This window comes from Burkholderia sp. Bp9004, from assembly GCF_003858025.1.
GTDB lineage: Bacteria > Pseudomonadota > Gammaproteobacteria > Burkholderiales > Burkholderiaceae > Burkholderia > Burkholderia diffusa.
Window position 1 is genome coordinate 1 of sequence record NZ_QTQD01000017.1, and the last position, 112,164, is coordinate 112,164.

At 66.3% G+C, this 112,164-nt stretch carries 108 protein-coding genes, 1 tRNA gene and 1 pseudogene (1 of these 110 only partly in view); 55 read left to right on the forward strand and 55 right to left on the reverse strand.

The window, feature by feature from the left end; translation table 11 throughout:
- The 5 genes from DIE08_RS19090 to DIE08_RS19110 form a co-directional block, all read left to right on the forward strand.
- Positions 1-75: DUF1993 family protein (locus DIE08_RS19090; protein ID WP_124629667.1), on the forward strand; the 75-nt coding region annotated here is incomplete at its 5' end.
- Between the two features lie 187 nt (positions 76-262).
- On the forward strand, positions 263-1,405 hold the full coding sequence (gene ribBA / locus DIE08_RS19095; RefSeq protein ID WP_059605371.1) for a bifunctional 3,4-dihydroxy-2-butanone-4-phosphate synthase/GTP cyclohydrolase II: 1,143 nt from the start codon (positions 263-265) through the stop codon (positions 1,403-1,405).
- A gap of 53 nt (positions 1,406-1,458) precedes the next feature.
- Positions 1,459-1,974, forward strand: a complete 516-nt coding sequence (gene ribH, locus DIE08_RS19100) for a 6,7-dimethyl-8-ribityllumazine synthase (protein ID WP_059680803.1) — start codon at positions 1,459-1,461, stop codon at positions 1,972-1,974.
- On the forward strand, positions 1,971-2,408 hold the full coding sequence (gene nusB, locus DIE08_RS19105) for a transcription antitermination factor NusB (protein WP_059605377.1): 438 nt from the start codon (positions 1,971-1,973) through the stop codon (positions 2,406-2,408). Before ribH ends, nusB begins: the two co-directional genes overlap by 4 nt.
- 67 nt (positions 2,409-2,475) lie before the next feature.
- A complete protein-coding gene (locus DIE08_RS19110; RefSeq protein WP_124902995.1) occupies positions 2,476-3,672 on the forward strand; it encodes a pyridoxal phosphate-dependent aminotransferase in 1,197 nt (398 codons plus the stop codon).
- 119 nt (positions 3,673-3,791) lie between these two features.
- Here DIE08_RS19110 and DIE08_RS19115 read toward each other — a convergent pair whose 3' ends face one another.
- Positions 3,792-4,919, reverse strand: a complete 1,128-nt coding sequence (locus tag DIE08_RS19115) for a lytic transglycosylase domain-containing protein (RefSeq protein ID WP_124629665.1) — start codon at positions 4,917-4,919, stop codon at positions 3,792-3,794.
- Positions 4,920-5,516: 597 nt separating this feature from the next.
- Between DIE08_RS19115 and DIE08_RS19120 the strand changes: the two genes are divergently transcribed.
- Together DIE08_RS19120 and DIE08_RS19125 are read left to right on the forward strand one after the other, a co-directional pair.
- Positions 5,517-7,073, forward strand: a complete 1,557-nt coding sequence (locus tag DIE08_RS19120) for a UbiD family decarboxylase (protein ID WP_124902997.1) — start codon at positions 5,517-5,519, stop codon at positions 7,071-7,073.
- Positions 7,074-7,107: 34 nt separating this feature from the next.
- Positions 7,108-7,779: a LysE family translocator gene (locus tag DIE08_RS19125; protein ID WP_124902999.1), complete on the forward strand. Its 672-nt coding sequence runs from the start codon at positions 7,108-7,110 to the stop codon at positions 7,777-7,779.
- A 103-nt stretch (positions 7,780-7,882) separates the two neighbouring features.
- On the opposite strand, the gene DIE08_RS19130 is transcribed toward DIE08_RS19125, so the two are convergent.
- Positions 7,883-8,179 (reverse strand): hypothetical protein, encoded by a 297-nt coding sequence (locus tag DIE08_RS19130; RefSeq protein WP_124629662.1) that lies wholly within the window; start codon positions 8,177-8,179, stop codon positions 7,883-7,885.
- Between the two features lie 512 nt (positions 8,180-8,691).
- Between DIE08_RS19130 and DIE08_RS19140 the strand changes: the two genes are divergently transcribed.
- Both DIE08_RS19140 and DIE08_RS19145 read left to right on the forward strand, forming a co-directional pair.
- On the forward strand, positions 8,692-9,621 hold the full coding sequence (locus DIE08_RS19140) for a Rossmann-like and DUF2520 domain-containing protein (protein WP_124903003.1): 930 nt from the start codon (positions 8,692-8,694) through the stop codon (positions 9,619-9,621).
- A 76-nt stretch (positions 9,622-9,697) separates the two neighbouring features.
- On the forward strand, positions 9,698-10,261 hold the full coding sequence (locus tag DIE08_RS19145; protein ID WP_059530230.1) for a YggT family protein: 564 nt from the start codon (positions 9,698-9,700) through the stop codon (positions 10,259-10,261).
- A gap of 9 nt (positions 10,262-10,270) precedes the next feature.
- Here the strand turns inward: DIE08_RS19145 and DIE08_RS19150 are convergent, their stop codons facing one another.
- Together DIE08_RS19150 and crcB are read right to left on the reverse strand one after the other, a co-directional pair.
- A complete protein-coding gene (locus DIE08_RS19150; RefSeq protein ID WP_059605399.1) occupies positions 10,271-10,621 on the reverse strand; it encodes a DUF190 domain-containing protein in 351 nt (116 codons plus the stop codon).
- Between the two features lie 24 nt (positions 10,622-10,645).
- Positions 10,646-11,032, reverse strand: a complete 387-nt coding sequence (crcB, locus tag DIE08_RS19155; RefSeq protein WP_059530237.1) for a fluoride efflux transporter CrcB — start codon at positions 11,030-11,032, stop codon at positions 10,646-10,648.
- 402 nt (positions 11,033-11,434) lie between these two features.
- Here crcB and DIE08_RS19160 point away from each other — a divergent pair, with 402 nt between their 5' ends.
- Positions 11,435-12,646: a S53 family peptidase gene (locus DIE08_RS19160; RefSeq protein ID WP_124903005.1), complete on the forward strand. Its 1,212-nt coding sequence runs from the start codon at positions 11,435-11,437 to the stop codon at positions 12,644-12,646.
- A 37-nt stretch (positions 12,647-12,683) separates the two neighbouring features.
- Here the strand turns inward: DIE08_RS19160 and DIE08_RS19165 are convergent, their stop codons facing one another.
- Positions 12,684-13,559, reverse strand: a complete 876-nt coding sequence (locus tag DIE08_RS19165) for a Sir2 family NAD-dependent protein deacetylase (protein WP_124903007.1) — start codon at positions 13,557-13,559, stop codon at positions 12,684-12,686.
- A 79-nt stretch (positions 13,560-13,638) separates the two neighbouring features.
- Entirely contained in the window at positions 13,639-14,244 is a 606-nt protein-coding gene (locus tag DIE08_RS19170; protein WP_124903009.1) for an NUDIX domain-containing protein, read from the reverse strand.
- 81 nt (positions 14,245-14,325) lie between these two features.
- Here DIE08_RS19170 and DIE08_RS19175 point away from each other — a divergent pair, with 81 nt between their 5' ends.
- The 3 genes from DIE08_RS19175 to DIE08_RS19185 all read left to right on the forward strand — a co-directional run bounded on the left by DIE08_RS19175 (position 14,326) and on the right by DIE08_RS19185 (position 16,357).
- Positions 14,326-15,081 (forward strand): DeoR/GlpR family DNA-binding transcription regulator, encoded by a 756-nt coding sequence (locus tag DIE08_RS19175; RefSeq protein ID WP_059605408.1) that lies wholly within the window; start codon positions 14,326-14,328, stop codon positions 15,079-15,081.
- Positions 15,082-15,212: 131 nt separating this feature from the next.
- Positions 15,213-15,824 carry a chromate transporter gene (locus tag DIE08_RS19180; protein WP_124903011.1) on the forward strand — a complete coding sequence of 204 codons (612 nt, stop codon included), beginning with the start codon at positions 15,213-15,215 and terminating at the stop codon, positions 15,822-15,824.
- Positions 15,821-16,357 carry a chromate transporter gene (locus tag DIE08_RS19185; RefSeq protein ID WP_059605415.1) on the forward strand — a complete coding sequence of 179 codons (537 nt, stop codon included), beginning with the start codon at positions 15,821-15,823 and terminating at the stop codon, positions 16,355-16,357. The genes DIE08_RS19180 and DIE08_RS19185 overlap by 4 nt, the downstream gene beginning before the upstream one ends.
- A 147-nt stretch (positions 16,358-16,504) precedes the next feature.
- On the opposite strand, the gene DIE08_RS19195 is transcribed toward DIE08_RS19185, so the two are convergent.
- Positions 16,505-17,665 (reverse strand): enolase C-terminal domain-like protein, encoded by a 1,161-nt coding sequence (locus tag DIE08_RS19195; RefSeq protein ID WP_124903013.1) that lies wholly within the window; start codon positions 17,663-17,665, stop codon positions 16,505-16,507.
- A gap of 491 nt (positions 17,666-18,156) precedes the next feature.
- Between DIE08_RS19195 and DIE08_RS19200 the strand changes: the two genes are divergently transcribed.
- The 5 genes and pseudogenes from DIE08_RS19200 to DIE08_RS19220 all read left to right on the forward strand — a co-directional run bounded on the left by DIE08_RS19200 (position 18,157) and on the right by DIE08_RS19220 (position 19,662).
- A complete protein-coding gene (locus DIE08_RS19200; protein WP_124629652.1) occupies positions 18,157-18,441 on the forward strand; it encodes a hypothetical protein in 285 nt (94 codons plus the stop codon).
- Between the two features lie 47 nt (positions 18,442-18,488).
- On the forward strand, positions 18,489-18,698 hold the full coding sequence (locus DIE08_RS19205) for a hypothetical protein (RefSeq protein WP_059605427.1): 210 nt from the start codon (positions 18,489-18,491) through the stop codon (positions 18,696-18,698).
- Positions 18,699-18,732: 34 nt separating this feature from the next.
- A pseudogene (rpsU, locus tag DIE08_RS19210) lies at positions 18,733-18,945 on the forward strand (30S ribosomal protein S21).
- A gap of 9 nt (positions 18,946-18,954) precedes the next feature.
- The gene (locus DIE08_RS19215) at positions 18,955-19,161 is read left to right on the forward strand and encodes a hypothetical protein (RefSeq protein ID WP_059605430.1); all 207 of its coding nucleotides are present in this window, start codon (positions 18,955-18,957) and stop codon (positions 19,159-19,161) included.
- A 243-nt stretch (positions 19,162-19,404) separates the two neighbouring features.
- Positions 19,405-19,662 (forward strand): helix-turn-helix domain-containing protein, encoded by a 258-nt coding sequence (locus tag DIE08_RS19220; protein ID WP_239007106.1) that lies wholly within the window; start codon positions 19,405-19,407, stop codon positions 19,660-19,662.
- An 86-nt stretch (positions 19,663-19,748) separates the two neighbouring features.
- Here the strand turns inward: DIE08_RS19220 and DIE08_RS19225 are convergent, their stop codons facing one another.
- A complete protein-coding gene (locus tag DIE08_RS19225; RefSeq protein ID WP_124903015.1) occupies positions 19,749-20,093 on the reverse strand; it encodes a cupin domain-containing protein in 345 nt (114 codons plus the stop codon).
- A 294-nt stretch (positions 20,094-20,387) separates the two neighbouring features.
- Between DIE08_RS19225 and DIE08_RS19230 the strand changes: the two genes are divergently transcribed.
- Positions 20,388-20,462: transfer RNA gene (locus DIE08_RS19230), tRNA-Gly, on the forward strand.
- 133 nt (positions 20,463-20,595) lie between these two features.
- The gene (gene trmB, locus DIE08_RS19235; protein WP_059605632.1) at positions 20,596-21,363 is read left to right on the forward strand and encodes a tRNA (guanosine(46)-N7)-methyltransferase TrmB; all 768 of its coding nucleotides are present in this window, start codon (positions 20,596-20,598) and stop codon (positions 21,361-21,363) included.
- Between the two features lie 119 nt (positions 21,364-21,482).
- Here trmB and DIE08_RS19240 read toward each other — a convergent pair whose 3' ends face one another.
- From DIE08_RS19240 to DIE08_RS19250, 3 genes are all read right to left on the reverse strand, one after another.
- Complete coding sequence (locus DIE08_RS19240; protein WP_059605630.1) at positions 21,483-22,313, reverse strand: undecaprenyl-diphosphate phosphatase; 831 nt, start codon at positions 22,311-22,313, stop codon at positions 21,483-21,485.
- Between the two features lie 78 nt (positions 22,314-22,391).
- Positions 22,392-22,973: a DUF1439 domain-containing protein gene (locus tag DIE08_RS19245; protein WP_059605627.1), complete on the reverse strand. Its 582-nt coding sequence runs from the start codon at positions 22,971-22,973 to the stop codon at positions 22,392-22,394.
- Positions 22,974-23,114: 141 nt separating this feature from the next.
- On the reverse strand, positions 23,115-23,432 hold the full coding sequence (locus tag DIE08_RS19250) for a YkgJ family cysteine cluster protein (protein ID WP_124903017.1): 318 nt from the start codon (positions 23,430-23,432) through the stop codon (positions 23,115-23,117).
- A gap of 170 nt (positions 23,433-23,602) precedes the next feature.
- Between DIE08_RS19250 and hemN the strand changes: the two genes are divergently transcribed.
- The 16 genes from hemN to ureG all read left to right on the forward strand — a co-directional run bounded on the left by hemN (position 23,603) and on the right by ureG (position 38,341).
- Positions 23,603-24,994: an oxygen-independent coproporphyrinogen III oxidase gene (hemN, locus tag DIE08_RS19255; protein WP_124629651.1), complete on the forward strand. Its 1,392-nt coding sequence runs from the start codon at positions 23,603-23,605 to the stop codon at positions 24,992-24,994.
- Between the two features lie 72 nt (positions 24,995-25,066).
- The gene (locus DIE08_RS19260) at positions 25,067-25,324 is read left to right on the forward strand and encodes a hypothetical protein (RefSeq protein WP_059448113.1); all 258 of its coding nucleotides are present in this window, start codon (positions 25,067-25,069) and stop codon (positions 25,322-25,324) included.
- Between the two features lie 104 nt (positions 25,325-25,428).
- Positions 25,429-26,085, forward strand: coding sequence for a protein-L-isoaspartate O-methyltransferase (locus DIE08_RS19265; RefSeq protein WP_059605621.1), 657 nt, complete (start codon positions 25,429-25,431; stop codon positions 26,083-26,085).
- A 14-nt stretch (positions 26,086-26,099) separates the two neighbouring features.
- A complete protein-coding gene (locus DIE08_RS19270; protein ID WP_059605618.1) occupies positions 26,100-26,423 on the forward strand; it encodes a rhodanese-like domain-containing protein in 324 nt (107 codons plus the stop codon).
- A 560-nt stretch (positions 26,424-26,983) separates the two neighbouring features.
- A complete protein-coding gene (gene urtA / locus DIE08_RS19275; RefSeq protein ID WP_059605640.1) occupies positions 26,984-28,291 on the forward strand; it encodes an urea ABC transporter substrate-binding protein in 1,308 nt (435 codons plus the stop codon).
- 141 nt (positions 28,292-28,432) lie between these two features.
- A complete protein-coding gene (gene urtB, locus DIE08_RS19280) occupies positions 28,433-30,052 on the forward strand; it encodes an urea ABC transporter permease subunit UrtB (RefSeq protein WP_124903019.1) in 1,620 nt (539 codons plus the stop codon).
- Position 30,053: 1 nt separating this feature from the next.
- Positions 30,054-31,241 carry an urea ABC transporter permease subunit UrtC gene (gene urtC, locus DIE08_RS19285; RefSeq protein ID WP_059605612.1) on the forward strand — a complete coding sequence of 396 codons (1,188 nt, stop codon included), beginning with the start codon at positions 30,054-30,056 and terminating at the stop codon, positions 31,239-31,241.
- Positions 31,238-32,095, forward strand: coding sequence for an urea ABC transporter ATP-binding protein UrtD (gene urtD, locus DIE08_RS19290; protein ID WP_059509652.1), 858 nt, complete (start codon positions 31,238-31,240; stop codon positions 32,093-32,095). Before urtC ends, urtD begins: the two co-directional genes overlap by 4 nt.
- 4 nt (positions 32,096-32,099) lie before the next feature.
- Positions 32,100-32,792 (forward strand): urea ABC transporter ATP-binding subunit UrtE, encoded by a 693-nt coding sequence (gene urtE, locus DIE08_RS19295; protein ID WP_059605608.1) that lies wholly within the window; start codon positions 32,100-32,102, stop codon positions 32,790-32,792.
- Between the two features lie 142 nt (positions 32,793-32,934).
- Positions 32,935-33,810, forward strand: a complete 876-nt coding sequence (locus tag DIE08_RS19300; RefSeq protein ID WP_124903021.1) for an urease accessory protein UreD — start codon at positions 32,935-32,937, stop codon at positions 33,808-33,810.
- 236 nt (positions 33,811-34,046) lie between these two features.
- A complete protein-coding gene (gene ureA / locus DIE08_RS19305; RefSeq protein ID WP_006406310.1) occupies positions 34,047-34,349 on the forward strand; it encodes an urease subunit gamma in 303 nt (100 codons plus the stop codon).
- A 14-nt stretch (positions 34,350-34,363) separates the two neighbouring features.
- A complete protein-coding gene (locus DIE08_RS19310; protein WP_059455900.1) occupies positions 34,364-34,669 on the forward strand; it encodes an urease subunit beta in 306 nt (101 codons plus the stop codon).
- Positions 34,670-34,697: 28 nt separating this feature from the next.
- Positions 34,698-36,404, forward strand: a complete 1,707-nt coding sequence (gene ureC, locus DIE08_RS19315) for an urease subunit alpha (protein ID WP_124903023.1) — start codon at positions 34,698-34,700, stop codon at positions 36,402-36,404.
- A gap of 17 nt (positions 36,405-36,421) precedes the next feature.
- Positions 36,422-37,012, forward strand: a complete 591-nt coding sequence (ureE, locus tag DIE08_RS19320; protein WP_124903025.1) for an urease accessory protein UreE — start codon at positions 36,422-36,424, stop codon at positions 37,010-37,012.
- Positions 36,999-37,679, forward strand: coding sequence for an urease accessory protein UreF (locus DIE08_RS19325; RefSeq protein ID WP_124903027.1), 681 nt, complete (start codon positions 36,999-37,001; stop codon positions 37,677-37,679). The genes ureE and DIE08_RS19325 overlap by 14 nt, the downstream gene beginning before the upstream one ends.
- A gap of 14 nt (positions 37,680-37,693) precedes the next feature.
- On the forward strand, positions 37,694-38,341 hold the full coding sequence (gene ureG, locus DIE08_RS19330; RefSeq protein ID WP_124903029.1) for an urease accessory protein UreG: 648 nt from the start codon (positions 37,694-37,696) through the stop codon (positions 38,339-38,341).
- A 59-nt stretch (positions 38,342-38,400) separates the two neighbouring features.
- Here the strand turns inward: ureG and waaA are convergent, their stop codons facing one another.
- The 4 genes from waaA to DIE08_RS19350 all read right to left on the reverse strand — a co-directional run bounded on the left by waaA (position 38,401) and on the right by DIE08_RS19350 (position 43,298).
- Entirely contained in the window at positions 38,401-39,768 is a 1,368-nt protein-coding gene (gene waaA, locus DIE08_RS19335; RefSeq protein ID WP_124903031.1) for a lipid IV(A) 3-deoxy-D-manno-octulosonic acid transferase, read from the reverse strand.
- A gap of 37 nt (positions 39,769-39,805) precedes the next feature.
- Positions 39,806-40,690 carry a Kdo hydroxylase family protein gene (locus DIE08_RS19340; protein ID WP_059605588.1) on the reverse strand — a complete coding sequence of 295 codons (885 nt, stop codon included), beginning with the start codon at positions 40,688-40,690 and terminating at the stop codon, positions 39,806-39,808.
- A gap of 43 nt (positions 40,691-40,733) precedes the next feature.
- Positions 40,734-41,729, reverse strand: coding sequence for a lipopolysaccharide heptosyltransferase I (gene waaC, locus DIE08_RS19345; RefSeq protein WP_059605585.1), 996 nt, complete (start codon positions 41,727-41,729; stop codon positions 40,734-40,736).
- A gap of 174 nt (positions 41,730-41,903) precedes the next feature.
- Positions 41,904-43,298: a phosphomannomutase/phosphoglucomutase gene (locus DIE08_RS19350; RefSeq protein ID WP_124903033.1), complete on the reverse strand. Its 1,395-nt coding sequence runs from the start codon at positions 43,296-43,298 to the stop codon at positions 41,904-41,906.
- 242 nt (positions 43,299-43,540) lie between these two features.
- Between DIE08_RS19350 and DIE08_RS19355 the strand changes: the two genes are divergently transcribed.
- Genes DIE08_RS19355 through DIE08_RS19375 form a run of 5 tightly spaced genes read left to right on the forward strand, consistent with a single transcriptional unit; the run spans position 43,541 to position 48,969 of the window.
- Positions 43,541-44,797 (forward strand): lipopolysaccharide biosynthesis protein, encoded by a 1,257-nt coding sequence (locus DIE08_RS19355; RefSeq protein ID WP_124903035.1) that lies wholly within the window; start codon positions 43,541-43,543, stop codon positions 44,795-44,797.
- On the forward strand, positions 44,794-45,618 hold the full coding sequence (locus DIE08_RS19360) for a glycosyltransferase (protein ID WP_124903037.1): 825 nt from the start codon (positions 44,794-44,796) through the stop codon (positions 45,616-45,618). The genes DIE08_RS19355 and DIE08_RS19360 overlap by 4 nt, the downstream gene beginning before the upstream one ends.
- A 43-nt stretch (positions 45,619-45,661) precedes the next feature.
- Positions 45,662-46,798 carry a glycosyltransferase family 4 protein gene (locus tag DIE08_RS19365; protein ID WP_124903039.1) on the forward strand — a complete coding sequence of 379 codons (1,137 nt, stop codon included), beginning with the start codon at positions 45,662-45,664 and terminating at the stop codon, positions 46,796-46,798.
- A gap of 14 nt (positions 46,799-46,812) precedes the next feature.
- Positions 46,813-47,835, forward strand: a complete 1,023-nt coding sequence (gene galE / locus DIE08_RS19370) for a UDP-glucose 4-epimerase GalE (protein WP_124629599.1) — start codon at positions 46,813-46,815, stop codon at positions 47,833-47,835.
- Between the two features lie 27 nt (positions 47,836-47,862).
- Complete coding sequence (locus DIE08_RS19375) at positions 47,863-48,969, forward strand: glycosyltransferase (RefSeq protein WP_124903041.1); 1,107 nt, start codon at positions 47,863-47,865, stop codon at positions 48,967-48,969.
- 44 nt (positions 48,970-49,013) lie between these two features.
- On the opposite strand, the gene DIE08_RS19380 is transcribed toward DIE08_RS19375, so the two are convergent.
- The 18 genes from DIE08_RS19380 to rfbB all read right to left on the reverse strand — a co-directional run bounded on the left by DIE08_RS19380 (position 49,014) and on the right by rfbB (position 73,916).
- Complete coding sequence (locus DIE08_RS19380; protein ID WP_124903043.1) at positions 49,014-51,386, reverse strand: protease pro-enzyme activation domain-containing protein; 2,373 nt, start codon at positions 51,384-51,386, stop codon at positions 49,014-49,016.
- Between the two features lie 356 nt (positions 51,387-51,742).
- Positions 51,743-53,623, reverse strand: coding sequence for a nucleoside-diphosphate sugar epimerase/dehydratase (locus tag DIE08_RS19385; RefSeq protein ID WP_124903045.1), 1,881 nt, complete (start codon positions 53,621-53,623; stop codon positions 51,743-51,745).
- Between the two features lie 12 nt (positions 53,624-53,635).
- Positions 53,636-54,652 carry a glycosyltransferase family 4 protein gene (locus DIE08_RS19390; RefSeq protein ID WP_124903047.1) on the reverse strand — a complete coding sequence of 339 codons (1,017 nt, stop codon included), beginning with the start codon at positions 54,650-54,652 and terminating at the stop codon, positions 53,636-53,638.
- Positions 54,653-54,656: 4 nt separating this feature from the next.
- Positions 54,657-55,625, reverse strand: a complete 969-nt coding sequence (locus DIE08_RS19395; RefSeq protein WP_124903148.1) for an SDR family oxidoreductase — start codon at positions 55,623-55,625, stop codon at positions 54,657-54,659.
- Positions 55,626-55,912: 287 nt separating this feature from the next.
- Positions 55,913-57,055, reverse strand: a complete 1,143-nt coding sequence (locus tag DIE08_RS19400; protein ID WP_124903048.1) for an acyltransferase — start codon at positions 57,053-57,055, stop codon at positions 55,913-55,915.
- A gap of 278 nt (positions 57,056-57,333) precedes the next feature.
- A complete protein-coding gene (locus DIE08_RS19405) occupies positions 57,334-58,539 on the reverse strand; it encodes a glycosyltransferase (RefSeq protein WP_124903050.1) in 1,206 nt (401 codons plus the stop codon).
- A complete protein-coding gene (locus tag DIE08_RS19410) occupies positions 58,536-59,612 on the reverse strand; it encodes a glycosyltransferase family 1 protein (RefSeq protein WP_124903052.1) in 1,077 nt (358 codons plus the stop codon). The genes DIE08_RS19405 and DIE08_RS19410 overlap by 4 nt, the downstream gene beginning before the upstream one ends.
- 43 nt (positions 59,613-59,655) lie before the next feature.
- Positions 59,656-60,573, reverse strand: a complete 918-nt coding sequence (locus DIE08_RS19415; RefSeq protein WP_124903054.1) for an NAD-dependent epimerase/dehydratase family protein — start codon at positions 60,571-60,573, stop codon at positions 59,656-59,658.
- The gene (gene gmd, locus DIE08_RS19420) at positions 60,551-61,591 is read right to left on the reverse strand and encodes a GDP-mannose 4,6-dehydratase (protein ID WP_124903056.1); all 1,041 of its coding nucleotides are present in this window, start codon (positions 61,589-61,591) and stop codon (positions 60,551-60,553) included. The genes DIE08_RS19415 and gmd overlap by 23 nt, the downstream gene beginning before the upstream one ends.
- Before the next feature lie 12 nt (positions 61,592-61,603).
- The gene (locus DIE08_RS19425) at positions 61,604-65,329 is read right to left on the reverse strand and encodes a glycosyltransferase (protein ID WP_124903058.1); all 3,726 of its coding nucleotides are present in this window, start codon (positions 65,327-65,329) and stop codon (positions 61,604-61,606) included.
- Complete coding sequence (locus DIE08_RS19430) at positions 65,329-66,654, reverse strand: class I SAM-dependent methyltransferase (protein ID WP_124903060.1); 1,326 nt, start codon at positions 66,652-66,654, stop codon at positions 65,329-65,331. The genes DIE08_RS19425 and DIE08_RS19430 overlap by 1 nt, the downstream gene beginning before the upstream one ends.
- Positions 66,654-67,874, reverse strand: a complete 1,221-nt coding sequence (locus DIE08_RS19435) for an ABC transporter ATP-binding protein (protein WP_124903062.1) — start codon at positions 67,872-67,874, stop codon at positions 66,654-66,656. Before DIE08_RS19435 ends, DIE08_RS19430 begins: the two co-directional genes overlap by 1 nt.
- Positions 67,874-68,668 (reverse strand): ABC transporter permease, encoded by a 795-nt coding sequence (locus DIE08_RS19440; RefSeq protein ID WP_124903064.1) that lies wholly within the window; start codon positions 68,666-68,668, stop codon positions 67,874-67,876. Before DIE08_RS19440 ends, DIE08_RS19435 begins: the two co-directional genes overlap by 1 nt.
- Complete coding sequence (locus DIE08_RS19445; RefSeq protein WP_124903150.1) at positions 68,668-70,116, reverse strand: mannose-1-phosphate guanylyltransferase/mannose-6-phosphate isomerase; 1,449 nt, start codon at positions 70,114-70,116, stop codon at positions 68,668-68,670. The genes DIE08_RS19440 and DIE08_RS19445 overlap by 1 nt, the downstream gene beginning before the upstream one ends.
- Positions 70,117-70,521: 405 nt before the next feature.
- The gene (gene rfbD, locus DIE08_RS19450) at positions 70,522-71,421 is read right to left on the reverse strand and encodes a dTDP-4-dehydrorhamnose reductase (RefSeq protein ID WP_124903066.1); all 900 of its coding nucleotides are present in this window, start codon (positions 71,419-71,421) and stop codon (positions 70,522-70,524) included.
- Positions 71,414-71,965 carry a dTDP-4-dehydrorhamnose 3,5-epimerase gene (rfbC, locus tag DIE08_RS19455; protein ID WP_124903068.1) on the reverse strand — a complete coding sequence of 184 codons (552 nt, stop codon included), beginning with the start codon at positions 71,963-71,965 and terminating at the stop codon, positions 71,414-71,416. Before rfbC ends, rfbD begins: the two co-directional genes overlap by 8 nt.
- Positions 71,950-72,843: a glucose-1-phosphate thymidylyltransferase RfbA gene (gene rfbA, locus DIE08_RS19460; protein WP_124903070.1), complete on the reverse strand. Its 894-nt coding sequence runs from the start codon at positions 72,841-72,843 to the stop codon at positions 71,950-71,952. Before rfbA ends, rfbC begins: the two co-directional genes overlap by 16 nt.
- An 11-nt stretch (positions 72,844-72,854) precedes the next feature.
- The gene (gene rfbB, locus DIE08_RS19465; protein WP_124903072.1) at positions 72,855-73,916 is read right to left on the reverse strand and encodes a dTDP-glucose 4,6-dehydratase; all 1,062 of its coding nucleotides are present in this window, start codon (positions 73,914-73,916) and stop codon (positions 72,855-72,857) included.
- A 344-nt stretch (positions 73,917-74,260) separates the two neighbouring features.
- On the opposite strand from rfbB, the gene DIE08_RS19470 reads away from it, so the two are divergent.
- On the forward strand, positions 74,261-75,100 hold the full coding sequence (locus DIE08_RS19470; protein WP_124903074.1) for a symmetrical bis(5'-nucleosyl)-tetraphosphatase: 840 nt from the start codon (positions 74,261-74,263) through the stop codon (positions 75,098-75,100).
- A 33-nt stretch (positions 75,101-75,133) separates the two neighbouring features.
- On the opposite strand, the gene DIE08_RS19475 is transcribed toward DIE08_RS19470, so the two are convergent.
- The 8 genes from DIE08_RS19475 to DIE08_RS19510 form a co-directional block, all read right to left on the reverse strand.
- Positions 75,134-75,991, reverse strand: coding sequence for a 1-acyl-sn-glycerol-3-phosphate acyltransferase (locus DIE08_RS19475; protein ID WP_124903076.1), 858 nt, complete (start codon positions 75,989-75,991; stop codon positions 75,134-75,136).
- 19 nt (positions 75,992-76,010) lie between these two features.
- Positions 76,011-77,297: a dihydroorotase gene (locus DIE08_RS19480; RefSeq protein WP_124629578.1), complete on the reverse strand. Its 1,287-nt coding sequence runs from the start codon at positions 77,295-77,297 to the stop codon at positions 76,011-76,013.
- Positions 77,298-77,358: 61 nt separating this feature from the next.
- The gene (locus DIE08_RS19485; protein ID WP_044846292.1) at positions 77,359-78,390 is read right to left on the reverse strand and encodes an aspartate carbamoyltransferase catalytic subunit; all 1,032 of its coding nucleotides are present in this window, start codon (positions 78,388-78,390) and stop codon (positions 77,359-77,361) included.
- A 74-nt stretch (positions 78,391-78,464) separates the two neighbouring features.
- Positions 78,465-78,980, reverse strand: coding sequence for a bifunctional pyr operon transcriptional regulator/uracil phosphoribosyltransferase PyrR (pyrR, locus tag DIE08_RS19490; RefSeq protein ID WP_059681461.1), 516 nt, complete (start codon positions 78,978-78,980; stop codon positions 78,465-78,467).
- Positions 78,967-79,416, reverse strand: a complete 450-nt coding sequence (gene ruvX / locus DIE08_RS19495; RefSeq protein ID WP_059530402.1) for a Holliday junction resolvase RuvX — start codon at positions 79,414-79,416, stop codon at positions 78,967-78,969. The genes pyrR and ruvX overlap by 14 nt, the downstream gene beginning before the upstream one ends.
- A complete protein-coding gene (locus DIE08_RS19500; protein WP_006751106.1) occupies positions 79,413-79,991 on the reverse strand; it encodes a YqgE/AlgH family protein in 579 nt (192 codons plus the stop codon). Before DIE08_RS19500 ends, ruvX begins: the two co-directional genes overlap by 4 nt.
- A gap of 182 nt (positions 79,992-80,173) precedes the next feature.
- Positions 80,174-81,478 (reverse strand): hypothetical protein, encoded by a 1,305-nt coding sequence (locus DIE08_RS19505; protein WP_124903078.1) that lies wholly within the window; start codon positions 81,476-81,478, stop codon positions 80,174-80,176.
- Between the two features lie 104 nt (positions 81,479-81,582).
- Positions 81,583-81,753, reverse strand: a complete 171-nt coding sequence (locus DIE08_RS19510; protein ID WP_004186709.1) for a rubredoxin — start codon at positions 81,751-81,753, stop codon at positions 81,583-81,585.
- A gap of 254 nt (positions 81,754-82,007) precedes the next feature.
- Between DIE08_RS19510 and DIE08_RS19515 the strand changes: the two genes are divergently transcribed.
- From DIE08_RS19515 to DIE08_RS19535, 5 genes are all read left to right on the forward strand, one after another.
- Entirely contained in the window at positions 82,008-82,874 is an 867-nt protein-coding gene (locus DIE08_RS19515; protein WP_124903080.1) for a hydroxymethylpyrimidine/phosphomethylpyrimidine kinase, read from the forward strand.
- A 472-nt stretch (positions 82,875-83,346) separates the two neighbouring features.
- A complete protein-coding gene (locus DIE08_RS19520) occupies positions 83,347-84,360 on the forward strand; it encodes a glycosyltransferase family 2 protein (protein ID WP_260436544.1) in 1,014 nt (337 codons plus the stop codon).
- Positions 84,357-85,004, forward strand: a complete 648-nt coding sequence (locus tag DIE08_RS19525) for a bifunctional 2-polyprenyl-6-hydroxyphenol methylase/3-demethylubiquinol 3-O-methyltransferase UbiG (protein ID WP_124903082.1) — start codon at positions 84,357-84,359, stop codon at positions 85,002-85,004. Before DIE08_RS19520 ends, DIE08_RS19525 begins: the two co-directional genes overlap by 4 nt.
- Complete coding sequence (locus DIE08_RS19530) at positions 85,001-85,879, forward strand: hypothetical protein (protein ID WP_124903084.1); 879 nt, start codon at positions 85,001-85,003, stop codon at positions 85,877-85,879. Before DIE08_RS19525 ends, DIE08_RS19530 begins: the two co-directional genes overlap by 4 nt.
- Positions 85,880-85,886: 7 nt before the next feature.
- Positions 85,887-87,743: a hypothetical protein gene (locus DIE08_RS19535; protein ID WP_124903086.1), complete on the forward strand. Its 1,857-nt coding sequence runs from the start codon at positions 85,887-85,889 to the stop codon at positions 87,741-87,743.
- 151 nt (positions 87,744-87,894) lie between these two features.
- Here the strand turns inward: DIE08_RS19535 and groL are convergent, their stop codons facing one another.
- The 11 genes from groL to DIE08_RS19595 all read right to left on the reverse strand — a co-directional run bounded on the left by groL (position 87,895) and on the right by DIE08_RS19595 (position 98,179).
- Complete coding sequence (gene groL, locus DIE08_RS19540; protein ID WP_059611329.1) at positions 87,895-89,535, reverse strand: chaperonin GroEL; 1,641 nt, start codon at positions 89,533-89,535, stop codon at positions 87,895-87,897.
- 46 nt (positions 89,536-89,581) lie between these two features.
- Positions 89,582-89,875 carry a co-chaperone GroES gene (locus DIE08_RS19545; protein ID WP_011544732.1) on the reverse strand — a complete coding sequence of 98 codons (294 nt, stop codon included), beginning with the start codon at positions 89,873-89,875 and terminating at the stop codon, positions 89,582-89,584.
- 373 nt (positions 89,876-90,248) lie between these two features.
- Positions 90,249-90,758: an SRPBCC family protein gene (locus tag DIE08_RS19550; protein WP_059608129.1), complete on the reverse strand. Its 510-nt coding sequence runs from the start codon at positions 90,756-90,758 to the stop codon at positions 90,249-90,251.
- Between the two features lie 41 nt (positions 90,759-90,799).
- Positions 90,800-91,432 carry a hypothetical protein gene (locus tag DIE08_RS19555; RefSeq protein ID WP_059608128.1) on the reverse strand — a complete coding sequence of 211 codons (633 nt, stop codon included), beginning with the start codon at positions 91,430-91,432 and terminating at the stop codon, positions 90,800-90,802.
- Entirely contained in the window at positions 91,429-91,842 is a 414-nt protein-coding gene (locus tag DIE08_RS19560; RefSeq protein ID WP_059608127.1) for a hypothetical protein, read from the reverse strand. Before DIE08_RS19560 ends, DIE08_RS19555 begins: the two co-directional genes overlap by 4 nt.
- A gap of 27 nt (positions 91,843-91,869) precedes the next feature.
- On the reverse strand, positions 91,870-92,658 hold the full coding sequence (locus DIE08_RS19565; protein WP_124903088.1) for an anti-sigma factor: 789 nt from the start codon (positions 92,656-92,658) through the stop codon (positions 91,870-91,872).
- Positions 92,658-93,173 (reverse strand): sigma-70 family RNA polymerase sigma factor, encoded by a 516-nt coding sequence (locus DIE08_RS19570; protein WP_059608125.1) that lies wholly within the window; start codon positions 93,171-93,173, stop codon positions 92,658-92,660. The genes DIE08_RS19565 and DIE08_RS19570 overlap by 1 nt, the downstream gene beginning before the upstream one ends.
- A gap of 55 nt (positions 93,174-93,228) precedes the next feature.
- On the reverse strand, positions 93,229-93,588 hold the full coding sequence (locus DIE08_RS19575) for a hypothetical protein (protein WP_124629572.1): 360 nt from the start codon (positions 93,586-93,588) through the stop codon (positions 93,229-93,231).
- Between the two features lie 276 nt (positions 93,589-93,864).
- Entirely contained in the window at positions 93,865-95,607 is a 1,743-nt protein-coding gene (locus DIE08_RS19580; RefSeq protein ID WP_124903090.1) for a hypothetical protein, read from the reverse strand.
- Positions 95,608-96,087: 480 nt separating this feature from the next.
- Positions 96,088-97,332, reverse strand: coding sequence for an FAD-binding oxidoreductase (locus DIE08_RS19590; RefSeq protein WP_124903092.1), 1,245 nt, complete (start codon positions 97,330-97,332; stop codon positions 96,088-96,090).
- 67 nt (positions 97,333-97,399) lie between these two features.
- Entirely contained in the window at positions 97,400-98,179 is a 780-nt protein-coding gene (locus DIE08_RS19595) for an ABC transporter substrate-binding protein (protein ID WP_059604546.1), read from the reverse strand.
- Between the two features lie 331 nt (positions 98,180-98,510).
- On the opposite strand from DIE08_RS19595, the gene DIE08_RS19600 reads away from it, so the two are divergent.
- From DIE08_RS19600 to DIE08_RS19625, 5 genes are all read left to right on the forward strand, one after another.
- On the forward strand, positions 98,511-99,485 hold the full coding sequence (locus tag DIE08_RS19600; RefSeq protein ID WP_124903094.1) for an ornithine cyclodeaminase family protein: 975 nt from the start codon (positions 98,511-98,513) through the stop codon (positions 99,483-99,485).
- A complete protein-coding gene (locus DIE08_RS19605; protein ID WP_059604541.1) occupies positions 99,482-100,276 on the forward strand; it encodes a transcriptional regulator in 795 nt (264 codons plus the stop codon). The genes DIE08_RS19600 and DIE08_RS19605 overlap by 4 nt, the downstream gene beginning before the upstream one ends.
- 235 nt (positions 100,277-100,511) lie before the next feature.
- On the forward strand, positions 100,512-101,243 hold the full coding sequence (locus tag DIE08_RS19615; RefSeq protein ID WP_124903154.1) for a DsbA family oxidoreductase: 732 nt from the start codon (positions 100,512-100,514) through the stop codon (positions 101,241-101,243).
- Between the two features lie 128 nt (positions 101,244-101,371).
- Positions 101,372-102,811 (forward strand): DHA2 family efflux MFS transporter permease subunit, encoded by a 1,440-nt coding sequence (locus DIE08_RS19620; RefSeq protein WP_124903096.1) that lies wholly within the window; start codon positions 101,372-101,374, stop codon positions 102,809-102,811.
- A 306-nt stretch (positions 102,812-103,117) separates the two neighbouring features.
- Entirely contained in the window at positions 103,118-103,906 is a 789-nt protein-coding gene (locus DIE08_RS19625) for a sulfite exporter TauE/SafE family protein (RefSeq protein WP_124629565.1), read from the forward strand.
- A 157-nt stretch (positions 103,907-104,063) separates the two neighbouring features.
- On the opposite strand, the gene DIE08_RS19630 is transcribed toward DIE08_RS19625, so the two are convergent.
- The 3 genes from DIE08_RS19630 to DIE08_RS19645 all read right to left on the reverse strand — a co-directional run bounded on the left by DIE08_RS19630 (position 104,064) and on the right by DIE08_RS19645 (position 109,204).
- Entirely contained in the window at positions 104,064-105,899 is a 1,836-nt protein-coding gene (locus DIE08_RS19630) for a S10 family peptidase (RefSeq protein ID WP_124903098.1), read from the reverse strand.
- Between the two features lie 610 nt (positions 105,900-106,509).
- Complete coding sequence (locus DIE08_RS19640; RefSeq protein ID WP_124903100.1) at positions 106,510-108,600, reverse strand: D-(-)-3-hydroxybutyrate oligomer hydrolase; 2,091 nt, start codon at positions 108,598-108,600, stop codon at positions 106,510-106,512.
- A 238-nt stretch (positions 108,601-108,838) separates the two neighbouring features.
- The gene (locus DIE08_RS19645; protein WP_124629562.1) at positions 108,839-109,204 is read right to left on the reverse strand and encodes a BON domain-containing protein; all 366 of its coding nucleotides are present in this window, start codon (positions 109,202-109,204) and stop codon (positions 108,839-108,841) included.
- A 454-nt stretch (positions 109,205-109,658) separates the two neighbouring features.
- Between DIE08_RS19645 and DIE08_RS19650 the strand changes: the two genes are divergently transcribed.
- The 3 genes from DIE08_RS19650 to DIE08_RS19660 form a co-directional block, all read left to right on the forward strand.
- The gene (locus tag DIE08_RS19650; RefSeq protein WP_124903102.1) at positions 109,659-111,113 is read left to right on the forward strand and encodes a TAXI family TRAP transporter solute-binding subunit; all 1,455 of its coding nucleotides are present in this window, start codon (positions 109,659-109,661) and stop codon (positions 111,111-111,113) included.
- 107 nt (positions 111,114-111,220) lie between these two features.
- Complete coding sequence (locus DIE08_RS19655) at positions 111,221-111,859, forward strand: 2-hydroxychromene-2-carboxylate isomerase (RefSeq protein WP_059604522.1); 639 nt, start codon at positions 111,221-111,223, stop codon at positions 111,857-111,859.
- A gap of 69 nt (positions 111,860-111,928) precedes the next feature.
- A protein-coding gene (locus tag DIE08_RS19660; protein ID WP_059604519.1) for a LysR family transcriptional regulator crosses the window boundary here: on the forward strand, positions 111,929-112,164 show its beginning. 712 nt of this gene lie beyond the right edge of the window; the window shows 236 of its 948 coding nt (coding positions 1-236); the start codon lies at positions 111,929-111,931; the stop codon falls past the right edge of the window.

Sequence of the window (112,164 nt, forward strand, 5' to 3'; positions counted from 1 at the left end):
TACGACATCCTGCGCCACAGCGGTGTCGAACTTGGCAAGCTCGATTACCTCGGCGGCCGTAACGAACAAGCGTGACGCACGGCCGGGGCTCGGCCGGCCTGCGGTGGCCCGTCTTCGGGCGGGCCGCGACGGCCCGGGCAGGCCCGGCCCGACGGCCGGTCGCACCACTTTCCGGCGCGCTCGCCGGCCGCGCGCAGCCGGTGCCAGCCGAAACGTCGCCCGGCTGGCGTAAAATACGCTCTTTCCTCTTTCTCGCCCCCTTATGACGCTCGCCTCCACGCTCGACATCATCGCGGAGTTGAAAGCCGGCCGGATGGTGATCCTGGTCGACGAAGAAGACCGCGAAAACGAAGGCGACCTCGTGATCGCCGCCGAATTCGTCACGCCGGAAGCGATCAACTTCATGGCCAAGTACGGCCGCGGCCTGGTTTGTCTGACGTTGACGCAGGAACGCTGCAAGCAGCTGCACCTGCCGCTGATGACCTACCGCAACGGCACGCAGTACGGCACCGCGTTCACGGTCAGCATCGAAGCGGCCGAGGGCGTGACGACCGGCATCTCGGCCGCCGACCGCGCGCACACGATCGCCACGGCGGTCGCGCACGACGTCCGCCCCGAGCACATCGTGCAGCCGGGGCACGTATTCCCGATCATGGCGCAGCCGGGCGGCGTGCTCGTGCGCGCCGGCCACACCGAGGCCGGCTGCGACTTCACCGCGCTCGCGGGCCTCACGCCGGCCGCGGTGATCTGCGAGATCATCAAGGACGACGGCACGATGGCGCGCCTGCCCGACCTGATCGAATTCGCGAAGGAACACGGTCTGAAGATCGGCACGATCGCCGACCTGATCCACTATCGCAGCCGCACCGAATCGATCATCGAGCGGATCGCCGAGCGCACGATGCAGACCGCGCACGGCACGTTCCGCGCGGTGCTGTACCGCGACCAGCCGAGCGGCTCGCCGCACATCGCGCTGGTGCGCGGCACGCCGTCGCCCGACGTCGATACGCCCGTGCGCGTGCACGAGCCGCTGTCGGTCCTCGATCTGCTCGAGACGAGCATCTCGACGCACTCGTGGACGCTCGACGCGGCGATGCGCGAGATCGCGGAACGCGACCTCGGCGTGATCGTGCTGCTCAACTGCGGCGACACGAAGGAACATCTGATCGACGTCTTCAAGGCGTTCGACGAGGAAGAAAAGGCCGCTGCGCTGAAGCGCCGGCCGGTCGATTTCAAGACGTTCGGCATCGGCGCGCAGATCCTGCGCGATGTCGGCGTCAGCAAGATGCAGGTGCTGTCGAATCCGCGCAAGCTGGGCAGCATGTCCGGCTACGGCCTCGAAGTCACGGGCTTCATTCCGATGCCCGGCGGCGAAGCCAAGTCCTGCCCGGCGTCCCACGCGTAACCCGCCACGACGCTTTCGCCCTATAACCGTTCATCCACACCACGGACCAGATCATGGAAATCGGACAATACCAACCGAATCTCGAAGGCGACGGCCTGCGTATCGGCATCGTGCAATCCCGCTTCAACGAACCCGTCTGCAACGGCCTCGCCGATGCGTGCGTCGAGGAACTCGAGCGCCTCGGCGTCTCCGGTGAAGATGTGCTGCTCGTGTCGGTGCCCGGCGCGCTGGAAATCCCGCTCGCGCTGCAGAAACTCGCGGAAAGCGGCCAGTTCGACGCGCTGATCGCGCTCGGCGCGGTGATCCGTGGCGAGACGTACCACTTCGAACTCGTGTCGAACGAAAGCGGCGCGGGCATCACCCGCATCGGCCTCGACTTCAACCTGCCGATCGCCAACGCGGTCCTGACGACCGAAAACGACGAGCAGGCCGTCGCGCGCATGACCGAAAAGGGTCGTGACGCCGCGCGCGTCGCGGTCGAGATGGCCAACCTGACGATGGCACTCGACCAGCTCGGCGACGACGACGAGGACGACGAAGAGGAAGAAGACGAAGAGGAGCGCGCATGAAGAAGAGCGCCCGCCGACAATCGCGCGAGCTGGCGACGCAGGGCCTGTATCAGTGGCTGCTGTCGAACGCGGCCTCCGGCGAGATCGACGCGCAGCTGCGCGGCGCGCTCGGTTACGACAAGGCTGACAAGGAACTGCTCGAAGCCATCCTGCACGGCGTGATCCGCGAGCACGCGACGCTCGTCGAAGCGCTGACGCCGTCGCTGGACCGCCCGATCGACCAGTTGTCGCCGGTCGAACGTGCGGTGCTGCTGATCGCGACGTTCGAGCTCACGCACCATGTCGAAACGCCGTACCGCGTGATCATCAACGAAGCGGTCGAACTCGCGAAGACGTTCGGCGGCTCCGACGGCTACAAGTACGTCAACGGCGTGCTCGACAAGCTCGCCGCGAAACTGCGCCCCGCCGAAACGCAGGCGCGCCGCAACGGCTGATACCGTTTGTTTGTCCACGGGCGCGCAAGCGCCCGTTTTTCATTCTCTCCCCCGCCCCGCCCGACCGATGAATACCACCGCCGATTCGCTCGTCACGCTCGCCGCACGCGTCGACGCGATCCAGCCCTTCTACGTGATGGAACTGATGAAGGAGGCACAGCGGCTCGAGTCCTCCGGGCGCGATGTTATCCACATGGGCATCGGCGAACCGGATTTCACCGCGCCGGAGCCCGTCGTCGAGGCGGCCGCGGCCGCGTTGCGCCGCGGCGTCACGCAGTACACGAGCGCGCTCGGCATCGCGCCGCTGCGTGAAGCGATCGCCGCGCACTATGTGCGCGCCTACGGCCTCACGATCAGCCCCGAGCGGATCGTCGTGACGGCCGGCGCCTCCGCCGCGCTGCTGCTCGCGTGTCTCGCGCTCGTCGGCCGTGACGACGAGGTGCTGATGCCCGACCCGTCGTATCCGTGCAACCGGCATTTCGTCGCGGCGGCCGAAGGTCGGCCGGTGCTCGTGCCGAGCGGCCCGGAAGCACGCTTCCAGCTCACCGCGGACGACGTCCGCACGCGCTGGGGCAGCCACACGCGCGGCGTGCTGCTCGCGTCACCGTCGAACCCGACCGGCACGTCGCTCGAGCCGGACGAACTGAAGCGGATCGTCGAAGCCGTGCGCGCACGCGGCGGCTTCACGATCGTCGACGAAATCTACCAGGGGCTCAGCTACGACGCGGCGCCCGTGTCGGCGCTGTCGTTCGGCGACGATGTCGTCACCGTGAACAGCTTCTCGAAGTACTTCAGCATGACCGGCTGGCGGCTCGGCTGGCTCGTCGTACCGCCCGCGCTCGTCGGCACCTTCGAAAAGCTGTCGCAGAACCTGTTCATCTGTCCGTCCGCGCTCGCGCAGCACGCGGCGCTCGCATGCTTCGAACCGGCAACACTCGACATCTACGAGGCGCGCCGCCTCGAATTCAAGCGTCGCCGCGATTTCATCGCGCCAGCGCTCGAGAAGCTCGGCTTCACGGTGCCCGTGATGCCGGACGGCGCGTTCTACGTATATGCGCACTGCGGTGGCGTCGCCCATCCCGCGGCCGGCGACAGCGCGGCGCTCACGCACGCGATGCTGCACGATGCGGGCGTCGTGCTGGTGCCAGGCATGGATTTCGGCGTGCATGCGCCGCGCGACTATATCCGGCTGTCCTATGCGACCGCCTACTCGCGCCTCGAAGAGGCCGTCGAGCGGCTCGCGGCACTGTTCGGCCAGCACTGACCGCCGATCCGCCGATCCGCTTTCCCGGCCGGCACACCGGCCGTTGCCCCGCGCAAAAAAAGAAAAAGGCACCCGAATCGGGTGCCTTTTTGCTGGAGTCTGGCCGGAACCGCGGGACGTTACGCGCCGAGCTCCGAGTGGTCGCCGTGCGACTGCTTCGCGGTGTCGACGCTTGCGTCGTCCTGCTGCGGTGCGCCCTTCGGCGCGGCAGCCGCTTTCGCGGTGATCGGCTGCGCGCCGTCGAGCGTCGCATGCACGCGCTTGGCGCCGCCGGCTGCTGCCGTCACGGCCGCGGTCACGATTGGCTTCGACGGCTGGGCCGGCGCCTGCGGCGCATTGACCGGCACGCTGCGGCCATGCGCGACATCGCGCAGGCGGCCGCGCTCGGCCATGACCTTGGAGCCGTAGGCGGTGTCGTCCGGGTTGGTCGAGCCGTTGTACAGACGCAGCCCGTTCGCGAGCGAGCCGCCGCGGGCGATGCAGTCCTTCAGCACGAGCGCGCCGACCTGCAGGTTCGCGAGCGGTTGCAGCGCGGTGTCCGTGCCGCCGAAATACTCGAACTTGTCGGAATGAACCTTCGACATGACCTGCATCAGGCCTTGCGCGCCGACACCGCTTTCCGCGTACGGGTTGAAGCCCGATTCGATCGCCATCACGGACAGCAGCAGCAGCGGATCGAGGCCGACGTCGCGGCCGGTCTGGAACGCAGCCTTGACGAGCTGGCCGAGCGGCTCCTGCGCGACCCTGTAACGGCGCGACAGGTAGGTGGCGACGAGCGCCTGTTCGCGGTTCGACGCGAGCGCACGATCGTCGCGCGCATCGGCCGGGACCCGCTGGGTCGGGATCAGTTTCGCCAGCGCGACGGGCGACGGGCCGCTACGGGACGGATCGGACGCATCGTTCTGCGCCGCGGTTTCCGGCGTGACGTCGAGACCGACGGCGAGCGCATCCGTTTCCGGGGCGTCTTCCTGCTGCGGCTGCGCGCCAGCGGGCGCGAAGTTCGGCAGCGGATGGCCGGTCAGCAGACGGGCCGGACCGGCCTGCACGGCCGCGGATACGACCGGCATCAGCTTCGCGGCGAGATTCCCGCGCACGGTCGGCAGCAACCACAGGGCAAGTGCGACCGCGACAGCGAGACAGCCGACAACGCTGAATAGATGGTGACTGACACGCGTCCCGCGACGCAGCATGTTGCGCACGATTTGTGCATGCTGCTCACTGGGACGCCACGATAACCAAGCGTTCATTCAGATCATCTCCCATGAACATGACTCGTGCGGCTCGCTCAGCTCGATGGCGAGACGGAAAACGCGCCGCGGAATCACGACGCCGCACGCCTTGGTTGGGACGCGCAAGCATCGGGGAAACGGTATAAGTACCGTTCGAGGCCACGGTGTAAGAGGGCCGGCACCTTCGCACATTGGGCGAGGCGGGCATACGCGGTGGCACCCACGCAAAAAAACCAGCGTCTCGTGGCGCTGGCTGGGACTACGACAAAGGCCGTCGAATACGCCGTGCAGGTTTCGGCGGACGGTGACGCGCTGCGTCAAAGATCGGTGATTGGCGGCTCGAAGCCTTTTACCCTGCAACCAATGTGAGCGGATTCTAGCAGGGTTTTATAGATCGTCAACACTATAAAACCGCAAAATCATAACAAAAAGTAATTTTGAACCGCCCTTCAGATCGCAAGCCCGCTGCCGTAGGGGCTCTGCGCGCCGTCGACTTTTTTCTCCGCCGGGCGTGCGAGCGGCCGCCCGGGTAAAATCGTCGGTCGATTCGGGGCCGCAGCCGGCCGCTGCGCCCGCCCATCGCTGCCCGCCTTGCGGGTGGCTCGGACCTTCTTCATGAAATACAAAGACTTACGCGATTTCATCCAGCGCCTCGAGGCGCTCGGCGAGCTGCGGCGCGTCACGCAGCCCGTGTCGCCCGTGCTCGAAATGACCGAACTGTGCGACCGCGTCCTGCGCGCCGGCGGCCCGGCGCTGCTGTTCGCAGCGCCGCCCGGCAATGCGTTCCCGGTGCTCGGCAACCTGTTCGGCACGCCGCGCCGCGTGGCGCTCGGGATGGGTGTCGATGCGGGCGACGACGCCGCGCTCGGCTCGCTGCGCGACCTCGGGCGGCTGCTGTCCGCGCTGAAGGAGCCGGATCCGCCGAAGAGCCTGAAGGACGCCGGCAAGCTGCTGTCGCTCGCGAAGGCCGTATGGGACATGGCGCCGAAATCGGTGTCGTCGCCGCCGTGCCAGGAGATCGTCTGGGAAGGTGCCGACGTCGACCTGAACAAGCTGCCGATCCAGACCTGCTGGCCCGGCGACGCAGGGCCGCTCGTCACGTGGGGCCTCACGGTCACGCGCGGGCCGAACAAGCCACGCCAGAACCTCGGCATCTACCGCCAGCAACTGATCGGCCGCAACAAGCTGATCATGCGCTGGCTCGCGCATCGCGGCGGTGCGCTGGACTTCCGCGAATTCGCGCTGAAGAACCCCGGCAAGCCGTATCCGGTCGCGGTCGTGCTCGGCGCCGATCCGGCCACGACACTCGGCGCGGTGACGCCCGTGCCCGATTCACTGTCCGAGTATCAGTTCGCCGGCCTGCTGCGCGGCAGCCGCACCGAGCTCGCGAAGTGCCTGACGCCCGGCGTCGATACGCTGCAGGTGCCCGCCCGCGCGGAGATCGTGCTCGAAGGCTTCATCCATCCGCAGGAAGGCGCACCCGCCCCTGCCCCGGCCGGCGCACCGCCGCGGCCGGCCGGCAACGCGGCCGCCGCATACGAACACGCGCTCGAAGGCCCGTACGGCGACCACACCGGCTACTACAACGAGCAGGAGTGGTTTCCGGTGTTCACCGTCGAGCGGATCACGATGCGCCGCGACGCGATCTATCACTCGACCTATACGGGCAAGCCGCCCGACGAGCCGGCCGTGCTCGGCGTCGCGCTCAACGAGGTGTTCGTGCCGCTGCTGCAGAAGCAGTTCACCGAGATCACCGACTTCTACCTGCCGCCGGAAGGCTGCAGCTACCGGATGGCCATCGTCCAGATGAAGAAGAGCTACGCCGGCCATGCGAAGCGCGTGATGTTCGGCGTGTGGAGTTTCCTGCGGCAGTTCATGTATACGAAGTTCATCGTGGTCGTCGACGAGGACGTCAACATCCGCGACTGGAACGAGGTGATCTGGGCGATCACGACGCGCGTCGACCCCGTGCGCGACACCGTGATGGTCGACAGGACGCCGATCGACTATCTCGATTTCGCGTCGCCCGTCGCGGGCCTCGGCTCGAAGATGGGGCTCGACGCGACCAACAAGTGGCCGGGCGAGACGAACCGCGAATGGGGTCGCCCGATCGAGATGGATGCGGCCGTGAAGGCGCGTGTCGACCGTCTCTGGCAGGAAATCGGACTGTAAGTCCGCGCCTTGAACGCACCCGACAAGAACGACGATGAGCTTTCCCCCCACCTCGATGCTGTCCGACGGGTTCTTCCTGTCGCTGTCGCTGTGTCTCGACATCGGCCTCGTCAACGTCGCGATGCTGTCGCTGACGCTGTCGCACGGCTTCCGGCCGGGCTTCTGGCTCGGCGTCGGCTCGTGCGTCGGCGATCTCGTCTACGCGGCGCTCGCGCTCGCGGGCATGGCCGTGCTACTGCAGTTCGAGGCCGTGCGCTGGATCGTCTGGATCGGCGGCGGTGCGGTGCTGCTGTTCCTCACGTGGAAGATGGTGCGTGAAGCGCTCGCGCCGGCCGGCAGCGGCCACGACGGCACGGCGGACGACACGCCGCAGCCGCGTGCCAGCGCGCGGCGCAGCTTCGTGCGTGGAATGCTGCTGGCGATGTCGTCGCCGAGTGCGATTCTGTGGTTCGCGGCGGTCGGCGGCGCGCTGATCGCGAAAGCCGGCGCGACCACACCGGCGACGGCGTCGGTGTTCCTGTCCGGCTTCTTCCTCGGCGGCCTCGCGTGGACGCTCTTCATGTGCACGCTCGCGAGCCAGGGCCGCAAGCGCGCGGGCGCCGGGATGATGCGCGCGTGCCACGTCGCGTCGGCGCTGCTGTTCGCGTATTTCTCGTACAGCGTGATCGTCGGCGGCTACCGCGACCTGATTGCCCACGCGGCGTAACCGCCGCACGCACAGCCGCGCCCCAAATGAAAAACGGCGCAACGCCCCGCGAGGGACGTTGCGCCGTTTTGCCGCGCGCGGTCAGGCCGCCGCGCGGAATTCGTCAACGACGCCAGCCGTGGTGACCCCAGCCGCCGTAGCCGTGACGCCAGTACGGACGGCCGTAGTAGCCGCCGTAGCCGCCGACGACCACGGCGGGCGGTGCATAGTAGGCCGGCGCCGGCGCGTAATACACCGGCGGGGGCGGTGCGTAATAAACGGGCGGAGGCGGTGCATACACGGGATACGCAGGTGCGATCGGGACCCCGATGCCGACCCCGATCGACACGTGAGCCTGAGCGGCGCTTGCGGCCCCCAGGGCCAGCGCGGCGGCGGCGATGAACGGAATGAGCTTTTTCACTTCGATTCTCCTGCTGGAGCGGTAATTTGTACGCTCCTGTCGGCAACGGCGGGCATGCACGTCGCATGGATGCAATGTAGCGAAAACCCACCGCTCGCGTATGGCGCATTTGTTGCAAATTGCAATTCCACGCGGCGGCGGCCACCGTGCAGCAGGGCGCCGAGGCCCGGCAATCCCCGCCGCGAGTCCCGCGATTCCGTCCGAGCAGCCAAACCGCGACGCGCCGACCGGTCAGTCTTACCGGATCCGGTAAGCGCGGCCGGCACGCTTCCGTAATGAACGATTACAAATTTGAAACAGGACGCCGACAATCCAGGCGGGACACAGCCCCCGCGCGATTTGGGGCCGGATTAGGCCATCTTCGACGGAGGCGAAATCGCCGCGCGAATTTACCTTGTCCGCACCGAACGCTGCCGTCCAGGCCGTCCCCGTTCGGCATCGCCGCCGATCCGCGACCGCCCCGTCATTCCTGCGATACTGACGTCTGCTCCGTTTTCGCTGCGTGACCCGCCATGCCCCTCCCCGCTCTCCCCCGCCTCGGCTTCATCGGCGCTGGCCGCCTGGCCCGCTGCCTCGCCCTGCGCTTCGCGGCGGCCGGCTTTCCGGTCATCGCGATCGCGAGTCGCACGACGGAATCGGCCGCGGCACTTGCCGCGCGCATCGACGGCTGCCGGGCGGTCGACACGCCGCAGCAGGTTGTCGACGCCGCCGACCTGATCTTCCTGACCGTGCCCGACGACCATCTCGCATCGACCGCCGCCGCGCTGCGGTTCGACGCGGCGCGCGCGGCAGGCCAGGCGCTCGTCCACTGCAGCGGCGCGTCGGCGGTCGAGTTGCTCGATCCGGCAAAGCGCCAAGGCGCGGCCACGGGCGGCTTCCACCCGCTCTACCTGTTCGGCGGCACGGACGCCGATCTCTCCCGCATCGACGGCTGCTCGGTCACGCTCGAAGCCGACGGCGCGCTGCACGCGACGCTGCTGCGACTTGCTGCCGCACTCGGTTGCCATCCGCTGTCGATTCCGGCCGGCGGCCGAATGCTGTATCACGCGGCCGCACATTACGCGGCGAGCTTCGCGCTGTGCGGGCTGTCGGAAGCGGTCGAGCTGTGGCGCGGCCTCGGCTTCGACGAGGAAGCGGCGTTGCGCGCGCTGCTGCCGATGCTCGCCGGCACGATCGCCACCGCGCGCGACAAAGGCCTCGCGAACGCACTGGCAGGCCCGGTATCGCGCGGCGACACCGGCATCGTCGAGCGTCAGCTCGCGCTGCTCGAAGCGCGCGGCGGCGACCACGCGACCCTGTATGCGCTGATGACCCGCCGCGCGGTCGCGCTCGCGGCGAAGCGCGCGGCGCCGCCGGCCGCGCTGCCGGCGCTTGCGCAGGCCGTCGAAACGTCGCTCGAGCGCACGACCGGGCACCCCTCCCCGCCGCGAGACGAGGCGTGATAAGGTGTCGGCCGATGCGCCGCCATCCGGCGTTGGCGGCCGCACGCTACCCGACTGTATAAAAAGGATGCCAACGATGTTCGGCGAGATCGCCCGTTTTCTGCTCAATACCGTCTTCACACTGTTCGGCGCGGCGCTGATTCTGCGCGTCTGGATGCAGGCCGTCCGCGTGCCGCCGTACAACCCCGTCACGCAGGCCGTGCTGCAGGCGACCAACTGGCTCGTGCTGCCGTTGCGCCGCGTGATCGCGGGCGTGCGCGGCATCGACTGGGCAAGCGTCGTCGCCGCCCTCCTCACCGCGCTCGTCTATGTGGTGCTGATGGTCGTGATGGCCGGCCTGGATCCGGCCTCGGTGATCGCGACGCTCGTCGTGGTCGCGCTGCTCACCGTCGTGAAGTGGGCGCTCAATCTCGTGATCTGGATGACGATCCTGATGGCGCTGCTGTCGTGGCTCAATCCGCGCTCGCCGGCGATGCCGATCCTCTACCAGCTCACCGCGCCGTTCCTGAACCCGCTGCGCCGCGTGATCCCGAACCTGGGCGGCATCGACCTGTCGCCGATCCTGCTGTTCGTGATCGTGCAGGTGCTGCTGATGATCGTCACGCGCGCCGCCGTGTCGCTGACGATGTTCGGCATCTGACGCGTTGCGCTATGCTGCCGGCCCCTGCGCCGGCGGCACCTCGAGCGTGTCGATCACCCCGAAGCGCGCGGGAATCATCGCGTAGCACACGCGCACCTTCTCGTGCGCGAGCCGCTCGAGCAGTTGCTGCGCCTCGTCCTCGGTGACGATGAACTCGACCTCGATCGCGAGCGAGCCCTGCAGCTCGAAAAAGCGGTCCTCGTGCAGCACCCGATGCCGGCCGAAGCCGGCCATCGCCCGAAACGCGGAACCGCCCGCGACGCCCATCCGGTTTCCTTCCTCCAGCAACCACTCCCACAGCGGCTTCCAGTGCAGCCGGTGCTGCTCGTGCACGTAGAAGCGCAAGAAAACCCTGTCCATCGCGTCCTCCCGATGCCGGCGCGCTCAGGCTGCCGCGAACCACGCGCGCGCGGTCCACATGCCGAGCGCCGTCAGCGTGAACGATCCAGTCAAGTGTAGGGCAGCCACCGCGAACGCCCATCCCAATTCGCCCTGCACCGCGTGCGTCATCACTTCGACCGAATAGGTCGAGAACGTCGTGAGGCCGCCGAGGAAGCCCGTGATCACGAACAGCCGCCACTCGGGCGGCAGCCCGACGCGGGTGGTAAACGCGACGGCCGCGATGCCGATCACGTAGCCGCCGATCAGGTTTGCGGCGAGCGTACCGAGCGGCACGGCGGGAAAGAACGCGTTGAGCGCAAGGCTCAGGAACCAGCGCAGCAATGCGCCGAGCCCGGCGCCGACGAAGATCGCGACGATCGAATAGAACAAGGGAGCTCCTCGCTGACGAAGCCGCATCGCGGGCGCGGCCTACGCCGAACTGTATGCGGAATCGCGCCGCGACGGCAATGCCGGCCGGCCCCCGGCGCGCACCGGATGGTGTCGCGCCGGAATCACGCATTTCGTTATTTCCATGCACCGCCGAGCTCGATATTTTCCAATGCATTACGCAGGTCATTACAAATCGCCGGAAACGAATCGATTATTCATCAGATTTTCCAGAATTCGAAAAGTCAGCCCCGCGCCAGCCATGTAAGCCTTTCTTCATGGGCATTTCGCGTGTTTTCCCTAATCCAGACATTCCCGAATCGGGTCGATATTCAATGCAATTCGCTCTGCTGATTTCGTAAAATCATTTCGCTCCCCCACTCCATCGACATGGAAGCTCGAAAAATGAACAATTACCGCCTGTCATCCATGTTGATTCCGGCACTGTGCGCGTCGCTGCTCGCGTCGAGCGTCGCGCTCGCCGAGGACAACGGCCCCCCGTCCTACGTCGAAGGCAACCGCGCGCCGAAAGGCTATGCGCGCCCGCCTTTCCACACGAAACAGCGCGCCAGCACGGCCACGGTGGCCGGCCTCACACCCGTGCTCGTACGCCATGCGTACGGGTTCGATTCGATCGCCAACCAGGGCGACGGGATGGTCGTCGCGATCGTCGACGCGTACGACGATCCGAAGATCGAAGCCGATCTCGGCGTGTTCAGCAACGCGTTCTCGCTGCCGGCCTGCACTTCGTCGAACGGTTGTTTCACCAAGGTCTACGCGCGCGGCACGCGACCCAGGACGGACGCGGGCTGGTCGCTCGAGATGTCGCTCGACGTCGAATGGGTGCATGCGATCGCACCGAAGGCGAAGATCGTGCTCGTCGAGGCCGCGTCGGCCAGCTTCAGTGACCTGATGGCCGCGGTCGACGTAGCGGTCAAGCGCGGCGCATCGGTCGTGTCGATGAGCTTCGGCGGCAACGAGTTCGGCAGCGAGACCGGCTTCGACAGCCATTTCAACGCATCGGGCGTCACGTTCGTCGCGTCGTCCGGCGACAGCGGCACCGGCACCGAGTACCCGGCGGCGTCGCCGTACGTGGTGGCGGTGGGCGGCACGACGTTGTCCACCGACGCATCCGGCACGTATGTCAGCGAGGCCGCGTGGGGCGGCAGCGGCGGCGGCGTCAGCTCGATCGAGGCCGAGCCGGCCGGGCAGACCGGCTGGCCGGTGCCGGTGGCCGGCAAGCGCGGCGTGCCCGACGTCAGCTACGACGCGAATCCGTCAAGCGGCTTCGCGGTGTACGACTCCGTCACCTATCAGGGGCAGGCCGGCTGGTTCCAGGTCGGCGGCACGAGCGCGGGCGCGCCGCAATGGTCGGCGCTCGTCGCCATCGCGAATTCGCTGCGCACGGCGGCCGGCAAACACGCGCTGAGCGGCGCCTACGACACGCTCTATACGGTCGGGAAAAACGCCTACGGCAGCGACTATCACGACGTCACGACCGGATCCAACGGCACTTGCGGCAGCATCTGCAATGCAGCGGGCGGCTACGACTACGTGACGGGCCTCGGCTCGCCGATCGCGCCGGCGCTCGTCCAGGCGCTCGTCGCGCAGCCGTGATCGCGCGGCCGCGGCCGGCCGATTCGTCCCGCGCCGCTCAGCTGCCGTGCCATGCACGGTCGAGCGCCACGAGCGTCGCGAGCGCGCTGCCCTTCAGCCCGATCACGTCCGCGCGGCGGGCATGGGCCTCGCGTGCATTGATGCGGATCACGTCGGCACCGAGCCGTTCGCTCGAGAGACGCACGGTCGGAATCGCGGTGCCCGCGCCGATCTCGACGACGGTCACCCATCCCGCCTGCGCGATCCAGTCCTGCAGGGCCCGCTCCTGCGCGTCGTAGCGTTCGCCGAGCCAGCCGTCGTCGCCGAACATCAGGATGTTCGGTCGCGCGAGGCCGCCGCAACGCGGGCAGCGCGGCAACTCGCCGACCAGCTGGCACGCGGCCGTGTCGACATCGGGCGTGAACGGCGCAGCGTCCCACGTGTCGTCCGAACAGGGCCGCAGGCACTGCATCGAATGAATCGAACCGTGAATCTCGGCGACACGCGCCGGATCGAAACCGGCCTTCTGAAACTGGCCGTCGACGTTGCTCGTCAGCACGAAGCCGCCGTTCGGCATCGCGTCCATCCAGCGCCGCAGGATCGCGAAGCCCGCGTGCGGCACCGTCTGCCGGTAGAGTCCGAGACGGTGTCCGTAAAAGCCCCACGCAAGCTGCGGATGTGCGCGGAACGCCTGCGGCGAAGCGATCTCGTGGAATTCGAAACGCTCGTGGCGCAGCGCCGGATACGCGCGCCAGAAGCCGTCCGTGCCGCGGAAATCGGGCAGCCCCGAATCGACGCCGATGCCCGCGCCGGCCGTCACGAGCAGCGCATCGGCGCGCGCGAGCGCCTCGACGGCGGACGCGACCAGATGAGCCGACAGTGGCTCGGCAGCGGCGCTGGAATCGGTGGAATCGGACGAGTCGGAAATCGGCATGATGGAGCAGCGGAAGCGTCGAACGGTGCGCGAGTGGCGTCGCGCGATCATACGCCGGTTCGGGCGCCGCGCCACGACATCACGCAGCCGCGGCGCGCACGCCCGCGGGTTCCCGCAGCGCGACGTACTGTAGCAGCATGATCGTCTTCGCGTCGACGATCTCGCCACGCTCGACGGCATCCAGCGCCGCGTGCAGCGGCATCTCGACGACCTCGAGATCCTCGCCCTCCGCCGCGATGCCGCCGCCATCGCCCGTGCGCAGCGACGCATCGTATTCGCCGACGAAGAAATGCAGCTTTTCCGTCACCGAGCCGGGACTCATGAACGCCTCGAACACCTTGCGCACGCCGCGCACGCGATAGCCGGTTTCCTCTTCGGCCTCCGCGCGAATGCGTGCATCGGGCGTCGCGTCGTCGAGCAGGCCGGCGGCGGCTTCGAGCAGCATCCCGTCGTGTCCGTTGACGAACGCCGGCATCCGGAACTGCCGCGTGAGCAGCACGTCGCCCGTCGTCGCGTTGCGCAGCAGGATGGTCGCGCCGTTGCCGCGGTCGTACGTTTCGCGGCTCAGGCGCTGCCACGTGCCGTCGCGGCGCAGGAAATCGAACGTCACCTTCTTCAGCACATACCAGTCATCGGACAGCACCGTCGTATCGACGATGCGGACGCGGTCCCGCGTTGCGGCCATGGTGGTCTCCCATTCGACAAGTGACGGCACTCATGGTAGCGTGCATATTCGTGCAATTTCAAGAAATTTCGTGCAAACCCGATGCTGACGACCCAACGCAAGAAAGCGATCCTCGACGCGCTCGCCCGCGACGGCCAGGTGCTGGCCGTCGAACTGAGCGCGCAATTCGGCGTGTCCGAGGACACGATCCGGCGCGACCTGCGCGAACTGGCGGCCGAGGGCCTGCTGCAGCGCGTACACGGCGGCGCGCTGCCGGCGTCGCCGGCGGTCGCGCCGTTCGCGCAGCGCGAGCTGCTCGAAACCGCGGAGAAACGGCGCATCGCGCGCCGGGCCGCGCAGATGATCGCGCCCGGACAGGTCGCGATCGTCGACGGTGGCACGACGTCGGCACTGCTCGTCAGCGAGCTGCCGCCCGACCTGCGCGCGACGATCGTCACGCACAGCCCGAGCGTCGCCGTCGCACTGGCCGCGCATCCGTCGATCGACGTGATCCTGATCGGCGGACGACTGTACAAGCATTCGATCGTCGCGGTGGGCGCCGCGGCGATGGAAGGCATCTCGCGCATCCACGCGGACCTGTATTTCATGGGTGTGACCGGCGTTCATCCAGTCGCGGGGCTGAGCACCGGCGACTTCGAGGAAGCGGCGATCAAGCGCGCACTCGCGGGGCGCGCCGGCGAGACGATCGTGCTGGCTTCGCAATCCAAACTGCGAGCGGCGTCGCAGTTCGCGATCGGCGAACTCGCGCTCGCACAAGCGATCGTGGTCGAACGGGAAACCGATGCAGCGCTGACCGAGCCGATCGAGGCCGCGGGCGTGACGGTCGTGCGCGCGTAGCCGAGCGGCGGCTTCGACGTCTGCACGCCGGTGGCGCGGCACCGACATCGTCGTCGGCGCGATGTCAGCGTGCCGACAGGTGCCGCTTGCTACAATGGGCGACTGCCCACCCGCCGCGCCCCGTCCGCCCGATGTCTTCACCCTGCAACCCGATCACACCCGCGCCACCCGACGGCCCTGCCCCGCCGCCCGGCGTCCTCGCACTGTTCATCGCGTTCGCGCAGATCGGCCTGACCAGCTTCGGCGGCGGGCTGAGCGGGCGCATGATGCGCGACTTCGTTCACGAGCGGCGCTGGCTCGACGAGGAAGCGTTCCTCAACGGCCTTGCGCTGTCGCAGGCGCTGCCGGGCGTCAACGTGAAGAACCTCGCGATCTGGATCGGCTACCGGCTGGCCGGATGGCGCGGCGCGGTGGCCGGCTTCACCGGCATCATCGCGCCGCCGGCCGTGCTGATCGTGCTGTTCGGCGTCGCGTTCTCGACGCTGACGCGCTTCACGCTCACGCACGTCGCGCTCGCGGGCGCGGCCGCCGCGGCGATCGGGCTGTCGATCTCGATGGCGATCACCGCGGTGCGCCGGCTGCCGCGCCGCGCGCTGCCGTTCGCGGTGGCGGCGCTCACGTTCGTGTCGGTGGCGGTGCTGCACTGGCCGCTCGTATGGACCGTACTTATCGCCGGCGCGCTGAGCGTCGCGCTCGAATACCGGCGCGCGGCCGCGTCCATCGTCGGGAGCGACGAACGATGACTGCCTCGTCACGCTACGCCGCCCTGTTCGGCGTATTCGCACCGCTGTCGATCGCGACGATCGGCGGTGGTCAGGCGATCATCGCGGACATCCAGCGGCAGGTCGTCGACGTGCATCACTGGATGACGGCCTCGCAGTTCGTGAACGACTTCGCGATCGCGCGAATGGCGCCGGGCCCCGGCTCGCTGCTCGCGACGCTGATCGGCTGGCAGGTGGCCGGCTTCTGGGGCGCGGTCATCGCGACGCTCGCGCTGTTCGGGCCGACCGCGTTCCTGATCTACGGCGCAGCGCATCTGTGGCGGCGCCACCAGGGCGCACGCTGGCAGGTCGCGCTCGAGGCAGGCCTGCGCCCGGTCGCGGCCGGCATGATCCTCGCGTCGGTCTGGGTGCTGCTGCAGGCGCTCGACGGCGGCTGGCCCGCGCGGGCGATCGCGGTCGTGTCGACGATATGCGTGATGGTCACGCGCATTCACGCGCTGCTGCTGATCGTCGTCGGCGCGTTGCTGCTGGTCGGCGCGCACGCGATCGGTTGACGGCGGCTCGCCTATGGCGCACGGGCGTGCCGCGCATGGTTCGACCGCGCGCTCACGCAGTGTGTGCTCGGGCGCGTCGTCACCGCGATGATGCTCGGGTTCGCGGTCCGCTTCGCGATCGACGCGCGCCGAGACCGGCCGCGCAGTTCACAAGCCGGCTACCGCGCGAAACGCGCGGTACGCATCGGCATGACGCTCGAAGCCGATGCCCGGCGCCTGTGGCACGGCCGCGTAGCCGGCGTCGACCGATTCGCCGTCCGCCAGCCCGTTGAACGGGCGGAACGCGAACGGGCTCACTTCGGCGCCGCCGAGCCCGAGCGCCGACACGACGTGCAACGAGAACAGATGACCACCGTGCGGCCAGAACGCATCGCGCCGCCAGCCGCTCGACACGAAATGGTCGACGATCTGCAGATAGCCCGGCAGGCCATAGCAATGCACCGGATCGAACACAAGGACGTCGCGGTCCGGGCGCAGGCCGCCGTAGCGTTCGATCAGCTTCGCTTCCGCGAGCGAGAACAACGCCTCACCGGCCGCGACCGGCGGCGCGTATTGCGCGGTCAGGTCCGCATGAAGCGGCAGGTCGAGCGGATCGCAAAGGTCCTCGAACCACCAGAGTTCGAACGGTGCCAGCATCGCGACGGCTGCGCGGCCGCTCGTCGCGTCGTACCTATTCATCGCATCGACCGCGAGATGCGAACTGTCGGCCAGACACGCCGCAGCGGCTTCGATGCGTCTTTTGTCGTCATCGACATCCGCGCCGCCGATCTTGATCTTCGCGTGCGTGTAGCCGAGATCGGCGATGCGGCGCATCTCGTCCGACAGGTGCGCGAGATCGTCGTGCGGATAGCGGTAACCGCCGCCCGCATAGACACGCACGCGAGGTGCCGCGTTGCGCGCGAGCCCGTCGGCGACGAAGCGATGGAGGGGCAGCCCCGCGATCTTCGCGGCGGCATCCCAGATCGCCATGTCGAGCACGCCGACCGCGACACAGCGTTCGCCGTGCCCGCCGGGCTTCTCGCCTGCCATCATCGCGCGCCATGCGCGAAACGGATCGAGGTTCGTGCCGGCGTCGTCGGCGATGGCGTCCGCAGCGGCCAGCAGACGCGGCGCGAACCGTTCGCGAATCAGCCCGCCCTGTGCATGACGACCGACCGAAGCGTAGCCATAACCCGTGATCGGCCGGCCATCGCGCACGACATCGGTGACGATCGCGACGACGCTCGTCGTCAGGTCGCCCGACGGAAGCGCCGGATCTGCATGGCGGGAAACAGGGATCGCATGCTCGCGGATGTCGATGATGCGCATGGTCGGGGTTCCGGGAAAACGTTCGGCGTTTGCGGACCATGCGCGCATTTCGGACGGCGCGAATGGCGGATCGCTGCATCATAGGCGCCTGCGCGATGTCGTGCAGACGCGCGACCGTCGCGATGCGGCGAAGGGATCCGACTCGCTCGACATCATCCGAACCGCGCCGTGCCGCGTCGACGTGCGGACGACCGCCGCATCACGTGCGAGGCGCGTCGCGCGCCTCGACGCCAATCATCGCACCCCACTGGCACGGCCGCGAATTAGATAGACATCCGACGCGAAGCGCGTATGATGATTTTTGTCCGAGCCCGTGTCACTCCACTCGCCGCTCGCCCCGCCGTCTACCCTCTCGCTGCGTCGCGCCGTTACCCTCCGTTACCCGCGCGCATTGCTGTCCTTTTCACCCCACCCGTCACACCGCGCCGCGGTGATACCGGTCGGATGCGTTCGTCCACGCGATTTGTCGCGCCCGAACCCAGGAGTTCATCATGAGCATGCATCTCTATCGTGGCTTCGAAATCTATCCGCTGATCTACCCGCACACTCCGTCGCTGAACGGTAATACGCACAACTACGACGCCGGCTTCGACGCGGCCGTGAAGATCTGCCTGCGCGGCACCACCGACACGCTGACCCGCAGCGAAACATTCCGGCTGCTCGACAACGCACCGTTCGAATCGGCGGGCGAAGCGCGCCGCGCGTCCGTTCGCTACGCGGAGCAGATCATCGACGGCAATCGCGGCAAGCAACCGCTCTTCGCAGATTCCCATTGACGCTTCCTGTCGCGGCAGCACGGCCGCGCCCTGATTCGGATGACGAAATGATTATCGATGAACTCCTCCGCCTGATCGAACGGCGAGAGATTTCCAGTACCGACGCAGTCCCGCACGACGGCCTCGCCGGTTCTGCGTTGCGTCACCAACCCGAGTTGCAGATGTTCGCTGCAGTGCGCGCGTTGACGATCAGCGCCGGATATTCCGAATTCGAATCCGACGAGATCGCGAGTGCCGTCATGACCCGGCTCGGCTAGTGTTCCGCCACGCGTGTCTTGAAACAGCACCTGCATGACGACGATCATCCGCAAGCCCGACGAACCTGTCGATGTCGCGCTGCGGCGCTTCCGGTGAAACATCGAGAAGACGGGCCTGATCCGCGAGTTGCGTGGTCGCACCGGCTATGAAAAGCCAACTACCGAGCGCAAGCGCAAGAAAGCCAGCGCCGTCGCGAGACAGTGCCTGCTCGCGAAACGCATGCTGCCGCCTCGCAAGCTCTATTAGGAGAACGCCGTGTATCAGCCGACCGTCGAGGACCCTCCATTCTTCCCGTTGACGAAGTGCGAGGTCGATTTCGATCGACAGAAGGATGCGATCACGCTTCTGCCTAGCTTCTACGCGTTCGGCTGCGAGTACACCAGTCGCGGCCTCCTGATCGGCCGAGACGATGCATTCAGATTGATTGCCGCGATCGAAAAAGCCCTGAGCATCGAGCAGTGAACGTCTCCCCGACGTTGTCGAATCGCGTCGTGCCGGGCGGCGCTGCGCGGACATCGCGACACACGCGAGCGCTCTGATCGACTCCGGACTGGCCGCGCTTCTTTGCCCATCGCCGAACCCCCGCAAGGTCGTTCGACACCCCTCCGATCACCACCGTTCTGCCGCGGATCACGAAACGATTGATCTACTTGCGGGACATGCTCGCGGAACGACGGCTGTTCAAGGAAGCGCCCGGCAGCATGGATGCTGATGTATCCGGACAAGAGCATTTTGGAGATCGCGTCGACCTGCCGATTTGCCCATGCGTCGCACCTCGGGCGCGCGCTTCGGCGGGCGTACGGGATGGCGCCGAGCGCCTATCGTGAGCGGCAGACACCCCGCGCGATCGGTGAGATCGACGGGATAGCGGAACCGGCCGAGCGTGCGGCCACGCTCGGCGAGTTGTTTCCGAACCGGAGCGAGTTTGTTGAGCCGGAATCCCCTGCTTGCGATCCCGACTGAACCCTTGCTCGTCGGCACGGGTACGGGTGCGTTTCAACGCATCGATTCAACCAGCGCTGGTACGCGAGTCGAATCGACAGGCCCGCTCAGGCAAACACGAAGTACTTGCGCACCGTCTCCACCACTTCCCACGTCCCTTTCATGCCGGGTTCGATCACGAACACGTCGCAGGCCTTCAGGTGCACCGGCTCCTCGCCTTCCGGCGTGATGATGCAGTAGCCGTCGAGGAAGTGGCAGTACTCCCATTTCTCGTAGTTCACTTCGAACTTGCCCGGCGTGCAGATCCAGGTGCCCATGATCTTGCTGCCATCCTTCGAGAGGTAGGCGTTGAGGTTCACGGTGTGCGGATCGCCGCCGATGCGCTTCCACTTGGTCGCGTCGACGACCGGGGTCGGGCAGGTTTTGCGCAGAACGGTGATGAAATCGGACATGTCGGCTCCAGACTAACGATCGGGTAGAAGGTCTGTCACGTTAGTTCGAAAGCTTCACCGGGGCTTGTATGCGTCCGACACCGACTCGTCTATTTTCGACACGGGCTTGCGTGCTGGCGCGCCGCCCGCGTGTTCCGGTCGGCCTTGCGATGACCGACCGCTTCCGGCCGATCCTTGACGCCCGTTCCCGGCGATCCGTCGCCCAACCACCGAGCCCATGCGAGCTTCGAGGCAGGCGGCCAAAAACGCCTTGCTTGCAACATCTGGGCCAAACCCTGTAGAATTACGCGTTCTGCGGGCGTCGTATAATGGCCATTACCTCAGCTTCCCAAGCTGATGACGTGGGTTCGATTCCCATCGCCCGCTCCACCTTCGGCTGCTCGGCAGCCTGCGCAAGAGCCGCCTCGTCGAAGGCGGCTTTTTTGTACCGTCTGCCGGTTCATCCGGCAGCACCGCTGCGCATGACGGGCCCGCGCCCGAACCAAGCCTTTCTCTGTCACCGATGATGCACGACGATCCGAACGAAGCCGGCCTGCCGCCGGACGACGCCGCCCTTCCCGACGAAGCCGCCGACGGCGCCGACGAAGTCAACCCGCTGCACCGCCGCCGCATCCGCAGCTTCGTGACGCGCGCCGGCCGCGTGTCGACCGGCCAGCGCCGCGCGCTCGACGATCTCGGCCCGCGCTTCGTCGTCCCGTACGCGGCGGAAATCCCGGACTGGGACGCCGTGTTCGGCCGCCGCGCGCCGCGCATCCTGGAGATCGGCTTCGGGATGGGCGCATCGACCGCGGAAATCGCGGCGCACCGCCCGGGCGACGACTTCCTCGGCGTCGAAGTGCACGAACCGGGTGTCGGCGCGCTGCTGAAACTGATCGGCGAGCAGGACCTGCCGAACATCCGCATCATCCAGCACGACGCGGTCGAGGTGCTCGAGCACATGCTCGCGCCGGAAAGCCTCGACGGCGTGCACATCTTCTTCCCCGATCCGTGGCACAAGGCGCGCCATCACAAGCGCCGACTGATCCAGCCGCCGCTCGTCGCGCACCTCGCATCGCGCCTGAAGCCCGGCGCGTACCTGCACTGCGCGACCGACTGGCAAAACTACGCGGAACAGATGCTGGAAGTGCTCGGCGCCGAACCGACGCTCGAAAACACGGCTGCCGACTACGCGCCGCGCCCCGACTACCGCCCCGTCACGAAGTTCGAACGGCGCGGACTGCGGCTCGGCCACGGCGTGTGGGACCTGGTGTTCCGCAAACGCGCCGGCTGAACACAACGCGCAGCGCGCGCAACGCACGCTGCGCGTCGCGCAATGACAAACGGCCCGACCGGCATCTGCTACCGGTCGGGCCGTTCTCTATTGGATGCGCCCTCGCCCCCGCACTGGCATCACGCCCAGTTCAGCCACCCGCTATACCCCACCAACAGCACGAACAGGCCGAACGCGATCCGGTACCACGCGAACACGGTGAAGTCGTGCGTCGCGACGAAACGCAGCAGCCAGCGCACGCACACGAACGCGCTGACGAAGGCGGCAACGAGCCCGAGCGCGAACAGGCCGAGCGAATCGACCGTGAACGCCTGCCAGTCCTTGACGGTTTCATAGAGCGTCGCGCCGAAGATGATCGGAATCGCGAGGAAGAACGAGAATTCGGTCGCGACGCGCCGGTCGAGGCCGAACAGCATCCCGCCGATGATCGTCGAGCCCGAGCGCGACATGCCCGGCACCAGCGCGAAACATTGCGCGATGCCGACCTTCAGCGCGTCGAGCGGCGTGAGCGCATCGACCGACTGCACGCGCGGCGGCTCGCGGCGTTCGCGCTGTCGCGCCTCGGCCCACAGGATGATCGCGCCGCCGACGACGAGTGCGAACGCGACCGGCACCGGCGAGAACAGCACGGCCTTGATCTTCTTCTCGAACAGCAGGCCGAGCGCGATCGCGGGAATCGTCGCGATCACGACGTTCAGCGTGAAGCGCTGCGCGTCGGGGCGGCTCGGCAGCCCGGATACGATGGAGACGATCCGCTGCCGGTATTCCCAGCAGACCGCGAGGATCGCGCCGAACTGGATCACGACGTCGAAGGTCTTCGCGTGCGCGTCGTTGAAATTCAGGAAGCTGCCCGCGACGATCAGGTGGCCGGTGCTCGACACCGGGAGGAATTCCGTCAGCCCCTCGACGACGCCGAGGATCAATGCCTTGCAGATCAGGATCCAGTCCATCCGTGGCCCAACTCCGAAGTAGTCGAAAGAAAGGGCCGCGTCACCGTCGCGGCCCGCCCGGCCGCGCGCGGTGCGCCGTCACTTTTCGACGATCGCTACGCGTATGCCGTTTGTAAGAATCGTAATTGTACCGGGTTCGTAGTTCACGCCGGCAAATTGCAGTTGTTCGGGCTTGAACGTGTAGATCGGATAGTTGGTCAGCACCTGCGTCGCGAGCAGGCCGGCGGCCGCGCCGACCTGTTGCGCGTACATCTGCGCGTTGCCGTCGAGCACGAGGCTGTCGACGGCCGGTGCCTTCAGCACGACCGAGCGGCTCGGCGCGTCGTAAGCCAGCTGGCCCGACACGATGAACTTGCCGCTCACCGGTTCACTCAGGAACGGACTCGCGAAATGCGCGTCCAGCTGCACGGCGACGCGGTTCTGGTCGGGCAGCAGGTTGACAGCCGGATTGGCGAGCGACACGTCGACGACCTGCGCGACCGTCTTCTGGTACGGAAACTTGCGCGCGACGGCTTTCTGCACATCTCCGCGCGAGAACGTGTAGTGATCGGGGATGAACGGGAAAGTCGACGCGCAGGCGGCGAGCGATACCGACACGCCGATGGCGCCGGCGCAAGCGGCGAGGAAGCGGCGCCGGCCGGACGTGCAAGATGCGGTCATGCTGAACAATCTCCTGTATCGGGCGAAGCGTCCGTCGGGTTACCGGCTCGGCCGCAAGCAGGGCCGTGGACCGAAGTTAGTGCTTCGGCGGATGTCGCCGGTTCCATGCGCGTGCCGGTGACGGGCAGCGCGGGCAATGCGTCAGCGGGCCGCGCCGGCGCCCGGCGCCGGCTGCGTCGCGACCTCGAGGCGCGTCAGCCACGCGAGCGCGTCGTCGCGCGACGCACCGCACATCTCGGCGGACGGCTGCAGTCCGGAACAGCACGCGGGACGCTCGGGCCGGCCGAAGATCCGGCAGCGCAGGTCGTCGCCGAGCTGCACGCAACGCACGCCGGCGGGCTTGCCGTCGGGCATCCCCGGAATCGGCGAGGAAATCGACGGCGCGATGCAGCATGCGCCGTACCCCTCGCGGCACGCATGCGGCGGCGGGACATCGGCGGGCGCCGGACGGACAGGCATTTCGACGGACACTCGGCTCTCTCACGAACAACAAAAAGCGGTGCGGCAACCGGACGCAGCGTGCGGCAGCCCACTGCGCATTGTGCCACCGCCGGCTGCGACGTTATTACACAATGCAGCCGAAACGCGCGTTTATATACTCGAAAGCATCTAAAAAGCGCGAGACCATCATGAGTTCCGGTTCTGCCGACACAATGTTCCGTCCCGATTTGCTCGCGAAGTACGGCGCGAACGGGCCGCGCTATACGTCCTACCCCACCGCGCTGCAATTCCGCGACGATTTCGACCCGGCCGACTACGTGCGCGCCGCGGGCGATCCCGGCGCGTCGTCGAGCGACCTGTCGCTGTACTTCCACATCCCGTTCTGCAACACGGCCTGCTTCTACTGCGGCTGCAACAAGATCGCGACCAACAACCGCCGCCGCGCGCGCCCGTATCTCGAGCAACTGAAGCGCGAGCTGGCGCTGCAGGCCGCGCTGTTCGATCCCGCGCGCCCGGTCACGCAGCTGCACTGGGGCGGCGGCACGCCGACCTTCCTGTCCGACGACGAAACGGCCGAGCTGATGGTGGCCACCCGCGAACACTTCGCGCTTGCACCGGACGCCGACGCGGAGTTCTCGATCGAGATCGACCCGCGCACGGTCACGCCCGCGACGCTCGTCCACCTGCGCAACATCGGCTTCAACCGGCTGAGCCTGGGCGTGCAGGATTTCGATCCGATCGTGCAGCAGGCGATCAACCGGATCCAGCCGCTCGCGATGACGGCCGACCTGCTGTCGGCAGCACGCACGACGGGCTTCCATTCGGTCAGCGTCGACCTGATCTACGGGCTGCCGCACCAGACGGTCGCCGTATTCGCGCGCACGCTCGAGACAATCATCGAACTCGCGCCCGACCGCCTCTCGGTATTCGGCTACGCGCACATGCCGCACCTGTTCAAGATGCAGCGGCAGATCGACGACGCGACGCTGCCGCCGCCCGCAACGCGCGTCGCGCTGCTCGGCCTCGCGATCGACATGCTGACCCAGGCCGGCTACGTGTACATCGGGATGGATCATTTCGCGCGGCCGACCGACGAGCTCGTGCGCGCGCAGCGCAACGGCACGCTGCAGCGCAATTTCCAGGGCTACAGCACGCGTGCGGATACGGACCTGGTCGGCTTCGGCGTGTCGTCGATCGGGAAGGTTGGCGACGTCTACGCGCAGAACGCGAAGGACCTGCCGGCCTATGGCGCCGCGCTCGACGCGGGCCGGCTGCCGATCACGCGCGGCGTGCGGCTCACGCCCGACGACCGGCTGCGCCGGGACGTGATCACCCAGCTGATGTGCAACCTCGAACTGCCGTTCTCGCATATCGAGGCCGCGCACGGGATCCGCTTCGCCGATCACTTCGCGCGCGAGCTCGACGCGCTGCGCACGTTCGAGCAGGACGGGTTGCTGACCATCGCCGGCGACCGCCTGACGATCCACCCGGCCGGCCGGATGGTCGTGCGCAACATCGCGATGGCGTTCGACGCCTACCTCGGCCAGACGCCGCGGCAACGCTACTCGCGCACCGTCTGACGCCGCACGGCCGCATGCGGGCGGCCGGTTTGATAAAGTACGGGGCTCAACGCCCCTGCAAGAATCCGCACGATGCGCACCACCAAAGCAACCAACGCGGTCGAACGCCTGAAAACGCGTTCCGGCAACCCGCAGTTCGCGGCCGTCGCGATGGCGGGCGGCCTGTTCTATCTGGTCGACCGCTCCGGCGGCACCGCCGAGAAGCGCAGCGAGCCGCTGCCGCTCGACGAATTCGTCAGGTTCGTCGACGAATTCGGCCCCAAAAAGCCGCGCAAGGCGAGCAAGCTCGACCTCGCATTCGAGGCGCAGATCAAGAAGAGCAAGGGATAAAGGTCTGTTGCAGGCCGTCTGAAGGCTTCGCGGCCGCCCCCTTTGGTACAATCACGAAGTTTCTCTATCCCCGCTGATGGCCGACCTGGCTGCGTGACCACACCATGAATATCGAAAACGCGCGTTTCAACATGATCGAACAACAGATCCGGCCGTGGGATGTGCTGGATCTGGACGTCCTGGGCCTGCTGTCGATCGTCAAGCGTGAAAACTACGTGTTGCCCGAACACCGCGATCTCGCGTTCGCCGACCTCGAGCTGCCGCTGCCCGGCGGCACCAGCAAGATGCTGTTCCCGCGCGTCGAAGCGCGCGTGCTGCAGGAACTGTCGGTCAAGAAGCACGAGAACGTGCTCGTGATCGGCGCGGGTTCGGGCTACCTGGCCGCATTGTTCGCACATCGCGCACAGCACGTGACGGCTGTCGATATCGATCCGACCATCGCAAAGTTCGCGGCGGACAACCTGCGCAACGACGGCGTGACGAACGCGGAAGTCGTGCTCGGCGACGGCTCGCTCGGCTGGCCCGACAAGGCGCCGTATGACGTGATCTGCGTCGCGGGCGGCCTGCCGGTGGTGCCGCAGCAGATGCTCGAACAGCTGAAGATCGGCGGCCGCCTGTCGGCGTTCGTCGGCGGCCGTCCGGTGATGAAGGCGCAGATCATCACGCGCATCGACGACAAGCAGTACCGTGTCGCCGACGTGTTCGAAACCTACGTCAATCACCTCGTCAACGCGATGGAGCCGTCGCGCTTCAAGTTCTGAGCGGCGGAGCTTCCATGCAGATCCTGACACCCGCGATGCTCGCGGAATGGCTTCGCGATCCGGCGCGTCCCGCGCCGCTCGTGCTCGACGTGCGCGAGCCGTGGGAAATCTCGACCGCGCAGATCGCCGGCAGCGTGTCGATCCCGATGCAACAGATCCCCGCGCGCAGCGAGGAGCTCGACGACGAAGCGGAAATCGTCTGCGTGTGCCATCACGGGATGCGCAGCGCCCAGGTCGCGATGTTCCTCGAATCGCGCGGCTTCACGAAGCTGTACAACCTGCAGGGCGGGATCGACGCGTGGTCGCGTGACGTCGATCCGTCCGTGCCGCGTTACTGAGTGACAGACCTTCCCGGCGGCGCATCGCGCGCCGCCACGGCGACCGGCCCGTTGCAGCCGATCGCCCCGATCCGCCGAACGGGCGCGCATGGCGCGCCCGTTTGCATTTCCGCTTCTCTGTTCCCCCTCCCCCGATCGCTTCAGCCCGTCGGCTATCCGCGTGTGTTCGATGTCGAACGGCGGCGAGCACCCGAGCATGGCACCCGTCGAACGGATCGCTTCGCGCTTCCCGTCGTACTCCACTTCCCCCCCGTGCACTGCGACGCCGACACGACACGACGCGGCTGAATGCATGCGCATCGATCACGTTCCGCACGTCCCTCAACGCGTGACGTGCGCGCTCGCACACGGGCGCACGCCGTGCACCAATTGCGCCCGCGCGACTGCACCGCAACGGATCGCGCATGCTGCACGACGCGTCACGCGCACCACGCCGACGCCCCACGCCACCCCGCACAGGCACGCCCGGCGTGCATCCGCGCGACTGGCACATGCCTTGCGTTAGTCGGATGCCGGCGCCGTCATGGCGCACGCCTACCAAACACGTCAAGGGGAACTCGATGAAACGTCGCAGTCTGCTGAAGTTCGGTTCGATGGCCGGTGCACTCGCGCTGGCGGGCAAGAGTCCGTTTGCGCACGCGGCCGATGCGGGCACGGGTCCGATCAAGGTCGGTATCCTGCATTCGCTGTCGGGCACGATGGCGATCTCCGAAACGTCGCTGAAGGACACGGCGCTGATGACGATCGCCGACATCAACAAGAGCGGCGGCGTGATGGGCCGCAAGCTCGAGCCCGTGGTCGTCGACCCCGCATCGAACTGGCCGCTGTTCGCGGAGAAGGCGCGCCAGCTGCTCACGCAGGACAAGGTCGCATGCGTGTTCGGCTGCTGGACGTCGGTGTCGCGCAAGTCGGTGCTGCCGGTGTTCGAGGAACTGAACGGCCTGCTCTACTACCCGGTGCAATATGAAGGCGAGGAAATGTCGCGCAACGTGTTCTACACGGGCGCCGCGCCGAATCAGCAGGCGATCCCCGCCGTCGAGTACCTGATGAGCGCGGAAGGCGGCGGCGCGAAACGATTCTTCCTGCTCGGCACCGACTATGTGTATCCGCGCACGACCAACAAGATCCTGCGCGCGTTCCTGAAATCGAAAGGCGTCAAGGACGCCGATATTCAGGAGGTCTACACGCCGTTCGGACACAGTGATTACCAGACGATCGTCGCGAACATCAAGAACTTCGCGCAGGGCGGCAAGACGACCGTGGTCTCGACGATCAACGGCGATTCGAACGTGCCGTTCTACAAGGAGCTCGGCAACCAGGGGATCAAGGCGACCGACGTGCCGGTGGTCGCGTTCTCGGTCGGCGAGGAAGAGCTGCGCGGGATCGACACGAAGCCGCTCGTCGGCCATCTCGCGGCCTGGAACTACTTCATGTCGGTGAAGAACCCGACGAACACGAAGTTCAAGGACCAGTTCGCCGCGTGGGTGAAGGCGAACAATCTGCCGGGCGGCGCGAAGCGCGTGACCAACGATCCGATGGAAGCGACCTACGTCGGCATCCACATGTGGAAGCAGGCGGTCGAGAAGGCGAAGAGCACCGACGTCGACAAGGTGCGCGTCGCGATGATCGGACAGACGGTTGCCGCGCCGTCGGGCTTCACGCTCTCGATGGACGGCAACCATCACCTGCACAAGCCGGTGATGATCGGCGAGATCCGCGGCGACGGGCAGTTCAACGTCGTGTGGAAGACGAAGACGGTCGTGCGCGCGCAGCCGTGGAGCCCGTTCATCGCGGGCAACCAGGGCAAGCCGGACATCGTCAGCTCGATCCCGGCGTTCCTGCGCCGGCAGCGCGCGGCGCTCGCCTGATGCGATGCGGAGCGCCGCGCACCGGCGTGGCGCTCCGTTCGCAGGCCGGTGCAGGCACGCCGCCGCGATTGCGGTAACGCGCCGCTCTCGCTCGCGCACCGCCACACGCGTTCGCTTTCCCACGCCCGACAGGATTTCTCGATGCCTACACGCTTTCGCCGCGCCGCCGTCGCGGTCGTCGCCTGTGCCGCGCTGACGGGCGCGCTGCCGCACGCCGCGTTCGCCCTGACGGCGGCCGATACCGCCGCGCTTGCCGGCGACGACTTCGACGCGAAAACGGCCGCGATCGAACATCTCGCCGCCGATGCCGATCCGCGCGCCGTCGCGTTGCTCAATGCGCTGTCGACCGGCGACGCGCTCGCGACCGGCGACGGACACCTGCTGATCCAGACCGGCGACACCGCGCACGACGCGCTCACGCAGGCCGCGACGCCGGCCGGCGACGCGCAGCCCGTGATGCTGAACAACCTGCTGCGCACGAAGATCGCGGGCGCGCTGTCGGGTCTCGCTCTCGCGTCGCCGGATGTCGCCGCGCGTCGCGACGCGATCGACGCGCTGCTGAAGTCGCCCGACCCGGCGCTCAAGCCGATGATCGAGCGCGCCCGCGCCAAGGAAACCGATCCGGCATTGAAACGCCGTCTCGACGCACTGTGGGCGATCGCCGCGCTGCACGACGCCGATCCGGCGAAGCGTCTCGAAGCCGTGCAGGTGGTGGCCGCGCGCCACGATCTCGACATGATCGAGCAATTGCGCCCGCTCGTCGCGCAGAACGCCGACGGCAGCCATGCGGAGCCCGACGCGCGCGTGCGCGAAGCCGCGCAGCAAGGACTCGATGCATTGCACACGCTGCAGCGCCGCGGCGAGATCGCGGGCACCGTGTTCGCGGGCCTGTCGCTCGGCAGCGTGCTGCTGCTCGCGGCGCTCGGCCTCGCGATCACGTACGGGCTGATCGGCGTGATCAACATGGCGCACGGCGAATTCCTGATGATCGGTGCGTACGCAACCTATGTCGTGCAGACGCTGATCCAGCGCTATGCGCCGGCCGCGTTCAACTGGTATCCGCTCGTTGCGGTGCCGGTGTCGTTCGCGGCGGCGGCGCTGGTGGGCATCGTGCTCGAGCGGCTCGTGCTGCGGCACCTGTACGGCCGCCCGCTCGAGACGCTGCTCGCGACGTTCGGCGTGAGCCTGATCCTGATCCAGGCCACGCGCATGCTGTTCGGCGCGCAGAACGTGCAGGTCGTGAACCCGTCGTGGATGAGCGGCGGCGTGACCGTGATGCAGAACCTGATCCTGCCGTACAACCGGCTCGCGATCCTCGCGTTCGCGCTCGCGGTCGTGTGCGTCGCCTGGGGCGTGCTAACGAAGACCCGGCTCGGCCTGTTCGTGCGCGCGGTCACGCAGAACCGCCGGATGGCCGCGTGCGTCGGCGTGAAGACCGCGCGCGTCGACGCGTACGCGTTCGCGTTCGGCGCGGGCATCGCGGGCCTCGGCGGGTGCGCGCTGTCGCAGATCGGCAACGTGGGCCCGGACCTCGGGCAAAACTACATCATCGATTCGTTCATGGCGGTCGTGCTCGGCGGCGTCGGCCAGATCGCCGGCACCGTGCTCGGCGGCTTCGGGCTCGGCCTCGTCAGCAAGGCGATCGAGCCGTTCTGGGGCGCAGTGCTCGCGAAGATCGCGGTGCTCGTGATGATCGTGCTGTTCATCCAGAAACGTCCGCAGGGCATGTTCGCCCCGAAGGGACGCAGCGCGGAGGCCTGACATGACTTCAATCACCGATTCGTTGTCGAATCCGGTCGCCGGCGCGCCGAAGCCCGCCGCAACCGCGCGTGCCGAGGACGGTTTCGCGCTCGGCCTGCCGCCCCGCCCCGCGCTGCTGTCGCGTCGCGCATGGCTTGCGCTCGTCGCGCTGTGCGTCGCGATCGGCATCGGCGTGCCGCTCGCCGCGCTGGTCGCGCCCGAGTCGAGCGCGTTCCACCTGTCAGCGTATGCGATGACGCTCGCCGGCAAGCTGATGTGCTACGCGATCGCCGCGCTCGCGCTCGATCTCGTGTGGGGCTACTGCGGAATCCTGAGCCTCGGCCATGGCCTGTTCTTCGCGCTCGGCGGTTATGCGATCGGCATGTACCTGATGCGCGAGATCGGCCGCGACGGCAAGTACGGCAGCGACCTGCCCGACTTCATGGTGTTCCTCGACTGGCATCAGCTGCCCTGGTACTGGAGCGGCACGCAGCACCTCGCGTGGGCGCTCGCGCTGGTCGTGCTCGTGCCGGCCGTGCTCGCATGGGTGTTCGGCTTCTTCACGTTCCGCTCGCGCGTGAAGGGCGTCTACCTGTCGATCATCACGCAAGCGCTGACGTTCGCCGCGATGCTGCTGTTCTTTCGCAACGAGACGGGCTTCGGCGGCAACAACGGCTTCACCGACTTCAAGCGCATCGCAGGCTTTTCCGTCACGTCGCCCGGCACGCGCACGGTGCTGTTGCTGCTGACCTTCGCGACGCTCGTGCTCGCGTTCATCGCCGCGCGCGCGATCGTCACCAGCAAGCTCGGACGCGTGGTCACTGCGGTGCGCGACGGCGAGACGCGGCTGATGTTCCTCGGTTACAGCCCGCTCGCGTACAAACTGTTCGTATGGACGCTGTCGGCCGTGCTGTGCGGTATCGCGGGCGCGTTGTACGTGCCGCAGGTCGGCATCATCAACCCCGGCGAGATGTCGCCCGGCAACTCGATCGAAATGGCGATCTGGGTCGCGGTGGGCGGGCGCGGCACGCTGATCGGTCCGATCGTCGGCGCATTCGCGGTGAACGGCGCGAAGAGCCTCTTTACCGCGTACTTCGCCGAATACTGGCTGTTCTTTCTCGGGCTGATCTTCGTGCTCGTGCCGCTCTTGCTGCCGCGCGGCATCATGGGCCTCGTGGACACGCTGCTCGCAAAGGGGAAACGCGCATGAACGGCACGGCCCTCTACCAGTTCACGCCACCGGCCGAGGACGAGCTGCTGGCCGTCAGCGGCACCGCATCGATGGGCCGCGTGGTGCCGCCCGGCATCGACACGTCGCACGGCACGATCCTCTATCTCGAGGACATCGAGGTGAGCTTCGACGGCTTTCGCGCGCTGAACAAGCTGTCGCTTGCGATCGACGCGGGCGAACTGCGCTGCGTGATCGGCCCGAACGGCGCGGGCAAGACGACGATGATGGACGTGATCACCGGCAAGACGCGACCCGATGCGGGCAAGGTTTTTCTCGGCCAGACCATCGACCTCGCGAGGATGAACGAACCCGAGATCGCACGTGCGGGGATCGGCCGCAAGTTCCAGAAGCCGACCGTGTTCGAACAGCATCCGGTGTGGGAAAACCTCGAACTGGCGATGCAGACCGACAAGGGCTGGCTCGCGTCGCTGCGCGCGCGGCTCGATCGCGCCGCACAGGCGAAGATCGAGGAGACGCTCGCGCTGATCGGCCTCGAAAGCGACGCGTATCGCGCGGCCGGCGAGCTGTCGCACGGTCAGAAGCAGCGGCTCGAGATCGGCATGCTGCTGATGCAGCGCCCGGCTCTGTTGCTGCTCGACGAGCCGGCCGCCGGAATGACCGACCACGAGACGATGGAACTCGCGAAGCTGCTGAACACGCTGCGCGGCACCTGCTCGATGATGGTCGTCGAGCACGACATGGAATTCGTCGCGGCACTCGCGGGCGACACGGGCCGCGTGACGGTGATGGCCGAAGGCGCGGTGCTCGCGCAAGGCACGCTCGACCAGGTCAAGCGCGACGACGCGGTGATCGAGTCCTACCTCGGACGGTAATCCAATGCTGAAGATCGATGCACTGAACCAGTACTACGGCGGCAGCCATATCCTGCGCAACGTGACGCTTGCCGCCGACGACGGCAAGCTCACCGTGCTGCTCGGCCGCAACGGCGTCGGCAAGAGCACGCTGCTGCGCTGCCTGATGGGGGTCGTCGCCGCGAAAAGCGGCAGCGTGTCGTGGCGCGGCACGGCGCTCGGCACGCTGCCGCCGTATGCGCGCGTCGCGGCCGGGCTCGCGTACGTGCCGCAGGGTCGCGACATCTTTCCGCGGCTGACCGTCGAGGAAAACCTGCTCGTCGGCGCGGCGAGCCGCAAGGCGCCGTCGAAAGTGCCCGATCGCATCTACGACCTGTTCCCGGTGCTGAAGGACATGCGGGCGCGACGCGGCGGCGACCTGTCGGGCGGCCAGCAGCAGCAGCTCGCGATCGGCCGCGCGCTGATGAGCGAGCCGCAGCTGCTGATCCTCGACGAGCCGACCGAGGGCATCCAGCCGTCGATCATCCAGGACATCGGCCGCACGCTGCGCCAGCTCGTCGACGAATCGAAAATGACCGTGCTGCTCGTCGAGCAGTATTACGACTTCGCGCGCTCGATCGCGGACCATTACTGGGTGATGAGCCGCGGCGAGGTCATCGCGGGCGGCGATGCGCGCGACATGGAAACGAACGGTGTGCGCGAACTGATCGCGGTGTGAGCGGCGGCACGGCAGCGCGCACGGGCGGCCGGTTCGCGGTGCGGCCGCACGCCGCGCTTCCAACGAACGCGGCATCTGCATTATTGTTCCGGTAGCATCCACGTTCTTCGCGCCCGTTTCCGTCGTTTCCCGCTTGCCGCCGATGTCCGCCCTCGACTCCCACGCCCCGCTGTCCCGCCCCGCCGTCGCCAAGTCGTGGCGCGGCCGTCTCGAACTCGGCTTCGAACGGCACGGCGCGCGCACGACGCTCGTCCACCGGCTGCACGACGGCCCGTTGCGCGTCCAGCGGCCGCTGTATCCGGAGGGCGACGCGATCTGTCACGCGGTCATCGTTCACCCGCCGGGCGGCGTCGCGGGCGGCGACCGACTCGACATCGACATCACGCTCGGCGACGGCACGCACGCGGTGCTGACGACACCCGGCGCGACCAAGTGGTACAAGTCGAACGGGCTCGACGCGACGCAGCGCATCGGCATCACGGTCGGCGAGCACGCGAAGCTCGACTGGCTGCCGCAAAACAATCTGTTCTTCGACGCGGCCCACGCCGCGCTCGACTTCACGGTAACGCTCGGCGCCGGCGCGAGCGCGATCGGCTGGGACGCGACGCAGCTCGGCCGGCAGGCGGCCGGCGAAACGTGGTCGGCGGGCCGTATCGCATCGGGTTCGGCACTCGTCGATGCCGATGGACGGCCACTATGGACCGAGCGCGCGCTGCTCGACGCGCACGATCCGCTGCGCAGCGCACTGCAGGGTCTCGCCGGCTTTCCCGTGTACGGCACGCTGTGGGCGGTTGGCGCCGCGTGCGATGCCGCGCTCGCCGAAGCGCTCGCCGTGCGGATGCCGTTCGACGACACACTGCGCGCGGGCGCGACCTGCGTGACGCCGGGCGTCGTGCTGGTGCGCGCGGTATCGACGTCGATGGAAGCACTGCAGCATCACTTCGCCGACTGCTGGCTTTACCTGCGGCCGCTCGTGCACGGCGTCGACGCACGGCCGCTGCGCCTCTGGCAGACCTGAGCGCCCGGCCCGGCACGCACCGTTTCGGCGCAGCCGCGCCGCCCACCCTGCCCACGATTCATGCATCGCGCACCACGACCGCGCATCGAGACGCGTTCCATCGACATGGCACGCGCCTTGCTGCTTACATAACGGCTACACGACGCACGAAAAACGGCGCGGTGCTACGATGACCCGCGCCCCGGCCGGAACCCCGCGCACCGATAAAAATTACGTTTTCCTGAACGACTGCCTTCATGAAACTGACTCCCCGAGAAAAGGACAAGCTGCTGATCTTCACGGCGGCGCTGCTGGCCGAGCGCCGCCGCGCGCGCGGGCTGAAGCTCAACTATCCGGAAGCGGTCGCGTTCATCACCGCCGCGTTGATGGAAGCCGCGCGCGACGGCAAGACCGTCGCCGAGGTGATGCACTACGGCACGACGCTGCTCACGCGCGACGACGTGATGGATGGCGTGCCGGAGATGATCCCCGACATCCAGGTCGAGGCGACCTTCCCCGACGGCACCAAGCTCGTCACCGTCCACCACCCGATTCCGTGACCGAGGTAGCACGCATGATTCCCGGCGAAATCCTCACCGACGACGGCGAGCACGAACTGAATGCAGGCCGCGCGACGCGCTCGCTCGTCGTCGCGAACACCGGCGACCGCCCGGTGCAGGTCGGCTCGCACTACCACTTCTTCGAAGTCAACGACGCGCTGTCGTTCGACCGCGCGGCCGCGCGCGGCTTCCGGCTCAACATCGCAGCCGGCACCGCCGTGCGCTTCGAGCCGGGCCAGACGCGCACCGTCGAGCTGGTCGAGCTGGCCGGCGAACGCGCCGTCTACGGTTTTCAGGGCAAGGTGATGGGGCCGCTGTAAGCCGCGCCCCGCTCTTCAGGAACAGCACATGACATTACGCTTGAGCCGCCGCGCATACGCGGAAATGTTCGGGCCGACGACGGGCGACCGCGTGCGGCTCGCCGATACCGAACTGCTGATCGAGATCGAACGCGACTTCACGACCTACGGCGAGGAAGTGAAATTCGGCGGCGGGAAGGTGATCCGCGACGGCATGGGCCAGTCGCAGCGCGTGGCCGCCGACGTGCCCGACACGATCATCACGAACGCGGTGATCCTCGATCATTGGGGCATCGTGAAGGCCGACATCGCGATCAAGCACGGCCGCATCGCGGCGATCGGCAAGGCCGGCAATCCGGACATCCAGCCGGGCGTGACGATCGCCATTGGCGCGGCGACCGAAGTGATCGCCGGCGAAGGGCTGATCGTGACCGCGGGCGGCATCGACACGCACATTCACTTCATCAGCCCGCAGCAGATCGACGAGGCGCTCGCGTCGGGTGTCACGACGATGCTCGGCGGCGGCACGGGGCCGGCCACCGGCACCAATGCGACGACCTGCACGCCGGGCCCGTGGCACATGGAGCGGATGCTGCAGGCCGCCGACGGCTGGCCGATCAACCTCGGCTTTCTCGGCAAGGGCAACGCGAGCCTGCCGCAGCCGCTCGTCGAACAGATCGCAGCCGGCGCGATCGGGCTGAAGCTGCACGAGGACTGGGGCACGACGCCCGCCGCGATCGACAACTGCCTTTCCGTCGCCGACGACACCGACACGCAGGTCGCGATCCACACCGACACGCTGAACGAAGCCGGCTTCGTCGAATCGACGGTCGCCGCGTTCAAGGGCCGCACGATCCACACGTATCACACCGAAGGCGCGGGCGGCGGCCATGCGCCCGACATCCTGAAGGTGTGCGGCGAGGCGAACGTGCTGCCGTCGTCGACCAACCCGACGCGCCCGTACACGATCAACACGCTCGACGAGCATCTCGACATGCTGATGGTGTGCCATCACCTCGATCCGTCGATTGCCGAGGATCTCGCGTTCGCCGAATCGCGGATCCGCCGCGAGACGATCGCGGCCGAGGACATCCTGCACGATCTCGGCGCGCTGTCGATGCTGTCGTCCGATTCGCAGGCGATGGGCCGCGTCGGCGAAGTGATCATCCGCACCTGGCAGACCGCGCACAAGATGAAGGTGCAGCGCGGCGCGCTGCCCGAAGACGGCGCGCGCAACGACAACTTCCGCGCGAAGCGCTACGTCGCGAAATACACGATCAACCCGGCGATCACGCATGGGATCGCGCATGAAGTCGGTTCGATCGAGCCCGGCAAGTGGGCCGACCTCGTGCTGTGGGAGCCGGCGTTCTTCGGGATCAAGCCGTCGATGATCCTGAAGGGCGGGATGATCGCGGTCGCGCAGATGGGCGACCCGAACGCGTCGATCCCGACGCCGCAGCCGGTCCATTATCGCGAGATGTTCGCCACGCGTGGCGGCGCACTCGCGCGCACGTCGCTGACCTTCGTGTCGCAGATGGCCGCCGATGCCGGCATCGCCGAACGCTACGGACTCGCGAAGCGCATCGTGCCGGTGCGCAACTGCCGCAACGTGACGAAGGCCGACATGATCCACAACGCGTGGCGTCCGTCGATCAGCGTCGATCCCGAAACCTACGACGTGATCGCCGACGGCCAGCTGCTCACCTGCGAGCCGGCGTCGGTGCTGCCGATGGCGCAGCGCTATTTCCTGTTCTGATTTCCGGTTTTCGCTCCATGCGCACCCTCGACAAACGCATTGCCCCGAACGTGAAGCTTGCCGCGTCGCTCGTCGCGCGTGCGCCGACGCTCACGCTCGCCTATGACGCCCGCTGCAAGAGCCGCCTCGCGGCGACGCTCGACTCGGGCGAGGACGTCGCGGTCCTGCTGCCGCGCGGCACCGTGCTGCGCGACGGCGACGTGCTCGTCGCCGACGACGGCGCGCTCGTGCGAATCGCCGCGGCGCCCGAGACCGTGCTGCTCGTGCGCGCGGCCGACCCGCTCACGCTGATGCGCGCCGCGTATCACCTCGGCAATCGTCACACGCCTGTCGAGATCGGCGACGGCTATCTGAAGCTCGAAGCCGATCCGGTGCTCGCCGACATGCTGCGCCGGCTCGGCACGCAGGTCGACGAAGCGAGCGCACCGTTCCAGCCGGAAGCCGGTGCGTACGGCGGCGGCCACAAGCACGGGCACGATGCCACGTTCGCCGAGGATTACGCGCTCGCGCAGCAGGTATTCGGCGAACACCACGGCCACTCGCACGATCACGATCACCAGCATGGTCCGGGCTGCTCGCACGGCCACCACGGTCATGACCACCACTGAACTCGTCGCGCTGCTGCATCTCGCGTCGTCCGCGCTGCCGATCGGTGCGTACAGCTATTCGCAGGGACTCGAAGCCGCGCTCGACGCGAACCTGATCCGCGATGCCGACACCGCGCGCGACTGGATCGCCAGCGGGCTGACCGACGTGCTCGCGCACGGCGAGCTGCCGTTCCTCGCGCACCAGCTCGCGCGCTGGCAGGCGCACGACGCGGACGCGCTCGCTCGCGAAAACGCATGGTTCGTCGCGAGCCGCGAATCGGCGGAATTACGCCGCGAGACCGAGCAGATGGGCTGGTCGCTCGCGCAGCTTTGCGCATCGCTCGAATGGGGCGATGCCTCGCGCCGCGCGACGCTCGCGTCGCTGTCGCCGGTCGCACTGCCGACCGCATTCGCCTACGCGGCCGCCGCGCACGACGCCAGCGCCGACGCCACGCTCGCCGCGTACGCATTCGGCTGGGTCGAGAACCAGACGTCGGCCGCGCTGAAGGCCGTGCCGCTCGGCCAGCTCGCGGGCCAGCGCATCATCGTCGCGCTGCGCGGCGCGATCGACGCGGCCGTACGCCGCGCGCTTGCGACACCACCCGACGCCATCAACACGTTCGCGCCGCAGCTCGGCATCCTGTCCGCGCGGCACGAAACCCAGTACTCGCGGTTGTTCCGCTCCTGAACCCGACCCACACCATGAACGCACCCGCTCCCTCCTCCGCCCGCCGCACGAAGAAACTGCCGCCGCTGCGCGTCGGCATCGGCGGCCCCGTCGGCTCCGGCAAGACCACACTGCTCGAAATGCTGTGCAAGGCGATGCGCGAGCGCTACGACCTCGTCGCGATCACGAACGACATCTATACGAAGGAAGACCAGCGCCTGCTGACGGTCGCGGGCGCGCTGCCCGAGGAACGCATCATGGGCGTCGAGACGGGCGGCTGCCCGCACACGGCGATCCGCGAGGATGCGTCGATCAACCTCGAGGCCGTCGACCGGATGCTGTCGCGCTTTCCGGACGCCGACATCGTGTTCATCGAGTCGGGCGGCGACAATCTCGCGGCGACGTTCAGCCCCGAGTTGTCGGACCTGACGATCTACGTGATCGACGTCGCCGGCGGCGAGAAGATTCCGCGCAAGGGCGGGCCCGGCATCACGAAATCCGACCTGCTCGTGATCAACAAGACCGATCTCGCGCCGCTCGTCGGGGCGAACCTCGACGTGATGGCCTCGGACACGAAGAAGATGCGTGGCGAGCGGCCTTACGTGATGACGAACCTGAAGGCGCTCGAAGGCCTCACGGACGTCGTCGCGTTCATCGAGAAGAAGGGATTGTTGACGGTGTGAACGGCGGCGCGGCGGCCCGCTGCCGCCTCGCCTGCCCGGGGCGGCCTCGCGCCGCCCGCTCAGTCGCCGGATGCTTCCGACGCGTCCGTTGCGCCGGGCATCGCGCCGCTGCCGCGCTCCACCGGCGGCAACAACGCCGCGAGCACGTCGACCGAGCGCGCGGTCGCGCCGCGATGACGCGACGCGAACGCGGCACCTGCCGCGCCCATCGCGATACGGCGCGCGTGATCGGCGAACAGCGCGTCGAGCACATGCGCGAGGTCGAGCGGATCGGCGACCTGCATCGCCGCGCCGGCCGCGACCGCATCGGCGGTCGCCTGCGTGAAGTTGAACACGTGCGGGCCGATCAGCACCGGCACGCCGACCGCACACGCCTCGATGAGATTCTGCCCGCCGAGCGGCAGCAGGCTGCCGCCAATGAACGCGACGTCGCTGGCCGCGTAGTACGCGCCGAGTTCACCCATCGAATCGCCGAGCAGCACCGTCACGTCGGCCGGCAGCGGTTCCGCCGCGGCCGGCCGGCCGGCCGCGAGCGCCGCCGCGTCCGCGCCCCACACCGAACGCCGCACGCACTTGAATCCGTTGCGCGCGACGAGCGCCTCGACTTCAGCGAAACGCTGCGGATGACGCGGCACGAGAATCAGCAGCGCACCGGGCGTCTTCATCGCCGCAAATGCCTGCAGCACCAGCGCCTCTTCGTTCTCGCGCGTGCTTGCTGCGACCCACACGGGCCGCGTGCCGATCGCGTCGCGCCATGCGTGGCCGCGCGCCGCCAGCTCCGGCGGCGTCGTCATGTCGAACTTCAGGTTGCCCAGCACCGTCACGTTACGCGCGCCGAGCGACGTCAGCCGCTCCGCGTCGGCCGGGCTCTGCGCGAGCACGCGCGAGAAACCGCCGAACACGTCGCGCGTCGCCGCGCCGAACTTCGCCGCGCGCCGATGCGAGCGCGCGGACATCCGCGCGTTGGTCAGCACGAGCGGCACGTCCGCGCGGCGGCACTCGTCGATCAGCGTCGGCCACACCTCGGTTTCCATCACGAGGCCGAGCGTCGGCCGCCATGCGCGCAGGAAGCGCCGCACCGCGCCCGGCATGTCGTACGGCAGGTAGCAGCGCAGCACGCGGTCGCCGAAGATCTGCTCGCCGGTCGCGCGGCCGCTCGGCGTCATGTGCGTGAGCAGGATGCGCGCGTCGGGACGTGCGCGCATCAGCGCGTCGATCAGCGGCTGCGCGGCGCGCGTCTCGCCGACCGACACCGCATGCACCCAGATCAGCGGCGCGCGATCGTCCGGTGAACGGCCGGCGACGTGGCCGAAGCGCTCGCCGATGTGCTCGCGATAGCCGCGCTCCTTGCGCGAGCGCACGCAGAGCCGGATGACCGCGATCGGTGCGACGAGCCACCACAGCGCGCGATAGATCGCCCTCAGCATGAGCGGACTCCGTGACCGCGGAGGATGCGGTGCGCGCTCAAACCAGCGCCCTGCCCTGCAGGCGCTCGAGAATCCCGAGCGGCGCGCATTCGCGACGCACCATCGCGTCGACCGGCAGGAAGAAGGTCTGCTCGAGCATGAACTGGCCGGACATCACAGCGTGCGAAGTCTGATCCGAGAAACATATCCACACGCTGCCCGGCGGAAACGGCATCGTCTGCTGCGGGCAGGTCTTCTGGTAGTCGAGATCGGCCTTCATGCTGTCGTGCAGGTTCAGCATCAGGTGGTCGTACGCGCTACGCGGCGACTTCGTCACGTGCAGCAGGTTCAGCAGCCACGCCGAACCCGGGAACTGCGGCCGGATCTTCGGCAGGAAGCGCTTCGCGACGTCCTCGAACGGCTCGCCGACGCGCCATACGCGCGGCTGGCCGGCCGGGTTCACGTTCGTGAACACGCGCAGGATCCGCTCGCCGTAGTTCGGCCGCGACGGGAACGCGTCGACGTGCAGCCGGCTGTCGTCCTTGCGCCACGACGTCTGGCGCGTCTCGACCTGCATCAGCCGCAGGCTCGTCGGCGCGACGCGCAGCTTGCCGCGATATTCGGGAAAGAGGCCGTCGACGAGCGTGCCGGCCTGCTGCTGGAAGCGCGCGACCAGCGCGCGTACGGCCGACTGCGTGACGCTGTCGCCGAGCACGCCGGCGAGCGCACCGCCGTTCGGCGCGAGGCTGATGTTCTTGCGTTTGGGATCGGCGAGCGCCGGATCGAGCAGCGCTTCCTCGCCGCCTTCGATCGCGAAGCGCAGGTGCGGGAAATACAGCACCTTGCCTTCCTCGACCGCGGCGAGCAGTTGCTCGCGCGGCGCCGACAGGTTGTGTCCGCTCCAGTCGGCGGACGGGACTTCGATGATCTGGGATTCGCTCATGATCGGTTCGCGTGCGTGACGGGCAGGGCAGGCATGACGGGCATCACAGCAGACCGAAGCCCGCGAGCACCGCCTTCACCTGCGAGATCGACGGCGGCTGCCCCGCCGTGCCGAGATTGACGACGTTCGGCGACCAGTAACCGCCGGTGCGCCAGGCCGTCGCGAAATTGTACAGTTCGACCGTCGGACGCTTCAGCGCGGCCGCGATGTGAACCAGACCTGTATCAACCCCGACCGTCGCGGCTGCGCCGTCGATCAGGCCGACGACGGCCGGCAGCGACAGTTTCGGCGGCACGATCGCCGCCGCGCCGAACTCCTTCGCGAGCCGCTCGCTGGTCGCGCGCTCCGCGTCGTTGCCCCACGGCAGCACGAGCGACGCGCCGCGCCGCACGAGCGCCTGGCCGAGCTCGATCCAGGCGGCGTCCGGCCACTGCTTGTCGGCGCGCGACGTCGCATGCACGAACACCACGTACGGCACCGGCAGGTTCAGGCCGAGCGCCGCGACCGCGAGCGCCGCCGCACGCGTATCGAGGCCGAAGTCGACCGGATCGGCCGGCGTCGGCGCCGGGTCGCCCAGCGCGGCCGCGACCAGCTGGCGCGAACGTTCGACCACGTGCGTGCGCGGTGCGATCGGCACGCGCTTGCGATAAAAGAAGCGCACCGGCCATTCGTAGCCCGCGCCGTCGGTGCGGTTGCCGAGGCCCGCGAGCGGGCCGCGCGCCCAGCTCGCGACCCAGGCCGTCTTGATGAGACCCTGGCAGTCGATCACGAGGTCGTACTGCTCGGCCGCGAGGCGCTTGCGGAACGCGCGGATCTCGCGCCACGTCGCACCCGAGAGCGGCTTCTTGCGCCAGCGGCGCAGCGAGAACGGCAGCACGTCGCGCACGCCGTCGACGAGCCGCACGAGGTCGACGAAGCTCTCCTCGACGAGCCAGTCGATCTGCGCGTCGGGGTGGCGGCGCCGGATATCGGCGATCACCGGCATGTTGTGCACGACGTCGCCCAGCGACGACACGCGCACGATCAGAATCTTTTGCACGCTGAAAAAACGCCGGCGGACGGCCGGCGACAGGCATAAAGACGCGATTTTATCGCGCCCGGGGGACCACACAGGCAAAAAGCGGCCGCACGCCGTCGGCGTGCGCCGCTTTTCGGGAATGGCGCGACGATCCTTCGACCATCGTCGCGCCGGCGGCCCGCAGGCCGCCCAGGCTCAGAACGGCAGCTTGACGTCCGGCTTCGCGGCCGTCAACACGCGGCGGAAGTCCGCCTGGATGCGCGCGAGCCCTTCCTGCGTCTCCGATTCGAAACGCATCACGACGACCGGCGTCGTGTTCGACGAACGCGCGAGGCCGAAGCCGTCCGGGTACTCGACACGCAGGCCGTCGATCGTCACGACTTCGTCGGCGCCGTCGAACTTCGCTTCCTTCTGCAGCTTCTCGATCAGGCGGAAGTTCTCGCCTTCGTCGAGCCAGAGCTGCAGCTCCGGCGTGCTCATCGCATCCGGCAGCGCATTGAGCACCGCACTCGGATCGGCCGTCTTCGCGAGGATCTCGAGCAGGCGCGCGCCCGTGTAGAGACCGTCATCGAAGCCGTACCAGCGATCCTTGAAGAACACGTGACCGCTCATCTCGCCCGCGAGCGGCGCGCCCGTCTCGCGCAGCTTCGCCTTCACGAGCGAATGGCCCGTCTTCCACATCAGCGGCTCGCCGCCCTTCGCCTTCACCCACTGCGCGAGATGGCGCGTGCACTTCACGTCGTAGATGATCTGCGCGCCCGGGTTGCGCGACAGCACTTCCTCCGCGAACAACATCAACTGGCGGTCCGGGAAGATGATCTGGCCGTCCTTCGTGACGACGCCCAGGCGGTCGCCGTCGCCGTCGAACGCGAAGCCGAGCTCGGCGTCGGTGTCCTTCAGCGCCTGGATCACGTCCTGCAGGTTTTCCGGGTGCGCCGGATCGGGATGGTGGTTCGGGAACGTGCCGTCGATGTCGGTGAAGCGCTCGACGAGCGTGCAGCCGAGCGCCTTGAACAGGCGCGTCGCGAGCGGGCCCGCGACGCCGTTGCCGGCGTCGACGACGAGCTTCAGCGGGCGCGCGAGCTTCACGTCGCCGACGATGCGCTCGATGTACTGGTCGGCGACGTCGAATGCCTCGTACGAGCCGCTGCCCGTCTCATAGCGCTCGTCGACGATGCGACGGTACAGCGCCTGGATCTGCTCGCCGTAGATCGCCGCGCCGCGCAGCACCATCTTGAAGCCGTTGTAGTCGGGCGGGTTGTGGCTGCCCGTGACGACGATGCACGAATCGACGCGACGCTCGCCGCCCTTCAGCGGAAGCGGCACGCTCGCCGCGAAATAGCCGACCGGCGTGGGCACCATGCCGACGTCGACGACGTCGACGCCCGCCGCACGCAGGCCATCGGCGAGTGCGCCGACGAGCTCGGGCCCCGACAGGCGGCCGTCGCGCGCGACGACGACCGCGTCGCCGCCCTGTGCGCGCACTTCGCTGCCGAATGCCCGGCCGATCGCGCGCGCCGTGTCGGCGTCGAGCGTCTTGCCGACCACACCGCGAATGTCATATGCCTTGAAGATGGATTGGGAGATCATCGATTCTCTCTCGGTTGCGTGCATGGAAAATAATCTGGCCGCCTTTCGCGCATGCCCGGCATCATACATGCGGGCCCGGCGCTGCAAGGAACGGGACGGCTGGAGCGGCCCCGATCCAACTTATAATCGCGGGTTTTGATGACGCGGATTCCGTCCATTTTAATGCCTAGCCGTTCCGCCGCCGCCACCCTGCCGCCTCCGGGCGCCCTGCCGGCCGCCTCGCGCGCGCGCGGCTGCCCCGCATGCTGAAGCGATTCGGCAACCCGGACGTCGCGAAGGCCGTCGCGAATCTCGTCTGGCTGGGGCTCGAGCGGCTCACGCAGATCGGCGTCGCGATCGCGATCAGCGGTCTTCTGGCCCGTTATTTCGGGCCGGACGTGTTCGGCAAATGGCAGTATGCGAATACGCTTCTCCTCGTACTGGCACCGCTCACCTGGGTGTGCGGCGCCGAAATCCTGGTTCCGACCATCGTCCACCGACCGCCCGCGCAACTCGGCGCGGTGCTCGGCAGCGCATTCGCGCTGCGCATCGGCGTGTCCGCCGCAGCGCTCGTCGCGACCTGGATCGCGATCGGCGCCGGTGCGTTCGACCCGCTCGTCGGCGCGATGCTCGCGGGCCTCGCGGTCACGATGGTGTTCCGCGAGCCGTTCGTCGGCGTGATCAACGCGTGGCTGCAGAGCATGACCTACAGCAAGCCGCAGCTCGTGACCAGCATGCTCACCGCGCTGGCGAAGGCGCTGCTCGTCTGGCTGCTGGTCCGCGCGGCCGCCGGCCCCGCCCGCTTCGCATGGCTGTGGGCGCTGGAGGCCGCCGCGATCGGCTTCGCGCTGCTGCTCTACTACCGCCATCGTAACGGCGGCACGCTCGGCTGGACGTTCGACAAACCGCTGTTCCGGCACTTTGCCACCGCCGGCACCGTGTTCTGGCTCGGCCTGATCTGCATGTATCTGTTCCTGAAGCTCGACCGCCTGATGCTCGAGCGTCACGTGTCGTTCGCCGACCTCGGCCGCTATTCCGCGGCCCAGCAGCTCAACGAGAACTGGATCACGCTCGCACTGATGCTCGCGCAGACCATCGCGCCCGCGTTCGTGTACCGCGTGCAGGACATCGCGCGGCTGCGCCGCAACATCGTCCGGCTGATCGCGATGACCGCCGGCCTGATGACGGCCGGCGCGCTGGTGCTGGACGCAGCCGCGCCGCTCATCGTCGGCAAGGTGTTCGGCCGCGGCTACGAGGCGTCGGTCGACATCTTCCGCTGGGCCGTCTGGCTGTCCGTGCCGGCCGGCATCGAGGCGATAGGCAATCTTATCGTTCTCAAATATCAAGCAAAATTCGTGTTGCTGGCGAAATGGGTGCTCGCGCTCGCGATCGCCGCGCTCGTCAACGTGTTCGCGATCCCCCGGCTCGGCCTGTACGGCGCGCTCGTCGGGCTGGCGGCCGGCTATGTTGCCGCCGCCACCGTTAATTTTTATTACATTCGTCTCAAGCTGCGCCCATGACGCCTCCCGCTTGCCCGCCCCCGCTCGACGACGTGGCCGTGCTGATGCCGGCCTACAACGGCCACGACGACGTCGTCCGCACCCTCGCGTCGTTTCGCGAGGACGCGCCGGTGCACGTGCTGATCGTCGACGACGGCAGCACGCCGCCGATCGCGGCGCCCGACCTGCCCGGCCTCCTGGTCGAGGTGCTGCGCATGCCGCAGAACGGCGGCATCGAGCGCGCGCTCGAGGCCGGCATCGACGCGCTCGCGGCGTGCGGCTTCCGCTATGCCGCACGGATCGACGCCGGCGACCTCGCCGCGCCGCAGCGCCTCGCCAAAGAGCGCGCCTATCTCGATGCGCATCCGCGCGTGGCCTGCGTCGGCATGTGGACGCAGGTCGTGTCGCGTGCCGGCGAGCCGCGCTTCATGCTGACGCCGCCCGCCGATCCGCGAACGCTGCGCCGCACGCGCTTCCTGCGCTCGCCACTCGTGCATCCATCGGTCATGTTGCGCATCGACGCGGTGCGCGAAGTCGGCAACTATCGGGCGAAGTACCGCGCGGCCGAGGATCTCGATCTTTTTTTACGGTTAATGCAACGCTACGATTGCGCGAACCTGCCCGAGCTCGGCCTCTATTACGAGCTTAACGAGGGCGGGATCAGCGCGACCAAGCGCCGCCGCCAGCTGATATCGACGCTCTCGCTGCTGCTGCGACACTTCAACGCTCTGAACCCGTACGACTGGGCCGGCCTCGCCAAGAACCTGCTGCATTTCGTGACGCCGTACCGTACGTTGCAGCGGATCAAGCGGACGCTGTTCGCGGCGCGCCCGTCCGCCTAGCCCGCATCCGGCATTTTCGACGCTTTATTTTTTCTTTTTTTTCATGTCCGCTACCTCCTCGCTGCGCATCGCGCTCGTCTGCAACACGGCCTGGGCGATCTACACGTACCGCCACGGGCTGATCCGTGCGCTCGTCGCGCGCGGCGCCGAGGTCATCGTGATCGCGCCGCACGACCGCACGGTGCCGCTGCTCGAGCAGATGGGCTGCCGCTACGTCGCGCTCGCCGTCGCGTCGAAAGGCACGAGCCCGCGCGAGGATCTCGGCACGCTTGCCGCGCTGGTGCGCCATTACCGCGCGCTCAAGCCCGATCTCGTGTTCCATTACACGATCAAGCCGAACATCTACGGGTCGATCGCGGCGTGGCTCGCGCGCGTGCCGTCGATCGCGGTCACGACAGGCCTCGGCTACGTGTTCATCCAGAAAAGCCGCGCGGCCAGTGTCGCGAAGCGACTGTACCGGTTCGCGTTCCGCTTTCCGCGTGAAGTCTGGTTCCTGAACCGCGACGACCTCGCGACCTTCACCGACGAGCAACTGCTTGCGCACCCCGACCGGGCGCGCCTGCTGCACGGCGAAGGCGTCGACCTCGAACAGTTCGCACCGGTTCCGCTGCCCGCCGGCCGTGGCCCGGTGTTCATCCTGATCGGCCGGCTGCTGTGGGACAAGGGCGTGCGCGAATATGTCGAGGCCGCGCGCGTCGTGCGGGCCCGCTACCCGGACGCGCGCTTCCAGTTGCTCGGGCCGCTCGGCGTCGACAATCCGAGCGCGATCGGCCGCGCGGACGTCGACGCGTGGGTCGACGAAGGCGTCGTCGAGTATCTCGGCGAGGCGCACGACGTGCGCCCGCACATCGCGACGGCCGACTGCGTCGTGCTGCCGTCGTACCGCGAGGGCGTGCCGCGCACGCTGATGGAAGCGTCCGCGATGGGCCGCCCGATCGTCGCGACCGACGTGCCGGGCTGCCGCGACGTCGTGGCCGACGGCGAAACGGGCTTCCTGTGCCGCGTGCGCGACAGCGCGAGCCTCGCCGAGCAGCTGATCCGCATGATCGAACTCGGGACCGCCGGGCGCGATGCGATGGGCACGCACGGCCGCCGCAAGGTGGCCGCTGAATTCGACGAGCAGCAGGTCGTCGAACGCTACCGGCAGACCATTCATACATTGACCGGCATCACACTCTGAAGGAGCGCATCAGCATGACCGCTAAAGGCACCATCCTCGTTACCGGCGGTGCGGGCTACATCGGCTCGCACACGGCCGTCGAGCTGCTCGACAACGGCTACGATGTCGTGATCGTCGACAACCTCGTCAACAGCAAGGCCGAGTCCGTGCGGCGCATCGAGCGGATCACGGGCAGGACGCCGGCGTTCCACCAGGTCGACGTGTGCGACGAAGCCGCGCTCGCGAAGGTGTTCGACGCGCATCCGATCACGGGCACGATCCATTTCGCGGCGCTCAAGGCGGTCGGCGAATCGGTCGCGAAGCCGCTCGAGTACTACCAGAACAACCTCGGCGGGCTGCTCTCCGTGCTCAAGATCATGCGCGAGCGCAACGTCCGGCAGTTCGTGTTCAGCTCGTCGGCGACCGTATACGGCGTGCCGGAGCGCTCGCCGATCGACGAATCGTTCCCGCTGTCCGCGACCAACCCATACGGCCAGTCGAAGCTGATCGCCGAGCAGATCCTTCGCGATCTCGAGGTATCGGACCCGTCGTGGCGCATCGCGACGCTGCGCTACTTCAACCCGGTCGGCGCGCATGCGAGCGGGCTGATCGGTGAGGATCCGGCCGGCATCCCGAACAACCTGATGCCGTACGTCGCGCAGGTGGCGGTCGGCAAGCTCGAGAAGCTGCGCGTGTTCGGCTCCGACTACCCGACGCCGGACGGCACCGGCGTGCGCGACTACATCCACGTCGTCGATCTCGCGAAGGGGCACATCGCCGCGCTCGACGCGCTCGCGAAGCGCGATGCGAGCTTCGTCGTCAACCTCGGCACGGGCCAGGGCTACAGCGTGCTGGAAGTCGTGCGCGCGTTCGAGAAGGCGTCGGGCCGCCCAGTGCCGTACGAACTCGTTGCGCGCCGCCCCGGCGACATCGCCGAGTGCTACGCGAATCCGCAGGCCGCCGCCGACCTGATCGGCTGGCGTGCGACGCTCGGGATCGAGGAGATGTGCGCCGACCACTGGAAATGGCAGGAGGGGAACCCCCGCGGTTTTGTATAATCCGCTGTCCATTTTTCGAGCGATCCCATGCTCAGCTTCGCATCCGGCTTCATCGTCTCCCTGCTCGTCACCCTGTTCATCGTGCGCTATGCGCATCTGCACGAGAAATTCTCGATCGACAGCGACCTGGCCGGCGTGCAGAAATTCCACGTGCGGCCGGTGCCGCGCGTCGGGGGCATCGGGATCCTCGCCGGCGTCGTCATTGCCGCGCTGCTCCTGACCCGGCGCTATCCGACGATCGCCGGCAGCATTCTCGGCATCGTGGCCTGCGGGCTGCCGGCGTTCCTGTCCGGGCTCGTCGAGGACCTGACCAAGCGCGTGTCGCCGCGCGCGCGGCTGCTGTGCACGATGGGCGCGGCCGCGCTGGCGTTCTGGCTGCTGAACATCGCGGTCACGCGCATCAGCGTGCCGCCGCTCGACTTCCTGCTCCACTACGTGGCCATTTCGGCGTTCATCACGGTGCTCGCCGTCGCGGCACTGGCCAACGCGATCAACATCATCGACGGCTTCAACGGCCTCGCGTCGATGGTCAGCTTCATGATGTTCGCGTCGCTCGCCTACGTCGCATTCCACGTCAACGACCCGGTCGTGATGTCCGCGTCGATCATCATGATGGGCGCCGTGCTCGGCTTCTTCCTGTGGAATTTCCCGGCCGGCCTGATCTTCCTCGGCGACGGCGGCGCGTATTTCATCGGCTTCATGCTCGCCGAGCTCGCGATCATGCTGGTGATGCGCAATCACGAGGTGTCGGCGTGGTACCCGGTACTGCTGTTCATGTATCCGATCTTCGAGACCTGCTTCTCGATCTACCGGAAGAAGTTCATCCGCGGGATGTCGCCGGGGATTCCGGACGGCGTGCACCTGCACATGCTCGTCTACAAGCGGCTGATGCGATGGGCCGTCGGGACGAAGCATGCGCATGACCTCACGCGCCGGAATTCGCTGACGTCGCCGTATCTGTGGCTGCTGTGCCTCGTCGCGGTGATTCCGGCGACGCTGTTCTGGCGGCACACGGTGCACCTGTTCGTGTTCGTGGTGCTGTTCGCGCTGACCTATGTATGGCTGTATCTCAGCATCGTCAGGTTCAGGGCGCCGAGGTGGATGGTGGTGAGGAAGGAAAAGCGGGGGCGTTGAATGCGACGCTCGGCCAGCGTGATGGCGCTGGCCGAAGTCGTCCCCTAGCCTCCCGCCGTATTCGTGCTCCAGCTTGGTAGTCGCGTATAGATCACGACGTTACCGTCGTCCTGAACGTAAGTGGCTGCGCCGGAATATCCACCCGTGCCGGAATACCAAAGCGGAACCCCTGTCGAACTGTAAACGACCAGATTGCCGTCCGTTTGCATCACCGCAAAGGCACCCGGATGATTGTAGGTAGCCGAACTCCACTGCGGAATGCCTTGGCGAAGCAGCACCAAATTCCCGTCTCCCTGCATGAGCAGTACGTTCGCACCATTACCCGAAGTAAAACTTTGGCCGCTGCTGAGTGTGACGCCCCCCTTCCAGACGGCCGAGCCGCTCGTGGAGCTCGTGTAGACGCTGGTACCGGTCGATGTGGCAAATACCGGGACGTACGATCGGTAGATCACCATGTTGCCGTCGTCCTGCGCGACAAGATACTGCCCGTAGGACGCGCCACCGGTCGCCGAGTACCACAGCACGTTGCCGCTCGCGCCGTAGACCACGAAGTTACCATCAGTCTGGAAGACAGCATACGCTCCGGCGTTTCCGTACGTGCGGGAACTCCACACCGCGGCACCATTGGTCGTGTTGTAAAGCACGAGGTTGCCGTCATCCTGCATGACGAGCTGATGGCTTTTGGAAGCCGAATACACGATTTGCCCCGGCTTGAGCGTCGTCCCTTCGTTGATCACCCCGCCGTAAATCGGGGCCGTCGGAACGCATATCGCGGAATACAGCACGCTGACGTTCGGCGTGCCCCAGCCGGTCACGAAGTCCCATCCAACACCCGCACTGTATGCTCCGTTCGACCCGTTGGTGATATCGCGAAAGGTCGAGGGAGTCGTAGCTTGGGCGCTGTACAGCGTGGGCGCTGCAAAACCGAGATGCGTCGCGCAACTGCCGGACAGCATGCGCGCCCAGGTGGCACTGAACAACGGCGCGGAAAGGCTCGTGCCGCCCACCGTCACGAGTTGTCCGCCGACGATGATCTGTGCGCCGCTGTCGGGATCGGCATCGAATGCAAGATCGGGCAGGCCGCGGAACGAGCGCCCCTTGAGCGCGGATACCTTCGACTGCCATGATGGAATCGGTTCGAAGCCGCTGCTGCCGCCACCGCTGCCGCTCCAGGCCGTCTCGCCGGCGTAGCTTCCATTCCCGTTCGTATAAAGGCTTGTGCCGCCCACGGATACGACGTAGGGCGAACTGGCCGGGTATTGCACCGACGTGCCGGTGCAACCGTATGCCACGCTACCCGAATCCCCGGAACTCACCGAGAAAGTCTGCCCCTGCGCGGCGGCAAGCTGGAACAGCGTGTCGATGGAGGCCGTCGGCGCCCAGTTCTCGCAACCGCCAATCGACATGTTGATGACCCGCGCGGTGTTGTCGCTCACGGCGCGATTGATCGCGACCGCCATATCGCTCCACGAGAAGGACGACGCCACGTAGAAATTGAGCTGCTTGACGCGGCCGGACATCCCGACGATGGTCTGGCTATCGAGCGACCATTCCATGTTCGCGCTCGTGTCGGCGCTGGGCGTCCCGGCCTTGATCACCGAAACGGGCACGGCGGGCAACTGGTTGTTGCTTTCGAACATAGCCAGGTCGATAACAGGTTGCGTCACGTCGCCTTCGGCAATGATGCCGATCGTGGTGTTAGCCGCCGTCGGGGCGCTGCCGACGGAATAAATGCCGGGAAATTCCGTCGGGTTGTGACCCACCGTGACTGCGGAGGTCGTCGGCGACGCATTTGCAGTCGGGGCAGCGGCGGCATTGGAAGCGCGCACGAAATTGGGATGCACGCGAGTCGCGGTATCGAGCCCGAGAACCCCTTGGACGACCCCGCTGATCGCATCGGGCACAGTCTCGGGGGCGGTGTTGATATGCGAGCTGGTGCCGTCCGCCATCGCGACCGGGACGAGCGACGTCTGGAACACGCCGGAAATCACGCCGGCCGGCGCATCGGCTTCGACGATCATCTTATTGTCGGCCACCTTGATGTTCGTGAAGCCCTTACTTCCCAAATAGGTCTTCACTGTGGCGACCTGTTCAGCGGTAGGTGCGTATTGCGCGGCAATCTGCGCAGAGGTCAGCACAGCCCCGAAGCGGGCGCTTCCGGGCGTTCGCGCTTCCTGCAGAAAGTGGCTCAACCCGGCTTCGTCGTTCAGCTTGAGCACCAGCGCAACGTGGACCGGCGCGGTCGCGCTCATCGGCGCCGCACTCACCACGTTGCCGGTCGCTCGCAGCGCCGACAGTCTGCCGGTCTGCGCAGCAGCCACCGACGTGCTTGCGTCGTCGTCCCCGCCGCCGCAGCCTGCAAGCGCGAGCACCATGAGTGCCGCGCTCATTCCCCTGGCAATATGTTTCGCTTTCATTGAATTGGTATGGACCGTAGAGCTCGTATTTGGCTTTTCACCTTTGTTCTTTACGGCAATCGCACGGCTACCTTGAGGGAAACATAGGAAGGAATCGGCCGGTAGTCAAATACACAGACATATCGAGCCATGCGCTCATTCGGCACAATTCGCGCTTTCGGTCGCTTTCCTTTCGTACGCCTCCAATAGACGTCACGTCCTTGTAAAACCGAAAGAATCGCGCGACGGTATTCATCACCCGTCGACCGGACTGTATTCGTGGCGATTCCACCAATAAAAATGCCGTTCAGTACGCTACTGAACGGCATGGATTCCACGATCGATCGTTACCCCGGCCCGATCGATTGCCGGCACGGTCACTCGCTGGCAAGGACCCGCTTCGGCACGCTTTGCAACACCGGCGCAACGGTCGTCTGGTATTCCGGCACCCAGCGCCGCAGATCGCGCCGCACCTCGTCGTCATTGAGCACGCGGTGCTGCATCAGCCACGGCAACAGTTCATCGAGCAGGTGGTCCGGCACTTCCCGGGCACGGGCGATCCGCAGCTTCGGATGCGGCGTGCGCGTGGTCGTCTCGTCGTCCGCGAGCAATTCTTCATAGAGTTTCTCGCCCGGCCGCAGCCCCGTGAACTCGATCCGGATCTGCCCTTCCGAGAAACCGTACAGGCGAATCAGGTCGCGCGCGAGATCGACGATCTTGACCGGTTCGCCCATGTCGAGGATGAAGATTTCGCCGCCGTGGCCCATGCTCGACGCCTGCAACACGAGCTGCGATGCTTCCGGAATCGTCATGAAGAAGCGCGTGATCTCGGGGTGCGTGACCGTCACCGGCCCGCCCTTCGCGATCTGCTGCTGGAACTTCGGAATCACGCTGCCGGCACTGCCGAGCACGTTGCCAAACCGCACCGTCTCGAATTGCGTGCCGTCGCTCGTCTGCTGCAATGCCTGGCACGCCATCTCGGCAAGCCGCTTGCTCGCCCCCATCACATTGGTCGGGTTGACGGCCTTGTCGGTCGAGATCAGCACGAAGTGGCGCACGTTGTGACGAATCGCCGAACGCGCGACGCGGTAAGTGCCCAAAACATTGTTGCGCAGCGCCTGCCACGCGTTGTGCTCCTCCATCAATGGCACATGCTTGTACGCGGCCGCGTGGAAGACAATATGCGGCGCATAACGCGACATAACCTGGTCGAGCAGCAGCGAATCCTTCGCGTCGCCGATGATCGGCACGACCGACTGGTCGGGGAAGCGCTCACGCAATTCCTCGGCAAGCCGGTACATTGCATATTCGGATAGATCGAACGCGACCAGTTGCGCCGGCTTGAAACGGAGAATCTGCCGGCACAGCTCGGAACCGATGGAGCCGCCCGCCCCCGTCACCATCACGACACGGCCGCGCAGCAGCGCCTCGACGTGCGGCGTATCGATCGTCACTGCATCGCGGCCGAGCAGGTCCTCGAGATCGATGTTCCGCACCTGAGACAGGAACCCCTGCCCCGGCATCAGCGCGGTCAGCGACGGCAGCACCATCGCCTTGATGCCGGCGCGCACGCACAGCGTTGCAACGCGGCGCTGCGTTTCGACGGATGCAGACGGAATGGCGATGATCGCGTATTCGATCTTCATCGCGTCGGTCCAGTGCTTCAGGTCGTTGAACGCACCGAGCACCTTGTAGCCGTAGATTTCGCGCCCGCGCTTGGTGGGGTCGTCGTCGAGCAAGCCGACCAGACGCCATTCCCCCGAGCGCGACAGTTCGCGTGCGAGGCTGGCGCCGGCCGTGCCCGCGCCGAGCACCAGGACGGGCTTGCCCTGCCCGACGAGCCCGCCGTACAGGTAGAACTCCTTCGTTGCGCGGTACAGCGCACGTGCGCCACCCATCACGAGAAACAGCATCAGCGGCGACACGAGCAGCACCGACCGCGGGATGATCGGTGACGGCTGGAACATCACGGCACCGATCATCACGATGACGCCGCCGCCGATCACCGCCTTCGAGATCCGCATCAGATCGGGAAGGCTCGCGAACACCCACAGCCCGCGGTACAGGCCGAATACGTGGAACATCAACGCATAGACCGGGAGGACCCACATGAGCGCGCTCAATCCTCCGCTCATGAAATCGGGCGGAATGCTGCCGTTGAATCGAACGAGATAAGCGAACAACCACGCGGCGGCGACCGCCGTTAGATCAAACAGGAAAGCGCTTAATGAAAGCCATGATGCTTTGGAACGCAACATCGGCGGGACACCTCAAGAGTTGTTTTCGGCGCTCGACTGAAACCGTCGCCAGCGCATGTCGATCACCAATCCGATACATGCCAGGACGCCGTACCATGCGATGAACGACAGCCACTGCTGCCATTCCGGGCGGCCCTTTGCCCACACGGCGACGATTATGCCTGCGAGCATGATGAGGTACCAATAAAGAGCGGTCCGGCGATGACCTACGCCCGCTCGAACCATCCTCTGATAATAATGCTCACGGTGCGCTTGCCAGAACTTTTCGCCGCGTAACAGACGTCTCAAAAGTGTTACAGATGCGTCAGCGATAAAGGGCGCGAACACCAGCGCCGGAAACCAGATCGGCCAGACCTGGGACCGCCAGCCCCAATAGCCGAGCGCACCGGCCAGGAATCCCAGCGGGATCGAGCCCGCGTCGCCGAGAAATAGCCGGGCCGGATGGAAATTGAGCAGGAGGAAGCCGAACGCGGCGCCGGCGACTGCCGAGACGGCCACGGCCAGATCCGGCGACGGCGTCGTGCCGGTCAGCGCCGCGATCGCATACGCGCCGAAACCGAACAATGCCATGCCACCCGCGAGGCCGTCGGCGCCGTCCATGAAGTTGTACAGGTTCGTCAACCAGACCATCACGAAACCTACGCTGACCAGCAGCCACCAGGGCGCATCAGCAGGATAGAGCGCAATCAACACAACGACCGCAGCGAGGTGAGCGGAGAACCTGACACGCGCCGGCAACCCGCGCCGATCGTCGATCTGGGACATCGCGGCGAGTCCGGCGGTAGCGACGGCGACCAGCCACAGGCTCGGCGCCGCGACCAACAACACGACGATGCACACGGGCACGATGCCCCAGCCGCCAACCCGCGGCGTCGGCCGGGTGTGCAGTGAACGATCGTTCGGAATATCGGTGGCAAGACGCCAGGCCAACCCGGTCGCCAGCAATGTGCGCAGAATCGTTGTCGATGCAAGTGCGGCGACCAAGGCCACCACGCCTGCGGTGAGCCAGAGAGGATTTGCGAGGAGCATGTGCTTATTGTCGGGTATCGCGCGAACGATACCATGCGGCGGTCGCTGCAAGGCCCTCTCGGGTCGTATAGGGCGGTCGCCATCCGAGCACGCGCCGGATCCGGCTCGTATCGAGTTGAAGGCTGCTGGTCAGCCGGCCGACGGCGGCGCTGCGGCCGGTCAACTTGCCGATCATGCGGAGCGCCGTTGCGGGCACCGGCAGCAAGCGCGCCGGCTTGCAAAGGACGTCACCGACCAAGCGCAACAGCCCTGCGACCGATGGGGCGTCGTCGTCAGCGACGTGGAAGCATTCGCCGGCCGCGCGCGGATCGATGATGCACTGCAGCAGCGCGTCTGCGAGGTTGTCGACGTACACGATGCTGCGGCGCGCGGAAATGGAGCCAAGCGGCAGCGGCATCCCGCGCGCGACCGCGTCCATCATCCGGACGAAATTCGCACGCACCTCAGGGCCATACACCAGGGGCGGGCGAACGATCACCGTCTCGAGGCCGGTCGTGTCGCCGAATTGCCGAAGCAGCACCTCGGCGTCGCGCTTCGAACGGCCATAGGGATCCTCCGGGTGCGCCACGGTTGTTTCGCTCAGCGGCCGGCCACCATCGACTTCGGCAATTGCCTTGATACTGCTGACGAAAACGATGCGGCCCACGCCGTGCCTGTGTGAGGCTTCGGCGACCCGCAACGTGCCATCGACATTCATCGCGCGAAACGCCGCGTCCGGATCGGATGTCGAGTCGTTCATCACATGCACGCGCGCGGCGAGATGCACGACGCAGTCGACCGCTCCAGGCGCGGCCGGCCAGTGTGCACCGATATCCGCGAACTCGTGGCCGGCATAGACGTACTCGTCGACACCTGCGGGCGCGGCGCCCGCGCGGCGAACGACGCCAGTCACCCGATGACCGTTTTCGACCAGCGTACGACATAGGGCACGGCCAATGAAGCCGTTCGCCCCCGTTACCACGACATGCATCAGGGATGTTTCCGCGCAAAGTGATTGAGGAGGAAGCACAAACACACCTGCCCGCCCGGGCCGGTTGTAGCGCTTGTTCGGTACTTTAAGCACCAAGCACCAAGCACCAAGCACCAACACCGCAACAGTATACCGGCTAGCCCCGCCTCCCTCTGCGTGCGGGAAGCGAACGGAATCAATTATCAATGGTCAGCGAATTCAACAGCGCAGAACTGTCGGCATCGGGCAGAGATCGAACAATCCGGCGCATCGTTAGCGAAACGTGGAAGTTGCTCCCGCAAGCAGCATGATCATGTGGCCTCAACAGACGTCTGCGCATCAGGCGTCGGCTGACGTTGCTTCCATAGATTAGCAGTCGGCATCTCGACGATTCGGTGCAGGATGTAGGCTATCGATATTGAAAACAGGATCGCTAGCGTCGCTGCTTGGTAATATCTGAAGCCATGGCTCATCAAGAAGCGAATGATTACATACCCACTTACGGCGTGCACAAGATACAGGGGATAGCTAATGTCCGCAAAGAAATCGACAATTTTTATCCGCCTGAATTGCGCTCGCAGACTAAAACAGAGTGAAAAAACAACGAGCGCATAGAGGTAGTTGAGTGGAACCGCAATAAACTGACCAGCAAGCGGTGTTTTCGGCCAAGTAGCTAAAAAAATAACGAATATTGCAGTAGTTGAGCCAAACAGCGTTGCAGTGGAAATACGATAATTCAGCCGAAAATTGAACAACGTTCCGATGAACAGAAAGCTCACCATCATGATCTGGTACTTGAAGTTAGTCAGCACCAACGCAGACGATCCAACGTGAATTGGCGCATCCCATGATGCGGGCCACCAAGTGACCAGGGCCATCACGGCAAGTGCAAAATTCACCAATGCTAGAGCCGACGCACGTTTGACGAAAGGCCACATCAGGAGCGCGGCGAAATAGAACAACACTTCGATACATAGCGTCCAGTTGACCATGTCGATGCTCTCAACATTCATCTGCTGATGAATCAGGAGTAAATTCCAGATTACCTGATCGGACGTGACGTAGTATTCGCCACCCCAGTATCGAGTTGAGAGATAGATTGCACCCAATGTAACCAGAGTCGCCGCCCAATACGTTGGAAAAATCCTGAATAGTCGAGCTGTAATGAACTTTATGCCGCCCAGCTTCTCGAGCGAGAATGGGATGACGAAGCCGCTGATTAGAAAAAAGACCGCAACGCCGAACGGTCCATAATTAAACGTTGGAGTAAAAAAAACGTATGGAAAGATACGCGGCACCCCCCCTTCAACTATTGGCGCACCAATAGTATGGGCAACTACGTCGCGACCGAACCAGTAAACTCCTAGATAATGGGCAATAATGACCGACAAGACAGCTAAACCCCGTAGCTGATTTGCGAATACGATTTTGCCCTGTCTCTTTATTTGAGTCATGTCGTTATGATTTGAATAGATAACTGAAGGGAGTGGAATATACCATTCAAGACGGTCTCGACTGCACCTGGAAACCTCTGTGACTTCATGGTCGGGCAGGAATTTCCTTCACCCAGTCAAACAAAAACGTACAAGGAACCATCCCACAATTTGTCAACGCCGGGACCACAGATCTGGCACCCAATTTGGCATCAAATCCGCCGGACCGGAATGACGCGCTGCTACGTGGTTATATCGGCAGAAGTGGGTTGAGATTCCGTTATCCGCAAACTGTCACGTCACCCCGACTTACCGCGCGCCAGCAATCCAGCGATGCGCTCCACCAATACTCGCGTCATCTCGTCCCAGCCGTGCTCTCGTTCGACGAATTGCCGTGCATGTTCGGTCATTTCCACTGCAGCCGAGGGGTGCGCAACCAGCCACTCGATGCGCTCGACGAATGCCTCCGGTGTGTCCGCGATCAGCAGATCCCGCCCGCCGATTGCACCTAGGCCCTCGTGCCCCAGCGAGGTGGTAACAACTGGCAACCCAAGCGCCATGTATTCGAGAATCTTGTTCTGCACGCCTGCACCGATACGCATCGGACACACGCCGATCACTCCGCCGGACGATGCCTGCGCGACCGAGGCGACACGGCCAGTCACCTCGACGCCGTCGTACGCGCGAAATTGCTCAGCCAGTCTGGGTGTGATCGAACCGACGATCCGGAAGCGATAGTCGGCACGCTTGCGCAACAACGGCAGCACGGCCTCGGCGAAATAGTGGCACATGTCCTGATTCTGGACCGTACGCATGTCGCCGACGAAAATCAGGACCCGACTCGCCATGCTGGGTGGCGTGTACGGTAGGCCCGACAGGTCCACACCGTTCGAGCATACCATCACCTTCTTGCCCGACTCGCCGGGAAACAGATAGTCTCGGTCGGTCCGCGAAACTAGCACCGAAAGGTCGAAATCGTCGACTATCGCGCGTTCGTAGTCGAGCAAGCGCTTCGCCTCGATGCCGAACACTCGCGACTTCAATCCGCGGGTGCGCTTGAGCTGTTTCACGCGGCTGTAGTTGAGCGAGATCGCATCGGTCATTTCCAGGACGCGCGGCTTGTCCGATTTGCGTACATACTCTGCGCAGCGCACGAGGTGCACGAACGCGCCATCGTGCGACGGCAACAGTCGCGCCACCGCCGCCGCAAACGCGCGACTCCGGTAGTACGCGACCTGCAGCGGCGTGCGCGTGGGCAACGCGAGTAGGGTATTCAGGTACGATCGCCGACGCGGCAGAAAGACCCGTTCGACCCGATCGAATACGCCATCGTTTGGCAACGACGCATGCATCTCCTCTTCGGAATCGCACATGCTCAGCAGCGTCAGCGAGTATTGGCGGGACAGCACACGGCAAAGATGGTAGATCCGCAACTTGTCGCCGCCTATCACCGGATACGGAAACCGCGGCGTCAGCACCAGCAGTTTCTTCTTATCGTGGTTCATGACAGATGCGCCCAAAAATCCTGGATCAACGGACGCACGGCGGACTCCGAGAAGGCACGCGCGCGATCCATGCCGGCGCCGCCCGCCACGTCGAATCGCGTGCTGTCGTCCCAAACCCTCCGAATTTGTTCCGCCATGTCTTCCACCGAATAAGGATCGAACTGCAGACCGCAGTCGCCGACGATCTCGGGCATCGACGTCGTGTTGCTGCAGGCGACGGGCGTACCGGATGCCATCGCTTCCAATAATGGAATCCCAAACCCTTCGAACAACGAAGCAAAGATGAATGCGCGGGCCTGACGGTACTGTTCGCGCAACTCCTCTCGCGACACGTAGCCCAGCAGTTCAACGATACCGGTCAGTCCAAGTGCGCCCGCCCTCCCGAGAAAATGCGCATGATGATCGGATTTGATCCCGGCGATCCTCAATCGCGCGTCGTCACCAAGAGCGGGCCGCGCCGCTGCAAAGGCCTGCAGCAGGCGATCGACGTTTTTGCTCGGCACCTCGCCCGCCACCGTGAACAGGTAAGGCCGGCGCGCGGCCTGACTCACCGGTGGCACGAACCAGTCGTCCGAAATCATGCATGGAATGACGTGAAGATCCGCCTCGCGCAACCCGAATCGATCGATCATTTCGCGCTGCGTGAATCGTGAGACGGTGAGCACGGTGTCCGCCCGGCGCACGAGCCGCGGTACCACCTGGCGACGGTACATGCGCCCGACGGTCTGATACAGCGACCGCGCAGGCGGCAGTACGTGCCATGGCTTCAGATAGATCAGGTCATGGACGACCGCAACCAACCGCGTATTGCCGGTCGAGCGCAGTGGCCCCGTGTTGTAAGGGCACAGCAGATAGTCGAGCTTCTGCTCGCGGCACAGGCGCGGCAATTCAACCTGCTCCCACCACGGGAAGAAACTGCCCCCCGCGCTGACGCACGGCCATTCGTCGGCACGCACACCCCTTGGCCCCAGGCCCAGCACCGATGCGCAGACCGGTTCCACCAGTTGTCGGGCGTAGTGCCCCATGCCGCGGTAATTGCCCACCATCCAGGTGACATCCACCCCCAACTTCACGCAGCGCTCCCCGACACGTACCTGCCTAAGAAGAACATACCTGTCATCCGCGCACTCCATCGAACATCCAGCGCAGCGTGCTCTCCAGCGGAATATCCTCGAGCGGCCCGACAGCGGCCTGCAACCGCGCGCCGTCGCCCTGCAATCGGCGCACTTCGTTCGCGCGCACGAAAGCCGGATTGACACGCACCTCGATCGCATAGCCGGCAATCTGTTCCATCAGCGTGATCACCGATTTCAGCGACACCGCCCGACCGGAGCATACGTTGAACACGCCGCCGGCGGGTGCGAGCTGCAGCAGGCGTCGATACGCATCCACCACGCGGCGCACGTCGGAAAAATCGCGCTCGACATCGATGTTGCCGAGTTCGATCACGCGCTCGCCGCGCTGAAAATGATCGACGATCTTCGGCAACAGGAACTGCGGTGATTGGCCAACGCCCGTGTAGTTGAATGGACGCGCGACGATGATCGGCAACTTGTCGTGCCACAGACGCGCCATATATTCCATTGCCAGCTTGCTAACCGCGTAATCATTCGCCGGATTCGGTTCGACCGATTCGTCGATGATCTCGACCGCCGCGTTGCCATAGATGTTGGCACTGCTGGCCAACAAAAGCGCATTCGGACGCTTCCCCTGTGCCGCAAGGGCCTCCAGCAGATTACGCGTGCCGACCACGTTCGTGCGATAGATCGCGTCGGCATCGCCGTGCGCGACGAACGCGATCGCGGCGAGATGCGCGACCACGTCCGGCTGCACGTCGGCGACGACTTTCGCCAGTTCCGCGCGGTCGCACAGATCCACCCGATACACGTCGGACCCAATCGCTTCGGCACCATGCGCGGTGCCGAACACACGATAGCCGGCCGCCCTCAGCGACTGCGCCAGATAGTCGCCGGTAAAGCCGCCCAGCCCGGTTACCAGCGCGCGCGGCGCGTCAGAACGAGAAGCCGCGTTCATTACGTCGCAGATCCGCTTCAACCATCATCGCGCACAGCTGCTCGAGCGTCGTCTTCGGCTCCCAGCCCAGCTTCTGCTTCGCCTTCTCCGGATTACCGATCAGCAGGTCGACCTCGGCCGGGCGATGGAACTTCGGATTGACGCGAACCACCGTCTTGCCGGTTGCGACATCGACGGCGATCTCGTTCGCATCGCTGCCCTTGAATTCGAGGTCGATGCCGGTCGCCTTGAACGCCATGCGCACGAAGTCGCGCACGGTCTCGGTACGGTTCGTGGCCAGCACGAACGTATCCGGTTCGTCAGCCTGCAGCATGCGCCACATGCCTTCGACATATTCCTTCGCAAAGCCCCAGTCGCGCTTCGCGTCCATGTTGCCCAGTTCGAGCACGTCGAGCTGGCCGAGCTTGATCTTGGCGACGGAGTCGGTGATCTTACGCGTTACGAATTCGCGGCCGCGCAGCGGCGATTCGTGATTGAACAGGATCCCGCTGCAGCCGAAGATGTCGTAGCTCTCGCGGTAGTTCACCGTGATCCAGTGCGCATACAGCTTCGCCACACCATACGGGCTGCGCGGATAGAACGGCGTCGATTCGATCTGCGGAATCGCCTGCACCTTGCCGAACATTTCCGACGTGCTTGCCTGGTAGAAGCGGATCTTCGGATTGACGATGCGGATCGCCTCGAGCAGGTTCAATGGGCCGATGCCGGTGATCTCCGCGGTCGTGACCGGCTGGTCGAACGACACGCCGACGAAGCTCTGCGCCGCGAGGTTGTACACCTCGGTCGCGCCGGTCGTCTGCAGCAAGCGAATGCTCGACGACAGGTCGGTCAGGTCGTATTCGACCAGGTGCAGGTTCGGATGCTTGGCGATGCCCAGCTCTTCGATACGCCAGAAATTCACCGAACTGGTGCGACGATAGGTACCGTAGACGGTGTAACCCTTGTCGAGCAGGAGTTCGGCGAGATAGGCGCCGTCCTGGCCGGTGATGCCGGTGATGATGGAAATTTTCTTAGACATAATAGCCCTGCTTTAGGAACACGCTTCGTTGTGCGTGAGAATTTTTGCCAAATGACGAGCGCTCTGCGCCCAGGTCAGGAAAGGCATGTCGCGAGATGAAGGCGCTTGCTGCGCTGCTCGAAGCTCGAGCCATGCCTTGATCTCGCTCGCCAGAGCGTTCCCGTCCTTCGCGGAAAAATAAGATGCGTGCTCGCCGGCCACTTCACGAAACACGGGCAGATCGCGGGCGATGATCGCAAGTCCGTGCTGCGCTGCTTCAATTAACGGCAAACCGAAGCCTTCACCATAGGATGCCGCAATCAGGCATGAACTCGCTGCATAGATTTTCTCCAGATAACCGTCCGAGACGCTTTCCAGCCAGAACAGGTGACGCCCCTGCTCGGCATGCCCGCGCAACCTCGAGACCAGATCCTCGACCATCCACCCCTGCCGGCCCACGATCACCAGGTTGATGTCCTGATTCTCGCGCCACAGCCGCTCGAACGCATCCAGAACCTGCACATGGCCCTTGCGCGGCTCGAGGGTGCCGACCATCAGAAACGTCGGGGCGCTACGCAAGTGTTGCAGTACCTTCTCGCCGTCGCGCGGAATCTCCGACGAAGTCGCGAAATTCTCGATATCCGCGCCCAGATGGAACCAGTCGACTTCAAACGAGCGCGACCGCTGCGGCGCACGCGCGTCCAGCCACGCTGACAGGTCCGTCGCCACCGCGTTCGAAATGCACAATGCGCCGTCACTTTCCGCCACGACATCGAGCCAGCGCGTAAAGCCGTCGGCGGCACCGGGTACGAAGTATTGCGGAAGCAGCACGCACAACAGATCGTAGACGACAAACTTGACCTGGACACCCTGTAATCGCAGGCTCTGGTAAAACTCCCGTTGTGCGGGGACGACCTGAGGCTGCAGATCGAGGCCGACGAACACGTCCCCCGGCGCATAGTCGATCGCCTCGTCCTGCAGCCAGCCGTCCTCGAACCCCATCATCCGCGTCGTGAAATCACGCGCGTAGCGATAGGAATCCGTGGTCGTCGCATAAACCGGCTCGACACGGAAGCCGTCGGGCGGCGAATCCAGCCATTCCTTCAGCAGATTCCGGACCACGCGCTGGATCCCGCTTCTTGCATCCACCCGGACGAGTTCGGAAATATCGACCAGCAATTGCCGCTTGTTGTTGCGCGGCACAAAATTCCTCGCGACGGTCAGCGCCCACGCGCGCAACTGGTCGTCGCTTGCCTGACCGGCCCGGCGCGCGATCGCGCGAGACAGCACGACAGGATTCGCAACTGCCTGGGGATAGAACCGCTCGATGGCATCGCGATACTGTTCGGCACAGACGTCGGGCGCGTGATCGGTCACGATGACGTCCCGTGCGCGCGCGCCCATCCGTTGCCGGCGCACCGCATCGGAACGCAACGTCTCCAGTGCGTCGACCAGTTGCTCGTCGGAGAACTCGTCCGGCAGCATCCACACCGCATCGCGATCCAGATCGGCCATACTCCCGTTCGCGTTGACGATCGTCGCCTTTCCGTAGTTCATGCAGTCCAGCACGGTTCCCGACGTCTCGCCACGCGACAGCGTCCTCAACTGGACGCCGACATCGACCGCTGCCAAGTACTGTCGGAACGTTTGTGCATCGGCCCAGCCGGTAATGCGGACCCGAGCTTTCTCGCCCATTTGCCGGATGCTGCGCGCAACGTCCTCACCATACTCGGTCGGCTGGTTTTCGCCGACGAAGACGAGGTGACAGGCCGGATCGCGCGCGAGGGACGAGCGGCTCCAGGCACTCAGCAAGCGATGATTCAGCTTGGACGGCCCCAGCCCGCCGAACGCGCACACCACGAAGTCGTCCTTGCCGAATCCCAGCGCCGCACGCGCGTCGTCGCCGCTCGAAGCGGTGGTCGCATCGCGCATGTGGGGAATCACGGTCCAGTCGCTCGTATCACCGCCGTACCAATGCCGCGCCAGTCGCAGCGAGTTGGGCGAATGAACGATCAGGCCAAGGCTCTTCTGGATCACGCCAAGGCTGCACGGATATTCCCAGATGACATCCGCGATATCCTCTTTCTGATGGCGGGCCCTGAGGCCGACATACCCGTGAGCGTCATACAGCGCTTTGGACCAGCCATCGGGACGGTTCCCGTGAATGGCCATGTGCGCGACGATGCCCGACAGAAAGAAATCGTGCAGCACGACCACGCCCGGTACGGCTTCCAGCAGTGGAAACATATACTGGTGGAACGACGAGTTCCCGAAATGGTAGAGCACCCGGTCGTAGGAATCCGCATGCTTGCGCAGCCACGCCGGTGTCTTCACCGAAACGTGCGCGAGCGGGCCGGACTGGATCGCGTCCGCTTCATCCGGGTCGACGATGACATCGATATCGTAAAAGCGGGCCAGCTCCGGCAGCAGTTCCGCGCTGTAGTCGGCAATCCCCGTCCGGGCCGGCGGCAACGGCGACACGTAGGCCAGCCGCGGACGTCGCGGCTGAACCTCGGGCTCGCGCCCTGCGGCCTGCCATGCCTGAAGCCGTCGCTCCATGGCGTCGAGCGCGCAACGCCCGCTTTGATCCCACGAAAACTTCCCGGCCTGGCGCTTCCCGTGCTCGACCAGTGCCTGACGATACGGCTCGTCCGTCAGTCCCCGCTGCATGCTGCGCGCAATCGCTTCATCCGATTTCGGATCGAACAGTGCGTCGTCCCAGCCGATCACTTCCGGAACGCTCGACGTATTCGCACCGATCACGGGCGCGCCGCAGCGCATCGCCTCCAGCACGGGCAGACCGAAGCCCTCGTGCCATGAAGGAAAGACGAACAGGCGGCACATGTTGTAAAGCGCCAGCAGGTCCTCGTCGGGCACGAAGCCCGTGCACACGACGTCTTCCGCCTCCAGCCCGACCTGCCGCGCCAGGCGCGCCAGCTCTTCGCGGCTGGCCGGCTGGATCGAGCAGACGACCGCCAGCTGGTGCGACTTACGCAACTCGGGCGACAACAGCGCGAACGCGCGAATCATGCCCTCGACGTTCTTGCGATGGTCGATACCGCCCGTATACAGCACGAACGGTTTCGTCAGCCCGTACTTGCCCCGCAATGCGGCTTCGCGCTCGGGCGCGATCTGCTCCGGCCGAAACCACGCGTCGACATCGGCGGACATGTTGACCGACCACTCTGGCGAGAGATCGAGATGCTCGATCCCCTCCATGCGCGACGATTCGGAGATCGCCAGCCATAGATCGGCGCGTCGAAGATTCTCGATTTTCCCCAGGTACCAATCCTTGAAAAGCGGATTCTCCAGATAAGGCTTGGCATAGAGGTACGGAATCAGGTCGTACAGCGTGACCGCGACTGGAACGTTGGTCTGAAGTGCGTGAATGCTGGTGATCGAATCGTCGCCGAAGCCCTCGAAGTAGCTGGCGATGTAGACGAAATCCGGCTTCAGGCTCGTCAGAAATGCCTCATAAGTCAGTTCACCTGACTGGCGACGCCACAGGTTGGCTTTATCGACAAAAGCGGCCGGCCCCGCTGCGTGCCAGACGTGGATATCGCTCGGCGACAGGATCGCTTCGAACTGCTCGCGCAGAATTCGCGCAGACTCCTCGAACGACCCGTTCAGCGCAAGGACGATTTCGTGCTCGCCGCGATTCCGGATCATCGCCTTGACGATGGATTCGGTGTAGCGCCCCACGCCGCGATTGCGCGAGTTGAGGCTCTGCGCCCCTTGCATGTCAACAACGATACGCATTATTCAGCATCCCCATTTTCGTGCGCGAGGGCAGACTTCAATGCCGTGAACGCTTCGCGCGCGCGGGGCGTCAAACCGTCATCATCGACAGGCTTCCGCACCGGTTGTGCAGGCGCGCCGACGATGATCCGGACGAGTCGCTGCTTCAAGCCGGGCATCCTGCTCAACACCTGCACGGCCACCCGTCGCAGCCGCGGATTGCGGTTGGCGTATGCGACACCGCGGAACAACGCACGCCGCACGCCCGATTTGCCCGCGACTTTCGCGCCGCGAGCATACGTGACGACAGTGCGCATCGGCGCAGTGATACGCCACGACGTACTGTTGTAGACCGCCTGCAATTTCTCGGCAGTCTCCTGCGCTTCGTCTTGCACGCGCCCCAGTTCGCCGCGAACCAAGCCCTGCTCGCCCCGGACTTGCGCGACTTCACCGCGCAACCGCCCGAACTCGTCGAGAACTTGCCCCAATTCGCTGCGGGCACGCTTCAGTTCGTCGAGGACCAGCCCCAGCTCGCCATGAACCTGCCCCACTTCGTCGCGGGTCTTCCCGATCTCCTCGGCGGATCGCTCGTGCTCCCGCGCGACCCCTTGCTCGAACCGGGCGGCAAGATCGGCAAGCGCCAGGCCATAGTCGGCATTGAACGCTGCGTCGAACGATGCAGCCTCTTCTTCGCTGCAGGCCTTCTGCGCAACGATCGCGTAGTCCGGACTGACGCCACCCAGCACGTCGAGAAGATGGATCCGCGCGCCCTCGTCCTGCAACGCGGGCGCTTCCTGCAGCCGAAGCCGCTTGACCCGTGCGAAGCCGGCATAGTCGCCGACGAAACTCAGCAGTTCGGGCGGAATCGGTTGCTTGTGACTCGGGTCCAGATAGAAATTGCAGCCCGCAACGACGATGTTTTCCGGATTCGGCGTCTCGAGGATCAGCAGCCCGCCTGGTTTCAGTACGCGCAACGCTTCGCTGACGATCCTGCGCACCTGTTCGAAGGACACGTGCTCGACGACGTGAAAAGCCGAAACGAGCGCGTGGCTGTCCGAATCGAGCGCGGCAAGATACTCGATCGCGTCACCCTGGAAAACCGGTAGGCCGCGCTCGCGGCATGCTTCCAGCATATCGGCATCCAGGTCCACCCCGACCGGGGAAAAACCTGCCTCTGTCATGAGTTCGAGCCATTCGCCTCGACCGCAACCGAGGTCGAAGGTCTTGCCGCCCGGGTAGAGCGTCGCGAGCGGCGTGATGAACGGCAGGTACTTCGCCAGTCGGCCTTTGATCAGCTCCCTCGAACCGCGATGCTGATCTTCAAACGCGCGATAAAAACTGTCCACTACGGCAAGCTCCTCACCGTCGTCTGTAGCCACGCCACGCCGACGAAAGTTTCCATCTTCTTGTTGACGACGTTGAATACAAGCGCGCGATCGCGCCACTGGTAGTTGTTCGCGACATGGGCGTCCCCCGTGTGCAACGCCACCGCGACCGAATAACTGCCTACCCCGATGTTGGCAGTGAACTCGAAGTGCAGCTCGACCGACTGCCCCGCATCGAGATCAACCAGCACCTGCTTCAGGTGATAGGTGTTCGTTCCGAACACAGTCTGTCCGAGTCGATCCTTGATCATGTACCCGACCACCAACTCGGGGATCGCTTTGACACAACGGACCTTGACGCGCAGCGCAACCGGCTGCCCGACGCCGGCGACCTCGATGGGTTGCCCCGACTCGTCCAGCAGATCGACCGCATCGATCACGGCTTCGCCCGTGCCCGACACGGTCTGCACCGCGCCGCTCTCGAGCTTTTCCTGCCGGACCCCGTGATCCTTGCGATCGGCCAGCATCGCGTTGTAGTAGTCCATGACCGCCTCGGGCGGCCCTTCCATTTCCAGACGCCCTGCGTTCAGCAGGATCGCGTGATCGCAGATCGCCTGGATCGCAGCCTTGTCGTGCGCGACGATCAGAAGCGTCGTGCCTTGCGTGCGGAACTCACGAATCCGGTCGAAACTCTTGTGCTGGAAATACGCATCGCCGACCGACAACGCCTCGTCGACGATCAGCACGTCGGGCCGGCGCGCCGTCGCGACGCTGAACGCAAGACGCACCTGCATGCCGCTCGAATACACGCGCACCGGCTGGTCGATGTATTCGCCGATTTCGGCGAACGCCTCGATTTCCGGCATCAACGCCAGCAGTTCGTCAACGGTATAGCCGAGCAGCTGCCCGGCCATCATCACGTTCTGGCGGCCAGTGAAATCCGGATGGAAACCCATCCCGAGTTCGAGCAGCGCCGCGACGCGACCGGTCATTGTCACGCTGCCGACGGTCGGCTGCGTGGTCCCGACGATCATCTTCAGCAGCGTGCTCTTGCCCGCGCCGTTGATGCCGATGATGCCCAGCGCCTCGCCGGCCCGCACCGTGAAGTTCACGTCCTGCAGCACCCAGTGCAGCGTGTGATGCTGCTTGCGGCGCGGGTCCATCCATTCGACCAGACGCGACCAGCGTGTCGGGTACTGCTTGTAGGCCTTGCCCAGATTGCTAACGGTAATGGTGCCCATCAGAGTTCATCCACCATTTCGCCCGCGTGCCTGCGGAACAGACTGAAACCGATCAGGCACCAGCCGACGCCCAGTGCCGTCACGAACCAGAGTTGCGACCAGTCCGGCCACCGGCCCTGCATCATCACGACCTGGAATGCCTGGATCAGCGACGCCATCGGGTTGAACTGCATGCCGGCCTGAATCGGCTTCGGCAGGATTTCAAGCGAATAGACGATCGGCGTCAGCCAGAACCAGAAGTTAAGCACGATGCCGAAGAACTGCCCGACGTCGCGGAAGAACACATTGAGCACGCCGAGCGTGATCCCGAGGCCGATCGCGAACAGCGTCAGCAGCATCAGCAACGGAATGACCGCCAGGAACGCGATGCCGGGGAAGTTGCCGGTCAACACCAGGAACACGACGAACAGGCCGAACACGATCGCGAAATTGACCAGCGAATTGGCAACCACGATCACCGGCAGGCAGAGTCGCGGAAAGCTCAGCTTCTTGATCAGGTTCGCGTTCTCGATGAACGCGTTCTGCGCACGACTGACGACTTCCACGAACATGCCCCACGGCAACATGCCTGCGCACAGGTGAATGCTGTACGCGAAGCTGTTGTCGACTCCAGGGAGCCTCGTATGCATGACGCGCGAGAAGATCACCGTATATACGACGATCATCGCGAGCGGATTGAGGACGGTCCATGCCGCGCCCAGCAGGGAATTACGGTACTTGGACTGAAATTCCCGCTTGACGCTTCCCAGAATGAAGCCGCGATAAGCCCACAGGGCTCTCAGCATGCCCAGCATCAAGCCCGCCCGTATACATCTTGGAAACGAACGATGTCGTCTTCTCCCAGGTACTCGCCGCTCTGTACCTCGATCATCACGAGGTCCAGCACGCCCGGATTCTCGAGGCGGTGCTTGTGACCCGCAGGAATATAGGTGGACTCGTTGGTCCGGACGAAGATTTCCTGATCGCCGTTGACGACCTTGGCCATCCCGCTCACGACGATCCAGTGCTCGCTGCGATGGTGGTGCATCTGCAGGCTCAGGCTCGCGCCCGGCTTGACTTCGATGCGCTTGATCTTGAACCGCGGACCTTCTTCCAGCACCGTGTAGGTACCCCACGGACGGCTCACGGTGCGGTGCAGCTTGTACGCGTCGTGATTGCGCTTCTTCAGGCGGGCGACCACCTGCTTCACATCCTGCGCGCGATCGGGGTGAGCGACCAGCAGCGCGTCCGGCGTATCGATGACCATCAGGTCGGCCACGCCGACCGACGCCACGACGCGATCCTGCGTCTGTACGTACATGTTGCGGCTATCAACGAAGATCGCATCGCCGACGGCCCGGTTGCTATCCTGGTCAGGCTCGACCAGGTCGCGCACCGCGCCCCACGAGCCGATGTCGCTCCAGCCGAAGCTGGCGGGCACCACCGCCACGTTCGACGAGCGCTCCATCACTGCATAGTCGATCGAGATGTCGGGCATCTTCTCGAACGATTCGGCGGGAATCTCGAGCATCTGCGTCGACGACTTGTTGGCTTCCTGCAGCGCTGCCCAGCACGCTTCGGCGGCCGCGGCGACGTCCGGGGCATGGCGGGCCATCTCGTCGAGAATGACGCCGGCCTTGAAGCAGAACATGCCCGAGTTCCACAGGTAGTTGCCCGCTTCCAGGTACTCCGCCGCCTTCGCCGCATCCGGCTTCTCGACGAAGCGCAGCGCCGTCCGGCCGCCCCCGACCGGCTCGCCTGCCTCGATATAGCCGAAGCCGGTATCCGGGCTCGTCGGCACGATGCCGAACGTCACCAGCCGGCCCTGCTTTGCCAGTTCGGCCGCGCTCGCGACAGCGGCCACGAAGCCCTTCTGGTCCTGCACCAGGTGATCGGCCGCCAGCACCAGCATCAGTGCGTCGCGCCCGTATTTTTCAGCGACATGATGCGCCGCCATCGCCACGGCAGGCGCCGTGTTGCGACCGGCCGGTTCGAGCATGAATACGCCAGGCCGCTGTTCGCCGAGCGCCGCGCCCACAAACTCGTCCTTGCTCATGAAGTAGTAGTCGCGATTGGTGACCGTCAGCAATTCTCCACGCGGCACGTCCTCACCGCCGCCTACCACCGCGGCAGCGCGACGGTAGGTTTTCAGCAGCAGACTCTCGCCGTCGGCGAGCTTCATGAACGGTTTGGGATGCCCTTCGCGAGAGACGGGCCAAAGTCGCGTACCGGCACCACCGGACAGGATGACGGGGATTAACATCACATTCACTCCACATTTAGTATTCGCTGGCGAAGCCAACACCTTCGCCACTTACATCCATACACCCGCCGGCATGGTTGCCAGCCGGTCATGCGAGACCCGGCCGGAACGGAATTATAGCCGGCACCACTCCCCCCCGAAAACGGTGGTCGACCCGGGACGGCCGCCAGGCAAGGCCCGAACGCACCGCAATCGTCGTGCCCTGCCTCGACCCTGACCGGCGACCACACCACCGGGCCGGACTCCCAGACGTTACCGACCGGTCACTTAAAACTCACCGAACGCACCGGAACGGTTGCCGGCGTCAAGCCGGACAACGCCCCCCGGGCCGGGAACCCGCCTCCGCGAGCCGTTCTGGCCTTCGCCTGCTCGACGGTTGGCGCGCCCCGGTGGGGCGGGTCGGGATCATTCCGCCAGACACAGCGCCAGTGCATCGCGCCAGTCAGGCATCCGCAATCCGAACGTCGCGCCCAGCTTGTCCAGCGCCAGTCTTGAATTCGCAGGCCGCTTCGCCGGCGTCGGATAGTCGCTCGACGCGATCGGCACGACTTTCGGCGCACGCTGCGCCATGGCGGCCGCGAAGATAGCTTCGGCAAAACCGCACCACGACGTCGCGCCGGCCGAGGTCAGGTGATAGACGCCGGAGCGGCGCGCCCACCAGTCGATCCCGGTCGATGCCGTACCCTGCGCGACGATGTGCGCCGTGGCAGCGGCAATGGTCTTCGACCACGTCGGTGCGCCGACCTGATCCGCGACGATCCGCAGCTCCGGTCGCTCGGCGCCCAGCTTCAACATCGTCAGCAGGAAGTTCCTGCCGCGCCGACCGTACACCCAGCTCGTTCGCAGGATCAGATGCGCACACCCGGTCGCCGCAATCGCCAGTTCGCCGTCACGCTTGGTCGCGCCATAAACGTTGGCGGGATTCGTCGCATCGGTTTCCGCGTACGCCTCCGTGTTCGTCCCGTCGAACACGTAGTCGGTCGAATAGTGAATGAGCGCGCCGCCGCTGCGCGCCATCTCCTCCGCGAACACGCGCGGCAGGTCGGCATTCAGGCGGCGCGCAGCATCCGCATCGGTCTCGGCCTGGTCCACCGCCGTATACGCCGCCGGGTTGACGATCAGCGACGGCTTTACGTCCCGCACGAACACGCGCACGCGATCGAGATCGGACAGATCGAGCGTCGACCTGTCGCACGGCACCACGCGGCCGAGCCCCTGCAGTGTCCGCAACAGTTCGAAGCCGACCTGGCCGTTTACGCCTGTCACGAGGATCGTCGGCGCGGCGTTCCTGTCGCCTTTACGCATATACGTCGGACTCGCTTAGACGCTTGCCTGCCGCATCCTTCGGCGCCAGGACAGGTTCGCCCTCGATCGGCCATGCGATACCAATCTCCGGATCGTTCCAGACGATGCTGCGCTCGTGCTCGGGAAACCAGTAGTCGGTGGTTTTGTAAAGGAATTGCGCGGCCTCCGACAGCACGACGAAGCCGTGCGCGAATCCGGGCGGCACCCACAGCTGGCGATGATTGTCTGCCGACAGGACCACACCGACCCACTTGCCGAAATGCGGCGAACTGCGGCGGATGTCGACTGCAACGTCGAACACCTCGCCCTCGGTCACGCGCACGAGCTTGCCCTGCGCATGCTCGATCTGGTAGTGCAGCCCGCGCAGCACGCCCTTCGCCGACCGCGAGTGGTTGTCCTGAACGAATGCGACATCGACCCCGACAAGTTGCGCGAACTCGCGCTCATTAAAGCTCTCGTAAAAATAGCCGCGCGCGTCGCCGAAGACCTTCGGCTCGATGAGCTTGACGTCCGGGAGTGCCGTCGCCGTTACGTGGATTGCCATGCGACCTGATTGGTGAGTAGGTTCCGGAGATACTGCCCGTAGGCGTTCTTCGCGAGCGGCCCTGCCAGTTTCAGCACCTGCTCTGCGTCGATCCAGTTGCGGCGGTAAGCAATCTCCTCGGGGCACGCGATCACGAGCCCCTGGCGCTTCTGCAGCGTCGCGACGAATGTCGCCGCCTCGATCAGTGAATCGTGCGTGCCTGTATCGAGCCACGCGTAGCCGCGCCCCATGATCTCGACATTCAATGCACCGTCCGCGAGATACCGCGAATTGACATCGGTGATTTCCAGTTCACCGCGCGCCGACGGCTTGATGTCTGCCGCGAGGTCGCACACGCGGTTGTCATAGAAGTACAGCCCCGTGACCGCATACTGCGAACGCGGCTTCGCGGGCTTCTCCTCGATCGACAACGCACGGAAGTTCCGGTCAAACTCCACCACGCCATAACGCTCGGGGTCTTGAACGTGATAAGCGAACACGGTCGCGCCTGTATCGCGCTCGTTCGCGCGCTCGAGCTGCTTCGCAAGATCGTGTCCGTAGAAAATGTTGTCGCCAAGGATCAGCGCCGACGGATCGTTACCGACGAAGTCCCGGCCGATGATGAACGCCTGCGCGAGCCCGTCCGGCGACGGCTGTATCGCATACCCGATGTTCATTCCCCACTGGCTACCGTCGCCGAGCATCGACTCGAAGCGCGGTGTGTCGTGCGGTGTCGAGATGATCAGCACGTCCCGTATGCCGGCAACCATCAGCGTCGACAGCGGGTAGTAGATCATCGGCTTGTCGTACACCGGCAGCAACTGCTTCGACACCGCGTGCGTGATCGGATAGAGCCGTGTGCCTGAACCGCCGGCAAGAATGATGCCCTTGCGTGTCATCGCCGCTCCTGTCAAACGCGCTCTGCGTAGTTGGTCTCGACCCACTTGCGATATTCGCCCGAAGCCACCTCGTCGGACCACGCCTGGTTGTCGAGATACCAGGCGACGGTTTTCGCGAGGCCGGTCGCGAACGTCTCGGCCGGCTTCCAGCCGAGCTCGCGCTCGAGCTTGCGCGCGTCGATCGCGTAACGGCGATCGTGCCCCGGACGATCCTTCACGTACGTAATCTGGTCGCGATACGAGCCTTGCGCCTTGGGTCGCGCGTTGTCGAGCAAATCGCAGAGCGCATGCACGACGTCGAGGTTCGTCATTTCGTTCCAGCCCCCGACGTTGTAGGTCTCGCCCGGTGTGCCGCGCGCGAGCACTTCGCGGACCGCGCTGCAGTGATCGCCAACGTACAGCCAGTCACGCACGTTCTGACCGTCGCCGTAGACGGGTAGCGGCTTGCCGGCGAGTGCATGCGCAATCATCAGCGGAATGAGCTTTTCGGGGAACTGGTAAGGACCGTAGTTGTTCGAGCAATTGGTCGTCAGCGTCGGTAGGCCATACGTATGATGGTACGCGCGCACCAAGTGATCGGAGCCTGCCTTCGTCGCCGAGTATGGGCTGTTGGGCGCATAAGGCGTCGTTTCGGAGAACTGCGGATCGGTAACAGACAGCGAACCGAACACTTCGTCGGTCGACACATGCAGGAACCGGAAGCCCGCCTGCTCCGCGTCGGGCAACGCGCTCCAGTACTGACGCGCAGCTTCGAGCAGTGTAAAGGTGCCAACCACGTTGGTCCGAACGAACTCGGCTGGACCGTGAATCGAGCGATCGACGTGGCTTTCCGCCGCGAAATGCAGGATCGCACGCGGCCGGTGTGCGGCCAACAACGCGTCGAGTGCCGCACGGTCGCAGATGTCGACGCGGGCGAATACGTGCTTCGAGCTCCCGTTCAGCGATTGAAGCGTGCGAAGGTTGCCTGCGTAGGTTAGCTTATCGACATTGAGCACGGCCTCGTCGGATTGACGCAGCCAGTCGATTACGAAATTGGCACCGATAAAACCCGCACCGCCCGTCACGAGAATCATGAGGCTCCCTCTAGTCGTATATGGCGTGCCTCAGGCGCGAGCCGCCACGAATTCCGAACGCGACGACGTCGCCGTGCGCGTGCCGCAAGGCGGGCATTCTAACTGCTGACCGTAACCGTCAAAGTCATGAAATGCTAATTTTGTTGCGACGCGGTCGATTATAAGAAGCGACTCTGCTCGAAAGCCACGTCGCTAACAACTTGATACAGTGCTCCGGACCTGCGACACCCCAAAAAACATCATTTAAATCAACACGTTAAAATCCACCAAAGGCGCCTGCAGCCACGCTGCGACGATCACCTCCATTTTCATCTCGCGTCAAGATTTGTAACAACTTGCCTTCCATGATCCCTACCCCCATCGCCATCGGCGACATCCAGGGCTGTCATTCCGCTTTCCAGTCACTGTTCGAAAAGCTTTCAGCCCCCGCCGACACCCCACTCTGGATCGCCGGCGACATCGTCAACCGCGGCCCTGACTCTCTCGCCGCGCTGCGTGCGATGGTCGACCTCGGCCCGCGCGCGACCGTAGTCCTCGGCAACCACGACCTCCACCTGCTCGCCGTCTCGGCCGGCATCCGCACGGAACGCCCGGGCGACACGATTGGCGAGATTGTCGACGCCCCCGACGCCGATGCACTGCTCGACTGGGTACGCCACCGCCCGTTCGCGCACTTCGAGGACGGGATGCTGCTCGTCCACGCAGGCGTGTTGCCGCAATGGGACACCACGCTCGCGCTGGAACTGGCGGACGAGCTGCAACGCGCGCTTCGCGCCCCCGATTGGCGCGACACACTGCAAGGCCTGTACGGCAACGAGCCGAACCAATGGAGTCCGAACCTAAAAAAACGCGACCGGATGCGCGTCGCATTCAATGCGTTCACGCGCCTGCGCTTCTGCACGTCCGACGGCACGATGGAGTTCAAGGCGAACGGCGGCCCCGACAGCGCGCCGCCCGGCTATCTGCCATGGTTCGACGCACCGGAGCGCCGCACCGAAAACGTGACCGTCGTATTCGGGCACTGGGCCGCGCTCGGCCTGATGCTGCGCGACAATATCGTCGCGCTCGATTCCGGATGCGTGTGGGGAAATCGGTTGTCGGCCGTACGACTGACGGCCGACCCGGCGCAACGCACGGTCACGCAGGTGCAGTGCGAAGCATGCCGTGCGCCGGGCGGCGAATAGCCTGCCCGCGTCGCACCGGGGCGCAATGAAGCCTTACCCCTCGCGCCCCGCCACCGGCTCTTCGGCCGCCGCATCGCTCGTCGCCCCGGCACCGACTTCGGTTACCGGATACGCATGCTTCTCGAGCTCCGCAAGCGCGTCGGGCGACGGCTTGCCGACCTTCGCCTGCATCGCTTCGAGTGCAGCGGCGATCGCGTCACGCGCGGCCGCAGAGGTCGCGCGACGGTCGCCACCCGGCGCAATGGGCTCGCACACGTACAGATGCGCGACCAGCGGGCCGCCGCGCAACACCATGTCAAGCGACTTGCCGAGCGACAGTTCGCCCGTATAGGCCGGCGTGACCGACTGCCGCCCCTGTGCATCCTCGTACATGAGGCAGATCGGCTGCACCGCGCAGCCTGCCGACACCGCCGCCTGGAACAGGTTCGCGTGAAACGGCAGCAGCCCCTGCCCATCCGACGTCGTGCCTTCCGGAAACACGCACATCACGCCGCCGTTGCGCAGCCGCTCCGCCATCTCGTGCATGACGCGCATCGCCTCGGTACGCTTCTCGCGCTGCAGGAACACGGTGTCGAGCTTCTCGGCCAGCCAGCCGACCACCGGCCACTGCCGCACCTCGGCCTTCGACACGAACGGCGTCGGCCGCCACGCATTGACGGTGTAGATGTCGAGCCACGACACATGGTTGCCGACGACGAGCGCGCCCGCGTCGAGGCGCGCGCCGTCGTTGTGGACGACGAGCCGCATCCCGCAAATCCGCAACAGCTTGAGCGACCAGCGGCGCGTGAGTTCGAGGCGCCGCGGGGCGCTCACGTGCGAAAAGCGCAGCGCGACGGTCGCCATGCCGCGCAGCAGGTGAACGACGAGACGCAGCTTGCGAAGTGCGATCATGGCGAAGATCCGGCGTGGTTCAGTGGCGCTCGAACGCGACCTGCCCGGCCACGAGCGTCGCACGCACGCAAGCCGGCAGTTCGTAGCCGAGGAACGGCGAATTGTGACCCTGGCTCTTCAGCGCGCGCGGCTCGACACGCCAGTGCGCGCGCGGATCGAACACGCACAGATCGGCCGCGCCGCCTTCGGCAAGACGCCCGGCCGGCAGCTGCAGCACGTCGGCCGGCGCCGCGGTGATGCGGCGCAGCGCCTGCGCGAGCGGCGTCCTGGTTTCGTCGGCCCACTTCACCGTCAGCGACAGCAACAGTTCGAGCCCCGTCGCACCGGGCGTCGCTTCGGCGAACGGCAGCAGCTTCTCGTCGTCGTCGACCGGCGTGTGATCGGAGCAGATCGCATCGATCGTGCCGTCGGCGAGCGCCGCGCGGATCGCTTCGCGATCGCGCTCGCCGCGCAGCGGCGGATCGAGCCGGAACTGCGAATCGAAATAGCCGATGTCGACGTCGATCAGGTGCAGGTGATTCACGCCGACGTCGCAGGTCACGGGCAGGCCCTCGGCCTTCGCCTCGCGCACGAGCGCGAGGCCCGCCGCCGACGACAGCCGCGCGAGGTGCACGCGCGCGCCCGTCACGCGCATCAGTTCGAAGATCGTGTGCAGCGCGATCGTCTCGGCCGCGACCGGCACGCCGGACAGCCCGAGCCGCGACGCGAGCGCACCGCTCGCCGCGACACCGCCTCGTCCGATGAACGCGTCGAGCGGACGCAGCCACGTCGTGTAACCGTAGGTGCTCGCGTACTGCAGCGCACGCAGCAACACCTGCGTGTCGCGCACCGGCACGTTCGCGTGCGTGAAACCGACGCAGCCCGACTCGGTCAGCGCGACCATCTCGGTGATCACTTCGCCCTTGAGACCGACGGTGAGCGCGCCGAGCGGATGGACGTTGGCCTGGTGGAGGTTGCGGGCGCGGAACTTGAGCATCTCGACGAGGCCCGGCTCGTCGAGCACGGGGTCGGTGTCCGGCGGGCACACGAGGGTCGTGACGCCGCCGGCGACGGCCGCGGCCATCTCGGACGCGAGCGTCGCCTTGTGCTCGTAGCCGGGCTCGCGCAGCCGCGCGCACAGGTCGACGAGACCGGGGGCGACGATCAGGCCCGCCGCGTCGATCGTCTTGTCCGCGTTGAAACCGGCCGGCGCCGCACCAGCCGCCGCGATCGCGGCGATCTTGCCGTCCGCGACGAATACGTCGGCCTGCCGTTCGGTGCCGGCGACCGGGTCGATCAGCGTGCCGCCTTGGATATGAATCTTCATGCGCTGTCTGTGAATGCGTTGAATGCGTTGAATGCCTGGATAAGGATGCGCGTACGCGGGCTCAGTCGCTGTTGCCGGCAACGATGCCCATCACCGCCATCCGCACGGCGATGCCGAACGTGACCTGGTTGAGGATCACCGACTGCGGACCATCGGCGACCTGCGAGTCGATCTCGACGCCGCGGTTCATCGGGCCCGGGTGCATCACGATCGCGTCGGGCGCGGCGAGCGCGAGGCGCTCGGGCGTCAGGCCCCAGGTCTTGAAGTATTCCTGCGCGGACGGCAGCAGCGCGCCGCTCATCCGCTCGTTCTGCAGGCGCAGCATGATGATCACGTCGACGCCCTTCAGCCCTTCGTCGAGGTTGTGGAACACCTTCACGCCCATCTGTTCGAGGCCGCCCGGCAGCAGCGTGCGCGGGCCGATCGCGCGCACTTCCGGCACGCCGAGCGTGGTGAGCGCGTGAATATCGGAGCGCGCGACGCGCGAATGCAGGATGTCGCCGACGATCGCCACGCGCAGCTTCGTGAAGTCGCGCTTGTAGTGACGGATCGTGTACATGTCGAGCAGGCCCTGCGTCGGGTGCGCATGACGGCCGTCGCCGGCGTTGATCACGTGCACGTGCGGCGCGCAGTGCTCGGCGATCAGATACGGCGCGCCGCTCGACGCATGGCGCACGACGAACAGGTCGGCATGCATCGCCGACAGGTTGTTGATCGTGTCGAGCAGCGACTCGCCCTTGCTCGTCGACGACGCGTTGATGTTCAGGTTCAGCACGTCGGCCGACAGGCGGGTCGCGGCGATCTCGAAGGTCGTGCGCGTACGCGTCGAGTTCTCGAAGAACAGGTTGAACACCGACTTGCCGCGCAGGAGCGGCACCTTCTTCACCTCGCGGTCCGTCACGCTGACGAACTGCTCGGCCGTATCGAGAATGTGGTTGACGATCGAGCGCGGCAGCCCCTCGATCGACAGCAGGTGTTTCAGCTCGCCGTTTTTCGTGAGCTGCGGATTGCCCTTCAGGAAACCGTAGCGGAACCGCTCGGGGCTCGCGGCAGCAGCGGGATTGCCGGTGCGGCCAGTGGTGTCGGTAGTCATGGTGTGCGTGATTCCAACTATGCAAACGGGCCGCGGTACGAACCGGCGGCCCGGGATACGGTTTCGCGGTTCGGTCAGGCGCCGTGCGCCTCGATGCGCAGCGTCAGCTGCGCGGCTTCGTCGCGCGCGAGCACGAGCGTCGCATCGGCCGGCACGTCGAGCGTGCCGCCCGCGAAGCGCGCGGCGACCGGCAGCTCGCGGCCGCCGCGATCGGCGAGCACCGCGAGCTCGACCGCGGCCGGACGGCCGTAGTCGAACAGTTCGTTGAGCGCGGCGCGCACGGTGCGTCCGGTGTACAGCACGTCGTCGACGAGCACGATGCGCGCGCCGTCGACGTCGAACGGCAGCGACGTCGGACTCGCCTGGCTGTGCAGCCCCTTCTTCGCGTAGTCGTCGCGATGCAGCGCGACGTTCACGACGCCGAACGCCGGCGCGCCGAGATCGCGCGCGAGGCGCTCGGCGAGCCACGCGCCGCCGCTGTAAATGCCGGCGAGCCGCGGGCCGCCCGGCTCGGCGAAGGCCGTGCCGTATGCGTCGCGGATCTGGTCGAGCAGGACGCGGTAGAGCGCGTCGGCGTCAATGGTGCTCATGGTCGGACAATTGATCGAGATACTGTTGAAGGATCACGCGCGCGGCCTCGGCGTCGAGCATCTCGGCGCGTGCGCGCCCGCGCACGTTGCGCTCGCGCAGCCCGGCCTCGGCCTCGACCGACGAATAGCGTTCGTCGACCCACGTGACGGGCAGCCCGAAGCGGCCGTTCAGCTGGTTGCCGAAGCGCTTCGCCTGCTGCGTCATCTCGTGCGGCGTGCCGTCCGGATGCATCGGCAGGCCGACGACGAGCGCGTCGGGCCGCCATTCGGCCAGCAGTTCGCCGACCGCCTTGAAGCGGTGCTCGCGGTTCAGGTTGGGAATGACGACGAGGGCACGGGCCGAGCGCGTCAGCGCATTGCCGATCGCGACGCCGATTCGCTTTTCGCCGTAGTCGAACGCCAGGAGCGTCGCATCGCGCGCGCTCGCGCCACTCATGCGTGCCCTGCTTCGCCGGACAGCATCGACGAGCTGACGCCGAGCAGGCCCAGTGCGGCTTCGAAGCGTTCCTCGGCCGGCGTGTCGAACACGATGCGGGGATCGGCGGCCACGGTCAGCCAGCCGTTGCGGGAAATTTCTTCCTCGAGCTGACCGGCGCCCCAGCCTGCATGGCCGAGCGTCAGCAGGAAGCGTTTCGGGCCGGTGCCCGTCGCGACCGCCTCGAGCACATCCTTCGACGTCGTCATCTCGAGCCCGCCCTCGACCGACATGGACGAGTTGTAGTTCGCGCCCTCGACCGGCTCGTGCAGCACGAAGCCGCGCTCGGTCTGGACCGGGCCGCCGAAGTACACGGGGATGTGCAGCAGCGGCTCGATGTCGAGCTTCAGGTCGATGCGGTTGAACAGCGATTCGAGGTCGATGTCGGTGGGACGATTGATGACGAGGCCGAGCGCGCCGCGCTCGCTGTGATCGCAAAGATAGACCACCGTTCCCGAAAACGTCGGATCCGCCATGTTCGGCATGGCGATCAGGAACTGGTTGGTGAGATTGATGCGATCGGAAGGCTTTGACATGGTTTGAATTTTAGCAAAGACGCCGCGACCTGACCGGGCCGCGATCAACAAGCAACGCCGCGCGACGCTGGCAACGACGCGCGCGGATCACACGGCACTCTAACACGCGCGCGGGCGCTGTCGGCAGCGTGTTGCCGGCCCGCGCGACAAGGGCTGCCGCTGCGGTCGCGCCCCGTTGTGCGTCAGGTCCGGCCGAGCGCCGCGCCGAGCGCCCCGGACGCCGCGGTCAGGTCCGGCGGCGCCACCCCCGCGGCGATCTTCAGCAGCGCGGCACGCAGCATGTCGGACGCGCGGGCGTGTGCATCGAGCCCGCCGTCGGCGAGCGGCATGCCGTGCGCGGCGCGGCGCCACGCGAGCCCGAGCGTGTCGGCCAGCAGCGCCGCATGACCGAGCCCGAGCGCGCACGCGGCCGTACCGACCCGGTAGGCGGCCGCGGATGCGCGCCATGCAGCCCCCGCATCGGCCGCGGCCGGATCGACGGCCAGATCGGCCATCGACGCGTCGGCCGTCTGCAGGAAATCCTCATACGCATGCGCGTTGACGGTCACGACGCCGAGCGCACGGGTCGGCGCGACGGCAACCGCGTCGTGCTCGGCCCGCGCGGCGTCGGCCTCCCACAGCGCCTCGGACGCGGGCGTGCCGGCGACATGCCAGTCCACGGTCAGCCCATAGTCGTGCAGCACGTCGACGAGCGCGACGTCTTCCGCGGCTGCGCCGAACAGCGCGAAATCGCGCCACAACAGCGCGACCGTCTCTCGCACGAACTCGGGCGGCGCGCTGCGCCGCCGGCCCTGCGCCTGCTCGCCGAGCAGCAGGTTCGTCCGCGCCAGAAAGCGCTTCAGTTCGGGCGCGCCGGTTGCGCGCAGCGCACGCTGGCACGCTGCCGCGAGCCGCCAGAAATCGTACGGACCATCGTCGGCCAGCGCAGCCTGCATCGCATCGAGTTCGTCGAGCGCGGCGTCGGGCGCGCCGTGCTGCGCACGCAGCACGCCGAGCAGCGCCTGCTCGTAGCGGGCGCGTACCCGGGTCGCGATCTCCTCGGGCAGTACGCGCAGCGTGGCCTGCGGCACCGCGCGACCGACGAGCGCGAGCGCGTCGAGCGGCGTGCTCGCACGCAGGTCGGCGGCGCTTTGCGCACGCAATGCACGGAAATGATCGAAGAGAACGGACGAACAGGCGAGTTCGCGCAGGTTGTGGCGGCCGACGGCCGCGCGGAAGTCGCGCAGCGCGGCCCGCCAGCCGGCCGAAGTCGGCTCGGCGGCGACGAGCGGCACGGCGGCCGACAGTTGCCCGGCGAAACGGGCGGCCGGCAGCCAGCCGGCCTCCGCCAGCACGGCGGCGGCGGCTGACAGCGGCGCGGCCGCGTCGTCCCGGTGCTCGAATGCGTCGGCGGCTGCCGCGAGCCACGCGTCGGCGGCGCGCACGGCCCCGCCACGCGGGTTGGGCAGTGCGTCAGGGTGAGAAACGTTGGCCGGATCGGACGTCATGGACACGCGCGCCTGTCATCGTCAAGTCGCTCGCGCCGGCCGCGGCGCAAGAGCGCCGGGCAACCGCGAGGCCGAAGCGGTGTGTCCGTGGGCCAAGGGTCCGGTCAGATCTGGACCATCTCGAAGTCTTCCTTGCGAGCGCCGCATTCGGGGCACGTCCAGTTGATCGGGACGTCTTCCCAGCGCGTGCCCGGGGCGATGCCCTCTTCGGGCAGCCCGGCTTCTTCGTCATAAATCCAGCCACAAATCAGGCACATCCAGCTCTTGTATTCCATCTTAAGCCGCGTCGGGAAAAGTCGGTAAATTCGGGAGCCATGATGGTACCGTGTCGGGGCCGGACTGCCTAGCAATCGCGCTGGAGTACGGCGACTACGTTGCGCTGCGCTAAAAATTCCGTCGTGCGGGCCGGATTCCGCCGCATAATGACTGAAAAGTGCGGCCTGCCGGGCAACACGGGGCCGAAACGCCCACTTCGCCTCGCCGTCCGCAGTTCTGTCGCTTCCCCGTTTTTTTCTTGCCCCATTTCTACATGTCCAGCAACGCCCCTCCGATCGTCCTCACCTTCGGCCTGTCCGATCCCACCGGCGGTTCCGGCCTCCAAGCCGATCTGATGACCCTGGCGAGCATGGGCTGTCACGGCGTGTCCGTCCTGACGGGCTATACCGTGCGCGACTCCGCCGCCTGCGACGAAGTGACCGGCCTCGATCCCGATGTCGTCGCCGCCCAGGCGCGCATGCTGCTCGAGGACATGCCGGTTGCCGCGTTCAAGATCGGCGCCGCGACGCGCGCGGAAGTCGTGAGCGCGATCGCGGAAGTGGTCGCCGACTACGACGGCGTGCCGCTCGTGCTCGCACCGGACTTCACGCTCGACGACGAGCACGTGCTCGCCGCCGACGACCTGCGCGAATCGATCGCCGACCTGCTCGCACCGCAGACGACACTGCTGGTCGCCGACCACGCGACGCTGATCGCGCTCGCGCAGCCGGACGGCGATGCCGAGGCGCCGAATCTCGACGCGGCCGTGTCGCACCTGCTGTCGCAGGGCTGCGAGTACATCCTGTCGTCGGAGACGGGTTCGCACCGGCTCGTCAACACGCTGTACGGCGAGGAAGGCCAGCTTCGCGAAGACATGTGGGATCGCTCGCCGCACCGGCTGATGGGCATCACCGACACGCTCGGCGCGGCGATCGCGGCACTGCTCGCGAACGGCCAGGAGCCGCCCGAAGCGGTGCGCGAGGCGCAGGAATACCTGTACCAGGCCGTCCGCGACGCGTTCCGGCCCGGCATGGGCGCGTACCTGCCCGACCGGTTCTTCTGGGCGCGCAGCAACGATGAGGAAGGCGGGCGTCCGGTGACGGACAGCAGCAAGAACTCGCCGAGAATTGCCCGGCATTGACCAACGGAGGGGCGGCATGTTCACGCGAGCGAGGCGTCCCTTCGCGCTGACGGGCCTTCGATCACGCGTGCGGCGATCACCCATGTCGCCCGCAATTGCGACCGAATCGCATAACCGCCGTCCTCGTATTGCCGTCCGACGCAAGCGCCACACGTCACCCCTATCCGTTCAGATCGATTTTTGCAACGTTTGATTGTAATATTGCAAAATTGTAAATTGCCGCGCGCGCCGAGCGTCTCCTGCCCACCAGCCCACCCCACTTACTATCCCGTCCGGGCGACGATCATGAAAAGACCATACGGCTACCGATGTGTGAGATCGCGCCTGCCTGCTCCGATCGCGACTCCGGCAATCGCAGCCCGCATGTAATTTGCCGTAATTTTCCAGATTTCAATCTGTTCTATATTCCAGTGATGTTTGCCGAATTCGAAAAGGCTACTTCGATATTCGAACGCCATCAGCATGTGGGCGAATGTCTCTCTGGCAAGCGATGAAATTAATTATTCAAATCCCATGCTTCAACGAAGCCGCCGCATTGCCGATTGCACTGGCGGCACTTCCTCGCCGAATCCCCGGATTTGACACGGTCGAATGGCTGATCGTCGACGACGGCAGCAGCGACGGGACCCTCGAGGCCGCGCGGGCCGCCGGCGTCGATCACATCATTCGGCATTCGCGCAACCGCGGCTTGGCACGCGCCTTCATGACCGGACTGGAAGCCTGCCTGCAGCGCGGTGCCGACGTCATCGTCAATACCGATGCCGACAATCAATACAATGCCGCGGATATTCCCGCTCTCGTCCACCCGATTTATCTTGGTGACGCCGATATCGTCGTCGGTGCGCGGCCGATCGATGAAATCGCGCATTTTTCGCCGCTCAAGAAAGCGCTGCAGAAAATCGGCAGCTGGGTGGTCCGTGCGGTCAGCCGCACTGATATTCCCGACACGACGAGCGGCTTTCGTGCCTATAGCCGCCACGCCGCTCAGCGGCTGACGGTCTTCAGTAATTATACGTATACCCTCGAGACGATCATCCAGGCGGGCCAACGAGACATGTCGATCGTGTCGGTACCGATCCGGGTCAACGGATTCCTGCGACCGTCGCGACTGGTGAAAAGCATCGGATCATACGTGATGCGCTCCGCCCATACGATCCTCCGGATTTTCGTGATCTACCGACCCGCCGCTTTTTTTGGCACGCTTGGCACGATCGTGCTCGGTGCGGGTGCGGCGATCGGGCTCCGCTTCGTCTATTTCTGGGCGACCGGCCATGGAACCGGACACATCCAATCCCTGATTCTCGCGTCGATACTGGTGGGTGCCGGCTTTCAGACACTGTTGATCGCCATCGTCGCGGACCTGTTGTCCACGAACCGCAAGCTGCTCGAGGATGTGCGTTTTATGGTCAAGCAGATGCAGACCGACCGTGCAGTCCCGCCGCAGTTCGACAAGGATGCGACACGCGCGTTCGAGGTCGTTCGATGAAGATGGCGCAGGGCATGGCCGAAAACGGGATCGTCGTCGGCAACCATTACGACAAGTACGGCTCACGCAACCCGATCGTCCGCCGTCTCATGCGTGGTTTCGATGAAGCCCTGACCGACGTCGTGGCCCGGGCGACACCGTCGTCCATCCACGAAATCGGCTGCGGCGAAGGGTATTGGGTTCTGCGCTGGCGACAGCAAGGCCTTCACGCCACCGGCAGCGATTTCTCCAGCCAAGTAATTGCGATCGCGCAGGAAAACGCGATCGCACGCGGGATCGATCCCGCGTATTTCTCCCGGCGCGACGTCTACGACCTGCAGCCCGAGGATGTGCAAGCCGATCTCGTCGTTTGCTGCGAAGTGCTGGAGCATCTCGAGCATCCGGAAGTCGCGTTGCGCAACATTCAGGCGCTGGGCGCACGCCACGTGATTTTCAGCGTGCCGCGTGAACCGATCTGGAGCGCAATGAACCTCGCGCGCGGCAAATATCTGTCCGCACTGGGGAACACGCCCGGCCACGTTCAGCGTTGGTCGACCCGTGCGTTCCTCGCCTTCATCTCCACACGCTTCGAGATCGTATGCGTGCGCACGCCGTTACCATGGACGATGCTGCTCTGCCGCCCTCGTAGCGCTGCACACGAGTGAAGTTCGGCAAACGGGAACGGCGCTGGGTGCATCTCGCCGGTAGCGCGTTGGGCGCGCTCGGCACGATCTTCGTCGGCATGAAGCTCGTCGAGTACAGCCGCCAACTTTCACTCGACACGTTCTCCGCAATGACGTGGAGCGCCGTGGCGTTGCTTAGCGCGGGCTACGGCGCGTGTGGCGTGTTGCTGGCGCTCGCGTGGCGGCACCTGCTGGCCCAACACGGCGTCGAGCCATCACGTACGTGGACCATTCGGACGTATGGCGTGTCGCAGCTTGCCAAATACACGCCGGGAAATATCTTCCATCTTGCCGGTCGCCAGGCGATCGGCATCGCGGCCGGCCTGCCTGCATGGCCTGTCGCGAAGTCAATCGGGTGGGAACTTGCCGTCATTGCATCGACCGCGCTGCCCTTCGCGTTGCTGGCGGCTCCGCTCAAATGGCCGGCAATCGGTACTTCGGCAGCCGTTGCTGCATTCGTAGGGCTGCTTGCCATTGCGGTGTGGACAGTCTGGACGACCTGGTCCCGACAGGTGGCGCGTGCGGTGTCGCTGCACGCCGCGTTTCTGCTTGCCGCAGGGCTAATCTTCTGCGCACTGCTCGCCATCGCGTCCAAACACACAACAGTCGACGCGCTTCGCGCAGGTTTCTGGCTACCCGTCTGCGGCGCCTACGTCGTGGCCTGGCTCGCCGGCCTTGTCACCCCCGGCGCACCGGCGGGTGTCGGCGTCCGCGAAGCCGTCCTGTACTGGTTGATGCACGGGATCGTCGGGCAAGCGGATCTGATTACCGCGATCGTCCTCGGCCGCATGGTGACCGTGACAGGCGACCTGATTTTCTTTGTCGGCGCGACGTTCGCCACCAAACACCCGCACTGATTCAGACATGCGCGACACTCAAAGAAACCTGCCTCCATTCGCACCGATCTTGCGCAGGGCGTTGCCGTTCGTGGCAGCGCTGGCGGTAGTCGCGGTTGTATACGGAGCCGTGCCCTTCGTCGCCCTTCCGACGCTTGGTCAGGCGTTGTGGATTTCATCATTCGCGCAGTCCTTCGCCAACAGCGGCTGGCCGTCGATCTTCGCCCACAATTTCGGTCTTCCAGCCCCCGCTCCGATCGCGTTCGGCCTGTCCGGCGCGCTTGTCGAAAGCACTCTGCTTGCTACTACGCCGCTGAACCCCGCGGATGCCTACAGCTCGACCATGCTGCTATTTCTAGCGCTCGCGCTGTGGGGCGCAAAATGCTACGCATCGGCACAGGGCGCTTCGGCACGATATGCGCTGGCGCTCGCCGTGGTGTGGGCAACCATGCCTGTCGTATGGGCCCACTCCGGATATTCAATGCTGTCCGCCGGGATCGCGCTGTTGCCTCTTTACCTATGGACGACACATCAACTATGCGATGCGATCGCTACGCGCGGCTCAAGGACGATCGCGGTATCGGGGATGAGATTCATCATCGTCGCATGTCTGGCAGCATTCACCGACGGTTATACGTTCGTCATGTTCGCAGTGGGCACAATCGTCCAGTATGCGGGCTGGCTCATGCAACCGGGCGAACGCAGGATACGTCAGCTTGCCGCCGGCGTGCCGCTTTACGCTGCCGGCTTTGGGATTGCATTCGTGCTTTACCGACAATACGTCGGCACACAAAGCTTTGCTGCCGATCCATTGTCCGTATTTCGCGGCTACGGCGTGGATGTGACCATGCTTGTGCGACCAACGCAAGGACTCCTGTGGATATGGGATGCACTGAGCATCAGCACACCCAGAAGCGACGCAGCCTACTTTGGCGACGCATCCGTGTGGTTCACCACGTTCATCGCGCCTGTCGTCATTGCGGGCATGGCTGGACTCGCCCTGACGAAAGAGCGCGCCCGCGGCATCCCGCTGCTGGTGCTTGGCGTGCTCGCAACATACCTCGCACTCGGCCCGTCGTTGAAAGTTGATTCCGTACGTCCCGACGCCGATCGCGCTGTTGGCAATTTCCAGGCTACGATGCCGCCCGAATACGCGATCGCGCCCACCGGATCGGCCTATCTGTCAACTCACGTACCGGGCTTCAAGAACATGCGCGCATCGTACCGATGGAGCGCGCTGACCGCCTTCGCATTCTGGGCTCTGTTTGTCTTGCTGATCACCGAGCTATCACGCCGCAACAAGCAAAACGTCGCGTGGTCGCTGCTCGGTCTGATGCTGGCATCGAACCTGCCGCATCCGGATTCCGGTCTCACGTACTCCGAAGTGCTCCATTTCGTGCGTCGGGTGCAACTGCATGCGCCGCTGCGCTTCCGCGACCAGTTCGAGATGCTCGACCGGTCAATCGTCGCGGATTTCAGGCAGGACGCCCCGAAGGAAGGGATCACAGCGTTCGTTCCGCAGGGCAACGACTTTCTGGCTGCCTATCTGGCCGCAGCGTCCGATACGCGCACCTACAACATCGGCGGCGATAAAAACGTCGCGCTCGCGCAAGTGCACTGGCCGCCCTCCGTCTCGGTGCTGTTTTCATCCGACACGACGACGCTTGCCGACAACATCGAGCGCACGCTGACGGACCGCAGCACGCGTGCAGTGGTCATCAGCTACGTTGACCTGCTATGGAATGCCCATCTTTGGCCACCGTCGTCGACGGAACTGGACCGCGCGCGCTCACGCTACGCTGCAGTGGTGAAAGCGCTCTCGACCAATCCCCGCTTCATCGTGAAAACGCGGCGCTATTACGCATTGATCATGCTGCGCGAATAACGCGCGCCGCGCATCCATCGATCCCTGCCGCTTCGTTCAGCATCGCCATCCGCGCGCGTACAAACAAAAAAAGACCCGCATCGCTGCGGGTCTTTTCTTTTGGCTGGAACGCGCATCGCTGCGCGTTCCGGACACCATCGACCGAAGTCGATTACATGTCCATGCCCATGCCGCCCATGCCGCCCGGCATGCCGCCCGGCATCGGTGCATCTTCCTTCGGCAGTTCTGCGACAGCTGCGTCCGTCGTCAGCAGCAGGCCTGCAACCGAAGCTGCGTTCTGCAGTGCGGTGCGCGTGACCTTGGTCGGGTCGACGACGCCGGCTTCAACCATGTCGACGTACTCACCCGTCGCTGCGTTGTAGCCGTAGTTGCCCTTGCCTGCTGCAACTGCTGCGACCACGACGCTCGCTTCTTCGCCGCCGTTCGTGACGATCTGGCGCAGCGGCTCTTCCATTGCGCGCAGCACGATCTTGATGCCTGCGTTCTGATCGGCGTTCGCGCCGGTCACGCCTGCGATCGCGGTACGTGCACGGATCAGCGCAACGCCGCCGCCCGGGACGATGCCTTCTTCAACGGCAGCGCGGGTTGCGTGCAGCGCGTCTTCGACGCGTGCCTTCTTTTCCTTCATTTCGACTTCGGTCGCAGCGCCGACCTTGATCACTGCCACGCCGCCGGCCAGCTTGGCCACGCGCTCTTGCAGCTTTTCACGGTCGTAGTCCGACGTCGCTTCTTCGATTTGCGTGCGGATCTGCTTGACACGCGCTTCGATGTTCACGGCTTCGCCTGCGCCGTCGATGATCGTCGTGTTTTCCTTGCCCACTTCGATGCGCTTCGCCTGGCCCAGTTCAGCCAGCGTTGCCTTCTCGAGCGTCAGGCCGGTTTCTTCCGCGACGACCTGACCGCCGGTCAGGATCGCGATGTCTTCCAGCATCGCCTTGCGACGATCGCCGAAGCCCGGCGCCTTGACCGCAACGGTCTTCAGGATACCGCGGATGTTGTTGACGACCAGCGTTGCGAGCGCTTCGCCTTCGACGTCTTCGGCGATGATCAGCAGCGGACGGCCTGCCTTCGCGACTTGTTCGAGCACCGGCAGCAGATCGCGGATGTTCGACACCTTCTTGTCGTGCAGCAGCACGAACGGGTTTTCGAGGACGGCGACTTGCTTGTCCGGGTTGTTGATGAAGTACGGCGACAGGTAGCCGCGGTCGAATTGCATGCCTTCGACGACGTCGAGTTCGTCGGCCAGCGACTTGCCGTCTTCGACGGTGATCACGCCTTCCTTGCCGACCTTGTCCATCGCTTCAGCGATGCGATCGCCGATCGACGAGTCGCTGTTCGCCGAGATCGAGCCGACCTGTGCGATTTCCTTGTTCGTCGTGCACGGCTTGCTGATCTTCTTCAGCTCTTCGACAGCCGCTGCGACTGCCTTGTCGATGCCGCGCTTCAGGTCCATCGGGTTCATGCCCGATGCGACGTACTTCATGCCTTCGCGAACGATCGATTGCGCGAGGACGGTTGCCGTCGTCGTGCCGTCGCCTGCGTTGTCGCTGGTCTTGGAAGCGACTTCCTTGACCATTTGCGCGCCCATGTTCTGGAGCTTGTCCTTCAGCTCGATTTCCTTCGCGACCGACACACCGTCCTTGGTGACCGTCGGGCCGCCGAAGCTGCGCTCGAGCACCACGTTGCGGCCCTTCGGACCCAGCGTGACCTTGACTGCGTTGGCGAGAATGTTCACGCCTTCAACCATCTTCGAACGGGCGGAATCGCCGAATACGACGTCTTTAGCTGCCATCTTCTAACTCCTTGAATTCTTGGGAATATGTACCGTCAGTGGACGCTTACTTCGCGTTGACCACGGCCATGATGTCTTCTTCGCGCATGACCAGCAGTTCCTGGCCGTCGACCTTGACGGTCTGGCCTGCGTACTTGCCGAACAGGACGCGATCGCCGACCTTCACGTCGAGCGCGATCGGAGCGCCCTTGTCGTCACGCTTGCCCGGGCCGACCGCGAGGATCTCGCCTTGATCCGGCTTTTCAGCAGCGGCTTCGGGGATGACGATGCCCGAGGCGGTCTTGGTTTCTTGATCCAGACGCTTGACGATCACGCGATCGTGCAAAGGACGAAGGTTCATATTCACTCCTCTCTTGACTGAGATTGAAGAACGCTTGGGGAATCTGCCCGGCAAATTGCCCGGCAGAGAATTGTTAGCACTCTCGTGCAGCGAGTGCTAATTATATGGACGGGTTTTGACAAATTCAAGAAGGGGAGCCGGAGGTTTTTTCGTGCGAGGCGGAACGACGGAAAAACGGGGGTGAATCACAAAAATTCAGTTAAAACAATTACATAAGCATCAATCTCGCACACCGGGAGCGGACGGGATACGGGAAATCCCGACCCTCGCCCCAATTTGACACGGGGCGAGCACCGAGTTCCCGCGGTCGTCCGGCATCGCATGCAAAGGCTGCTCGGACGCCACAGGAGCCCAAACGGCTGCCACGGGATCGTCACATGTCCGGACAGCCCGCCACTGGCTGGAACGTCCGGCCGTCGGTCACGACCGTCGCGCCGAGCAGTCGCGCGAGGCCTTTCGCGCCTTCGCGCATCACGACGTCGTGATTCCAGGCGAACAGCGGGCGCGCGATCGGCTCCAGCCAGTTCATCCAGCGCTCGCGCGTGCGGATGTGCCAGTCGTAGCGCACGACGGTGCGCGCACCGTCGCCGGCGAACGACCAGCGGCCGTCGCCTTCGATCGCGCCGCTCGCGCGGCCTTCGAGCACATGCGGCCGCTCGACGCGCAGCACGCGCATGTCGAAGGTCAGCCGGTACGGCAACGCGCCTTTCCACGTGTATCGCTGCAGCGCGCCGACGCCGCGCGCATCGCCGCGCTCGATCTCGGCGGTCTGCACGGCACTCTTCCACCAGTCGGGCCAGCGATCGACCTGGTAGATCGCGTCCCAGACAGCCGCGAGGGGCGCGTCCACGCGCCACGTCGTCGAAAACCGGTATTCCGCCATGCTGCCTCCGGCGCGAATCAGAATCGGGATCAAGCGCGCGATCAGGGCGCGAAAAAGCGGGCGGGAAACGCGACGTCGATCTCGACGTCGTCGAGCGTCACCGTTTCGAGCGGCGCGCCGTCGTCATCCGCGAAGCTGACGACCTTCAGCGGAAAGCCGTCCTCGGCGTCCAGCCACAACAGATAGCGATGCACGCCGTCAACCACGTGTGCGGGCGCGCCCGTCACCGATACGCGCAGCGTGGTACGGCCGCCGATGGTTTCCTTGCCTTCCGTCACGGTCGCACCGCCCTGCTGCAGCGCGTGTACGTTGCGCAGCAGCACGCCGACATCCGACCGGTCGACGCGATGGCCGCTGCGGTCGCGCAGGAGCGGATTGGACGGCGACAGCGTCAGCGCGGGCAGCGCATGCTCGCCGAACGGGCGCAGCCGTACCTTGCCCGCGTCGGGGTCGTACGCGAGCACCGCGCCGTGATGCGGCGACACGAAGTCCATCCGGACGAAACCGGGTTTCCGGTAGGCATAGTGGAATTCGGCGTGCTCGCCGCTTCGCGCGGACGAGCGGATCGTCGCGCGGTACGAATGGACCTGGTCGAAATGCGACTGCGCGATGGTAACGGGATCGGCTGTCATGCTCGCTCCTATCAGGCTCGCGGCCAGCAATGCGGCGATCACGGCGCCGCCTCGACGTCGAGCACGCCTTCCATTCCGCGCTCGCGATGGCTGCGCAGGAACAGCAGCCGATGCGTGCAATAGTAGGCGAAGCGGCCGGGCGCCGTCGGCGTGAAGCGCAACGTGCGCGGCGTCGTGCCCAGTTCGGTGTGCACCGCGATCCCGGCCTGCGGCGCGTCGATCTCGAAACTGTGCGGCACGACGCCCGGTTCGGCCGATACCGTGAGTTCGACCGGCACGTGCGCGCGGACGATCACGTGGTTCGGGCGAAAGAAATAGCTGCCGCCGACGATCGCCACCCGCTGCACGCCGTCGGCATCGACCGGCACGCGCACCGGCGCATCGCCGTCCGCCCGCGCGAGCCCGGCGCCCGCCACGAGCGCCACCGCCGCCATCACCGCCTTCGTGTTCATGTTGGCTCCCTGCCGATGTCGCGCGCGTCACCCCTTCCACGCGTCGGTCGGTCCGCCGAGCGCGCCGCATGCTTCGATCGCGAGCTCGCGCAGCCGTCGTTCGTCGGCGCGTCCGGAGAGTGCATAACCCATGCCGCGATCGGACCAGAAATACGTGTCGCGGCCGCCGGCCGACATCGACTGCGGCGCGAAGCGCCGCGCATCGTAGGCCGTCATGTAGAGCGTCACGCGCTTGCCGTCCGCACGCTGGTACATCAGTTGCGCGGCCGGCCCCGCGTCGCCCGGCAGCAGCCGGCCGCCCAGCAATGCATATCCGTATTCGTCGAGCGACGGCGCGCGCACGGACCGCCCGAGACGCGCGGACAGCCACGCGGCAAGGCGCGCCGGATCGCGTGCGTCGACCTCGACCGGATGCTCCCGATCGGCCGCGTACACGGCGTACGCGACGTCCGCGCGCGCGGCGAAGGCCGGCTCGGCACCGAACGTCGTCCAGCCCGCGTGCAGCGCGACGCCGATCACCAGCCCGGCCGCCAGTCCCGCGAATGCATGCGCGACGCCGCGCCAGCGCGGTGCGCGCCGCTGCACAAACAGCGCGGGTGCGGCGGCAGGCAGCGGGAACAGCGCGTGCAACGCGTCGCGCTGCGCGCCGTAATGCGCAAACCGGTCGGCTTCGCGCTGATCGGATTGCAGCCGTTCGAGCACCTCGCGGCGCTCCTGTCCGGACAGTTCGCCGTCGAGCAGCGCCGACAGCAATTGCGCCGATGCATCGGCCCCGCCGTCCCGATCATTCGAAGGTTTGCGCGGATCGTCGTCCATCATGTCTTCCCGATCACCCGTAACGCGGCCGCGCCGCGCGCCGGCGACTCGCCGGACAGCAGCGCACGCATCTGTTCACGCGCCCGCGACAACCGCGACATCACCGTCCCCACCGGCACGCCAAGCACCTGTGCGGCTTCGCGGTAACTCAATTCCTCGAGCGCGACCAGGAGCAGCACCTCGCGCTGCTCGACGGGCAGCCGATACAGCGCGCGCTGCACGTCGCGCAGCAGCAGGCCGCCGATCTCGTCGGTCGGCGCGGCCATCGTCTGCCATGGCGCGGTCGCATCGTCGACCGCGATCTCGTGCCGCGCGCGCAACTGGTCGATGAAGCGGTGGCGCAGCAGCGTCAGCAGCCACGCACGCAGGTTTCCGCCGTCGCGCGGCGGCCGGTTCAGCGCGCGCTCGAGCGTGTCCTGCACGAGATCGTCCGCCCAGGCCCGCTCGCCCGTCAGCGCGCGCGCATATCGCGTGAGATGCGGCAGCCACACCAGCAGGTCCGATTCGTAGCTCATCCGGATGCCTCGCGCATCGCCGCGCCGTCAGTCCGTCATTCGGTCCGTCGGTTTCTCAGGGGCGCGCGACGTGCCACATGCCGCCGATCCCGTCGCCGCCGGCATCGCCGGCCTTGCGGTCCATCTTCCAGCGATACAGCGGACGGCCGTGGTAAGCCCATTGCTTCCGACCGTCGTCGCGCGTGACGAGGCTCAGTGCACCCGTCGCCTTGTCGTATCCGTCGGCGAGCGCCGGCGGCCAGTTGGCCGCACAGGTGCCGGTGCAGGTGCTCTTGCCCGGCGCGTCGTGATCGAACACGTACAGCGTCATGTGATCTTCGTCGACCAGTTTCCCGTCACCGGCCTGCGGCGGCTCGGCGGCCGCGGGCCGCGCGATCGCGGCCGTCAGCGCGATGGCGAACAGCATCGTCTTCATTCCCGTTCTCCTTGACATGGCATCGCGGCACGGTGGCGCCGGACGGGACGTCGACTTCGTCATGACCATTATCCCGCTGTCCGGCCGCGCCGAGACTCGGTATGTAAACGGACGAAACCGGCCGGTTATTCCATGCCACCCCACAAAGCGACGCCATTCCTCACGGGAAACACATCGGGAACCCAAAGAAAACGCGGCATGACATTGCTGTCATGCCGCGATGTACGACCCGTTGCGCGCGGCGGGCGATGCGCCGCCGCCGCGCGTTCCGGCCGGTTACTTCGGCAATGCGCCAGTCACCGCCTGCAGCAGCGTCGACACCGGCGCGAGCGGGTTGTTCGCGGAGCCGTTGCCCGAGTGCGGCGTGACCGACAGGCTCGGCGTGGAACCCAGCGCCGCGCCCAGCGTCGTGCCGACAGCATTGACGACCGTTGCCGTCGCGTTGCCGGTCGTCGACACCAGCGAACCGGTCGCGCCCGCCGTGCTGCCGGCCGCGCTCGCGCCGGAGCCGAGCAGGCTGCCGCCCGCCGCAGCCGTCGAACCCGCCGCGCCCGACAGCGCGCCGGCCGCCTGTCCGAGGGCTGCCGGACCGTTCGCGAGGGCGCCCGTCACCGAACCGAGTGCACCGGTCAGTGCGCCGGCCGGGTTGCTGCCGCCGGTCAGACCGCTGACGAGGTTCGTGATCGGCGCGATCGGGCTGCCGCCTGCGCCCGACAGCGTGCCGACGACCTGGTTCACGACACCCTGCACCGGGGCCAGCGGGTTCGTGCCGCCGAGGTTGCCGAGCGCGCCCGTCACCGAGCTCACGGCCCCCGTCAGTGCGCCGGCCGGATTGCTGCCGCCGAGCGTGCCGACCACCTGGTTCACGACGCCTTGCACCGGCGCCAGCGGGTTCGTACCGCCGAGGTTGCCGAGTGCGCCCGTCACCGAATTGACCGCGTTGCTCAGTGCGGCTGCCGGGTTGCCGCTGCCGAGCGTGCCGACGACCTGGTTCACGACGCCCTGGACCGGGGCCAGCGGGTTCGTGCTACCGAGGTTGCCGAGCGCGCTCGTGACCGAACCGAGTGCGCCGGTCAGCGCGCCGGCCGCGTTGCCACCCGTCGGCAGTGCGTTCTGCAGGCCGCTGACGAGGTTCGTGATCGGCGCGATCGGGCTGCCGCCGCCGGCGCCCGACAACGTGCCGACGACCTGGTTCACGACGCCCTGCACCGGCGCCAGCGGGTTCGTGCCGCCGAGGTTGCCGAGCGCGCCCGTCATCGAGTTCACGGCGTCCGTCAGTGCACTGGCCGGGTTGCCGTTGCCAAGCGTGCCGGCGAGTTGCGTGACGGCGCCTTGCACCGGTGCCAACGGGCTCGACGCGCCGCCGATGTTGCCGAGCGTCCCCGTGATCGTATTGACCGCGTTGCCCAGCGCACCGGCCGGATTGCCGCTGCCCACCGTGCCCGTGACCTGGTCGACAATGTTCTGGATTGGTGTCAGCGGGTTCGTGCCGCCGACGTTCCCCAGTGCACCCGTGACCGTGCCCAGCGCACCGGTCAACGCACCTGCCGGATTGCCGCCGCCGAGCGCCCCCGTCACTTGATTGACGACACCTTGAACCGGCGCCAGCGGATTCGCACCGCCGCCCACGTTACCCAGTGCACCCGTGACCGTACCAACCGCATTGCTCAACGTCCCCGTCGCCGTGCCCAGCGCGCCGGTCAATGCGCCGGCCGGATTGCCGCCGGCGCCGCCGAGCGCGCCTTGCAGCGCGTTCACCGCGCCAGACAACGCCTGCGCCGGATCGCCCAGCGACGTCTGAATCGCGCCCGACCCGCCCGCCGCCACGGTGATCGAACCCAGCGGCGACGTGCCGGTCGCGGCCAGCCCGATCGAGACGCTGTTCGTCGGCGGATTCACGATTACCTGCGGAAGCGGCAGCGCATCGAGCGTCCCCGCGATAGCCGAACCGGAAGCCAGTACCCCGAACACCGTCGCGACCGACAGCGCCACACCCGTCAATTCAATCTTTTGTCCCATCTTTACCCCATCTCGGTTGGCACTACGTTGATAAAGCATGGGGACGGATTGCACGAAGTGTGCCACCCGGATAAAACGGATTGATTCGTTGGCCTATTGCGGGCCAATAACGGTTTTATATGGATTTCCGGGCAAATAAATGGGTCGCACGGCCACAATAATCTGACGAATTAGACGTCCGGCGCGCGGATGTAACGTAACGTTTGCGAGGCCAGAAGTAACGTGTTCCGGTACATTCCGTGCCACATCCGGACGTCCGTTGTGAAAGTGCCGCCGGATTGCCCTGGCAGATCGCCTGCTCCGCATTTCATTTTCATGAAAATGCATTAATAAATCACTTGTTTACCGTTTTTCTTATTTCGTGATTTCTTTCCGATCAATTACGCAGATCATTTCCATTTGCGCGACTGCGGATAATACGGATAACCAAATGAAAAAATGTGACGGCCGCACTGCGGCGGCCGTCGTATCGAAACGCGCTCAGCCGAAGCGCGCGGGTCGGTACGGATGGGGATCGATGTAGGTCGGCTCGCCCGTCATCATCTCGGCGAGCAGACGCCCGGTCGCGGGGCCGAGCGTCAGCCCGTGGTGGCAATGGCCGAACGCGAACCAAAGATGACGATGGCGCGGCGCAGGCCCGATCACCGGCCGCATGTCGGGCGTGCACGGCCGCATCCCGAGCCATGGTGCCGGATCGAGCCGCTCGCCGATGCCGAACGCGTCGCGCGCCAGCGGCTCGGCGCGCGCGAGCTGCACGCCGGTCGGCGGCGCGCCGCGCAACGCGATCTCGACGCCGGTCGTGAGCCGCAGGCGGCCGCCCTCCATCGGAGCGACGACGAACCCCTCCTCGGTATCGCACACGGGCACGTTCAGCGGCGCGCGGGTCGGCCGGTAATGCATGTGATAGCCGCGCTTGGCGCGCAGCGGAATCCGGTAGCCGAGCGGCGCGAACACGTGATCGGACCACGGCCCGAGCGCGACCACGGCCGAGCGGGCCGCGATCGGCCCATGCTCGGTATTGACCCGCCAGCCGTCGTCCACCTGCGCGAGCGTCGCCGCGTCGCCGCGCACGAACGTGCCGCCGTCACGCTCGAACAGCCGCGCGTACGCCTTCGTCAGGCCCCCGGGGCTCGACACGGTCTTCGGGTCCCGCCAGTGGAATGCGCCGCAGAATGCGTCGCCGATGCCGGGCTCGCGTTCGCGCAACGCGCGCGCGTCGAGGACGCTCATCCGCAACCCGTGCGCGTCGGCCACCCGCTGCTGCGCGCGCGTTTCCGCGTCGAACAGCGCCGGTGAACGGAACGCCTCGATCCACCCGCCGTCATGCACAAGCGGTTGCGCGTCGGTGCGCGCGAGCAGCGCGTCGTGCTCGACGACGCTCGCCGCGACGAGCGGCAGCATGTCGCGCGCGGCGGCCGCGAGCCGCTGCGGCGACGATTCGCGCCAGAAGCGCGCGAGCCAGCCCGCATACGCGGGCAATGCCTTGTAGTCCCAGTAGAGATCGACCGAGCGGTTGCGTGCGTAGCGCAGCAGCGTGCCGAGCCGGCGCGGGAACGCGTACGGCACGACCGACGAGCGCTCGATCAGCCCGGCATTGCCGTGGCTCGTTTCCTCGCCGGGCGCGCGCCGGTCGACGAGCGCGACGCGCAGCCCGCGATCCTGCAGATGCAGCGCCGACGACACGCCGACGATGCCGGCCCCCAGAACGATGACGTCGAAATCCATGCTTCCCCGTACTGCGTCGAGATTCGGTGCGACGCGCGCCGGCACCGCGGCCGGCGGGCGGCCAGGCTTACTTCGCGACGATGTCGCGCTTGAAGTACTTCTGCGACAGCGCACTCAGCGTGCCGTCCTTCTTCAGCGCGTCGAGCGCGCCGACGATCTTCGCCTGCAGCGCCTTGTCGCCCTTGCGCATCCCGAAGCCGGTGCCTTCGCCGAGCGTCGCGGGATCCTTCAGCGCGTCGCCGACGATCTGGTAGTCGCGGCCGGCCGGCTTGTCGAGGAAACCGTCCTGCGCGGTCTGCGCTTCCTGCACGGCCGCGTCGAGACGTCCGGCGACGAGATCGGCATAGATCTGGTCCTGGTCCTGATACGACACGACTGCCACGCCCGCATTCGCCCAGTGCGCCTTGAGGAAATCCTCCTGCGACGAGCCCTGCAGCACGCCGACGTGCTTGCCGCGCAGGCTCGCGGCATCGGGCCGCAGCGGCGAGCCGCGGTGCGCGACCATCACGATCGGCACCACGTAGATCGCCGGCGTGAAGTCGATGCTCTGCTTGCGCTTCGCGGTGATGTTCATCGCCGAATTGATCGCGTCGAACTTGCGCGCCTGCAGCGCCGGGATCAGCCCGTCGAACGCATTCTCGACCCACACGCACTTCATGTTCAGCTTCGCGCACACCGCGTTGCCGATGTCGACGTCGAAACCCTGCAGCTGGCCGGCCGGCGTCTTGCTCTCGAACGGCGGATACGCTGCTTCGATCCCGAAGCGCAGCGTGGTCTGTTCCGCGTGGGCCGAGACGGCCGCGCACGCAAGCGCCGCGACGGCGCAGAGGGAAAGCTTCCAGTTCATGACGGATGTCCTTCGATTCCGGATTGAGGCGATGAAGACCGGTCATCGTGCGACGGCACGCCGGTCCGCACGCAAAATATAGACTCTTAGTCTACTATAGACTATAGGGGATACGATAATCGCAAGCGCGATGCAGTGATCGAATCGCCTCCGCCCATGCGCAACACCATTGATTTATCGACATTTTTACCGTTCCGCATAGCGCGCCTCGGTCTTGAAAAGAAAAACTCGCCAGAATTCTATTGTCTATATTAGACTTTTAGTCCACCACGAACACCGCCGGACACGCTATTTCGAGACTGTCCTGTCCGGCCCCGACCGGAGAAGTCCCATGACGCAACCCGCCCCGACCCTGCCGCTGGTCGTCGACGAAGCCGCGGTGCGCGCGGCGCTGCCGTCGCTCGACGTGCTCGGCACGCTGCGCCGCATGTTCGCGTCGCTCGCGTCGGCCCGCGCGGTGCAGCCGCCGCAGACCCTCACGCTGTTCCCCGAGCAGGCCGGCGATTTCATCACGTATCTCGGCGCGCTCGCCGACGAGCAGGTGTTCGGCGCGAAGCTGTCTCCGTACGTCGTGACGGGCGGCAAACCCGACGGGAAACCGATCGTCACCGCATGGACGGCGCTGATGTCGATGCGCACCGGCCAGCCGCTGATGTGGTGCGACGCGGGGCTGCTGACGGTCGAGCGCACGGCCGGCACGACAGCGCTCGCGGTCGACTGCCTCGCACCGCGCGACGCGCGCCGGCTCGCCGTGATCGGCACGGGCGCGGTCGGCCTCGCGCATCTGCGCCACACCGCGGCGTTGCGCGACTGGGCATCGATCAGCGTTCATTCGCCCGCGCTCGCCGGCGACCCGACGCTACAGGCGACGCTTGCGCGGATCGATCCGCGGGCCCGTGCAGCCGCCAGCGTCGAGGCGTGCGTGCGCGACGCGGACGTCGTGATGCTGTGCACGTCGTCGGGCACGCCGGTGCTCGCGGACGGCATGCTCACGCGCCCCGCGCTCGTCACGTCGATCAGCACCAACGTCGCGCGCGCGCACGAGATCCCGCCCGCGTGGTTGCCCGACATGGACGTGTACTGCGACTACCGGCACACGACGCCCGCGAGCGCGGGCGAGATGCAGATCGCGGCGGCCGGGCACGGCTGGACGCCCGAGCGGATCGTCGGCGACCTGCCCGCGCTCGTCGCCGGCACGTGCGCGGCGCCGTCGCGCACGCGTCATGCGTTCTTCCGCTCGATCGGCCTCGGGCTCGAGGACATCGCGATCGCGCACGCGCTGTACACGCATCTGACGCGCGCATGAGCAGCACGCGCGCGCGGGGCCGATACAATGGCGCAACCGCCGCGGCGGCAGCGCGCGGGCGCACGGACCAGCCGGTCGACGGCACGCCGGCGCGCCGTGCCGACGCACCGCCCGGCCCCCGCTCACCCGAGATGGCGATTCCGATGCGCAAGAAGCAATCCCCCGTCAAAGACCTGCTGCTCACCCGCTATGCACCGATCGCCGACGGCATCGCGGCGCTGTTCTTCCCGTATGCGGAAGTCGTGATCCACGACCTGCACGACCAGACCGTGCTGTATCTCGCGAACAACCTGTCGAAGCGCGAGGTCGGCGACGACTCCGCGCTCGAGGAAATCGATCATTCGGCGCGCGAGCGTGTGATCGGTCCGTACGAAAAGCTGAACTGGGACGGCCGGCGGATGCGTTGCGTGAGCAACGTGCTGTTCGACGACGAAGGCCGCCCGGCCGGGATGATGTGCATCAACTTCAACATCGCGGTGTTCGACGACGTCCGCGCGACGCTCGACGTCTTCATCAAGGGCGCGGGCATCGTCGCGCAACCGGACGAGCTGTTCCGCGACGACTGGCAGGAGCGTATCAACACGTTCCTGCATGGCTGGCTGCGCGAGCGGCAGGTCGGCTTGAACGGGCTCACGCGCGAGCACCGGCGCGAACTCGTCGAAGCGCTGTACGCGGAAGGCGCGTTCCGTGGCAAGAGCGCCGCGAACTACGTCGCGAACGTGCTCGGGATGGGGCGCGCGACCGTCTACAAGCACCTGAAGCATCTGAAGGAAACGCAGGGCGACGCGTAAGCGGCGCGTGCGGCGAGCGGCGGCGCCGGGCATGCCGTCATCGCCATCGACAATCGCTACCGGTACACACCATGCGTGTCTACGCTTCGTGAAGCGTCCGGGCCGGCCCGTTCCACCCGGGCGAGACGCCGACGAAGCACCGAAGCACCGAAGCACCGAAGCACCGAAGCACCGAAGCACCGAAGCACAAAATGATATAGTCCCGGTTACATTTATTTGCCGTCCCGGACCGCCCATGACGACCACCCCTGCCCCGACTGCCCGCCCGACCCTGACCGTCGAAATCTGGTCCGACCTGATCTGCCCATGGTGCTGGATCGGCAAGCGCCGCTTCGACGAGGCGCTCGCCGCGTTTGCGCACGCCGAGCACGTCGACGTCGCGCTGCGCGCGTACCGGCTGATGCCGGGCCAGCCGGTCGAACCGGTCGAGGCGATGCTCGCCGGCAAGTACCGGATGTCGCCCGCGCAGGTCGACCAGATGCTGCGCCAGGTGACCGATGCGGCCGCGAGTGTCGGGCTCCGCTACGACCTGCCCGGCACGTTCGTCGGCGACACGCTCGACGGTCACCGGCTCGTGAAGCTCGCGGAAACGACCGGCCGTGCGCATGCGCTGACCGAGCGGCTGTACCGCGCGTATTTCTGCGAGCACGGCTCGCTGTTCGACCACGCGGCGCTGATCGACTTCGCGGTCGAAGCGGGGCTCGAGCGCTCGGCCGTCGAAGCCGTGCTGCGCAGCGACGCATACCGTGACGAAGTCGAGGCCGACATCGCGCACGCGGCGCAGATCGGCGGACGCGGCGTGCCGCTGTTCGTGTTCGGCGGCCGTTATGCGGTATCGGGCGCGCAGCCGACCGAGGTGTTCGCGCAGGCACTCGAGCAGGCGTGGCACGATAGCGCCATCGTCGAATTCGCCGGCGACGCCGCCGCATGCGGCCCCGACGGCTGCGAACTGCCGCCGCGCGGATAACCTCCCGGCGCCGCGCGACGCGCGCCGCCGCTACGCGTCGCTCCTGCCATAAACCGGCAGGAAGCGCGCGCGAATGACGTCTACAATGCAGCCTTTCAAATAACTATCAGAGAGAAGGCGGCCAGCCCATGACCCACGGGATCCACGGCGAGAAGCGCTGGTATGCGCTGATCGTCCTCTGCCTCGGCGTGCTGATGATCGTGCTCGACAGCACGATCGTCAACGTTGCGCTGCCGTCGATCAGCACCGACCTCCATTTCACCGAGACGGCCCTCGTGTGGGTCGTCAACGCATACCTGTTGACGTTCGGCGGCTGCCTGCTGCTCGGCGGCCGGCTCGGCGACCTGTACGGCCAGCGGCGCATGTTCCTCGCCGGCCTCGTCGTGTTCACGCTCGCATCGCTCGCCTGCGGCCTCGCGCAGTCGCAGACGATGCTGATCGCCGCGCGCGCCGTGCAGGGCTTCGGCGGCGCGATCGTGTCGGCCGTGTCGCTGTCGCTGATCATGAACCTCTTCACCGAACCGGGCGAACGGGCGCGCGCGATGGGCGTCTACGGCTTCGTCTGCGCGGGCGGCGGCAGCATCGGCGTGCTGCTCGGCGGGCTCTTGACGAGCACGCTGTCGTGGCACTGGATCTTCCTCGTCAACCTGCCGATCGGCTTCGCGGTCTACGCGATGTGCGTCGCGCTGCTGCCGCGCATGCGCGCGCCGGCCGGCGCCGCGCGGCTCGACATCGCGGGCGCGATCACCGTGACCGCGTCGCTGATGCTCGCGGTCTACGGGATCGTCGGCGGCAACGAGGCCGGCTGGCTGTCGACGCAGACCGTCGTGCTGATCGGCGCGGCCGTCGTGCTGCTCGCGCTGTTCATCGCGATCGAGGCGCGCGTCGCGCATCCGCTGATGCCGCTCACGCTGTTCGCCGCGCGCAACGTCGCGCTCGCGAACGTGATCGGCGTGCTGTGGGCGGCGGCCATGTTCGCGTGGTTTTTCCTGTCCGCGCTCTACATGCAGCGCGCGCTCGGCTACGGGCCGCTGCAGGTCGGGCTCGCGTTCCTGCCGGCGAACCTGATCATGGCCGCGTTCTCGCTCGGGCTGTCGGCGCGGATCGTGATGCGCTTCGGAATCCGCGGCCCGATCGCGGCCGGCCTGCTCGTCGCGGCCTGCGGCCTCGCGCTGTTCTCGCGCGCGCCGGCGGACGGCAGCTTCGTCTGGCACGTGCTGCCGGGCATGACGCTGCTCGGCATCGGCGCCGGCGTCGCGTTCAATCCGGTGCTGCTCGCCGCGATGAGCGACGTCGACCCGGCCGATTCGGGGCTCGCGTCAGGCATCGTCAACACCGCATTCATGATGGGCGGCGCACTCGGCCTCGCCGTGCTCGCGAGCCTTGCGGCCGCCCGCACCGATGCGCTCGCGGCCGCGCACGCCGCGCCGCTCGACGCGCTGAACGGCGGCTACCACGCGGCCTTCGCGGTCGGTGCGGCGTTCGCCGCCGCCGCCGCGCTGATCGGCCTTGCGCTGCGCATCCGGCCGCAGAACGGCGTCGAAGGCGTCGGCCCCGCGATGCACTGACCGTCGGCAGGCGGCGCCGGTCGCCGGCATCGCACCGGGGCGCGCACTGTCGCGCCCTTTTTTGCGCACGCCGGGGCGCGGCACGCATTCCCGATTCATCATACCTTTCGGGCCGATCGCGTAATCGGCCCCGCCGTCGATCGAACGCCCGTTTCACGCCCCGCCCGCCGCCCGCCGCACGGGCCTTCGCAGCCGATTTTTAACGCAGTCGTACATCCACCCGCCACATTTGCGACAATGGCGGACTTTGACGCGCGCGCAGCGGCCGCGCGCCGCCGCCGAACGCCGCATAACCGCCTGCTTCCGATGTCGCTTCCCCATATCGATCTGCTGTACTCCCTGTCCGGCCTGTTCGTCGGCATCCTCGTCGGCCTGACGGGCGTCGGCGGCGGTTCGCTGATGACACCGATCCTCGTGCTGCTGTTCGGCGTCCACCCCGCGACAGCGGTCGGCACCGACTTGCTGTACGCGGCCGCGACCAAGGCGACCGGCACGCTCGTCCACGGCCTGAAGGGGTCGATCGACTGGCGTATCACGGGCCGGCTCGCGGCCGGCAGCGTCCCGGCCGCGGCGCTCACGCTGTGGTGGCTGCACACGCACGGGATGAACACGCCGGGCACCGCGCGCATGATCCAGCTCGTGCTCGGCATCGCGCTGCTGCTCACGTCGCTTGCGCTGATCTTCCGTCCGCAATTGACCGCGTTCGCCGCGCGCAACCCGCTCGCGCCGAGCCCTGCGCGCACGCTGTGGTCGACCGTGCTGACGGGCGCCGTGCTCGGCGTGCTCGTGTCGATGACGTCGGTCGGCGCCGGCGCGATCGGCGTCACCGTGCTGCTGCTGCTGTACCCGACGCTCGCGACCACGCGCATCGTCGGCTCCGACATCGCGCACGCGGTGCCGCTCACGCTCGTCGCGGGCATGGGCCACTGGCTGCTCGGCTCGGTCGACTGGTCGATGCTGCTGTCGCTGCTGCTCGGCTCGCTGCCCGGCATCGTTATCGGCAGCCTGCTGTCGGCGCGCGCGCCCGAGCGGCTGCTACGCAACCTGCTCGCCGCGACGCTCGTCGCGGTCGGCGTGCGGCTCGTGCTCGCGTAGGCGCCGCCGCCGGGCGCCTCCTTCAGCCGCCGGCATCGCCATGCGCTGAAAAAAACAGCCCGACCGGCCTGCGCCGATCGGGCTGTCGTCCATCCGGGGTCTCGCGAACCCGCACCGCCCGGCGCAAGGCCGGACCGTGCGGGCCGCAACGCGATGCTTACTGCCCCTGCTGCTTCAACTGTTGCTGCTTGAGCTGCTGCGTGCGCGCCTGCAGCTTCAGCACGCGCTGCAGTGCGGTGCGGTTCGCGAGGATGCCGTCGTAGAAGTTGGCGAGATCGCCCTTCAGCGCGGTCCGCGACGCGTCGTTCAGGTAGATCATGTGGCCCGACGGGTAGTTCTTGATCGTCAGGTTCTGCGCCTTGAGCGTCGGATCGAGCGCCATCTGCGCGAGCGTCAGCTCGGTCTGGTGGAACGGCGTGACCGCATCGAAATAACCGTTCGCCGACAGCACCTTCAGGTCCGGGTTCACGCTCATCGTCGCCGCCAGGTCGCCGGCCGTGTACAGCGTATTGCCGCCGCCCTTGTTCGCGCCGGTCGGGTCCGTGTGGCTGAAGTCCCAGTTGTTGAACACCTGGTCGTTCAGGTCCACGAACGACGACGTCGACGTGTACTTGAGGTCGGTGTTGATGTAGCTGTTCCACAGCACCGTGTACGCGCCGCCGACGTTCGTGATCGACGGATCGTTGCTGCCCGAGTTCGGCAGGATGTACGGCGCGATGCCCTTGCCCGTGAAGTTCGCGCGACCGTCGTACTGGCCGATCTGCGTGCCCGGCACGAGCGTCAGGAAGAACGTGTACGGCGGGTTGTCGTCCGACGACGGCACGTTGCCGAGCGCGGCCGGGTTGCCGAACGTCTGGATCAGCGACGTCGGATCCGTGCCGATGTACGAGCCCATCTGCTGCGCGGTCTGCAGGTTCAGGTTAAGCCGCACGTTCACGAAGCCGCCGTCCTGCGGATTCGGCTTCTGCGCGAGCGGCGCGAGCGTGTTGTCCGCATAGTTGCGGGCCTGCACCATGTACGCGTCGAGATCGGTCGGCGTCGGATTGAGCGTCGTCTTCTTCCAGTAGAACGCGTCGGCCGCGAGCGTCGGGAAGGTGCCCGGCGCGGACAGCGCGTTCGCGTAGTCGAGAATCGACGATTGCAGCGTGATCCCGTTCAGGTCGATGCCGTCCTCGTGCAGCACCCACGATACGACCGCGCTGCGCGCCGTGCCGTACGACTCGCCATACAGGAACTTCGGCGAGTTCCAGCGCGAGTACTTGGTCAGGTAGCGCTGGATGAAGCGATCGATCGAGTGCGCGTCCTGGTCAGTGCCCCAGAAGTCCTTGTTCTTCGCCGGGGCGATCGCCGCCGAGTAGCCGGTGCCGACCGGGTTGATGAACACGAGGTCGGTGCGGTCGAGCAGGCTGTCCGGGTTGTCGAGCAGCTTGTACGGGGCCGGCGGCGTGAAGTTCGGGAACGACGACTGCAGGCGCTTCGGCCCATACGAGCCAAGCAGCAGGTAGACCGACGACGAGCCGGGGCCGCCGTTGTAGAAGAACGTGACCGGGCGCGGCTTCGACGGGTCCAGGTTGTCCTGCGTGTACGCGACGTAGAACATCTTCGCGTTCGGCGCCGACGTGACCGGATCGATCGTGGTCAGGTGGCCCGTGGTGGCCGTGTACTGAACGGTCTTGCCGCCGATTGTGACCTGGCGGTGCACGACCGCGGCCCCTTCAGTCGAATCCGTGACCGCGTCGTTCGGCCCGGTGCCGTATACGTCGTTGTCGACGTACGGCTGGTCGGCCGGGACGGCGGCCGTTGCATTGGCGGTGGCCGCGGTGCTGCCGTTCGACGTCGTCGCGGCCGCCGCGGTGGCGGCGGTCGGGCCGGACCCGTCGTCGCCGCCGCACCCCGTGACGAGCAGCGCCGCAACAGCGGCTGCGGCGAGCGGCACGCTCAGTGTCGTTCCAAATAGCGCGAAACCGTCTTTCAAGGACTTCAGTGTCGTCATTATTGCCTCTCGAACAGAACGATAAATACCGCCGGTCGCAAAGGATCATTTGCGCCGGCGCTCCGCACCGGGAGCGCATTCGTTTTGCGATGCACTCCGAGTTTTTTACCGGATCGGCGAATACCGACCGGCACGATTTACCCCACCCATATTCCTCGACCGCACAATGGAATCAATTCCATTGCAAACGACGATTCAATAATGCTCGGCAATGCGAATTCCGCCCTGTCATCCGCATGCGCCAGAAACAGCAAGCAAAAGCATTCCCCGTGAAGCCCGCCAGAAAAGGCGCCTTCGCTTCCAAGAGACGAACGCCCCCCTCGGCGAAATTCCGATCAATCGCAAAACGGCGACCAATCGCAGCTCGAGCCGATTTAATAAAATCGAAAGGATCGATTAACTATACGGAAAGGAATATTGTCTTTGCGGTAATTTATTAAATTAAGTGAAAATATCGGCGCATAATAGATTCCGGGTTTTACGTCGTAAAGTAATAATTTGTTACAGCGCGTGCCATTCCGATAAAGGCCAGTGCGGGACCGATTCCAGGTGCCGAAAAGAAAAAAGCCGGACGACTGTCCGGCTTCCGTATCGCGGCGCGGCGGCGCCGTCAGAGCGGCACGTCGATCGCGCCAGCGCCGGTCGTGATCGTGTTCGCGCCGGGGGACGCCGAGATCGGCGGCAGGTTCGCGCTCGTCAACGCCGGCGCGGCGCCCGGCGTGCCGCCGCGCGGCACCGTGCGGATCACCTGCGACGGCGGCAGCGCGGCACCGCTCTTCAGGTGCCGCCACATCAGGTTCAGCGCCTGCAGGTTGTAGTAGTGGACCGGCACGAAGCGCGTGTCGAAGCCCGCGACGGGCAGGAACGCATCGAAGTGCTGTCCGTTCGTCACCTCGTAGAACACGAGCTGGCTGCGGCCGCCTTCGCTGATGCCGTTCTGCGCGACGTATGCACGCGACGCGTGATTCACGGGCACGAGCGCGTCGCTGCGGCCCTGCACGATGATCGCGGGCTTGCCCTGCAGGTTCGCGTTCACGCGCACTGCGTCGACGTTCGCCGGCATGTCGAGCATCCCGTTGGTCCACAGCTGCCGCAGGCACAGCGCGCCCGCGAAACTCGCGTCGGGCGTCGCGAGCCGGTGGTCGACACCCGCGCCGGTGTTGAACACGAGACTGACGCCGGCGGTCGGCGGTACGCCGTTGCCGAGACCGAACACGGCCGGCATCGGCGACGTAGCGGGCGGCGCGACCGCGCCCGTCGCCGCGCTGGTGGTCGCGAAGCTGAAATTGCACAGATTGTCGGTCGCGCGCGAGCGCGTGTACGCGTTCGCATAGGTGACCGCGATCGCCGGAATCGCCTGCGAATCCCACATCGGCGCCTGCAGCAGGTCGGAATCGGCGAGATAGCCGGCCGCATGCAGTTGCGCGAGCGCGTCGGCGGCCTGGCTTTGCGTATCGGCGCCCGACACGAGCCCCGCCGCGGCGAGCGTCGCGCAGCGCTGCGTGCGGATCGACTGCGTGGTGGCGGCCGGCAGCGCGCTCAGGTACGGCGCGCCCGCGAGCGACGCTGATGCGGCCGCGCACGGCTCCAGCAGGTTCGCGAGCGTCGCGTAGTCGGCCAGCGGCCGGCCGAACGACGGCACCGGCTGGCCGCCCTCGCGCACGACCGCGTTCGGCGCCATCCGCACGTTGACCTGCGGCTCGCCGACCACGACCGCGGTGATCCAGCGACGCGTGTCCTGCTCGGCCGCCGCGAGCGCCGCGCCGCCGCCGTTGCTGACGGACGCGGCGATCGTCGTGATGTCGCCCGGGCGGTAGCGCACGCCGTGATGCGAGCTGTCGAGCAGCGGCCCGAACTGCTCGTTGAGCGCCCAGTACGCGAATTCGACCGACTGCAGCGTCACATGCCCCCAGTCCTGCTCGGGATTCTGCTGCGAATGCGCGTGCTTGAACGCGTAGCGGTTCGGGAAGCGGCTGTTGAAGGCGGCCAGGTCGCCGCTCGTCACGTTGGCGGTAAAGAGACTGGCGTTGCCGGCGAGCACGGCGTCGGCGAGCGTGCCGTCGATCAGCGTGATCGTGTCGGAGCCGAGTTCGTGCGCGCCGTTGCCGCCGCCCTTGTCGTTGTATGCGACCGCGCAGCCGCGCTTGAGGCCCCACTCGCCGGCCGCCGAAATCGCGCCGTACACGCCGCGCGAACCGGACGACGTCGCCGTGACGATGCACGGCTGCGCGGGATCGAAACCCGCGGGCACCTGCACGAGCAGCGTCACGTTCTTGCGGCCGCTGCCGTCGTCGGAATACGCGAGATATTCGGTGCCGGGGATCTTGCCTTCGCCGAGCGTGTCGTTGCCGTCGAGATCGACGTTCGGCCCCCAGAAACGGCCGTAGCCGCCATTGGCGCTCATGTCGACGAGCGCGCGGTAGTTCGACCAGATCGCGACCCGGCGCAGCTCGGCGCTCGTCGGCCGGGACGGATTCGCGAACGCGGGCGCGGTGGCGGCGGCGAGCCCGGTCTTGCCGAGGCCGGCCGTCAGCAGATCGTCGCTCGTGCCGTCATAGGCGGTCGTGCGCACGCTGCCGGACACGAAACCCGGCAACCGGTTGCGCTCGCCCGAATCGTCACCGTTGCAGGCACCGAGCATCGCGACCGCGACCAGCGCCGCGCCCAAGAGAATCCGACTGCCCCACCCGTGCGTCGTCATTGCCGTCCTCTCGATATCGTTATCGGTCCGCCGCTGCGTCGTGCGCGGCTCACGGCCTCTGAAGAACGCGGGGCCGTCCAGCGCTTTCCGTCCCGAAGGAAGTCCCTTGGGGATACCCGTTCGGGGGGGGGCCTGGCGCAAAGCGGCAGGCCCGAGGCATTCTAAAGCGCAAACGGGCCCCGGTGCGCCGGGGCCCGCCGCAAGCGGGCGCGCGGCGCTGGCGCGCCGCCGCCCGGCATCATTGCTGCTGAACCGTCAGCTTGTTCGTGACCGACGTCACGCCCTGCACGCTCTTCGCTGCCTCTTCCGCCTTGTCGATCTGTGCCTGGTCGGGCACCGTGCCCTCCAGCGAGATCGCGCCGCCCTTCGAGCGCACGACGAGGTTCGCCACGTCGATGCCGCCTGCCTTCGTAATTGCCTTGCGCACCGCGTAGCCGAGCTTGCGGTTCGCCTTCTTCGCGGTCTTGGCCGCGGCCTTCGGCGAGCTCGCTGCCGCAGCCGGCGCCTCGGTTGCCGCCGCATCGCTCGACTGCGCATATACGCTGCCCGACAGACAGGCAGCCACGGCCGCAACACCCAACGCTCTCAACACGATCGACTTCATGCTATCTCCTTATGACTTCGGAACGGCCGCGCACAGTACGGCCGGATACCCCCAAAGGCAGCCGGCCCGCGCGCGAACGGGCGGGACGGCCGATGATTTCCACGGCGATGCGAGAGAGGCGACACGGGCCGGCGACCGGCGCACGCGAATGCGGGCCGGCCGGGCCGGACAGCCGCCGGCCGGACGCGCCCGGTCTCATTGCGTGCCGGGTCGCGCGCGAATCGGTCGCGGCTGCGACGCACAATGTAATCCAGCGCCCGCCGAAGCGCAAAGCTTTTGACGCGCGAGCCCCCGGCGGCCGCAGGCTCGCGCGCCCGAGTCCGCCGCCGCGCCACGGGGCCGGACTCGCGCATGCCGGGCGAAACCGGGTACCATCGCCGCCAGAACCTGCATCGCGTACATCGTCCGTGACGCGCGTCACCGACGCGTCACGCCCGTGTCATCCGTCGACTCCATGAAGCCAGCCAGCCCTCGCCCGCCCCGCCGCATCCTCGCCCGCTTCGTCGCGGTGTCGTGGCGCGACCTCGCGCTGTCGATCGGCCCCACCGTGCTGCTCGCGGTCGCGGCGGTCTGGCTCGCGGTCAAGCTGATCCAGCCGGCGCCGCCGTCCACGCTCGTGATTTCGTCCGGCCCGCCCGGCAGCACCTACTGGAACGCCGCGCAGAAATACAAGGCGATCCTCGCGAAGAACGGCGTCACGCTCGACGTCCAGTCATCCGAAGGATCCGCGCAGAACCTCGCGCGGCTGTCGAACCCGAACGCGCCGGTCGACGTCGGCTTCGTGCAGAGCGGCATCGGCCCGAAGGAGCGCGACGAGCACCTGGTATCGCTCGGCAGCATCGGCTACGTGCCGCTCGCGATCATGTACCGCGGCCCGGTGGTCGCGCGCCTGTCCGACTTCAAGGGCAAGCGGCTCGCGCTCGGCGCCGAAGGCAGCGGCGCGCGCGAATTGAGCCTCGCGCTGCTGAAGATGAACGGCATCGTGCCGGGCGGCTCGACCGAGCTGCTGCCGACGGCCGGCGAGGACGCGGCAACCGCGCTGCTCGACGGCAGGATCGACGCCGCATTCCTGTCCGGCGACTCGACGCAGATCCCGGTCATGGCGAAACTGTTCCGCGCCCCCGGCGTGCACGTGTACTCGTTCACGCAGGCCGAGGCGTATGCGCGGCGCTTCCCGTACCTGACCGCGATCACGCTGCCGATGGGCGTCTACGATCTCGGCCGCAACCTGCCGCCCGCCGACATCCATACGGTCGCGCCGACGATCGAGCTGGTCGCGCGCGACTCGCTGCACCCCGCGTTGTCCGACCTGCTGATCGAGGCCGCGCGCGAGGTGCACGGCCACGCGACAATCCTGCAGCACGCGGGCGAATTCCCGTCGGCCGTCACGCGCGGCTTCCCGCTGTCCGACGACGCGGCGCGCTATTACAAGTCGGGCAAGACCTTCCTGTACCGGCGGCTGCCGTTCTGGGTCGCGAGTCTCGTCGACCGGCTGCTGGTCGTGGTGGTGCCGCTGATCGTCGTGCTGATCCCCGGGCTGCGGCTGGTGCCGTCGCTGTACGGCTGGCGCGTGCGTTCGCGCATCTACCGCTGGTACGGCGCGCTGATCGCGCTCGAGCGCCGCGCGCTCGGCGAGCATACGGCCGAGGAGCGCGTCCATCTGCTCGACGAGCTCGACGACATCGAGGAAGCCGTGAACCGGATGAAGATGCCGCTCGCGTATGCGGGGCAGTTCTACGTGCTGCGCGAACACATCGGCTTCGTGCGCGAGCGGCTCACCGCGCACGACCACGACGCCGCGTCCGGCACGTCGGGCACACCCGGCGCCGGCGGCCTCGCGGCGGCGCGCGGCGGCGCGGCCGCGTCGCCGGCCGGCGAGCCCCCTCGGGCGACTCCCGGTTCCGCATGAGCGGCCGATCCACGATCATTGCTGCATCCGCGCGGCTGCATCCGCGCGCCGCCGCTTAACATGAAGGCCGCCGCGAGGCGCACACGCCCCATTCTCTGGAGATCGCCATGACAACCGGCCTCGACACTGCCCAACCCGCCTGGTTCTTCGACTTCGTGTCGCCGTTCTCCTACCTGCTGCTCGAACAGCACGACAAGTGGCCGGACGTGCCGTTCGATCCCGTCGCCGTGTCGCTGCCCGACCTGCAGCGCCACTGGGGACAGCGCCCGAGCGCCGACGTGCCGGCCAAGCGCATGTTCACGTACCGCCATGCGCTGTTTCGCGCCGAACAGCTCGGCATCCGCTTCAAGATGCCGCCCGCGCATCCGTTCGACACCGACAAGGTGCTGCGCCTCGCGATCGCGCTGCGCGCCGACATCGCGACCGTGCTCGAAATGTTCCGCTTCATCTGGCACGACGGCAACGATCCGTCGACGCCGGACGGGTTCGCCGCGCTGTGCGAGCGCGTCGGCGTCGGGCACGGCGACGAGCTGATCGAATTCGAGGAAACGAGCGCGCAGTTGCGCCGCAACACCGACGACGCGATCGCGCTCGGCGTGTTCGGCGTGCCGACGTTCTGGATGAACCAGCAGCTGTTCTGGGGCGAGGACGCGCTGCCAATGGTGCTGTACTGCGCGCGCACGCCGAACTGGCTCGAATCGCGCGAGGTCAAGCGGATCAGCACGCTGCCGAAGGGGCGCGCGTGATGGCCGGTATCACGCACCGCGACACGTGGCTGCGGTAAGGTTACGCTTCTCCCGAATCACCGCGCACCGATGGAAGACGACGACCGTACCGCCTCGCTCGATATCTGGCTCGTGCGCGTATTGCGCACGCTGCTGCTCGAGCGCAGCGTCACGCAGACCGCACTGCGGCTGAACCAGACCCAGCCCGCGATCAGCACCGCGCTCCGCAAGCTGCGCGAGACGCTGAACGACCCGATTCTCGTGCGCGGCAAGTCCGGGATGGTGCCGACCGAGTACGGCGCGTCGCTGCTCGGCGCGGCGTCGCG

What these genes read in the sequence shown, in the direction of transcription:
- ribBA (WP_059605371.1), top strand. Translation starts at nt 263, where the DNA reads ATGACGCTCGCCTCCACGCTCGACATCATCGCGGAGTTGAAAGCCGGC.
- ribH (WP_059680803.1), top strand. Translation starts at nt 1,459, where the DNA reads ATGGAAATCGGACAATACCAACCGAATCTCGAAGGCGACGGCCTGCGT.
- nusB (WP_059605377.1), top strand. Translation starts at nt 1,971, where the DNA reads ATGAAGAAGAGCGCCCGCCGACAATCGCGCGAGCTGGCGACGCAGGGC.
- DIE08_RS19110 (WP_124902995.1), top strand. Translation starts at nt 2,476, where the DNA reads ATGAATACCACCGCCGATTCGCTCGTCACGCTCGCCGCACGCGTCGAC.
- DIE08_RS19115 (WP_124629665.1), bottom strand. Translation starts at nt 4,919, where the DNA reads ATGAACGCTTGGTTATCGTGGCGTCCCAGTGAGCAGCATGCACAAATC.
- DIE08_RS19120 (WP_124902997.1), top strand. Translation starts at nt 5,517, where the DNA reads ATGAAATACAAAGACTTACGCGATTTCATCCAGCGCCTCGAGGCGCTC.
- DIE08_RS19125 (WP_124902999.1), top strand. Translation starts at nt 7,108, where the DNA reads ATGAGCTTTCCCCCCACCTCGATGCTGTCCGACGGGTTCTTCCTGTCG.
- DIE08_RS19140 (WP_124903003.1), top strand. Translation starts at nt 8,692, where the DNA reads ATGCCCCTCCCCGCTCTCCCCCGCCTCGGCTTCATCGGCGCTGGCCGC.
- DIE08_RS19145 (WP_059530230.1), top strand. Translation starts at nt 9,698, where the DNA reads ATGTTCGGCGAGATCGCCCGTTTTCTGCTCAATACCGTCTTCACACTG.
- DIE08_RS19150 (WP_059605399.1), bottom strand. Translation starts at nt 10,621, where the DNA reads ATGGACAGGGTTTTCTTGCGCTTCTACGTGCACGAGCAGCACCGGCTG.
- DIE08_RS19160 (WP_124903005.1), top strand. Translation starts at nt 11,435, where the DNA reads ATGAACAATTACCGCCTGTCATCCATGTTGATTCCGGCACTGTGCGCG.
- DIE08_RS19165 (WP_124903007.1), bottom strand. Translation starts at nt 13,559, where the DNA reads ATGCCGATTTCCGACTCGTCCGATTCCACCGATTCCAGCGCCGCTGCC.
- DIE08_RS19170 (WP_124903009.1), bottom strand. Translation starts at nt 14,244, where the DNA reads ATGGCCGCAACGCGGGACCGCGTCCGCATCGTCGATACGACGGTGCTG.
- DIE08_RS19175 (WP_059605408.1), top strand. Translation starts at nt 14,326, where the DNA reads ATGCTGACGACCCAACGCAAGAAAGCGATCCTCGACGCGCTCGCCCGC.
- DIE08_RS19180 (WP_124903011.1), top strand. Translation starts at nt 15,213, where the DNA reads ATGTCTTCACCCTGCAACCCGATCACACCCGCGCCACCCGACGGCCCT.
- DIE08_RS19185 (WP_059605415.1), top strand. Translation starts at nt 15,821, where the DNA reads ATGACTGCCTCGTCACGCTACGCCGCCCTGTTCGGCGTATTCGCACCG.
- DIE08_RS19195 (WP_124903013.1), bottom strand. Translation starts at nt 17,665, where the DNA reads ATGCGCATCATCGACATCCGCGAGCATGCGATCCCTGTTTCCCGCCAT.
- DIE08_RS19200 (WP_124629652.1), top strand. Translation starts at nt 18,157, where the DNA reads ATGAGCATGCATCTCTATCGTGGCTTCGAAATCTATCCGCTGATCTAC.
- DIE08_RS19205 (WP_059605427.1), top strand. Translation starts at nt 18,489, where the DNA reads ATGATTATCGATGAACTCCTCCGCCTGATCGAACGGCGAGAGATTTCC.
- DIE08_RS19220 (WP_239007106.1), top strand. Translation starts at nt 19,405, where the DNA reads ATGCTGATGTATCCGGACAAGAGCATTTTGGAGATCGCGTCGACCTGC.
- DIE08_RS19225 (WP_124903015.1), bottom strand. Translation starts at nt 20,093, where the DNA reads ATGTCCGATTTCATCACCGTTCTGCGCAAAACCTGCCCGACCCCGGTC.
- trmB (WP_059605632.1), top strand. Translation starts at nt 20,596, where the DNA reads ATGATGCACGACGATCCGAACGAAGCCGGCCTGCCGCCGGACGACGCC.
- DIE08_RS19240 (WP_059605630.1), bottom strand. Translation starts at nt 22,313, where the DNA reads ATGGACTGGATCCTGATCTGCAAGGCATTGATCCTCGGCGTCGTCGAG.
- DIE08_RS19245 (WP_059605627.1), bottom strand. Translation starts at nt 22,973, where the DNA reads ATGACCGCATCTTGCACGTCCGGCCGGCGCCGCTTCCTCGCCGCTTGC.
- DIE08_RS19250 (WP_124903017.1), bottom strand. Translation starts at nt 23,432, where the DNA reads ATGCCTGTCCGTCCGGCGCCCGCCGATGTCCCGCCGCCGCATGCGTGC.
- hemN (WP_124629651.1), top strand. Translation starts at nt 23,603, where the DNA reads ATGAGTTCCGGTTCTGCCGACACAATGTTCCGTCCCGATTTGCTCGCG.
- DIE08_RS19260 (WP_059448113.1), top strand. Translation starts at nt 25,067, where the DNA reads ATGCGCACCACCAAAGCAACCAACGCGGTCGAACGCCTGAAAACGCGT.
- DIE08_RS19265 (WP_059605621.1), top strand. Translation starts at nt 25,429, where the DNA reads ATGAATATCGAAAACGCGCGTTTCAACATGATCGAACAACAGATCCGG.
- DIE08_RS19270 (WP_059605618.1), top strand. Translation starts at nt 26,100, where the DNA reads ATGCAGATCCTGACACCCGCGATGCTCGCGGAATGGCTTCGCGATCCG.
- urtA (WP_059605640.1), top strand. Translation starts at nt 26,984, where the DNA reads ATGAAACGTCGCAGTCTGCTGAAGTTCGGTTCGATGGCCGGTGCACTC.
- urtB (WP_124903019.1), top strand. Translation starts at nt 28,433, where the DNA reads ATGCCTACACGCTTTCGCCGCGCCGCCGTCGCGGTCGTCGCCTGTGCC.
- urtC (WP_059605612.1), top strand. Translation starts at nt 30,054, where the DNA reads ATGACTTCAATCACCGATTCGTTGTCGAATCCGGTCGCCGGCGCGCCG.
- urtD (WP_059509652.1), top strand. Translation starts at nt 31,238, where the DNA reads ATGAACGGCACGGCCCTCTACCAGTTCACGCCACCGGCCGAGGACGAG.
- urtE (WP_059605608.1), top strand. Translation starts at nt 32,100, where the DNA reads ATGCTGAAGATCGATGCACTGAACCAGTACTACGGCGGCAGCCATATC.
- DIE08_RS19300 (WP_124903021.1), top strand. Translation starts at nt 32,935, where the DNA reads ATGTCCGCCCTCGACTCCCACGCCCCGCTGTCCCGCCCCGCCGTCGCC.
- ureA (WP_006406310.1), top strand. Translation starts at nt 34,047, where the DNA reads ATGAAACTGACTCCCCGAGAAAAGGACAAGCTGCTGATCTTCACGGCG.
- DIE08_RS19310 (WP_059455900.1), top strand. Translation starts at nt 34,364, where the DNA reads ATGATTCCCGGCGAAATCCTCACCGACGACGGCGAGCACGAACTGAAT.
- ureC (WP_124903023.1), top strand. Translation starts at nt 34,698, where the DNA reads ATGACATTACGCTTGAGCCGCCGCGCATACGCGGAAATGTTCGGGCCG.
- ureE (WP_124903025.1), top strand. Translation starts at nt 36,422, where the DNA reads ATGCGCACCCTCGACAAACGCATTGCCCCGAACGTGAAGCTTGCCGCG.
- DIE08_RS19325 (WP_124903027.1), top strand. Translation starts at nt 36,999, where the DNA reads ATGACCACCACTGAACTCGTCGCGCTGCTGCATCTCGCGTCGTCCGCG.
- ureG (WP_124903029.1), top strand. Translation starts at nt 37,694, where the DNA reads ATGAACGCACCCGCTCCCTCCTCCGCCCGCCGCACGAAGAAACTGCCG.
- waaA (WP_124903031.1), bottom strand. Translation starts at nt 39,768, where the DNA reads ATGCTGAGGGCGATCTATCGCGCGCTGTGGTGGCTCGTCGCACCGATC.
- DIE08_RS19340 (WP_059605588.1), bottom strand. Translation starts at nt 40,690, where the DNA reads ATGAGCGAATCCCAGATCATCGAAGTCCCGTCCGCCGACTGGAGCGGA.
- DIE08_RS19350 (WP_124903033.1), bottom strand. Translation starts at nt 43,298, where the DNA reads ATGATCTCCCAATCCATCTTCAAGGCATATGACATTCGCGGTGTGGTC.
- DIE08_RS19355 (WP_124903035.1), top strand. Translation starts at nt 43,541, where the DNA reads ATGCTGAAGCGATTCGGCAACCCGGACGTCGCGAAGGCCGTCGCGAAT.
- DIE08_RS19360 (WP_124903037.1), top strand. Translation starts at nt 44,794, where the DNA reads ATGACGCCTCCCGCTTGCCCGCCCCCGCTCGACGACGTGGCCGTGCTG.
- DIE08_RS19365 (WP_124903039.1), top strand. Translation starts at nt 45,662, where the DNA reads ATGTCCGCTACCTCCTCGCTGCGCATCGCGCTCGTCTGCAACACGGCC.
- galE (WP_124629599.1), top strand. Translation starts at nt 46,813, where the DNA reads ATGACCGCTAAAGGCACCATCCTCGTTACCGGCGGTGCGGGCTACATC.
- DIE08_RS19375 (WP_124903041.1), top strand. Translation starts at nt 47,863, where the DNA reads ATGCTCAGCTTCGCATCCGGCTTCATCGTCTCCCTGCTCGTCACCCTG.
- DIE08_RS19380 (WP_124903043.1), bottom strand. Translation starts at nt 51,386, where the DNA reads ATGAAAGCGAAACATATTGCCAGGGGAATGAGCGCGGCACTCATGGTG.
- DIE08_RS19385 (WP_124903045.1), bottom strand. Translation starts at nt 53,623, where the DNA reads ATGTTGCGTTCCAAAGCATCATGGCTTTCATTAAGCGCTTTCCTGTTT.
- DIE08_RS19390 (WP_124903047.1), bottom strand. Translation starts at nt 54,652, where the DNA reads ATGCTCCTCGCAAATCCTCTCTGGCTCACCGCAGGCGTGGTGGCCTTG.
- DIE08_RS19400 (WP_124903048.1), bottom strand. Translation starts at nt 57,055, where the DNA reads ATGACTCAAATAAAGAGACAGGGCAAAATCGTATTCGCAAATCAGCTA.
- DIE08_RS19405 (WP_124903050.1), bottom strand. Translation starts at nt 58,539, where the DNA reads ATGAACCACGATAAGAAGAAACTGCTGGTGCTGACGCCGCGGTTTCCG.
- DIE08_RS19415 (WP_124903054.1), bottom strand. Translation starts at nt 60,573, where the DNA reads ATGAACGCGGCTTCTCGTTCTGACGCGCCGCGCGCGCTGGTAACCGGG.
- gmd (WP_124903056.1), bottom strand. Translation starts at nt 61,591, where the DNA reads ATGTCTAAGAAAATTTCCATCATCACCGGCATCACCGGCCAGGACGGC.
- DIE08_RS19425 (WP_124903058.1), bottom strand. Translation starts at nt 65,329, where the DNA reads ATGCGTATCGTTGTTGACATGCAAGGGGCGCAGAGCCTCAACTCGCGC.
- DIE08_RS19435 (WP_124903062.1), bottom strand. Translation starts at nt 67,874, where the DNA reads ATGGGCACCATTACCGTTAGCAATCTGGGCAAGGCCTACAAGCAGTAC.
- DIE08_RS19440 (WP_124903064.1), bottom strand. Translation starts at nt 68,668, where the DNA reads ATGCTGGGCATGCTGAGAGCCCTGTGGGCTTATCGCGGCTTCATTCTG.
- DIE08_RS19445 (WP_124903150.1), bottom strand. Translation starts at nt 70,116, where the DNA reads ATGTTAATCCCCGTCATCCTGTCCGGTGGTGCCGGTACGCGACTTTGG.
- rfbD (WP_124903066.1), bottom strand. Translation starts at nt 71,421, where the DNA reads ATGCGTAAAGGCGACAGGAACGCCGCGCCGACGATCCTCGTGACAGGC.
- rfbC (WP_124903068.1), bottom strand. Translation starts at nt 71,965, where the DNA reads ATGGCAATCCACGTAACGGCGACGGCACTCCCGGACGTCAAGCTCATC.
- rfbA (WP_124903070.1), bottom strand. Translation starts at nt 72,843, where the DNA reads ATGACACGCAAGGGCATCATTCTTGCCGGCGGTTCAGGCACACGGCTC.
- rfbB (WP_124903072.1), bottom strand. Translation starts at nt 73,916, where the DNA reads ATGATTCTCGTGACGGGCGGTGCGGGTTTTATCGGTGCCAATTTCGTA.
- DIE08_RS19470 (WP_124903074.1), top strand. Translation starts at nt 74,261, where the DNA reads ATGATCCCTACCCCCATCGCCATCGGCGACATCCAGGGCTGTCATTCC.
- DIE08_RS19475 (WP_124903076.1), bottom strand. Translation starts at nt 75,991, where the DNA reads ATGATCGCACTTCGCAAGCTGCGTCTCGTCGTTCACCTGCTGCGCGGC.
- DIE08_RS19480 (WP_124629578.1), bottom strand. Translation starts at nt 77,297, where the DNA reads ATGAAGATTCATATCCAAGGCGGCACGCTGATCGACCCGGTCGCCGGC.
- DIE08_RS19485 (WP_044846292.1), bottom strand. Translation starts at nt 78,390, where the DNA reads ATGACTACCGACACCACTGGCCGCACCGGCAATCCCGCTGCTGCCGCG.
- pyrR (WP_059681461.1), bottom strand. Translation starts at nt 78,980, where the DNA reads ATGAGCACCATTGACGCCGACGCGCTCTACCGCGTCCTGCTCGACCAG.
- ruvX (WP_059530402.1), bottom strand. Translation starts at nt 79,416, where the DNA reads ATGAGTGGCGCGAGCGCGCGCGATGCGACGCTCCTGGCGTTCGACTAC.
- DIE08_RS19500 (WP_006751106.1), bottom strand. Translation starts at nt 79,991, where the DNA reads ATGTCAAAGCCTTCCGATCGCATCAATCTCACCAACCAGTTCCTGATC.
- DIE08_RS19505 (WP_124903078.1), bottom strand. Translation starts at nt 81,478, where the DNA reads ATGACGTCCGATCCGGCCAACGTTTCTCACCCTGACGCACTGCCCAAC.
- DIE08_RS19510 (WP_004186709.1), bottom strand. Translation starts at nt 81,753, where the DNA reads ATGGAATACAAGAGCTGGATGTGCCTGATTTGTGGCTGGATTTATGAC.
- DIE08_RS19515 (WP_124903080.1), top strand. Translation starts at nt 82,008, where the DNA reads ATGTCCAGCAACGCCCCTCCGATCGTCCTCACCTTCGGCCTGTCCGAT.
- DIE08_RS19520 (WP_260436544.1), top strand. Translation starts at nt 83,347, where the DNA reads ATGTCTCTCTGGCAAGCGATGAAATTAATTATTCAAATCCCATGCTTC.
- DIE08_RS19525 (WP_124903082.1), top strand. Translation starts at nt 84,357, where the DNA reads ATGAAGATGGCGCAGGGCATGGCCGAAAACGGGATCGTCGTCGGCAAC.
- DIE08_RS19535 (WP_124903086.1), top strand. Translation starts at nt 85,887, where the DNA reads ATGCGCGACACTCAAAGAAACCTGCCTCCATTCGCACCGATCTTGCGC.
- groL (WP_059611329.1), bottom strand. Translation starts at nt 89,535, where the DNA reads ATGGCAGCTAAAGACGTCGTATTCGGCGATTCCGCCCGTTCGAAGATG.
- DIE08_RS19545 (WP_011544732.1), bottom strand. Translation starts at nt 89,875, where the DNA reads ATGAACCTTCGTCCTTTGCACGATCGCGTGATCGTCAAGCGTCTGGAT.
- DIE08_RS19550 (WP_059608129.1), bottom strand. Translation starts at nt 90,758, where the DNA reads ATGGCGGAATACCGGTTTTCGACGACGTGGCGCGTGGACGCGCCCCTC.
- DIE08_RS19560 (WP_059608127.1), bottom strand. Translation starts at nt 91,842, where the DNA reads ATGAACACGAAGGCGGTGATGGCGGCGGTGGCGCTCGTGGCGGGCGCC.
- DIE08_RS19565 (WP_124903088.1), bottom strand. Translation starts at nt 92,658, where the DNA reads ATGGACGACGATCCGCGCAAACCTTCGAATGATCGGGACGGCGGGGCC.
- DIE08_RS19570 (WP_059608125.1), bottom strand. Translation starts at nt 93,173, where the DNA reads ATGAGCTACGAATCGGACCTGCTGGTGTGGCTGCCGCATCTCACGCGA.
- DIE08_RS19575 (WP_124629572.1), bottom strand. Translation starts at nt 93,588, where the DNA reads ATGAAGACGATGCTGTTCGCCATCGCGCTGACGGCCGCGATCGCGCGG.
- DIE08_RS19580 (WP_124903090.1), bottom strand. Translation starts at nt 95,607, where the DNA reads ATGGGACAAAAGATTGAATTGACGGGTGTGGCGCTGTCGGTCGCGACG.
- DIE08_RS19590 (WP_124903092.1), bottom strand. Translation starts at nt 97,332, where the DNA reads ATGGATTTCGACGTCATCGTTCTGGGGGCCGGCATCGTCGGCGTGTCG.
- DIE08_RS19595 (WP_059604546.1), bottom strand. Translation starts at nt 98,179, where the DNA reads ATGAACTGGAAGCTTTCCCTCTGCGCCGTCGCGGCGCTTGCGTGCGCG.
- DIE08_RS19600 (WP_124903094.1), top strand. Translation starts at nt 98,511, where the DNA reads ATGACGCAACCCGCCCCGACCCTGCCGCTGGTCGTCGACGAAGCCGCG.
- DIE08_RS19605 (WP_059604541.1), top strand. Translation starts at nt 99,482, where the DNA reads ATGAGCAGCACGCGCGCGCGGGGCCGATACAATGGCGCAACCGCCGCG.
- DIE08_RS19615 (WP_124903154.1), top strand. Translation starts at nt 100,512, where the DNA reads ATGACGACCACCCCTGCCCCGACTGCCCGCCCGACCCTGACCGTCGAA.
- DIE08_RS19620 (WP_124903096.1), top strand. Translation starts at nt 101,372, where the DNA reads ATGACCCACGGGATCCACGGCGAGAAGCGCTGGTATGCGCTGATCGTC.
- DIE08_RS19625 (WP_124629565.1), top strand. Translation starts at nt 103,118, where the DNA reads ATGTCGCTTCCCCATATCGATCTGCTGTACTCCCTGTCCGGCCTGTTC.
- DIE08_RS19630 (WP_124903098.1), bottom strand. Translation starts at nt 105,899, where the DNA reads ATGACGACACTGAAGTCCTTGAAAGACGGTTTCGCGCTATTTGGAACG.
- DIE08_RS19640 (WP_124903100.1), bottom strand. Translation starts at nt 108,600, where the DNA reads ATGACGACGCACGGGTGGGGCAGTCGGATTCTCTTGGGCGCGGCGCTG.
- DIE08_RS19645 (WP_124629562.1), bottom strand. Translation starts at nt 109,204, where the DNA reads ATGAAGTCGATCGTGTTGAGAGCGTTGGGTGTTGCGGCCGTGGCTGCC.
- DIE08_RS19650 (WP_124903102.1), top strand. Translation starts at nt 109,659, where the DNA reads ATGAAGCCAGCCAGCCCTCGCCCGCCCCGCCGCATCCTCGCCCGCTTC.
- DIE08_RS19655 (WP_059604522.1), top strand. Translation starts at nt 111,221, where the DNA reads ATGACAACCGGCCTCGACACTGCCCAACCCGCCTGGTTCTTCGACTTC.